This window comes from Rhodococcus sp. MurmanLake-1, from assembly GCF_056945715.1.
The window spans coordinates 282,938-391,005 of the sequence record NZ_JBWZNF010000006.1; the positions used below are offsets into that span (position 1 = coordinate 282,938).

The 108,068-nt window shown below is 63.4% G+C and carries 93 protein-coding genes and 1 rRNA gene (1 of these 94 cut by a window edge); 51 read left to right on the forward strand and 43 right to left on the reverse strand.

Annotation, left to right across the window (positions count from 1 at the left end):
- From AC2ETI_RS19170 to AC2ETI_RS19185, 4 genes are all read left to right on the forward strand, one after another.
- Window positions 1–183, forward strand: the 3' portion of a protein-coding gene (locus AC2ETI_RS19170; protein WP_019749362.1) for a DivIVA domain-containing protein. 195 nt of this gene lie to the left of the window's left edge; 183 of the gene's 378 nt are visible here — the last part of the coding sequence; the start codon falls outside the window, past its left edge; it ends in the stop codon at window positions 181–183.
- On the forward strand, window positions 183–752 hold the full coding sequence (locus AC2ETI_RS19175) for a DNA-3-methyladenine glycosylase I (RefSeq protein ID WP_019749361.1): 570 nt from the start codon (window positions 183–185) through the stop codon (window positions 750–752). Before AC2ETI_RS19170 ends, AC2ETI_RS19175 begins: the two co-directional genes overlap by 1 nt.
- A 151-nt stretch (window positions 753–903) precedes the next feature.
- Window positions 904–1,071, forward strand: a complete 168-nt coding sequence (locus AC2ETI_RS19180) for a DUF3117 domain-containing protein (RefSeq protein WP_003945169.1) — start codon at window positions 904–906, stop codon at window positions 1,069–1,071.
- 115 nt (window positions 1,072–1,186) lie between these two features.
- Window positions 1,187–2,026 (forward strand): putative RNA methyltransferase, encoded by an 840-nt coding sequence (locus tag AC2ETI_RS19185; protein WP_317558831.1) that lies wholly within the window; start codon window positions 1,187–1,189, stop codon window positions 2,024–2,026.
- Between the two features lie 6 nt (window positions 2,027–2,032).
- Here the strand turns inward: AC2ETI_RS19185 and glgA are convergent, their stop codons facing one another.
- Complete coding sequence (glgA, locus tag AC2ETI_RS19190; RefSeq protein ID WP_483634263.1) at window positions 2,033–3,205, reverse strand: glycogen synthase; 1,173 nt, start codon at window positions 3,203–3,205, stop codon at window positions 2,033–2,035.
- Window positions 3,206–3,337: 132 nt separating this feature from the next.
- Here glgA and glgC point away from each other — a divergent pair, with 132 nt between their 5' ends.
- Window positions 3,338–4,552: a glucose-1-phosphate adenylyltransferase gene (gene glgC / locus AC2ETI_RS19195; protein ID WP_003945185.1), complete on the forward strand. Its 1,215-nt coding sequence runs from the start codon at window positions 3,338–3,340 to the stop codon at window positions 4,550–4,552.
- Here the strand turns inward: glgC and AC2ETI_RS19200 are convergent.
- Window positions 4,549–5,184: an O-methyltransferase gene (locus tag AC2ETI_RS19200; RefSeq protein WP_007736091.1), complete on the reverse strand. Its 636-nt coding sequence runs from the start codon at window positions 5,182–5,184 to the stop codon at window positions 4,549–4,551. The two genes, glgC and AC2ETI_RS19200, sit on opposite strands and share 4 nt — an antisense overlap.
- A 330-nt stretch (window positions 5,185–5,514) precedes the next feature.
- Between AC2ETI_RS19200 and sigE the strand changes: the two genes are divergently transcribed.
- From sigE to tatB, 4 genes are all read left to right on the forward strand, one after another.
- A complete protein-coding gene (gene sigE / locus AC2ETI_RS19205; RefSeq protein WP_029255812.1) occupies window positions 5,515–6,111 on the forward strand; it encodes an RNA polymerase sigma factor SigE in 597 nt (198 codons plus the stop codon).
- A 52-nt stretch (window positions 6,112–6,163) separates the two neighbouring features.
- Window positions 6,164–6,523 (forward strand): hypothetical protein, encoded by a 360-nt coding sequence (locus tag AC2ETI_RS19210; RefSeq protein WP_020970204.1) that lies wholly within the window; start codon window positions 6,164–6,166, stop codon window positions 6,521–6,523.
- A gap of 99 nt (window positions 6,524–6,622) precedes the next feature.
- Window positions 6,623–8,101, forward strand: a complete 1,479-nt coding sequence (locus tag AC2ETI_RS19215) for a S1C family serine protease (RefSeq protein WP_195790733.1) — start codon at window positions 6,623–6,625, stop codon at window positions 8,099–8,101.
- A 74-nt stretch (window positions 8,102–8,175) separates the two neighbouring features.
- On the forward strand, window positions 8,176–8,568 hold the full coding sequence (gene tatB / locus AC2ETI_RS19220) for a Sec-independent protein translocase protein TatB (RefSeq protein WP_003945177.1): 393 nt from the start codon (window positions 8,176–8,178) through the stop codon (window positions 8,566–8,568).
- 65 nt (window positions 8,569–8,633) lie between these two features.
- On the opposite strand, the gene AC2ETI_RS19225 is transcribed toward tatB, so the two are convergent.
- From AC2ETI_RS19225 to AC2ETI_RS19245, 5 genes are all read right to left on the reverse strand, one after another.
- Window positions 8,634–9,770, reverse strand: coding sequence for an Mrp/NBP35 family ATP-binding protein (locus tag AC2ETI_RS19225; protein WP_003945178.1), 1,137 nt, complete (start codon window positions 9,768–9,770; stop codon window positions 8,634–8,636).
- A gap of 24 nt (window positions 9,771–9,794) precedes the next feature.
- A complete protein-coding gene (locus tag AC2ETI_RS19230) occupies window positions 9,795–10,658 on the reverse strand; it encodes a lytic transglycosylase domain-containing protein (RefSeq protein ID WP_003945171.1) in 864 nt (287 codons plus the stop codon).
- Between the two features lie 145 nt (window positions 10,659–10,803).
- Window positions 10,804–12,213 (reverse strand): lytic transglycosylase domain-containing protein, encoded by a 1,410-nt coding sequence (locus tag AC2ETI_RS19235; RefSeq protein ID WP_483634264.1) that lies wholly within the window; start codon window positions 12,211–12,213, stop codon window positions 10,804–10,806.
- 115 nt (window positions 12,214–12,328) lie between these two features.
- Window positions 12,329–12,871 carry a DUF1003 domain-containing protein gene (locus AC2ETI_RS19240; RefSeq protein WP_003945067.1) on the reverse strand — a complete coding sequence of 181 codons (543 nt, stop codon included), beginning with the start codon at window positions 12,869–12,871 and terminating at the stop codon, window positions 12,329–12,331.
- Entirely contained in the window at window positions 12,868–14,154 is a 1,287-nt protein-coding gene (locus AC2ETI_RS19245) for a magnesium transporter MgtE N-terminal domain-containing protein (protein WP_019749352.1), read from the reverse strand. The genes AC2ETI_RS19240 and AC2ETI_RS19245 overlap by 4 nt, the downstream gene beginning before the upstream one ends.
- A gap of 72 nt (window positions 14,155–14,226) precedes the next feature.
- Between AC2ETI_RS19245 and AC2ETI_RS19250 the strand changes: the two genes are divergently transcribed.
- The 6 genes from AC2ETI_RS19250 (at window position 14,227) to AC2ETI_RS19275 (ending at window position 20,323) form a co-directional block, all read left to right on the forward strand.
- Window positions 14,227–15,189: an HpcH/HpaI aldolase/citrate lyase family protein gene (locus AC2ETI_RS19250; protein ID WP_020908461.1), complete on the forward strand. Its 963-nt coding sequence runs from the start codon at window positions 14,227–14,229 to the stop codon at window positions 15,187–15,189.
- Window positions 15,190–15,295: 106 nt separating this feature from the next.
- Window positions 15,296–15,790 (forward strand): general stress protein, encoded by a 495-nt coding sequence (locus AC2ETI_RS19255; RefSeq protein ID WP_003945065.1) that lies wholly within the window; start codon window positions 15,296–15,298, stop codon window positions 15,788–15,790.
- A 227-nt stretch (window positions 15,791–16,017) separates the two neighbouring features.
- On the forward strand, window positions 16,018–17,355 hold the full coding sequence (locus AC2ETI_RS19260) for an ABC transporter substrate-binding protein (RefSeq protein WP_483634281.1): 1,338 nt from the start codon (window positions 16,018–16,020) through the stop codon (window positions 17,353–17,355).
- Window positions 17,356–17,435: 80 nt separating this feature from the next.
- Window positions 17,436–18,317 (forward strand): carbohydrate ABC transporter permease, encoded by an 882-nt coding sequence (locus AC2ETI_RS19265; protein WP_044480569.1) that lies wholly within the window; start codon window positions 17,436–17,438, stop codon window positions 18,315–18,317.
- 1 nt (window position 18,318) lies between these two features.
- Window positions 18,319–19,149 (forward strand): carbohydrate ABC transporter permease, encoded by an 831-nt coding sequence (locus AC2ETI_RS19270; protein ID WP_019749348.1) that lies wholly within the window; start codon window positions 18,319–18,321, stop codon window positions 19,147–19,149.
- 4 nt (window positions 19,150–19,153) lie between these two features.
- Window positions 19,154–20,323: an ABC transporter ATP-binding protein gene (locus AC2ETI_RS19275; protein ID WP_019749347.1), complete on the forward strand. Its 1,170-nt coding sequence runs from the start codon at window positions 19,154–19,156 to the stop codon at window positions 20,321–20,323.
- A gap of 3 nt (window positions 20,324–20,326) precedes the next feature.
- Here AC2ETI_RS19275 and AC2ETI_RS19280 read toward each other — a convergent pair whose 3' ends face one another.
- Complete coding sequence (locus AC2ETI_RS19280) at window positions 20,327–20,563, reverse strand: hypothetical protein (RefSeq protein ID WP_007736112.1); 237 nt, start codon at window positions 20,561–20,563, stop codon at window positions 20,327–20,329.
- 126 nt (window positions 20,564–20,689) lie between these two features.
- Here AC2ETI_RS19280 and AC2ETI_RS19285 point away from each other — a divergent pair, with 126 nt between their 5' ends.
- Both AC2ETI_RS19285 and AC2ETI_RS19290 read left to right on the forward strand, forming a co-directional pair.
- Window positions 20,690–21,955 (forward strand): sensor histidine kinase, encoded by a 1,266-nt coding sequence (locus AC2ETI_RS19285; protein WP_438472205.1) that lies wholly within the window; start codon window positions 20,690–20,692, stop codon window positions 21,953–21,955.
- A 10-nt stretch (window positions 21,956–21,965) separates the two neighbouring features.
- A complete protein-coding gene (locus tag AC2ETI_RS19290) occupies window positions 21,966–23,072 on the forward strand; it encodes a winged helix DNA-binding domain-containing protein (protein WP_483634265.1) in 1,107 nt (368 codons plus the stop codon).
- Here AC2ETI_RS19290 and AC2ETI_RS19295 read toward each other — a convergent pair.
- Complete coding sequence (locus AC2ETI_RS19295) at window positions 23,065–23,928, reverse strand: hypothetical protein (protein WP_003945080.1); 864 nt, start codon at window positions 23,926–23,928, stop codon at window positions 23,065–23,067. The genes AC2ETI_RS19290 and AC2ETI_RS19295 overlap by 8 nt on opposite strands.
- The gene (locus tag AC2ETI_RS19300; RefSeq protein WP_483634282.1) at window positions 23,918–24,616 is read right to left on the reverse strand and encodes a metallophosphoesterase family protein; all 699 of its coding nucleotides are present in this window, start codon (window positions 24,614–24,616) and stop codon (window positions 23,918–23,920) included. Before AC2ETI_RS19300 ends, AC2ETI_RS19295 begins: the two co-directional genes overlap by 11 nt.
- A gap of 71 nt (window positions 24,617–24,687) precedes the next feature.
- On the opposite strand from AC2ETI_RS19300, the gene AC2ETI_RS19305 reads away from it, so the two are divergent.
- Window positions 24,688–25,272 (forward strand): suppressor of fused domain protein, encoded by a 585-nt coding sequence (locus AC2ETI_RS19305; RefSeq protein WP_007736116.1) that lies wholly within the window; start codon window positions 24,688–24,690, stop codon window positions 25,270–25,272.
- 25 nt (window positions 25,273–25,297) lie between these two features.
- Here the strand turns inward: AC2ETI_RS19305 and AC2ETI_RS19310 are convergent, their stop codons facing one another.
- Both AC2ETI_RS19310 and AC2ETI_RS19315 read right to left on the reverse strand, forming a co-directional pair.
- Window positions 25,298–25,744, reverse strand: coding sequence for an SRPBCC family protein (locus AC2ETI_RS19310; protein ID WP_007736117.1), 447 nt, complete (start codon window positions 25,742–25,744; stop codon window positions 25,298–25,300).
- Window positions 25,745–25,877: 133 nt separating this feature from the next.
- Window positions 25,878–26,948 carry a magnesium and cobalt transport protein CorA gene (locus AC2ETI_RS19315; protein WP_019749341.1) on the reverse strand — a complete coding sequence of 357 codons (1,071 nt, stop codon included), beginning with the start codon at window positions 26,946–26,948 and terminating at the stop codon, window positions 25,878–25,880.
- A gap of 158 nt (window positions 26,949–27,106) precedes the next feature.
- Here AC2ETI_RS19315 and AC2ETI_RS19320 point away from each other — a divergent pair, with 158 nt between their 5' ends.
- The 4 genes from AC2ETI_RS19320 to AC2ETI_RS19335 all read left to right on the forward strand — a co-directional run bounded on the left by AC2ETI_RS19320 (window position 27,107) and on the right by AC2ETI_RS19335 (window position 30,591).
- Entirely contained in the window at window positions 27,107–27,961 is an 855-nt protein-coding gene (locus AC2ETI_RS19320) for a PHP domain-containing protein (protein WP_020908451.1), read from the forward strand.
- Window positions 27,958–28,572, forward strand: a complete 615-nt coding sequence (locus tag AC2ETI_RS19325; protein WP_164490628.1) for a MarC family protein — start codon at window positions 27,958–27,960, stop codon at window positions 28,570–28,572. Before AC2ETI_RS19320 ends, AC2ETI_RS19325 begins: the two co-directional genes overlap by 4 nt.
- Window positions 28,573–28,575: 3 nt before the next feature.
- On the forward strand, window positions 28,576–28,950 hold the full coding sequence (locus AC2ETI_RS19330) for a hypothetical protein (RefSeq protein ID WP_020908450.1): 375 nt from the start codon (window positions 28,576–28,578) through the stop codon (window positions 28,948–28,950).
- A 447-nt stretch (window positions 28,951–29,397) separates the two neighbouring features.
- Window positions 29,398–30,591 (forward strand): NAD(P)-dependent malic enzyme, encoded by a 1,194-nt coding sequence (locus tag AC2ETI_RS19335; protein WP_003945072.1) that lies wholly within the window; start codon window positions 29,398–29,400, stop codon window positions 30,589–30,591.
- 70 nt (window positions 30,592–30,661) lie between these two features.
- Here AC2ETI_RS19335 and AC2ETI_RS19340 read toward each other — a convergent pair whose 3' ends face one another.
- Genes AC2ETI_RS19340 through AC2ETI_RS19355 form a run of 4 tightly spaced genes read right to left on the reverse strand, consistent with a single transcriptional unit; the run spans window position 30,662 to window position 34,124 of the window.
- Entirely contained in the window at window positions 30,662–31,351 is a 690-nt protein-coding gene (locus AC2ETI_RS19340; protein WP_003945081.1) for an ABC transporter permease, read from the reverse strand.
- A complete protein-coding gene (locus tag AC2ETI_RS19345; protein WP_019749338.1) occupies window positions 31,348–32,031 on the reverse strand; it encodes an ABC transporter permease in 684 nt (227 codons plus the stop codon). The genes AC2ETI_RS19340 and AC2ETI_RS19345 overlap by 4 nt, the downstream gene beginning before the upstream one ends.
- A 4-nt stretch (window positions 32,032–32,035) precedes the next feature.
- Window positions 32,036–33,181, reverse strand: coding sequence for an ABC transporter ATP-binding protein (locus AC2ETI_RS19350; RefSeq protein ID WP_483634266.1), 1,146 nt, complete (start codon window positions 33,179–33,181; stop codon window positions 32,036–32,038).
- A 4-nt stretch (window positions 33,182–33,185) separates the two neighbouring features.
- Window positions 33,186–34,124, reverse strand: a complete 939-nt coding sequence (locus tag AC2ETI_RS19355; protein WP_483634267.1) for an ABC transporter substrate-binding protein — start codon at window positions 34,122–34,124, stop codon at window positions 33,186–33,188.
- 203 nt (window positions 34,125–34,327) lie between these two features.
- Between AC2ETI_RS19355 and AC2ETI_RS19360 the strand changes: the two genes are divergently transcribed.
- Window positions 34,328–35,212 (forward strand): ABC transporter substrate-binding protein, encoded by an 885-nt coding sequence (locus tag AC2ETI_RS19360; RefSeq protein WP_483634268.1) that lies wholly within the window; start codon window positions 34,328–34,330, stop codon window positions 35,210–35,212.
- Window positions 35,213–35,292: 80 nt separating this feature from the next.
- Here AC2ETI_RS19360 and AC2ETI_RS19365 read toward each other — a convergent pair whose 3' ends face one another.
- The 3 genes from AC2ETI_RS19365 to AC2ETI_RS19375 all read right to left on the reverse strand — a co-directional run bounded on the left by AC2ETI_RS19365 (window position 35,293) and on the right by AC2ETI_RS19375 (window position 38,699).
- The gene (locus AC2ETI_RS19365) at window positions 35,293–36,234 is read right to left on the reverse strand and encodes an alpha/beta hydrolase fold domain-containing protein (protein ID WP_256065713.1); all 942 of its coding nucleotides are present in this window, start codon (window positions 36,232–36,234) and stop codon (window positions 35,293–35,295) included.
- Between the two features lie 63 nt (window positions 36,235–36,297).
- Window positions 36,298–37,128 (reverse strand): SDR family NAD(P)-dependent oxidoreductase, encoded by an 831-nt coding sequence (locus AC2ETI_RS19370; protein WP_019749333.1) that lies wholly within the window; start codon window positions 37,126–37,128, stop codon window positions 36,298–36,300.
- Window positions 37,125–38,699 (reverse strand): flavin-containing monooxygenase, encoded by a 1,575-nt coding sequence (locus tag AC2ETI_RS19375; protein WP_019749332.1) that lies wholly within the window; start codon window positions 38,697–38,699, stop codon window positions 37,125–37,127. The genes AC2ETI_RS19370 and AC2ETI_RS19375 overlap by 4 nt, the downstream gene beginning before the upstream one ends.
- Window positions 38,700–38,770: 71 nt before the next feature.
- Here AC2ETI_RS19375 and AC2ETI_RS19380 point away from each other — a divergent pair, with 71 nt between their 5' ends.
- The gene (locus AC2ETI_RS19380; RefSeq protein WP_007736130.1) at window positions 38,771–39,400 is read left to right on the forward strand and encodes a TetR/AcrR family transcriptional regulator; all 630 of its coding nucleotides are present in this window, start codon (window positions 38,771–38,773) and stop codon (window positions 39,398–39,400) included.
- Window positions 39,401–39,472: 72 nt separating this feature from the next.
- Here the strand turns inward: AC2ETI_RS19380 and AC2ETI_RS19385 are convergent, their stop codons facing one another.
- The 5 genes from AC2ETI_RS19385 to AC2ETI_RS19405 form a co-directional block, all read right to left on the reverse strand.
- Window positions 39,473–43,234, reverse strand: a complete 3,762-nt coding sequence (locus tag AC2ETI_RS19385) for a multifunctional oxoglutarate decarboxylase/oxoglutarate dehydrogenase thiamine pyrophosphate-binding subunit/dihydrolipoyllysine-residue succinyltransferase subunit (RefSeq protein ID WP_483634269.1) — start codon at window positions 43,232–43,234, stop codon at window positions 39,473–39,475.
- A gap of 175 nt (window positions 43,235–43,409) precedes the next feature.
- Window positions 43,410–47,219: an ABC transporter ATP-binding protein gene (locus AC2ETI_RS19390; RefSeq protein ID WP_483634270.1), complete on the reverse strand. Its 3,810-nt coding sequence runs from the start codon at window positions 47,217–47,219 to the stop codon at window positions 43,410–43,412.
- Between the two features lie 36 nt (window positions 47,220–47,255).
- Window positions 47,256–48,029 (reverse strand): ABC transporter permease, encoded by a 774-nt coding sequence (locus AC2ETI_RS19395; protein ID WP_019749328.1) that lies wholly within the window; start codon window positions 48,027–48,029, stop codon window positions 47,256–47,258.
- On the reverse strand, window positions 48,026–49,027 hold the full coding sequence (locus AC2ETI_RS19400) for an ABC transporter ATP-binding protein (RefSeq protein ID WP_020723663.1): 1,002 nt from the start codon (window positions 49,025–49,027) through the stop codon (window positions 48,026–48,028). Before AC2ETI_RS19400 ends, AC2ETI_RS19395 begins: the two co-directional genes overlap by 4 nt.
- 68 nt (window positions 49,028–49,095) lie before the next feature.
- A complete protein-coding gene (locus tag AC2ETI_RS19405; protein WP_080910925.1) occupies window positions 49,096–49,845 on the reverse strand; it encodes a hypothetical protein in 750 nt (249 codons plus the stop codon).
- Window positions 49,846–49,999: 154 nt separating this feature from the next.
- Between AC2ETI_RS19405 and AC2ETI_RS19410 the strand changes: the two genes are divergently transcribed.
- Window positions 50,000–50,410, forward strand: coding sequence for a VOC family protein (locus AC2ETI_RS19410; RefSeq protein WP_019749325.1), 411 nt, complete (start codon window positions 50,000–50,002; stop codon window positions 50,408–50,410).
- 12 nt (window positions 50,411–50,422) lie between these two features.
- On the opposite strand, the gene AC2ETI_RS19415 is transcribed toward AC2ETI_RS19410, so the two are convergent.
- Window positions 50,423–51,457, reverse strand: a complete 1,035-nt coding sequence (locus AC2ETI_RS19415; protein WP_020970189.1) for a glutathione S-transferase family protein — start codon at window positions 51,455–51,457, stop codon at window positions 50,423–50,425.
- Window positions 51,458–51,492: 35 nt separating this feature from the next.
- A complete protein-coding gene (locus AC2ETI_RS19420) occupies window positions 51,493–52,182 on the reverse strand; it encodes a GNAT family N-acetyltransferase (protein ID WP_019749323.1) in 690 nt (229 codons plus the stop codon).
- Between the two features lie 144 nt (window positions 52,183–52,326).
- On the opposite strand from AC2ETI_RS19420, the gene AC2ETI_RS19425 reads away from it, so the two are divergent.
- Window positions 52,327–52,950, forward strand: coding sequence for a PadR family transcriptional regulator (locus AC2ETI_RS19425; protein WP_019749322.1), 624 nt, complete (start codon window positions 52,327–52,329; stop codon window positions 52,948–52,950).
- Between the two features lie 2 nt (window positions 52,951–52,952).
- Window positions 52,953–54,437 (forward strand): DHA2 family efflux MFS transporter permease subunit, encoded by a 1,485-nt coding sequence (locus AC2ETI_RS19430; RefSeq protein ID WP_019749321.1) that lies wholly within the window; start codon window positions 52,953–52,955, stop codon window positions 54,435–54,437.
- Here the strand turns inward: AC2ETI_RS19430 and AC2ETI_RS19435 are convergent.
- Window positions 54,397–55,797, reverse strand: coding sequence for an FAD-binding oxidoreductase (locus tag AC2ETI_RS19435; protein WP_133727808.1), 1,401 nt, complete (start codon window positions 55,795–55,797; stop codon window positions 54,397–54,399). The two genes, AC2ETI_RS19430 and AC2ETI_RS19435, sit on opposite strands and share 41 nt — an antisense overlap.
- Between AC2ETI_RS19435 and AC2ETI_RS19440 the strand changes: the two genes are divergently transcribed.
- The 4 genes from AC2ETI_RS19440 (at window position 55,796) to AC2ETI_RS19455 (ending at window position 59,653) form a co-directional block, all read left to right on the forward strand.
- Window positions 55,796–56,596, forward strand: coding sequence for an enoyl-CoA hydratase/isomerase family protein (locus AC2ETI_RS19440; protein WP_031332045.1), 801 nt, complete (start codon window positions 55,796–55,798; stop codon window positions 56,594–56,596). The two genes, AC2ETI_RS19435 and AC2ETI_RS19440, sit on opposite strands and share 2 nt — an antisense overlap.
- Window positions 56,597–56,689: 93 nt before the next feature.
- Complete coding sequence (locus AC2ETI_RS19445) at window positions 56,690–57,883, forward strand: class I adenylate-forming enzyme family protein (protein ID WP_042952424.1); 1,194 nt, start codon at window positions 56,690–56,692, stop codon at window positions 57,881–57,883.
- Between the two features lie 35 nt (window positions 57,884–57,918).
- The gene (locus AC2ETI_RS19450; protein ID WP_019749317.1) at window positions 57,919–58,680 is read left to right on the forward strand and encodes a crotonase/enoyl-CoA hydratase family protein; all 762 of its coding nucleotides are present in this window, start codon (window positions 57,919–57,921) and stop codon (window positions 58,678–58,680) included.
- A 7-nt stretch (window positions 58,681–58,687) separates the two neighbouring features.
- Window positions 58,688–59,653 carry an adenosine deaminase gene (locus tag AC2ETI_RS19455; protein WP_070797492.1) on the forward strand — a complete coding sequence of 322 codons (966 nt, stop codon included), beginning with the start codon at window positions 58,688–58,690 and terminating at the stop codon, window positions 59,651–59,653.
- A gap of 3 nt (window positions 59,654–59,656) precedes the next feature.
- Here the strand turns inward: AC2ETI_RS19455 and AC2ETI_RS19460 are convergent, their stop codons facing one another.
- Window positions 59,657–60,970 (reverse strand): D-arabinono-1,4-lactone oxidase, encoded by a 1,314-nt coding sequence (locus AC2ETI_RS19460; protein WP_019749315.1) that lies wholly within the window; start codon window positions 60,968–60,970, stop codon window positions 59,657–59,659.
- Window positions 60,971–61,048: 78 nt separating this feature from the next.
- On the opposite strand from AC2ETI_RS19460, the gene AC2ETI_RS19465 reads away from it, so the two are divergent.
- Together AC2ETI_RS19465 and AC2ETI_RS19470 are read left to right on the forward strand one after the other, a co-directional pair.
- Complete coding sequence (locus tag AC2ETI_RS19465) at window positions 61,049–61,696, forward strand: TetR/AcrR family transcriptional regulator (protein ID WP_020908434.1); 648 nt, start codon at window positions 61,049–61,051, stop codon at window positions 61,694–61,696.
- A gap of 70 nt (window positions 61,697–61,766) precedes the next feature.
- On the forward strand, window positions 61,767–62,942 hold the full coding sequence (locus AC2ETI_RS19470; RefSeq protein ID WP_113683131.1) for an amino acid deaminase/aldolase: 1,176 nt from the start codon (window positions 61,767–61,769) through the stop codon (window positions 62,940–62,942).
- A 45-nt stretch (window positions 62,943–62,987) separates the two neighbouring features.
- On the opposite strand, the gene AC2ETI_RS19475 is transcribed toward AC2ETI_RS19470, so the two are convergent.
- Complete coding sequence (locus AC2ETI_RS19475; RefSeq protein WP_483634271.1) at window positions 62,988–66,431, reverse strand: TM0106 family RecB-like putative nuclease; 3,444 nt, start codon at window positions 66,429–66,431, stop codon at window positions 62,988–62,990.
- Between the two features lie 83 nt (window positions 66,432–66,514).
- On the opposite strand from AC2ETI_RS19475, the gene AC2ETI_RS19480 reads away from it, so the two are divergent.
- On the forward strand, window positions 66,515–67,156 hold the full coding sequence (locus AC2ETI_RS19480; RefSeq protein ID WP_021344970.1) for an alpha/beta hydrolase: 642 nt from the start codon (window positions 66,515–66,517) through the stop codon (window positions 67,154–67,156).
- Between the two features lie 5 nt (window positions 67,157–67,161).
- Here the strand turns inward: AC2ETI_RS19480 and AC2ETI_RS19485 are convergent, their stop codons facing one another.
- On the reverse strand, window positions 67,162–67,779 hold the full coding sequence (locus AC2ETI_RS19485; protein ID WP_020908430.1) for a cysteine hydrolase family protein: 618 nt from the start codon (window positions 67,777–67,779) through the stop codon (window positions 67,162–67,164).
- Between the two features lie 92 nt (window positions 67,780–67,871).
- Here AC2ETI_RS19485 and AC2ETI_RS19490 point away from each other — a divergent pair, with 92 nt between their 5' ends.
- The 3 genes from AC2ETI_RS19490 to AC2ETI_RS19500 all read left to right on the forward strand — a co-directional run bounded on the left by AC2ETI_RS19490 (window position 67,872) and on the right by AC2ETI_RS19500 (window position 71,015).
- Window positions 67,872–68,573 carry a FadR/GntR family transcriptional regulator gene (locus AC2ETI_RS19490; protein WP_021334305.1) on the forward strand — a complete coding sequence of 234 codons (702 nt, stop codon included), beginning with the start codon at window positions 67,872–67,874 and terminating at the stop codon, window positions 68,571–68,573.
- Window positions 68,570–69,940 (forward strand): FAD-binding oxidoreductase, encoded by a 1,371-nt coding sequence (locus tag AC2ETI_RS19495; RefSeq protein ID WP_195790704.1) that lies wholly within the window; start codon window positions 68,570–68,572, stop codon window positions 69,938–69,940. Before AC2ETI_RS19490 ends, AC2ETI_RS19495 begins: the two co-directional genes overlap by 4 nt.
- 88 nt (window positions 69,941–70,028) lie before the next feature.
- Window positions 70,029–71,015 carry an NAD-dependent epimerase/dehydratase family protein gene (locus AC2ETI_RS19500; protein WP_483634272.1) on the forward strand — a complete coding sequence of 329 codons (987 nt, stop codon included), beginning with the start codon at window positions 70,029–70,031 and terminating at the stop codon, window positions 71,013–71,015.
- A 56-nt stretch (window positions 71,016–71,071) separates the two neighbouring features.
- Here AC2ETI_RS19500 and AC2ETI_RS19505 read toward each other — a convergent pair whose 3' ends face one another.
- The 4 genes from AC2ETI_RS19505 to AC2ETI_RS19520 all read right to left on the reverse strand — a co-directional run bounded on the left by AC2ETI_RS19505 (window position 71,072) and on the right by AC2ETI_RS19520 (window position 75,333).
- Window positions 71,072–72,859 (reverse strand): AMP-dependent synthetase/ligase, encoded by a 1,788-nt coding sequence (locus AC2ETI_RS19505; protein ID WP_019749307.1) that lies wholly within the window; start codon window positions 72,857–72,859, stop codon window positions 71,072–71,074.
- 139 nt (window positions 72,860–72,998) lie between these two features.
- A complete protein-coding gene (locus tag AC2ETI_RS19510; RefSeq protein WP_019749306.1) occupies window positions 72,999–73,697 on the reverse strand; it encodes a hypothetical protein in 699 nt (232 codons plus the stop codon).
- Window positions 73,698–73,823: 126 nt separating this feature from the next.
- Window positions 73,824–74,450 (reverse strand): phosphoribosyltransferase, encoded by a 627-nt coding sequence (locus AC2ETI_RS19515; protein WP_029255786.1) that lies wholly within the window; start codon window positions 74,448–74,450, stop codon window positions 73,824–73,826.
- A 55-nt stretch (window positions 74,451–74,505) separates the two neighbouring features.
- A complete protein-coding gene (locus AC2ETI_RS19520) occupies window positions 74,506–75,333 on the reverse strand; it encodes a carbon-nitrogen hydrolase family protein (RefSeq protein WP_020908425.1) in 828 nt (275 codons plus the stop codon).
- 102 nt (window positions 75,334–75,435) lie between these two features.
- On the opposite strand from AC2ETI_RS19520, the gene AC2ETI_RS19525 reads away from it, so the two are divergent.
- Entirely contained in the window at window positions 75,436–77,211 is a 1,776-nt protein-coding gene (locus AC2ETI_RS19525; RefSeq protein WP_003945121.1) for a DEAD/DEAH box helicase, read from the forward strand.
- 103 nt (window positions 77,212–77,314) lie between these two features.
- Here AC2ETI_RS19525 and AC2ETI_RS19530 read toward each other — a convergent pair whose 3' ends face one another.
- The 4 genes from AC2ETI_RS19530 to AC2ETI_RS19545 form a co-directional block, all read right to left on the reverse strand.
- Window positions 77,315–79,213 carry an ABC transporter ATP-binding protein gene (locus AC2ETI_RS19530; protein ID WP_483634273.1) on the reverse strand — a complete coding sequence of 633 codons (1,899 nt, stop codon included), beginning with the start codon at window positions 79,211–79,213 and terminating at the stop codon, window positions 77,315–77,317.
- Window positions 79,214–79,305: 92 nt separating this feature from the next.
- On the reverse strand, window positions 79,306–79,896 hold the full coding sequence (locus tag AC2ETI_RS19535) for an AMIN-like domain-containing (lipo)protein (protein ID WP_019749302.1): 591 nt from the start codon (window positions 79,894–79,896) through the stop codon (window positions 79,306–79,308).
- Between the two features lie 56 nt (window positions 79,897–79,952).
- Window positions 79,953–80,363 carry a YchJ family protein gene (locus AC2ETI_RS19540; protein ID WP_020970175.1) on the reverse strand — a complete coding sequence of 137 codons (411 nt, stop codon included), beginning with the start codon at window positions 80,361–80,363 and terminating at the stop codon, window positions 79,953–79,955.
- Window positions 80,364–80,385: 22 nt separating this feature from the next.
- Window positions 80,386–81,948 (reverse strand): long-chain-fatty-acid--CoA ligase, encoded by a 1,563-nt coding sequence (locus tag AC2ETI_RS19545; protein WP_020970174.1) that lies wholly within the window; start codon window positions 81,946–81,948, stop codon window positions 80,386–80,388.
- Window positions 81,949–82,208: 260 nt separating this feature from the next.
- Here AC2ETI_RS19545 and AC2ETI_RS19550 point away from each other — a divergent pair, with 260 nt between their 5' ends.
- The 5 genes from AC2ETI_RS19550 to AC2ETI_RS19570 all read left to right on the forward strand — a co-directional run bounded on the left by AC2ETI_RS19550 (window position 82,209) and on the right by AC2ETI_RS19570 (window position 88,457).
- Window positions 82,209–82,982: an ABC transporter ATP-binding protein gene (locus tag AC2ETI_RS19550; RefSeq protein ID WP_003945134.1), complete on the forward strand. Its 774-nt coding sequence runs from the start codon at window positions 82,209–82,211 to the stop codon at window positions 82,980–82,982.
- A gap of 4 nt (window positions 82,983–82,986) precedes the next feature.
- Entirely contained in the window at window positions 82,987–85,521 is a 2,535-nt protein-coding gene (locus AC2ETI_RS19555; RefSeq protein WP_020970173.1) for an ABC transporter permease, read from the forward strand.
- Between the two features lie 67 nt (window positions 85,522–85,588).
- Entirely contained in the window at window positions 85,589–86,035 is a 447-nt protein-coding gene (locus tag AC2ETI_RS19560) for a hypothetical protein (RefSeq protein ID WP_020970172.1), read from the forward strand.
- Between the two features lie 107 nt (window positions 86,036–86,142).
- Window positions 86,143–87,318, forward strand: a complete 1,176-nt coding sequence (locus AC2ETI_RS19565) for an acyl-CoA dehydrogenase family protein (protein WP_113683125.1) — start codon at window positions 86,143–86,145, stop codon at window positions 87,316–87,318.
- A gap of 8 nt (window positions 87,319–87,326) precedes the next feature.
- Complete coding sequence (locus AC2ETI_RS19570) at window positions 87,327–88,457, forward strand: acyl-CoA dehydrogenase family protein (RefSeq protein WP_021334309.1); 1,131 nt, start codon at window positions 87,327–87,329, stop codon at window positions 88,455–88,457.
- 58 nt (window positions 88,458–88,515) lie between these two features.
- On the opposite strand, the gene AC2ETI_RS19575 is transcribed toward AC2ETI_RS19570, so the two are convergent.
- Window positions 88,516–89,862: a DUF5691 domain-containing protein gene (locus tag AC2ETI_RS19575; RefSeq protein ID WP_483634274.1), complete on the reverse strand. Its 1,347-nt coding sequence runs from the start codon at window positions 89,860–89,862 to the stop codon at window positions 88,516–88,518.
- Window positions 89,863–89,966: 104 nt separating this feature from the next.
- On the opposite strand from AC2ETI_RS19575, the gene AC2ETI_RS19580 reads away from it, so the two are divergent.
- A complete protein-coding gene (locus AC2ETI_RS19580; protein WP_047888028.1) occupies window positions 89,967–91,196 on the forward strand; it encodes a hypothetical protein in 1,230 nt (409 codons plus the stop codon).
- Between the two features lie 136 nt (window positions 91,197–91,332).
- Window positions 91,333–92,103: a hypothetical protein gene (locus tag AC2ETI_RS19585; RefSeq protein WP_483634275.1), complete on the forward strand. Its 771-nt coding sequence runs from the start codon at window positions 91,333–91,335 to the stop codon at window positions 92,101–92,103.
- A gap of 2 nt (window positions 92,104–92,105) precedes the next feature.
- Here the strand turns inward: AC2ETI_RS19585 and AC2ETI_RS19590 are convergent, their stop codons facing one another.
- The gene (locus AC2ETI_RS19590) at window positions 92,106–93,053 is read right to left on the reverse strand and encodes an aldo/keto reductase (protein WP_007732210.1); all 948 of its coding nucleotides are present in this window, start codon (window positions 93,051–93,053) and stop codon (window positions 92,106–92,108) included.
- 183 nt (window positions 93,054–93,236) lie between these two features.
- Between AC2ETI_RS19590 and AC2ETI_RS19595 the strand changes: the two genes are divergently transcribed.
- The 3 genes from AC2ETI_RS19595 to AC2ETI_RS19605 are packed head-to-tail and all read left to right on the forward strand — an operon-like array spanning window position 93,237 to window position 98,073.
- Window positions 93,237–93,662 (forward strand): hypothetical protein, encoded by a 426-nt coding sequence (locus AC2ETI_RS19595; RefSeq protein ID WP_029255779.1) that lies wholly within the window; start codon window positions 93,237–93,239, stop codon window positions 93,660–93,662.
- Entirely contained in the window at window positions 93,662–97,780 is a 4,119-nt protein-coding gene (locus AC2ETI_RS19600) for a cation-translocating P-type ATPase (protein WP_483634276.1), read from the forward strand. Before AC2ETI_RS19595 ends, AC2ETI_RS19600 begins: the two co-directional genes overlap by 1 nt.
- Before the next feature lie 11 nt (window positions 97,781–97,791).
- Window positions 97,792–98,073 carry a hypothetical protein gene (locus AC2ETI_RS19605; RefSeq protein ID WP_030536904.1) on the forward strand — a complete coding sequence of 94 codons (282 nt, stop codon included), beginning with the start codon at window positions 97,792–97,794 and terminating at the stop codon, window positions 98,071–98,073.
- A gap of 69 nt (window positions 98,074–98,142) precedes the next feature.
- On the opposite strand, the gene AC2ETI_RS19610 is transcribed toward AC2ETI_RS19605, so the two are convergent.
- Together AC2ETI_RS19610 and AC2ETI_RS19615 are read right to left on the reverse strand one after the other, a co-directional pair.
- Entirely contained in the window at window positions 98,143–103,626 is a 5,484-nt protein-coding gene (locus AC2ETI_RS19610) for an ATP-binding protein (protein ID WP_195790737.1), read from the reverse strand.
- A 508-nt stretch (window positions 103,627–104,134) separates the two neighbouring features.
- On the reverse strand, window positions 104,135–104,905 hold the full coding sequence (locus tag AC2ETI_RS19615; RefSeq protein WP_256278524.1) for a hypothetical protein: 771 nt from the start codon (window positions 104,903–104,905) through the stop codon (window positions 104,135–104,137).
- A gap of 216 nt (window positions 104,906–105,121) precedes the next feature.
- Here AC2ETI_RS19615 and AC2ETI_RS19620 point away from each other — a divergent pair, with 216 nt between their 5' ends.
- Window positions 105,122–105,853: a GNAT family N-acetyltransferase gene (locus tag AC2ETI_RS19620; protein WP_029255775.1), complete on the forward strand. Its 732-nt coding sequence runs from the start codon at window positions 105,122–105,124 to the stop codon at window positions 105,851–105,853.
- Window positions 105,854–105,906: 53 nt separating this feature from the next.
- Complete coding sequence (locus AC2ETI_RS19625; RefSeq protein ID WP_003945115.1) at window positions 105,907–106,881, forward strand: sigma-70 family RNA polymerase sigma factor; 975 nt, start codon at window positions 105,907–105,909, stop codon at window positions 106,879–106,881.
- A gap of 72 nt (window positions 106,882–106,953) precedes the next feature.
- Here AC2ETI_RS19625 and AC2ETI_RS19630 read toward each other — a convergent pair whose 3' ends face one another.
- Window positions 106,954–107,364, reverse strand: a complete 411-nt coding sequence (locus AC2ETI_RS19630) for a VOC family protein (RefSeq protein ID WP_483634277.1) — start codon at window positions 107,362–107,364, stop codon at window positions 106,954–106,956.
- A gap of 638 nt (window positions 107,365–108,002) precedes the next feature.
- On the opposite strand from AC2ETI_RS19630, the gene AC2ETI_RS19635 reads away from it, so the two are divergent.
- A 16S ribosomal RNA gene (locus AC2ETI_RS19635) occupies window positions 108,003–108,068 on the forward strand; the annotation flags it as partial.

Genomic DNA, 108,068 nt, shown 5'->3' on the forward strand with positions numbered 1-108,068 from the left:
TACAAGGCGAGTGAAGTGGATTGGGCCCTGCATCGCCTCGGGTTGGAAATCGATTCTCTGCGTGCGCAACTGGGCCGTGACGAGAAGTCCGAGGTTCTGGTGAAGGCGGATGCTCCGGCCAAGGCCGAAGCAACGCAGGAGGCGCCTGAGACCGAATCCGAAGCGAAGGATTCCCAGGGCTGATGGCAGACGGACTGGTTCGGTGCGGCTGGGTGGTCGAGACGCCCGGTGACTCGCTGTACCGCGACTATCACGACGAGGAGTGGGGGCGTCCGCTACACGGGCGCGACGAACTGTTCGAGCGGCTCGCCCTCGAAGCATTCCAATCGGGGCTTTCTTGGATCACGATTCTGCGCAAACGCGAGGCGTTCCGCGAAGCCTTCGACGGGTTCGATCCGGACAAGGTCGCAGCGTACGGAGTTGCGGATGTGGAGAGATTGCTCTCCGATGCCGCGATCGTCCGCAATCGCGCGAAGATCGAGGCGACGATTTCCAACGCCCGAGTGCTCGTGAATTCACCCGATCTGGACCTCGATTCGTTACTCTGGTCGTTCTCGCCGCCTCGACGCACCAGACGACTGACATCAATTGCAGAGGTTCCGGCGGTCACTCCCGAGTCGACTGCCATGGCTAAGGAACTCAAGCGACGCGGGTTCAAGTTTGTGGGTCCTACCACGGCTTATGCGCTCATGCAGGCTACCGGAATGGTCGACGATCACGTGGCTGATTGCTGGGTTCCGGCGCAGGTGTGACGGTCGACTGAACACCCCTAAATGTGACTCAGATTCCCGGTTCCTGCATCCATAGGGAACAATGGAGGGTACGAGCCTCGCTGATTGTTGGCGGGGCGCACCGTTAGTCGAGGCGCAGAGCAATGCAGCGCAGATCTGGAGGGAGCAGAGGATGGCGGCCATGAAGCCCCGGACCGGGGACGGTCCCCTCGAAGCAACCAAAGAGGGACGAGGAATCGTCATGCGGGTTCCACTCGAGGGTGGCGGACGCCTCGTCGTCGAGCTGACCCCGGATGAAGCTGCAGCGCTCGGTGTGGAACTCACGAACGTCACCAGCTAGTCGGGTCCAGGTTGTAGCAGTACGAACAACAGCACGTGATTGCACGCAGGCTCCGTATCCGTTTCGGTACGGGGCCTGAAGTGTGCGCACCGCCGGTAGCCGAAAGGACGGATCAATGCTTGCCGCCGTGGTCGATCTACTGTCCTGCCCGCAGTGCGCTGCTGAGTTGGAATTGGTGGACGGCGCCGCCGAGTGCGATCGCGGACATCGATTCGACGTGGCTCGCCAGGGTTACGTGAGCCTGATCAGTGGCGGTGCCACGAAGTTCACCGGCGACAGTGCCGAGATGATCGCCGCGCGTGCACGACTTCTCGGCGCCGGCCACTTCGGCCCGCTGATGGATGCCGTTTCCCGGGCCTGCGCGACGACGGCAGGGGCGGATCCTGCGCGGATCGTCGAAATCGGTGCAGGCACAGGACAATACCTCGCACACGTCGTGGATTCGCTGCCTGATTCTCGGGCAATAGCCTTGGACGTGTCCAAGTTCGCGGCACGGCGAGCGGCGAAGATCCACGAAAGGATCGGCTCGATCGTCGCGGACGTCTGGCAACCACTTCCGATTCGAGACGGAGTGCTCTCCCACGTGCTCTGTGTGTTCGCTCCACGCAACGGTCCGCAGTCCCATCGAGTTCTCGCCGATGACGGCGTTCTGGTGGTCCTGACGCCCACCGACAGGCATCTGCGCGAGCTGATCGACATTCTCGAGATGGTCAAGGTCGACGATCGCAAGGTGGAACGTCTCGAATCGTCGATGGCCGGCTTGTTCGAGCGCGTGAGCAGCGACGAGGTCGAGTTCACGATGTCACTCTCACACCAGGACGTCCTCGACTTGGTGGGGATGGGACCGTCGGCGAGGCACCTGATGCCCGCCGATCTGGCTGCCGCCGTGGCGAAGCTGCCGCAGCCGAGCACCGTCACCGCGTCGGCGACGGTCTCGACCTATCGCAAGATCTGACGCGGATCAGCGTCTCGTGACGGCGTCCGCGTAGACCTCGAGCGTCTGCTTGGCGATTTCGGCCCAGGAGAACTCGTCGATAGCACGGATTCTGCCCGCACGACCCATCGCGTCGGCGCCTTCTCGGTCGGCGACAACGGCATTGACGGTGGCAGCGAGTGATTCCTCGAATGCGTTCGGCTCGTAGGCGTTGTAGTGCACGAGTCGTCCGGTGACGCCGTCGGCGACCACCTCGGGGATACCGCCGACATCGGAAGCGACCACGGCGGTCTCACACGCCATGGCTTCGAGATTGACGATTCCGAGGGGCTCGTACACCGAAGGGCAGACGAATACCGTTGCTGCCGAGAGTATTTCCCTGATCTGATCGGTCGGGAGCATCTCGCGTACCCAGTAGACATTGCCCCGATGTCTGGCGAGTTCGGCCACTGCCTTCTCCGTTTCGGCGGCGATCTCCGGCGTATCGGGAGCGCCGGCGCACAGCACGAGCTGAATCTCCGGGTCGAAGTGGTGTGCTGCCGCGACGAGGTGCCCGACGCCCTTCTGCCTAGTGATCCGTCCGACAAAGGCCACGATGGGTTTTGCGGGGTCGACGCCGATCGACGCGAGTGCGGACGGCGCTCCCGGCGCAGATCCCCCGGGATGCCATACCTCGGTGTCGATTCCGTTGCGCACTACGTGAACGCGACTCGGATCGACAGCGGAGTACGCGTCGAGGACGTCGAGTCGCATACCTGAACTGACGGCGATGATCGCGTCTGCGTGCTCGACGGCGTTGCGTTCGGACCACGACGAGATCCGATAGCCGCCGCCTAGCTGTTCGGCCTTCCACGGGCGTCTGGGCTCGAGTGAGTGCGCGGTGAGGATGTGCGGCACGTCGTAGAGAGCCGACGCGAGATGCCCGGCCAGTCCGGTGTACCAGGTGTGGGAGTGGACGATGTCGACACCGGCCGCGGCGTCCGCCATCCGCAACTCGGTGGAGAGCGTCGTCAAGGCTGGGTTGGATCCGGCGAGAGCGGGGTCGGGAGAGTGGACGATCGCGCCTTCGCGCGGGGCGCCCATGCAGTGCACGTCGACCTCGCACAACCGCTTCATCTGAGCGACGAGCTCGGTTACGTGTACTCCTGCACCGCCGTAGATCTCCGGCGGGTATTCCTTGGTCATCATCGCGACTCGCACGCGCTAAACCTAACCGCCCGTGGTCGATCCGGCTACCGATCGCGTTATCCCCGACCGTTCGGAGGGGGACACGATCGGACCTCTCGGACTGCTTCGCTAGCGGGAGTTCACCAGTGCGGATAGGTTAGCGGTGTGAGAAGCCAGCCGCATGTGCTTGGAATCGTGCTCGCCGGGGGCGAGGGCAAACGCTTGTATCCGCTGACCGCGGACAGAGCGAAGCCCGCAGTGCCCTTCGGAGGTGCATATCGACTTATCGACTTCGTGTTGAGCAACCTTGTCAACGCGGGATATCTGCGTATTTGTGTGTTGACGCAATACAAGTCACATTCACTCGACCGTCACATTTCGCAGACGTGGCGATTGTCCGGGTTCGCGGGTGAGTACATCACTCCGGTCCCGGCCCAGCAGCGGCTCGGGCCGCGCTGGTACACCGGCAGTGCCGACGCAATCCTGCAGTCGCTCAATCTCGTTTACGACGAGGACCCCGAGTACATCGTGGTTTTCGGTGCCGACCACGTGTACCGGATGGATCCGGAACAGATGGTGCAGCACCACATCGAATCCGGGGCAGGCGTGACGGTCGCGGGTATTCGTGTACCGCGAAGTGAGGCTTTCGCTTTCGGCTGCATCGACAGTGACGAGTCCGGACGCATCACGCAGTTCCTGGAAAAGCCCGCCCATCCTCCCGGGACACCGGACGACCCAAATTCCACGTTCGCGTCCATGGGTAACTATGTGTTCACCACCAAGGTGCTCGTGGACGCCATCCGCGCTGATTCCGAGAACTCCGATTCCGACCACGACATGGGCGGAGACATCATTCCCGCCTTGGTCGCGGCGGGTGAGGCATCGGTCTACGACTTCAAGGACAACGTCGTTCCCGGCGCCACCGATCGAGACCGCGGTTACTGGCGTGACGTCGGTACCCTCGACGCCTTCTACGACGCTCACATGGACCTCGTGTCGGTGCACCCGATCTTCAATCTCTACAACCGTCGCTGGCCCATCCGCGGCGCCACCGAGAATCTCGCGCCCGCCAAGTTCGTGAAGGGCGGACTCGCGCAGGAATCGGTGGTCGGTGCGGGGTCGATCCTGTCCGCGGCGACCGTGCGCAATTCGGTACTCAGTTCCAACGTGATGATCGAGGACGGTGCGACCGTCGAGGGCAGCGTGCTGATGCCGGGTGTGCGCATCGGCAAGGGCGCCGTCGTGCGGCGCGCGATCCTCGACAAGAACGTCGTGGTCGGTGACGGCGAAATCATCGGCGTCGATCTCGAACGTGACCGCGAACGATTTGCCGTCAGTCAGGGTGGCGTCGTCGCCATCGGTAAGGGCGTCTGGATCTAGAGCTTGCTCGCGCAGAGGAGGCCGTCGCCGAGGGGGAGGAGGACTCGAATGAGTCGCTCGTCCTCGGTCACGGCCTTTGCTGCTTCTCGGACCGCAACCGTTGTCGCGTCGCGAGCGGAGCTGTCGGCAACGCGGCCGTCGGCCAGGGCGTTGTGCAGAACGATGACACCGCCGGAGCGCAGCAGGCGGACACCTTCGCGGACGTAGTGGGGGTGGTCGATCGCGGCGCAGTCGACGAACACCAGGTCGTAGCCGCCGTCTGCGAGCCGGGGAAGTACGTCGAGAGCCCGTCCGTTGATCAGGCGAGTGCGTGCCGGAGCGATTCCGCTTTCGCGGAAGGTCAGCTTGGCCGCCCGCTGGTGTTCGGGCTCACTGTCGATCGTGGTCAGGACGCCGTCGTCGCGCATGCCGTGCAGAAGCCACAGGCTGCTCACGCCGGCTCCGGTACCCACCTCGACGGCCGTCTTCGCGTCGAGCATCCTCGCGAACATCGCGAGCGTCGCACCGACGGCGGGCGTCACCGGATGGGCTCCGAGATCCAGCGCTCGATCTCGCGCCGCGGTCAAAATCTCGTCCTCGGAAACAACGTCCTCGACGTGGCGGAGTATCTGTTCGGCGTGGGTCACGCTCATGAGGTTATCGGGCGGTTCGGATTGTCGCTGCAAGGCGCGCAGTCACCAGGATTCTCAGGAATCCCTCAGGCTCCTCATATGGCGTGCACACCGCGATGAGAAAAGGTGTATACATCGCCGGATCGAAGATCGCACGGCGGTATCGATTTTTACCAAGTTGGTCTTTCGCAGCTCGGTGATCGGGAACAAATCACAGCAACGGCTGGTTCTCCCGAATATCGCGCACTACGTGATTCGGACAACGCGGTGATCGAACTACGCGATCCCGAGCAGGAGGATCAACTTATTTACCAGGTCAACGACGAGCCTCGCCCTCGAGAGTCGGAAGTTTTGACGACGGAATCGGCTGTGGATTCCGAATTGATCGGCACTGCTGTGTTCGATGCAACTGGTGAGAAGTCCTCCATGCCGTCTTGGGACGAACTCGTGCGTCAGCACGGTGACCGGGTGTACCGCCTGGCCTACCGGTTGTCAGGCGATGCCCAGGACGCCGAGGACTTGACGCAGGACACCTTCATTCGGGTGTTCCGCTCGCTCTCCGATTATCAGCCCGGAACTTTCGAGGGCTGGTTGCACCGCATCACCACAAACTTGTTCCTCGACATGGTTCGCCGACGCAACCGCATCCGTATGGAAGCGCTGCCCGAGGACTACGACCGCGTTCCCTCACCCGGTCCGGACCCCGAGCAGATCTACCACGACGCGCGCCTCGACGCAGGTCTGCAGGCCGCACTCGACTCACTCGCACCTGAATTTCGCGCCGCTGTTGTGCTCTGTGACATCGAAGGTCTGTCGTACGAGGAAATCGGTGCCACACTGGGAGTGAAGCTCGGAACGGTTCGTAGCCGTATCCATCGTGGGCGACAGGCGATTCGTGATCATCTGGCAGCGCAGCGCGCAGCCGAATCCGAACTCGTCGGTTTCTGACGGTCGGGTTCGAGCTACAGAGCGGGACGTGGTCAATCACCTGGAGGGACGAATGACGGAGGCGCGGGCACATCGCCAGTTCGGTTCGACCGAACATCTGGCCAGCGAGGCAATCGCTGCCTACGTCGACGGAGAACTCCGAATGCAGGCCTACTTGCGGGCCTCGCATCACATCTCGATCTGCGCCGAGTGCGCTGCGGCCGTCGATGCTCAGCAGCAGGCACGTGGTGCGCTGCGTCGAAGCGGCGAGATGACGATGCCGTTGTCCCTGGTTGGACTTCTCAGTCAGATTCCCTCGTGCAACAGTCCGACCACCGGACCCAATTCGGAAAACGCCGACGGTTCCGTCGGCAATCAGCCCGCAGGCTTTTCCACCATCAGCAAGCGGTTGTCCCGTCGCTGGCGCAAATGACGCCGCGCGCGCTGGCGCAAATGACGCCGCGCGCCAGCTTCCCGGCACGGATCAGTGATACTGGACAACGTGACTGACGGAAAGAGGGGGCACTCCGGAGTGAGCTCGGATTCTTCGGCAAGCGGTTCGGCGGATCGACCGGCAGATGCGCCGGTGCTCGACCCCCGGCCGGTGTACCGACCTCAGATCGATCCGGCCTCGCGCCAGGTGTTCGGTCGGCCGAGTGGAGTCGAGGGCTCGTTCACTCCGATTGCCACGCGATCGACCCCGTCTTCCGACGTCGTGATCGGGAATCCGGACCCGGTTCTGGCCGAAGCGTTCGGTCGACCCGCTGACGCCACCGAGTCGATCGGTCGCGATCCCGAGGCGTCGGCGAACAACACACCCGACGAAGAACCCCCGCGTGATCCGTGGCGCGATCCTGAATCCGAGGTCTCGCTGGGCAAGCCTGCAGAGTCCGAGGCGCCGGTGCGGTTGCCTCCCGCCCAGAAGCTCGACGTGCGTGAGCTGTTGTTCGGTCGCAAGGTCGCCCCCTCGGCACTGGCCGCGCTTGCGGGCATGGCACTTGTCATCGCTCTTGTCGGTGGCTTGCTTGCCACTGTCATCACCGCCGATCGCAGTTCACTCACCAGCTCACGTGTCACGCTCGTTCAATCCGGCGGCGGGGAACAGCCGGAGTCGCAGGTGGCAAAGGTCGCCGACGCAGTGCTGCCTTCCGTGGTGTCGATTCAGGTCGCCGTCGGTGACCAGGGCAGTACGGGTTCCGGTGTGGTCATCGACGGCGCCGGATACATCGTCACCAACAACCACGTGATCTCCTCGGCCGTACCGCCCGCTCAGGACGCGAAGATCCAGGTGATCTTCTCCGACGGAACCAAGACCGATGCCCAGATCGTCGGACGTGACGTCAAGACAGACCTCGCGGTGCTCAAGGTGTCGGCCAACAATCTGACGGTCGCTCAGCTCGGAAAATCCGAGGATGTTCAGGTCGGCGATGACGTCGTCGCCGTCGGCTCACCCCTCGGATTGAGCAAGACCGTCACCCGCGGAATCGTCAGTGCGCTGAACCGGCCTCTGCGTTTGTCGGGTGAAGGCACCGACACCAACGCCGTCATCGACGCCGTCCAGACCGATGCGGCGATCAACCACGGCAACTCGGGTGGTGCACTCGTCGACGACGAAGCCCGCGTCATCGGTATCAACACGGCCATGCTCAGCGAGTCCGGTGGTTCGGTCGGGCTCGGCTTCGCGATTCCGATCGATACGGTCACCGAGGTGGCGCAGACCATCATTCGCGACGGCAAGGTTCATCACCCCGACATCGGCGTGAATGCCCGCACCGCGGTCAACGACGCGACCAGCGGTGCTGCGGTGGCCAACGTCCGCGACGGCAGCCCAGCTCAACGTGCGGGAATCGTCGAGGGTGACGTCATCGTCAAGGTCGGTGACCGACCGGTGACGAGTGCCGACGAACTGGTGGTTGCGGTCAACGCGACGACCGTCGATCAGCCGGTCAACGTCCAGTTGATCCGCGACGGACGGCAGGTCGACATTTCGGTCACGCCGGTGTCCGACTGATCGGACCCTGCGATCTTCCTGTGAGGTTGATCCGGACATGCGCGCACCGAGCGAGCACACAGTAGGCTGACCCTGTGTTTGGCAACATCGGTTGGGGCGAGTTCATGATCCTCCTCGTAGCGGCTCTGGTCATTTTGGGACCTGAGCGGCTTCCTGGTGCGGTCTCCTGGGTCACGAAGTCCCTGAGGCAGGTGCGCGAATATGCTTCGGGCGCTTCCAATCAGCTCAAGGAAGAACTGGGCACCGATTTCGAGGATCTGCGTAAACCACTCGCAGATCTGAACAAGCTGCGCGGAATGACGCCGCGCGCCGTGATCACCCAGCACCTCCTCGACGGCGACGACTCCATCTTCACGGGCAACTTCGACAAGAAGCCGCAGAGCGGAGTGCAGGAGCCGAAGACGCTGTCGAAGGACAAGCCACTCACCGCGGGCGAACGTCCTCCTGTGGACTTCGACGCAACCTAGATTCGACATACGAAAGGGCGCCTGTCACCGATCGGTGACAGGCGCCCTTTCGTATGAGGGGGGTTCTACAGGTTGCGAACCGTATTGATACCGAGCGACATTCCGGCGAGCCCGCGCTGACGGACGGCCAACTTGTCGGCGATGTCCTTGAGCGCGATGGCAGCGGGTGAATCGGGAGCGCTGAGGACGATCGGCGTCCCGGCGTCGCCGGCCTCGCGGACGGACGGGTCCAGCGGAATCTGTCCGAGAAGCGGAACCTTGGCGCCGACGGCCTTCGTGAGGCGATCGGAGACGGTCTGCCCGCCGCCTTCGCCGAAGACGTCCATGCGGGTGCCGTCGGGAAGTTCGAGCCACGACATGTTCTCGACGACGCCGGCGACGCGCTGGCGGGTCTGCAGGGCGATGGCGCCCGCTCGCTCGGCGACCTCGGCAGCGGCCTGCTGCGGTGTGGTGACGACCAGGATCTCGGCGCTCGGGATGAGCTGAGCCACCGAGATGGCGATGTCACCGGTGCCGGGCGGCAGATCGAGAAGCAGCACGTCCAGATCGCCCCAGAACACGTCGGCGAGGAACTGCTGGAGCGCGCGGTGAAGCATCGGTCCGCGCCAGACGACAGGAGTGTTGCCCTGGGTGAACTGCGCGATGGAGATCATCTTCACGTCGTGTGCAACCGGCGGCATGATCATGCGCTCGACCTGAGTGGGCTTGGCGTCGGTGCCGAGCATGCGGGGGATCGAGTGACCGTAGATATCCGCGTCGAGTACGCCGACAGACAGCCCGCGCGCGGCCATTGCTGCCGCGAGATTGACTGTCACACTGGACTTTCCGACGCCACCCTTGCCGGAGGCTACGGCGTAGACGCGGGTGAGTGAACCCGGCTGGGCGAACGGGATGACGGGTTCGGCGGAATCGCCGCGAAGCGACTTGCGGAGCTCGGTCCGCTGGGCGTCGTCCATGACGTCGAGTTCGACGCGGATCGCACCGACCCCGGCGACGTCGGCGACGGCCTTGGTGACGCGTTCGGTGATCTCGGTGCGCATCGGGCAACCGGCGGTCGTGAGATAGATGCCGATGTCGACGCTGTTGTCACTGGAGAGGGAGATCCCCTTGACCATCCCCAGCTCGGTGATGGGTTTGCGGATCTCTGGGTCCAGAACTCGCGCGAGCGCGGAGCGAACGTCGGACTCGGTCAGTACAGACATGACTCCATGGTAAGTCCAGGTAGGTCAGTGGATGCGCGGCAGGTCCGATGCGGCGGGCACGATGCCGGTGGAGTACCCGAGCGACCAGGCCAGAACGTTGGCAACGTAGGCGGCCGAGTTGTTGTAGCGGTGGATCGCGGAGGCAACCTGGGTTACGTCCTGCATGTTGAGTCCGCCGTCGCACAGGTACTTGCCGGTGGTCAGTGCGGAGTCGAAAAGGTTCTGGGGGTCGGCGATTCCGTCACCGTTGCCGTCGCCGGCGTACTGGTTCCAGGTGGACGGGATGAACTGCATCGGGCCGACCGCGCGGTCGTAGACGGTGTCGCCGTCGAGGGCGCCGCCGTCGGTGTCCATGATGACGGCCTGGCCGGGAAGGCTGCCGTTGAGTGGCAGGCCGATCACGGGCTTGTAGAGGTTGCCGTTCGCGTCGGCGTCCTTGCCGTCGTTGGCGTGGCCGGATTCGACGCGGCCGATACCGGCGAGGAGTGTCCAGTGCATGTTGCAGTTGGGCTTCTCGACGGCGAGGATCCGCTCGGCGTTCTGGTATGCGGCGACGCTCACGCTCGGGATTCCGAGTGCGCCCTCGGCCATGGAGGCTGGGAGCGGGGGAGTCGCCTGCACGGGAGCCAACGGCGCGGGTTCCGGCGCGGGGGCGGGAGCGGGCTCGGCGATTGCTTCGACGGCGGGCAGAATCTGCGCTTGCGGTTCCTGCGTGGCTTGCGCGGCAGTGTCCACCGTTTCGGCGGAGCTGGTGTTGAAGAACGGAACCTTGGGAGCGGCGCCGGCCGTGTTGGCTGCGGTGACGAGTCCGATAGGGATGAGTCCGGTGAGCGCGATGACCGAATTTCGACGGATGTGCGAATCTGTCTTCTTGCTGTGCCGACCCACTGTGTATGCCTCCTGAACCTCCGCGAGGAGGTTTTCCGTTCAACTGACGGAGTCGAGGCTACCTGATTTGTTGCGCTTCCGTTATTCAACCGTGATCTGGAAGGGCAGTTTGGGGCATATGCACTGTTCTTTCGTGATTTTTTGGTTACAGAGCGGGCATGCCGGGAAGGCCCGGGAAGAACGGCGCGAATGCCGGAGCCGGGGCCGGTTCCGGTGCGGGGGCCGGTGCGGGTGACGGAGCGGGCTCAGGCGACGGGGCAGCCGGCGGCGAAGATTCCGCGGGCGCTGCGTCGGTGGTGGCGGCTACTGCCATTCCTGGGACCGTGCACGGCAGAAGGATGCCGTCCTGTAAGGCGTCGAGTGCTGCTGGATCCGGAAGGATCACGCACATGTCGTCGGGCCAGCGCCATCCCTCAGCCGTCAGAATCGGCCAGACGAGACCCCGTGAGGTGAGGACGGGGAGCGGGATGATCGGACCGGGAGCCGCGTTCCGGGCGGCGTTGGGTCCCGGAGTGGGGCTGGTCGGCGTTACTCCCGGCGGGATCAGTGCCTGGATCTCGGGTGAGAGCGCGGGCATGTCGGGCAGGCCTGGGAAGAGAGGGGGGGTGGTGGTCGGAGTCGTCGACGCAGATTCCTTGTCGCCTGCCGCCGGGTCGGTAGCTGCAGCAGCGGCGAGAACGGCCGAAGCGGCGGAGTCTGCCGAGGCGGCGGCGTTGATCGCCGAGCTGCCGGTGTTGATGCCGGTGGTGTACGGGAGCTGACCGGAAGGAATGACACCGTTCTTGTATGCCGTCGACCACATGATCACGTTTGCCGCGTAGGCGGCCGAGTTGTTGTACCGCAGAACAGCTTTGGTCTCCTGGGCGACATCGCGCAGGTTGAGTCCGCCGCTGCAGAGGTACTTCGCTGCCGAGAGCGCCGCATCGAAGACGTTGTTGGGGTCCTTGATTCCGTCCCCGTTGCCGTCGCTGGCATAACCGGCCCAGGTGGCCGGAATGAACTGCATCGGCCCGACAGCGCGGTCGTGGGTCGGGTCTCCGTCGATCGCTCCCTTGTCGGTGTCCCGAATGACTTCGTTGCCTGCCAGCCGTCCGTCGAGGACAGGGCCGAGGATCGGGGTGACCGTCGTACCCACCGACGTCGTCTTGCCGCCGTTGGCGTGACCGGATTCGATGCGTCCGATGCCGGCCAGGAGATGCCAGGGGATGCCGCAGCCCGGCGCCTCGGTCATCATCACCAGTTCGGCGGATCGGTACGCGTTCAGAACGATCTCGGGGATGCCCAGAGAAGTGAGGACGACGGCCGCAGCGTTGGGCGCTGCCGGAGCGCCGGCGACCGTATCGCTGGGTGGGGCCGATCGTTGCGTTCGGACGGTGCGGGGCGTCGGGAGGAAGTCGACAGAGTCCGGCTGCGCAACGGAGGCGGAGCCTGCGAGGGCGATGGGGACCTGCGACCCGCCGGATGGTGCGCTTCCGGCCGTGAGGGCTGCTGGACCTGTTACGACAAGCAGTCCCCCCACCAGTGTGGATGCTGCAATCATTCCGCGTACTCGCACGATTCCCCTTTGCTGGTGCTCCCGCCTCGGAGTACCCACCGTGATAATCCATCCTGCTGTGACTTACGTTACATATCGGTCACGGTGCGTGCAGCAAAACTCAGCGAACGCTCAGCTAGTTGTGACTTTGTTTCGCAGTATTCGAGTCACGGTGCTTCTTCTTCGGGGTCGGTTCGCCGTCGGCGGCAAGGATCGACTTGATCTCCTCGAGCTCCCGCCGCAGGTAGTCGCGGGTGGCGACCTCGCCGACGGCGATGCGCAGCGCCGCGAGTTCGCGAGCGAGGAATTCAGTGTCCGCTTTGGTTTGCTCGGCGCGTGAGCGGTCCTCCTCGAGCGAGACCCGGTCGCGATTCTCCTGACGATTCTGGGCCAGGAGGATCAGCGGCGCCGCGTAGGCAGCCTGGGTGGAGAAGGCGAGGTTGAGCAGGATGAACGGATACGGGTCCCACTGCAGAGCCACCGCGAACACGTTGATCAGGATCCAGACGATCACGATGATCGTCTGGATCGCGAGATAACGCCCGGTACCGAGGAAGCGGGCGATGCGTTCACTGACGCGTCCGACAGCTTCGACGTCGAAATCGAGATTGAACCGGCGGCTTCCGCGAGGCGTTTCCAGTCGTTGCCGTGCGGTCGTGCTCGACGCCCGTTCGCTCATCGGAGTAGTTCCTCGTCGTCGGAGTAATCCTCACGCCAGTCTTCCGGCAGGAGGTGATCGAGCACGTCGTCGACTGTCACGGCCCCGATCAGGTGGTTCTCGTCGTCCACGACCGGCCCGCACACCAAGTTGTAGGTCGCGAAGTATCGGGTGACCGACGCCAGCGAGTCGTCCGGCGCCAACCGGGGCATGTCGGTGTCGAGTATTCCGCCCACCAGGCTGGCGGGAGGCTCGCGGAGAAGCTTCTGCAAGTGGACGCAGCCGAGATACCGCCCGGTCGGAGTCGCCGTCGGCGGACGTACGACGAAGACCATGCTCGACAGCGCCGGGGTCACGTCGTAGTTGCGGGCGCGGGCAAGGGCCTCGGCGACGGTCGTCGAGGCCGTCAGTACCACCGGTTCGGGCGTCATCAGACCACCGGCAGTGTCCGGGGAGTGCTCGAGCAGGCGTCGAACAGGTTCGGAATCCTGCGGGTCCATCAACTGCAACAGTGATTCGGCTTCGGTCTCGGGCAGCTCGCCCAACAGGTCGGCGGCGTCGTCGGGATCCATCGCTTCGAGTAGATCGGCGGCACGTTCGACTTCCAGGTGCATCAGCAGATCGGTCTGGTCGTCCGCCGGCAGTTCCTGCACGACGTCGGCGAGGCGTTCGTCGTCGAGCGCCACGGCCAGTTCGTGGCGGCGCTTCTCCGGCAGTTCGCGCATGGCGTTGGCCACATCGGCGGGTCGCATCCCTTCGTACTGCAGAAGGAGGTGAGCTACGCCCTGGCCGGGGAGCGAGAGATCGCTCTGGGTGAGGCCGGCGACGTGCTGCCAGTCGACGATGTGAATCGCCGCGCGTCGACCGAGGCGTCCGCGATGGCCGCGAACCGCGACCTTCGAGACGACCCAGTCTCGCGTTCGCGTCGATTCGATCCCGAGGTCGACGACTATCGTGTCGACGCCGTGAAGCTCCTCGAGTTCCGGGTCGTCCACGCGCACATGCGAATCGAGTACCTGCGCCAGCGCGAGTACTTCACCCGGCCGCTGGTTGAAGCGCCGCAAACTGACGTTGCCCGTGGTCAGGGTGACCGCACTCGGCTCGATGGCTGTCACGCGGAGCATCGGAACGAAAATGCGTTTGCGCGTGAACATTTCGATCACCAGACCGAGAACCCGCGGTTGCTGGCGTCCGATACGGACCGTGATGACGACGTCGCGCACACGACCGATCGATTCGCCGTCCGGGCCGAGTACAACCAGGCCGGCAAGCCTGGCTGCAAATACCTTGCCTGCTGCTGCCATGATTGCAAGGCTAATTCGTCCAGCGTCAAAATCTGCAACGGCGCCACCGAAAATCGAGAAGGGCAGTCCGCAATGACTTCACGCAACCGTTCCCGTCGATCGGTATTGGCAGTTCCCGGCAGCAGTCGGAAGATGATCGACAAGGCGAAGGGATTGCCCGCCGACGAGATCTTCCTCGACCTCGAAGACGCGGTGGCGCCGTTGGCGAAGCAGGCGGCACGAGAGTCGATCGGCGACGCGCTGGCCGAGGACGGGTGGGGCAAACAGGTCAAGGTCGTCCGGGTCAACGACTGGACCACCGAATGGACGTATGCCGACGTAGTGGAGGTGGTAGGCCGCGCCGGAGCGCATCTGGACGCCATTCTGCTGCCCAAGGTTCCCGACGCGAGTCACGTCCAGGCACTCGATTTGTTGTTGACGCAGGTCGAGAAGGCCAACGGTCTCGAGGTCGGCAAGATCGGAATCGAGCCGCAGATCGAGAACGCGATCGGCTTGACCAACATCGACGCGATCGCCACCGCGAGTCCCCGCGTCGAGGCACTCGTGTTCGGCCCGGCCGACTTCATGGCGAGCTTGAACATGCGAACTCTGGTCGTCGGTGAGCAACCGGACGGCTACGACCGCGGTGACGCGTATCACCACATCTTGATGACCATCTTGATGGCCGCACGTGCACACGGCGTCCAGGCGATCGACGGTCCGTACCTCCAGATTCGCGACGTCGAGGCTTTCACTCGGTCGGCGGCGCGGACGGCAGCGCTCGGCTTCGACGGCAAGTGGGTTCTGCATCCCACGCAGATCGAGGCGGCCAACGAGGTGTTCAGTCCGCGCCAATCCGATTACGACCGTGCAGAACTCATCTTGGACGCGTACGCGTTCCACACCTCGGCCGCCGGAGGAGGGCGGGGCGCCGTCATGCTCGGCGACGAGATGATCGACGAGGCGAGTCGCAAGATGGCACTGGTGATTTCGGCCAAGGGCCGCGCAGCGGGGATGACGCGCACGTCGGAATTCACGCCGCCCGAACACGCCTGACGCTCGCATAGCCGAACGAATCAGGTCTGTAAAGGGCACAATAGGGGTAGATGTACTTGCGTCGTCCGCGTGGATGACGTGCCCGAAAAGAGGAGCGCAGCCAGCCATGTCCAATCCGCTCGGTCAATCGTCGAATGGGTCGCGCCGTGGAGCGTTGCCGACACCGCCTTCGGGATGGCCCATCGGGTCGTACCCCACCTACGCCGAGGCGCAGCGCGCAGTCGATTACCTCTCCGATCAAGAATTCCCGGTTCAGGACGTCACGATCGTCGGCGTGAACCTGATGCAGGTCGAGCGAGTTCTCGGCCGGTTGACGTGGGCCAAGGTGATCGGTGGTGGCATCGTCTCCGGTGCCTGGCTGGGTGTCTTCTTCGGCCTGGTGCTCGGAATCGTCACCGGCGGGTTCCTCGCTCCGCTGATCGCGGGCATCGTGGGCGGCATCATCTTCGGTGTCATCTCCACGACCATCCCGTACGCCGCGACGCGTGGGCAGCGGGACTTCGCCTCGACGATGCAGTTGGTCGCCGGACGTTACGACGTACTGTGTGAGCCCAAGACGGCGGAGTCGGCGCGCGACCTGCTCGCCAAGCTCGCCATCTGACATTCTCGCTCGGGCTGCCAACTTGTGTGATCTCGGTTACTTTATGTACACGCGGGCGAGGTAGTACTCGCTTCCCGTGACCGTTTGCCGGACAAGGAAATAGGTCCCTTCTCCGGGAAAAGTGCCGATGTGTGGTGCGTCGGCCAGCCGAATCGACTGTGCCGTCTCGCCGCCCGAGGAGGACGGCTGTGCAGAACAAGAGATTGCAGGCGGGGCAGAAGAAGAAATTGAGGGTGGGGCTGCTCGGCGCGGCGACATTGTTGTTGGCGCCCTTGCTCAGTGCGTGTGGATCAGACAATGACGACGGCGTGGTGCTGTCCTTCTACACCGCCGCCGACGGCGCCGAGCAGTATGCGGAGGCCGCCGCCAATTGTTCGGCGGCGTCGAACGGCGCGTACCGGGTCGAGCAGAAAACGCTGCCCAAGGGTGCCGACGACCAGCGACTTCAGTTGGCTCGGCGTCTGACCGGTAATGACAAGTCGCTCGATCTGATGACGCTCGACGTGGTGTGGACTGCCGAATTCGCCGAAGCCGGATGGGCATTGCCGCTTCCTGACGACGTGGCGGCCGAGGTCAGCAACGGGACTCTCGAGGGTCCGCTGGAGTCGGCGAAGTGGCAGGACCAACTCTATGCGGCGCCATTGAACACCAACACCCAATTGCTCTGGTATCGAAAGGATTTGATGCCGGACGGGCAACCACCCCAAACCTGGGATCAGATGATCGACGTCTCCGAAGGCCTGGCCGCGGAGGGGCGCCCCAGCTGGATCGGTGTGCAGGGCAAGCAATACGAAGGATTGATGGTCTGGTTCAACACCCTTCTCTCCAGTGCCGGCGGATCGGTGGTGGGGCCGGACGGAACAACCGTGACGGTGGCCGACGGTGATGCTGCCCAGCAGGCGCTGACCGTCATGAAGCGCGTCGCTACCGCGAAGGGTGCGGATCCCTCGATCTCGCAGGGGGATGAAGCGTCGTCGCGATTGGGTATGGAGAGCGGCAAATCTGCCTTCCAGGTCAACTGGCCGTTCGTGCTGCCCGGCATCATGGAGAACGCCGAGAAGGGCGATCTGCCGTACATCGACGACAAGGGCAACGTCACCAGTGAGAACACCGGAAACACGGTGCTCACGGTGAACGGAGAACGGAATTTCCTTGCCGCTCCGTATCCCTCGGTGATCGAGGGTAAGCCGGCCGAGGTCACGATCGGTGGCTTCAACGTAGCGGTGGCCAAGACCAGCCAGCATCCGGACCTCGCGTTCGAGGCGCTCACCTGTCTGCGTAACGAGGAGAATCAGCGCAACAACGCGGTAGCCGGTGGCGTTCCGCCGACTCTCGAGAGCCTGTACGACGACCCGGCGTTCCAGGAGGCGTACCCGGCGTGGCGTGAGGTTCGCGACAGCCTGGACACCGCTTCGGTTCGTCCGGTTTCTCCTGCCTATCAGAGTATTTCGACGCTCATCACTGCCACGCTGAACCCTGTAGGAAACATCGATCCGGAATCGACCGTGAACGATCTTGCCGAGCAGGTACGCAAGGCAGTCAATTCCGAGGGGCTGATTCCGTGACGATCGACAGCGAAAATTCGGGAGCTGCACCAACAGTCGCGACGCCCTCGCCGGAGCCGAAGCACTCCGCGAAGTCGAAGATGTCGGACGGAAAGGCGGCCGAGCGTCGCCTCGGTCTCTGGCTGGTGGCCCCGGCCGCGATTCTCATGATCGCGGTGACCGCATATCCGGTGGTCTACGCCGTTTGGCTGAGTTTGCAGCGCTACGACCTGCGCTTCCCGGATCAACGAAAGTTCGTGTGGTTCGACAACTACGTGTCGGTGCTGACCGACGGTTACTGGTGGCAAGCGTTCGCGGTGACGACGTCGATCACTGTCGTCTCGGTCGTCATCGAGTTCGTTCTCGGACTGACCATCGCACTGGTGATGCACCGAACGATCGTGGGCAAGGGGCTCGTCCGCACCGTTGTGCTCATCCCGTACGGCATCGTCACCGTCGCGGCGGCATACAGCTGGTACTACGCGTGGACGCCGGGGACCGGCTACCTCGCCAATCTCCTGCCCGACGGCAGTGCGCCGCTCACCGACCAGATCCCGTCGCTCGCGATCATCGTCCTTGCCGAGGTCTGGAAGACGACGCCGTTCATGGCGCTGCTCCTGCTGGCCGGCTTGGCGCTCGTGCCCGATGACCTTCTCAAGGCGGCTCAGGTGGACGGCGCTGGCGCGTGGACCCGGTTGGTACGCATCATCCTTCCGCTGATGAAGCCCGCCATCCTCGTCGCTCTGCTGTTCCGCACACTCGACGCGTTCCGCATCTTCGACAACATCTACGTGCTGACGAAGGGAGCGAACGACACCGGGTCGGTGTCGATTCTGGGTTACGACAATCTGTTCAAAGCGTTCAACCTGGGCATCGGATCCGCGATCAGCGTGCTGATCTTCGTGTGTGTGGCCGTGATCGCGTTCATCTTCATCAAACTTTTCGGTGCTTCGGCTCCCGGATCCGATACGGAAGGACGCTGACATGACCGTGACTCCCAGACTCAAGATCAGCTGGTCCGTCGTCAACCTTCTGGTCTTGCTGTACGCGCTGGTTCCCGTCCTGTGGATCGCCAGCCTGTCCTTCAAACCGGCCGGAACGATCAAGGACGGCAAGTTCATTCCGGAGAAGTGGACCCTGGACAACTACCGAGGAATCTTCGACACCAGCGCCTTCACCAGTGCTCTGATCAACTCCATCGGTATCGGACTCATCTCGACGGTCATCGCCGTGGTGATCGGGACCATGGCGGCGTACGCCATTGCGCGCCTGGATTTTCCGGGCAAGAAGCTGCTGGTGGGTGTTGCACTGCTGATCGCGATGTTCCCGCAGATTTCATTGGTGAGCCCGCTGTTCGACATCGAACGACGGCTCGGACTCTTCGACACCTGGGCCGGACTCATCCTGCCGTACATCACCTTTGCGTTGCCGTTGGCGATCTACACGCTCTCGGCGTTCTTCAAAGAGATTCCGTGGGAACTCGAGAAGGCGGCTCAGATGGACGGCGCGACGCCGGGTCAGGCGTTCCGGAAGGTGGTGGCTCCACTGGCCGCGCCCGGTATCGTCACTGCGGGCATCTTGGTTTTCATCTTCTGCTGGAACGATCTGTTGTTCGCGATCTCGTTGACGTCGACCGAACGCTCCATCACCGCCCCTGCGGCCATCGCGAACTTCACCGGCGCTTCACAATTCGAGGAGCCCACCGGGTCGATCGCCGCGGCCGCCATGGTCATCACCATTCCGATCATCATCTTTGTTCTGTTCTTCCAACGTCGTATCGTGGCCGGGCTTACTTCCGGCGCAGTGAAGGGATAAGCCTGTGGCCGAGATCGTGCTGGACAAGGTGACCAAGCTGTACCCGGACGGAGCCAAGGCGGTCAGTGATGTCGACATCACCATCGCCGACGGAGAATTCATCATTCTCGTGGGCCCCTCCGGTTGTGGAAAATCCACGACTCTCAACATGATTGCCGGGCTGGAAGACATTTCGACCGGCGAGCTGAGGATTGCGGGTGAACGCGTCAACGAACGCGCCCCCAAGGACCGCGACATCGCGATGGTGTTCCAGTCGTATGCTCTGTATCCGCACATGACGGTGCGCCAGAACATCGCGTTCCCACTGACATTGGCGAAGATGTCCAAGGACGAGATCAACGCCAAGGTCGACGACGCGGCGCGGGTGCTCGACCTCACCCAGCATCTCGATCGCAAACCGGCGAACCTGTCGGGCGGTCAGCGTCAGCGTGTCGCGATGGGACGCGCAATCGTGCGCAGCCCGAAGGCGTTTCTCATGGACGAGCCGCTTTCCAACCTGGACGCCAAACTGCGCGTGCAGATGAGGACGGAGATCGCCCGTCTGCAGCAGCGACTCGGTACGACAACGATTTACGTGACCCACGACCAGACCGAGGCGATGACGCTCGGCGATCGGGTAGTCGTGCTGCGCGGCGGAATCGTGCAACAGATCGGTGCGCCGCAGGAACTCTACGATCGTCCGAACAATCTGTTCGTGGCGGGATTCATCGGGTCCCCGTCCATGAACTTCTTCCCCGGACAGTTGACGGCGGACGGCGTCAGCACGCCGATCGGCGATGTTCGCCTGCCCGCGGCGGCGCAGTCGAAGATCTCGGGCAGCGGCTCGGGCAAGGACGTCGTGGTCGGTATCAGGCCGGAACATTTCGAGGACGTGGCGCTGGTCGATGCAGCGCAGAAGCCGCACGGTGGGACGTTCACCGTCGACGTCGACGTGCTGGAATCGATGGGTTCCGACAAGTACGCGTATTTCCTCGCTGGTGGCCCCGCCGTCAATTCTCGTGAACTCGAGGAACTCGCCGCCGATTCGGGAACGGCCGTCGCTGGTGGCGGTCAACTGGTTGCCAGGCTCTCGTCCGAGTCCACCGTGGCCCAGGGCAGGTCTATCGATCTGTGGTTCGATCCCGCCAAGATCGCAGTGTTCGACGGCGGTACGGGAGCCAATCTGCTGCTGTGACCGTTACCCGGGCAAGGTGACCGAATACGTCGCGCCCCAGGGGAGCGGTACCTGTTCGGGGCCGGGCGCTGCGTCGGCCGGCTCGGGTAGGGGGACCAGGCGGCCGAATTGTTCGTGATGGGTGGAGGCCGGGGCGGCTTGCGCTGTCCCGGCGACCACGGCGATCGGCGCCGCTGCCAGGGCGCCGGCGACGGCAAATCGAGTGGCGATGCGGCGCTTGCTTGCTCGGGTCGAGATCATGAGCACTCCTGCGTGGTTTCGAGGTTCGGTGAATGCTGTGCCATTCACGGTATTGCGGGTTGATTGTGAAATCTCGTGTGCGAAGCTCATTCACAGGGAACTGGGATGGGCGGCACAGGAGGACAGATGAACGAATCCTCGGTACGAACCGAGCACCTGCCCGGCGGCCCGGACCTCGAACGGATCATGCGCGAACACGCCTACCGCGGTGCGTACCTCCAACTGACGGTGCGCGGCGCTCTGGTGCTGTTCATCGCCCTGACACTGATCTTCGTCCCGCCGATGAACGACGCGGGATGGTGTTTCGCGATTCTGGGCGCCTATGCCCTCTGGTCGGCAGCCGTGGCGCTGTGGATCCGCAAGGGCGGCACCGGACCGGTGACGATGATCTGGCTCGGCTTGTTCGTCGACCTCGCCGTGCTCGCAACTCTGACATTGCTGACCGGTCTCGCAGCCGAGCAGAGTTGGACCGCCGATATCTTGAGCAACGGGCTTTTCGTCATTCCGGTTCTTGCGTGTACGCAACTGCGGACGGACGTGTGTGTCGGCGTCGTTGCCTGCACGATCGGTGTGTTTTTTGCTTCCAGTTGGGCAACGATGACTTCGAATTCCGAGCCGTGGCCGTCGATCCTGCTGAGTACCATGGCCTTGGCTGGGGTGGGTGCGGGCGCAATCGGATTGACTCGGATTCAAAGGTCACGAGTGTTGACCATCGGACAACTCGTCGGTCACCGCACGAGTCTTCTGGCCGAACTCATGGGGCTCGAGCAGCGTGAGCGCACAGAACTGTCCGAGCAATTGCACGACGGGGCGCTCCAGTACGTTCTCGCGGCGCGGATGGATCTCGACGAATTGGCAGGCAGTGCGGAACCCGTCGCGTTGGCGCGAGCCGGGAAAGCGCTCGGTGAAGCGACAACGCTGCTGAGATCGTCCGTCTCGGAACTGCATCCCACAGTTCTCGTCCACGTTGGCCTTGCCCGCGCGATCGGGGACCTCGCGCGCTCGGCGCAGGGACGCGGCGGAGTGGTGGTCGACGTCGACACTTCGGGCTGGAACGACGATTTACGCACGTCCGCGGACGAGGTCTTGTTCGGCGCCACCCGAGAGCTTCTGGGCAACGTCGTCAAACATGCCGGCGCGCAGAACGTCCGGATCGAGCTTGCACGACTGGACCACCGTGCGGTGCTCGTGGTCTCGGACGACGGTCGGGGGATCAGCGCCGATCGGATTGCCCAACGACGGGCCGCCGGGCACATCGGACTGCTCTCGCACGAACTGCGTGTGGTTGCCGCTGGTGGCTCGTTCTCGGTCGGACCGGGTGAAGAGTCCGGAACCCTCGCGCGAGTCGAGATACAGTTCGAGATCGTCACCGCCCCTGACCACGATCGTTGAGGAGTTGTCGATGGCTGCACTGATCACCGATCGCGAGCTCAACCTGGCGACTCTGGCGCGGCAGTTCCTGCTGCGGCGGGCCGAGGTCAGCGCGTTGGATGCGATCGAGCACCTGGCAGGTCTGCAGGCCCAGGCGCCGAATCCGCCCTACCTGGCACTGTGGGCGCGGCTGAAGAACTTTGCGGCAGAAGACCTCTCCACCCTTGTCGAGAAGCGCCAGGTGGTGCGGCTGGTTGCCATGCGGGGCACGGTCTTTGCCCTCTCGGCCGCCGATGCGGGTCCCTTCCGTGCCACGGTTCAGACGATCATGGAACGCGACCTCCACACCAACAGCACTCAGCGTGCGGCGCTCACCGGGTTGGATCTCGACGCGCTGGCGCAGGCGGGGCGTGACCTGGTAGCGGACGGGCCGCTTACTCAGATGCAGATGAGACCGATACTGGCAGAGCGCTTTCCCGGCCACGCGGCCGAGGGACTGGCGCACGGAGTTCGAGGGCTTCTGCCGATGGTGCAGGTGCCACCGCGAGGTCTGTGGGGACGATCCGGAGCGCCGGCACTGACGACCTTGGAGAATTGGCTTGGCGCAGAGGTGAGTTCATCTGCAGATCCCGACGCGATGGTGCTGCGCTATCTGGCTGCCTTCGGGCCCGCGAGCGTGAAGGATGCGCAAGCATGGTCGGGGCTCACGAGACTCGCCGAAGTCTTCGAGAGGCTACGTCCCGGCCTGATCACCTTTGTCAACGCGAAAGGGGCCGAGGTGTTCGACCTGCCGGACGCGCCACGACCGACCTCCGGAACACCGCCGGTCAGAATCCTTGCTCCGTTCGACAACATCCTGCTCTCGCACGCCGACCGCTCGCGAATCATGGACGAGCAGTATCGAACTCGCGTCTTCACCGTCAACGGCATCATCAAGCCCGCCATCCTGGTGCGCGGAAAGGTGGTGGGATTCGCGACGGTGACGCCGGCCAAGGAGACGGTTGAGTTGAGCGCGACTCTGTTTGCGCAGCAACCGAAGACCGCGCTCGCGTCCATCGAGAAAGAAGCGCGTTCGTTGCTGAAGTTCATGCACCCGAAGATCCCGACCCGAGAGGTGCGGTTCGCTGTCGCTACGTAGCAGGCTTGTGCTTTCGCGGTGCTCGATCGCGTAGTTCGGCCACGATCTCGTCATTCCACATGTGCCGCCGCACCAGTCGGTACCGCTCCCGGGCGATCCACAAGTACGCCTCGGCGTCGGTGTGCTCGGGCAACATGTCGGCGCCCCTCAGCATTCGCACGACGGGGAGAAATTCCTCGCCGAACCAGCGCCGGGCGACCGTGTCTCGGCCGAGGAACTCACCCTTTTCCTGCATGAGCCGAAAACCCCACGCCTCCACGCACTCACTGAGTTCGGCGTACTCCCACGGGTCGGTGACCTGAACGGCTTCGCGTTGCGAGCCCTGCAGCGGAACGCGAGTGAGGAAGAGTCGGCGATGGTCCTTGATGAGCAGATCGGCGCGCTGAGTGATGCCTTCCGGCGAGATGCGCGTGATGATCTCGGTGACGTACGCGTCGATTGTCTTCTGGTGCATCGCACACGCAATGGACACTCGGTGGTGTCCGTCGATCACGAAATGCATGGAGCCGACACGGTACAACTGAACGGGTGGCACCGATTCGCCGCGTCGTTGCGCCACCGCAAGTCGCTCCCAACGAGCGCGCGAATGAGTGGACGTCGGACGGAAGTACCTGTCGAAATCACCTGTGCGGTCGACACTTCCGACTATCGATTCGATGGTGACGACCTGTAGACCCAGAGACTTCTCACCAACCTTGCCCAGAGCTGCGACAACCTCGTCGAACGGCAGGATCGCGTTGACGTCGTCCGGTTCGCGTCGTAGCCAACTGACCAGACGGGCAACGTCGGCGCGTCGACGCTGACGAGCGAAGTCGTTTTCCGCGTCGGCTGTGGGAAATCCGGTGTCACGAGCCATGTCGGCGCCTCACGATCGTCGGCGGAGTACCTGGGGAAATCTCCATCAGCGTGAAGCCGACGGTATTGAGCACGATAGTCCGGCCTACCTCCAGATCGAGAGGCGTTCGCCCGTGCGGGTGGATGTGTCCGTGAATCATGACCGTCGGATCGAGGGTGCGGATCAAGGGGGTGAAGGATTCGAACCCACGATGTGGCCGATCCTCGGCGTCGCCGACACCGCGGGCGGGGCTGTGGGTGAGCAGCACATCCACGCCCGCCCGGCCGCCGGGAAGCCGCGATTGCCAGGTGTTTCGCCAGGTGAGCGAGCGGGCGCGTCGGCTCTGCTGGCGCTCGGACCACTGATTGGGGCCCGTGTTGTATCGGATGGAACCACCGAGGCCCGCGATCCGCAGACCGGCGACGGTCACGATGCGTCCGTCGGCGTTGACTGCGCCGGTCGGGCCGGGCCACTGCGCCGGCATACCTGCCCGCATCCAACCGGATCTCTTGTTCGAATATCCGGACAGATCGACGTCGTGGTTTCCGGGAACGAACACGCACGGCGCATTCAGTTGGTCAGACAGGTACTCCAGATACGCAAACGGCAGGTCGCCCGCGCCGAGGATCACGTCGACTCCGAGTGAACGAACTTGACTGCTCCACAGGAATTCGACGGTCTCGTCGCTGACAGCGAGAACGGAGACCATTTCGACGACGCTACCGCCACCGCGAGGTATCTGCGCTGCGAACCTCGCGGGCACGGTGTTTAGATGGACGAGTGTCAGACAGCGTCGTATCTTCCGTCCGGGCCCATCTCGTCAGCAGCATCGAGGGGCCGGACCCCACCGCGGCCTCAGTGACGTTCCTCGGTGTCGAACCGCTGGACGTGCTGCGTTTCGAATCACCCGACGGCCTGGTCCGCTACGTCACACTGGGGTGCTCGCGTCATCCGATGGGCGACCCCAACGAACTGGTCGCAGACCCCACACGCGGTCCTCGCGCCGAGTTGGTGCTCACCCTGCGCGGTGGCACGGGTGTCGCGTCGGGTGTGGCCAGGACGCTCGCGGTGCTGGCTGCGGCGCCGTCCGTCGAAGGGGTCGTGCTACTCGAGGACGCACTGTTGGACCTCGGCGAGCCGCTGTGGAAGGACACCGCGTTCACGGCGGTGCTTCTCGGTGACAGCGGGATCGAAGACCTGACTCTGCCGGAACCGTTCGATCCGGTGCGCTTCCTTGGTGTGGTCCCCCTGACCGGTACCGAAGCCGCCTGGGTGCGTCTACGCGGCGCGGAGGCACTGCGGGAAGCGTGGACCGAGGCGGGGATCGACATTCGCGATCCGCACCGTTCCGCTGCCTCGCTCTAGCTGCGCCGGCGCTTTGTCCGTCAGATCATTCGGCGTGCACGAGGATGTCCGCCAAGTTCTCGAGACTTACCCGAACGGTCCGTGAAAATGCTTTCGTCACGATCGGGTCGGCCATCTTGCCGAATACGCCGCCGAGTCCGCTTTCGCTGTCGAGTCGGTAGGTGACCCGAGTGCCGTCACCGACTTCTTCGCAGGTCGTGGTCTGCGAGAAGCTGACCGGACTTTCGACGGACGTCGATTTCGACGATCTCGGTGGGTCGTACTCGGTGAATTCGGATGTCCACTCGAGGCGCTTGCCCAGGATTCTCGAGACGCCGTGCCAACGGCTTCCCACGCCCATCGGGCCGTCGGTGATCTGTTTGCACTCGACCATCGAATTCTCCCAGTTGGGCCAGTTCTCGGCGACGGCGATGTACTCCCAGACGTCCTTGGGTGGCAACGCGATCTCTACAGACTGCTCGACTGTAGGCATGGTTGTTCCTCCATCTCTCCTGGATCTGAATTTGCTTGTCGCAAAATGAATTTCGGGAACGGAATGAAAATGCGTACCCATATCCATTGTCCGCCTGCGACGGTGGCAAGTACAGGGAGTCAGCGTGCGAGGTTCACAGCCAGTTGTTGCGACGGAAGAGAAAGAACAAGCCGACACACACCGACGCGATGAGGAACAGGATGGACTGATAGCCGTACTTGTAACCGAGTTCCGGCATGTTCTCGAAGTTCATTCCGTAGATACCGGCAACGCCCGTCGGCACGGCGGCGATAGCGACCCAAGCCGAGATCTTGCGCATGTCGGTGTTCTGTTGCACCGCGATCTTCGCGAGTGCGGCATCGACCAGAGAACTCAACACCTCGTCGTATTCCGAGATACGTTCGGCCACGATCGTGTGGTGATCCCTTACGTCACGGAAGTATCGCCGGATCTCCTTCGGGACGAGGCCGCCCGCGGGCTGGGTCAGCTGGAGCAGTGGCAATCCGAGTGGAGTGACCGAGCGTCGTAGTTCGACGATTTCACGTTTGAGCAGGTAGATATGCTCGACGGCAACGGTGTTCCGCGGGTTGAACACCAACTCTTCCATGCTGTCGACGTCCTGCTCGACGAGTTGGATGACGGAGAGATAGCTGTCGACGACGTGGTCGGTGATCGCGTGCAACACCGCGAACGGGCCCATGGCGAGGCGCTCGGGATTCTGCTCGAGTGACTTGCGCACGCTTGCCAGTTCGGAGTGATCCCCGTGACGGACGGTCACCACGAAGTCGGGGCCGACGAACACCATGATCTCGCCGGTTTCGACGATCTCGCTCGCCGTCGCGACGGACTCGTGCGGTACGTAGACGACCGTGCGCAGCACCAGGAACATGACGTCGTCGTAGCGTTCGAGTTTCGGGCGCTCGTGTGCATGGACGGCATCCTCGACCATCAACTCGTGGAGTCCGAAAGTTGCTGCGACATCTTGCATCTGGCCTTCGTCGGGTGCATGCATGCCCACCCAGACGAACGCGTTGTCTCGACTACGGACCTCGGCCAGCGCGGCGCGGTGCGTGTACTTGCCCGGCAACCGCACGCCGTCCACGTAGACCGCGCAGTCGACGATCGCGCGGGCTGCCGGAACGGGGATCTTGGGCGCATCGGCTTGCGTCGATTTGCCGTTCGACCAATTCGGCAGTGACGGCATGGTTGGCACGCTCGCTCCTTCTCGGTCTGTAGTGCAGGGGAACGGCACTGCGGCGACACGTGATCGAATTGCGCTGCCGCTGCGGCGTAATCGTACGTCAGCTTCCGGCTCGCCCACCGGAGCGCGATGAAGTTGCCGATTGCTGACACACTGGAACAGTGCGAATAGACCTTCACACCCACTCCAACGCATCGGACGGCACCGATACCCCGGCTGCCCTCATGCGCGCCGCAGCCGACGCCGGACTCGACGTCGTCGCCATCACCGATCACGACACGACTTCGGGCTGGGCCGAGGCGGCGCACGCCTTGCCGGCCGGCGTCAGCCTGGTTCGTGGGATGGAGATGTCGTGCGAAGGTCGAGGTGAGCGTGGCTGGCCGGTCGCTGTTCATCTTCTGGCGTACCTGTTCGATCCGACGCATCCCGAATTCGCCAAGGAACGTGAGCGACTGCGCGCCGAACGCGTCGAACGTATCCGGGTGATGACGACCATGATGGCGCGCGACGGTCTGCCCGTCGATCCCGATCAGATCTTGGCTGACGCCGGTCCGTCCGTCGGACGCCCGCACGTCGCAGCGGCCTTGATGCGGGCGGGAGTGGTGTCGAGCATCAGTGAGGCTTTCTCCGACCTGTTGTCCAGTCGAGGGCGATACGACGTTCCCAAGTACGACACTCCGCTCGAGTACGCCGTCGAACTGGTGGCAGCGGCCGGGGGAGTAACTGTCCTTGCGCATGGACGTGCCCGTTCGCGCGGCGGATTGCTTGCGCTCGACCACATCCGTGATCTGGCCGATCTGGGTCTCGGGGGTCTCGAAGTCGATCACCCGGACCATCGCAGCGACGATCGTGACGTCCTGCGCCGCCTGGCCGTCGACCTGGGCTTGGCGGTCACCGGATCCTCGGACTACCACGGCGAGAACAAGACGATCGGACTCGGCGACGAGCTCACGGACGAGGCCGAGTTCGACAAACTCGTCTCGGCTGCCACCGGCGTGGAGGTACTTGGGCGCTGATGCTCGACACCACGCTCTACCTCACCGTGTTCATCACGCTGTTCGTGATCATGGACCCGCCCGGAGTCATCCCGGTGTTCTTGTCACTGGTCGGCCGCAAAAGCCGTGAAGATCGCAACCGAGCGGCATGGCAGGCCCCCGCCGTCTCCCTTGCGGTCATCTCGGTCTTTGCCATCGGCGGTCAGGCGATCCTCAACTACCTCCATATCGGCATTCCGGCATTGCAGGGCGCAGGCGGATTACTCCTGCTTCTCATCGCACTCGAACTGCTGACCGGGAAGGCCTCCAACCGTCCGCAGGGAGCCGACGACGTCAACGTCGCACTCGTTCCTCTGGGAACGCCGATGATGGCCGGTCCCGGTGCAATTGCGGCTGTCATCGTCTTTGTCGCCCAGGCCGATGGTGAAGCGGCGTCGTATCTGGCGATCGCGTTGGCGATTCTGTCCATCCACCTCGTGCTGTTCGTGGTCCTGCGCTTCTCGACGGCACTGATCCGGATACTGGGTGAGGGTGGCATCAGCCTGCTGGCACGCATCGCCGGTCTTTTGCTCGCCGCCATCGCAGTTCAACTCATTGCGGAATCAGTCCGCGGATTCGTCGCGGGAGCGTAAGAGATGACATACGACGACAGGTACGAGGACGACTACCGGTACCAGGATTATCAGGATTATCAGTACGAAGACGATTACGACTATCCCGCCGACAAACGACAATGGCTGCTGGTTCGCGCTCTACGCGCCCTGAGCGGCACCGTGGCGGCCGGAATCGTGGTCTTGACACTCGTGATCATCGGTTCGGCATATCTGGGCGGCAACCGCGGATTCCCGGGTCCGGGAACAACGTCGATCACCGCGCACATTGCGGCTTCGGTGGTTGCTTTGGCCGCGCAGATCTGGTGCGACCGCAGGCGGGGTATCGCGGCGGTTGCCGGATCGGTGGTCGTGCTCGTGGTGGCGGGGCTGTTGTTGGTGACGCAGTGGTGGGGATGACTGGGTGGGGATGACACGGTGGGGATGACACGGTGGGGATGACTGGGTGGGATGACACGGTGGGGATGACACGGTGGGGATGACGGCTCGGGTTCGAGTGTGGTGAGGAATCCGACCGCTTGGAGGATTTGATTGTGATCCGACTCTGGTGGCAAACTGGAGTTACTTCGAGGCGGCGCCACAGCCCGGCCCCGAAGTGCAGGTTTCGTCAGAATTTCTCCCGAAACCTAGATTGCATGGATACGCCAGGGCTCACCCGCCCCACACCATGACGCTTCGGATGTATTGCGGCCCACTTTCTCGCGCACGCCGAATGCTCTTCTTCTCAGTAGTCGTTCGCGGAAGAAATGATCTCTGACCGTTGTGAACGTAGTTTCGCAGCGGTCCGAAGGATTACTTCCCAGTAACCCAGCCCCGCTTGAGGCTGGACTAATCAGGAGTGTCATCGTGTCCCTCGTGACTGAAGCCATCAACGTACCCAAGGTCGAGTTGACCGACGAAGAAATCTTTGCCGCTCACGTCGGTGGCAAGCTCTCGGTCGAGACCACCGCGCCGCTCGATACGCAGCGGGCCCTCTCGATCGCCTACACGCCGGGTGTTGCTCAGGTGAGCCGCGCCATCGCTGCAGACGAAACCCTCGCCGATCGATACACGTGGACCAACCGACTCGTCGTCGTGGTCAGCGACGGCACCGCGGTTCTCGGACTCGGCGACATCGGCCCCCGCGCGTCGCTGCCCGTCATGGAGGGCAAGTCGGCACTGTTCAAGAACTTCGCCGGACTGAACTCCATTCCGCTGGTTCTCGACACCAAGGATCCCGACGAGATCGTCGAGACGCTCATCCGTCTGCGCCCGAGCTTCGGCGCGGTCAACCTCGAGGACATTTCGGCGCCGCGTTGCTTCGAGATCGAGAAGCGCGTCATCGAAGCCCTCGACTGCCCCGTCATGCACGACGATCAGCACGGAACCGCCATCGTGGTCCTCGCTGCCCTCAAGGGCGCCGTGAAGGTTCAGAGCCGCGACATCACCACACTCAAGGTCGTCATCTCCGGCGCCGGTGCTGCGGGTGTTGCCTGCGCGAACATCCTGCTCGCCGCCGGAATCAGCGACGTCATCGTGCTGGACTCGAAGGGCATCATCTCGGGCGAGCGCAGCGACCTCAACGACGTGAAGGCAGAACTCGCGGCCCGCACCAATCCCCGCGACCTGCACGGTGGTGCCATCGAGGCTCTCGAAGGTGCCGACGTGTTCCTCGGTGTCTCGGCGGGCAAGATCCCCGAGGAGCTCATCGCTTCGATGGCTCCCGAGTCGATCGTGTTCGCGCTCTCCAACCCGGACCCGGAGATTCACCCCGAAACCGCGTCGAAGTACGCGGCGATCGTGGCTACGGGTCGCAGTGATTTCCCGAACCAGATCAACAATGTTCTCGCCTTCCCCGGTGTGTTCAAGGGCGCGCTCGACGCCGGCGCCCGTCGCATCACCGAAGGTATGAAGCTCGCTGCCGCCGAGGCAATCCTGTCGGTGGTCGGCGACGAGTTGGCGGCGGACAAAATCGTCCCCAGCCCACTCGACCCTCGCGTGGCACCCGCAGTAGCGGAAGCCGTCGCGGCCGCAGCGCATGCTGAGGGCGTGACCAGCTAAGAGGGACTACGAAAGCCCCGATCGGGACCCGCACACAAGGTTCCGATCGGGGCTTTTCGTGTGTACCGATCTACAGACGAGTGAGGTCGGGTGTTCGGCGCAGCCTGCCGGTCCCGGGAACCGATGCCCAGACCACCAGCGCCAGTAAGCCGTCCACGACCAGAGCCACAACCGCGACCAGAATTGCGCCGACGACCACTCGGTCGTACTTGTAGAGCGCGAGACCGTCGAAGATGTACCGGCCGAGGCCGCCGAGGTTGACGTAGGCGGCGACCGTTGCCGTGGCAATCACCTGCAGTGTCGCGTTACGCAGTCCGCCGAGAATCAATGGCAGCGCATTGGGTATCTCGACGCGGAAGAGCACTTGGAGTTCGGTCATACCCATCGCCCGCGCGGCCTCGACGACGCCGCGGTCGACGCTGGCAATTCCGGCGTACGTGCCGGCGAGTAGTGGGGGAATACCAAGGATGACGAGGGCGAGAATCGGCGGCATCACTCCCAGGCCCATGAGAAGAACGAGGAAGGTGAGCAGGCCGAGAGTGGGCAGTGACCGCAGTGCGTTGACCAGACTGACGACCACGATCTCACCGCGACGCAGATGGCCGATGAGTAATCCGATGGGCACCGCGATCACAGCCGAAAGCGCCACGGCCAGAACGCTGTACCAGAGGTGCTGGAGGATGCGGGTGCCGATTCCGGTGTCGCCGCTCCAATTTCCGGGATCGACGATGAAGTCCCAGGCTCCGGTGAAGATGCTCATACGGGTTCCCCCTCGGCAGCCACGACGGCGGGGACCTTCGACGAGGTCGATGTTCTGGTCCACGGGGTCAGGAATCGGCCGATCAGATACAGGATCAGGTCGAGCGCCAGGGCCAGCACGACAATCGCGATGATGCCGGCAACGATCTGGTCCGGGTAGTCGCGGTCGTAGCCCTGTTTGAACAGAACTCCCAGCCCGCCGATTCCGATCAGCGATCCGACCGAAACCAGCGAAATATTGGTAACGGCAATAACTCTGATGTTCGCGATCATCACCGGCAGTGCCAACGGCAACTCGACCGTCAGGGCGCGTCGTAGCGGTGTGAACCCGACGGCGGTGGAAGCGTCGATGACGTTGTCCGGCACCGAATCGAGTGCTTCGGGCACGGCCCGGATGAGCAGTGCCGTCGCATAGACGCTCAGTGCGATCACGACGTTGAGCGGATCAAGGGTCTTGAGTCCGAACAGTTGGGGGATGGTGACGAACAGCGCGAGCGACGGAATCGTGAACGCAATGCTCGCCAGGGTCAACGTGATTCGGCGCAGCCATCTGACGTTGCGGATCGCTGTTCCGACCGGAACGGCAATCAGGAGACCGATCAACAAGGGCAGCAGCGCCAGATACAGATGGGTCTTCGAGTAGTCCACGACCGTCGAGAAATTGTCGATGAGCCAGCGCATGCCGCTACGCCCCGAATCCCTCGGTGAAGGCGACTCGGTTGCGTTCCTCGTCCTCGCGTCGACGCTGATCTGCCAATTTCGCCACGACTTCGGACCCGAGGATCCCGCCGATGACCGCTCCCTCGCCGTCGACGGCAACGCCGATACCGGAAGGGGACGAGATTGCCGCATCGAGTGCTTGGCGTAGATCACCGCCGGGGGAGAACAACGAACCACCGGCCGACGTCGACTGCGCGAGAGTGCGTCCCGAGCGCAGCCCTTCGACGCCGGTCACATCGATCCATCCTTGCGGACTTCCGCTGTCCGTGACCACGAGAACCCACTCGCCCAATTCGAGACGCAGAGCCTTCAATTCGTTCTCGACGGCCGTGCGTACGGGGTGTAACGGAACCTCGTCGGCAGCGCGGAACGACAATCCCCGATATCCGCGATCGCGTCCGACAAATCCGGCGACAAAATCCGTTGCCGGTGCGGCCAACACGTCGCGAGGTGCCGCAACCTGCTGAAGCCGCCCGCCGGGACCGAAGACGGCAATGTGATCACCGAGTTTGACTGCCTCGTCGATGTCGTGGGTGACAAAGACGATCGTCTTCTTCAGTTCGCTTTGAAGACGGAGCATTTCGGTCTGCAGATCCTCACGCACCACCGGGTCGACGGCGCTGAACGGCTCGTCCATCAACAGGATCGGCGGATCGGCAGCCAATGCTCGCGCAACTCCCACACGTTGTTGCTGCCCACCCGAGAGTTGCCCGGGATAGCGGCTGGCAAGGGAGATGTCCAGACCGACTCGTTCGAGGACCCCCAACGCGGCTTTGCGCGCTGCGCGGCGGGACTCACCGCGCAGTACCGGAACTGTTGCGACGTTGTCGATCACGGTGCGATGCGGAAGCAAGCCGGCGTTCTGGATGACGTACCCGATGCCGAGACGCAGCTTCACGGCGTCGGTCTGGGCGATGTCACGACCGTCGACGAAGATCTTGCCCGACGTCGGTGTGATCATCCGGTTGATCATGCGCATCGACGTCGTCTTGCCGCACCCGGACGGCCCCACGAACACCGTGAACGACTCGGCCTCGATGGTGAGATCGAGACGGTCGACGGCGGTGGTGCCGTCCGGATACTGCTTGGTGACGCCCTCGAATGTGATCACGTGACTACGAGACCGGCTTGTCGAGGCCCTGCGCCGTCACCCACGCCTTGGCCGCCGCTGCCGGCTCCGTCTTGGTGTCGCCGGACACCTGGACGTTGAGTGCCAACAACTCTTCGGTGGTGAGCTTGGCGGACACCGCATCGAGGACTGTCTTCAACTTGTCGGAAGACTTCGACGCGCGCAGCACCGGCACCACGTTCTGAGCCGGGAAATTGTTCTTCGGGTCTTCGAGAACCACGAAGTTGTTTGCCGGGATGGAGGCAGACGTCGTGAAGATGTTTGCCGCCGTGATGTCGCCGGACGAGAGAGCCTTCACTGTTGCCGGTCCACCGCCGTCGGCGATCGGGACGAAGTTGGCTGCCGAGATGTCGAGACCGTAATTGGACTGCAAACCGGGCAATCCGGCTGGACGTTCCTGGAACTCGGCCGGAGCGCCGAACTTGACCTCGGCGGAATGCGGAGCCAGATCGGCGATCGTCTTCAGGTTCCACTTGTCAGCGGTTTCCTTGGTGACGACGACGGCGTCCTTGTCCTCGGCGGATGCAGGCGTCGCAATTGCCAATTCCGACCCGAGAGCTGCGGGAAGAGCAGCGAGGACATCAGCGGAGCTGGTGGCCGTGCTGTCGGGATCCAAGTACTGCAGGAGATTTCCCGTGTAATCCGGAATGACGCTGATCGACCCGTCCTTGAGCGCCGGAATGTACGCCTCACGGCTGCCGACGTTGAACGACGTGGACACATCGAACCCGTTGACACGCAGTGCTTCGGCGTAGATGTTGGCGATCGTCTCGGATTCGGTGAAGTTGGCGGAGCCGACGACAACCGCGTTGGGATCGCTGTTGGAGTCACCGTCACTGCTACCGCACGCTGTCAGTGCAGTCAGAGAGACAACGGTTGCCGCGGCTACGAGCCAACGGTTGGAACGAAATCGTGAGGTGCGCATGAGCGTCCTTCCGGTTTTTCGGGCGTCCCGTGTTTCGGGCGTCGGAAACCATCCCCTTGTGGCGAAGCCACCCGAGTGGCTTCGACGGCGCCGCCACCGAGTGGCTGCGTCAGGACTGGTTACCGCGCATCGCCCGACAAGTGTAACGATAGGTACCGACATGGCACGGTTTTCGATCCATGGGATTGGATGTGAGGATTTCGGTGAAGAGCACACGCACGAAGTATTCGACTGTTGTTGCAGCACTGATGGTCCTGCCAATTCTCAGCGGATGCGCAAACGGTGATTCGGTGGTAGAGAGCGCCGGAGCGGAGTCTCGTGACCAGATCGTGGTGGCTGCTGACGCATCAGTGGAGAGTTCGGTGTTGGCCGAGGTGTATTCGACGGTGCTCTCATCCTCCGGTCTGTCGGCTCGCGTCGAATCGGTGGGTGGAGGCAGAACCCAATCACTCGAGGCTCTGGACGCAGCGCGAGTCACCTTGGTGCCCGAGTTCACCGGTGCGCTGCTCGATCACTACGACCCGTCATCCCCGGCCCGCAAGGCCGACGACGTCTTCGAAGCCTTGAGTCGCTCTCTGCCGGAGGGTCTTTCGGTCTCCGACTATGCGATGGCCGAAGATCGTGCGGTCCTCGCACTCGACACCGGATACGCACAGTCGTTGGGAGCGAAGACGATAGAAGCCTTTGCTCCTTCGTGTGCCGCGGCGACGCCGCTCGTCTCCGCGAGATTCGTCGAGGACGGGGCAGTGGAACAGTTGGCCGAGGGCGCCGAGTGTGTCTTCGCCGGTGTCGATCAGGCAACGCCGGCAGACGTACCCGGTGCACAGGTATTCGGAAGCACGACGCTGTCAGCGCTGGCACAATCCGGTGCCGTCACAGTGCTCGCTGATTCGAATCACGTTCTGGCTGCGCAGAATGTCGTTCCGCTCTTTCGAGCGGGCGCACTGGGAGATTCGGCTGTCAAGGCGCTCAGCGTCGTTGCGGGTGAACTGTCCACCACCGATCTCGCCGCAATGATCGAGCAGGTGCGGACCGGCAAGGCGTCAGCCCCGGAAGTGGCCCGAACCTGGTGGGACACCCGTCAGTGACATGGACGGAGTGGGCCACCCGTCAGTGACATGGACGGAGTGGGCCACCCGTCAGTGACATGGACGGAGTGGGCCACCCGTCAGTGACTGTTCGATCCCACTGCTGAACTCGAATCATCCTTGGCGCGAATCAGTTTCGATGCGATGAACTGGCCGAGGTCGGCAACGGCGTCTGCTGCTTCCTTCACCAGTGACGCCTGTGCGTGAGCCACGTGCCACAGTCGCGCGTACTCCACCAGGGACACGTCGACGCCGGCAGCGGAGAGCTTGTCGGTGAACGTCATGATCTGCGGGTAGAGGACCTCCTCGGAACCGACGTGAATCCTGGTGGGCGGCAACCCGTCGAGCTTGCCGTGCATCGGCGCGTAGCCAGGATCAGTACGGTCGCCGCCGGCAAGGTAAGCGTCGGCGGCATCGAAGGACCAAGCTGTGTTGACCACCAGGTCGGCCTTTTTGGTAGCACCCCGATCGCCGGGATCGACCCACGGTGAGATCAGTGCGAGCGCGCCGGGGGTCACGCCGTGACGCTCGATCAGACGCAGAGCGGTCGCCGCGGCCAGACCGCCACCGGCCGAATCGCCGGCAATGGCAACGCGGTCTTCCGAATAGTCGAACTCGGTGACCAACTGCATGAAGGCTGAGACCGCGTCGTCGAGAGCGGCGGGATACGGATTCTCCGGCGCGAGACGGTAGTCCAAGGTGAAGACCGCACTGGACGACTCACGGGCGAGATGAGCTGCGAGAGAACGGTGTGTGGCCAGCGAACCCAGCGTGTACGCCCCGCCATGCAGGTAGAGAACTGCAGTGGGGCGCTCGGTTGGGCCGACGGTGATCTTCTCTGCCGGTCGGCAAGCCAGCTCCAGCGGGCGCACGACGGCGCCCGCTGGAACCTGCTGTAGCGGTGCCCCGGCCTCGAGCAACAGACGTTGAATCCGATACGGCAGCCGCGAGTTGAAAGCCAGACGGAAGTACGGCTTCAACAAGAATGCGACCACGGGCAGCGGAAGGGTGAACGTGCTCACCGGCAGGGCTCCTGACTCTTTATGCGAACTGCGCTGTGAAACGAACGACGCTGTGAAACGAACTCAGCTGGACTTGGGCATCATTCGGCCGGCGACGATCGCGACGATGCGCTGGTAGCCCGATCCTACGAGGCGAACCCAGGCGTCGAGTGCGATTGCGTCCATCCCGATGAGAACTCGCGGCTTGCTCTTGCGAACACCGTTGACGATCGTCTTGGCGGCGTCCTCAGGTGTGGTGCGCGCGAGCTTGCGGTCGAAGAACTCGGAGAAGACCGCAAGATCTTCGCCCGGGCCCGCGGTGGCGTTGCGTGCGATGGCGGTCTTGATTCCGCCCGGGTGCACACAGGTCACCTTCACCGGGTGCTTGGCGATCAGCATTTCCTGGCGAAGCGACTCGGTGAAACCGCGAACGGCGAACTTGGCCGAGTTGTAGGCGCTCTGACCCGGCATCGACAGCAGACCGAAGAGGCTCGACACGTTCACGATGTGCCCGTCACCGGAGGCGATGACGTGGGGAAGGAATGCCTTGGTGCCGTTGACAACTCCCCAGAAGTCGACGTCCATGACCCGTTCGAAGTCCTTGAACTCGGACTTCTCGAAGGTGCCGTGGTACGCGATTCCGGCGTTGTTGTAGATCTGGTTGACCTTGCCGAAATGGGCGACAACCGCGTCGGCGTACTCGAGAACCGCCTCGCGCTGGGTGACGTCGAGATGGTCCGACTTCACCTCGGCGCCGATGGCCTCCACCAGACGTGCTGTCTCGGCGAGCCCGACGGTGTCCACGTCGGAGATCGCCAACTTGGCGCCCTGGCCGGCCAGGTTCAGTGCGAGTGCGCGACCGATGCCCGATCCCGCTCCGGTGATGACTACGACCTTGCCTGCAAAATCACTCATTGTGCTACTGCCTTCTCGTCGTCGAGGTCGATCTGTGAAGTGGTCGCGGTGCCGACGGCGCCGAGATCCGAGGTGGCGACGCTACGGTATGCCGCGAGGTCGAAATGCTTGGTGGCATTGCGGAACTGGAAAGTGAAGCCAGGCCACAGGGTGGTGTTGTTTCCGTGCTTGTCCATGTACCAGCTGGCGCAACCGCCGTTGTTCCACACGCTCTTGGACATAGCTGCCTGCAGGTCCTTGTTGTACTTGTCCTGCTTGTCCTTGCGCACCTCGATGGTGCCGATGTCGTACTTGTCGATGGTGGCGATCGCGTCGACCAGGTAGTTGATCTGCGACTCGATCATGAAGACCATCGACGAATGTCCGAGGCCGGTGTTGGGGCCGACCAGGAAGAACATGTTGGGGAAGTTGGCAACTGCCGCGCCCTTGTATCCCTGCATACCGGTCTCTTCGAAGACCTCGGCGAGCGAGCGTCCGTCCTTGCCGAAGATTCCCGCGAAGGTGGGGGAGTCGGTGACGTGGAATCCGGTCGCAACGACGATGGCATCGATCTCACGGGTGGTGCCGGTCTTCGAGACGATCCCGTTGGCGGTGACCTCCTCGATGCCTTCGGTCACCAGGTCGACATTGTCCTGGGCGAGGGTGGGGAAGTAGTTGTTCGAGATCAGCATGCGCTTGCAGCCGATCTGGAAGTTGGGCATGACCTTCTTACGAAGATCCTTGTCCTTGATCTGAGCCTTCAGGTGACGCTCGGCGGCGAACTGCAGCGGCTTCATGAAGACCGGCGCCTTGGCCAGGCCGACGACCTGCGTCTCTCGCATCCAGTAGATACCGGTGCGGCACAACTTCTGGAAGCCGGGGAGGTACTTGAACGCGAGATGCTCGATCTTGGTGTACTCGCGGTCTGCGCGGGGCAGGATCCACGGCGCAGTGCGCTGGTACACGTCGAGGTGTGAGACCTTCTTGCCGATAGCGGGCACGATCTGGATGGCGGAGGCGCCGGTTCCGATGACGGCCACGCGCTTGCCCGTCAGATCGGCATCGTGGTTCCAGCGCGAGGAGTGGAAGATCTCGCCCTTGAATCCGTCGATGCCCTTGATGTCCGGAAGTGAAGGCTCACACAGTGCGCCGACGGCCGAGACGACGATCTTTGCGACGAATTCACCCTTGTTGGTGCTGACGTGCCACTGAGCCGACGACTCGTCCCATCGGGCTGAGAGAACGTCGCAGTCGAAGATGTGCTTGTCGAGCACCTTGTGGCGGTTGGCCACCGACTGGATGTACTTGTAGATCTCGGGCTGGGTGGAGAAGGAGCGCGTCCACTCCGGATTGAGTGCAAAAGAGTACGAGTACAAATGCGACGGCACGTCACACGCGGCGCCCGGGTAGCTGTTGTCACGCCAGGTTCCACCGACGTCGTTGCCGCGCTCGAGAACGACATAGTCGGTGATGCCGGCCTGTGCCAGTTTGATCGCCGCACCGAGACCGGCGAAACCGCTGCCGATGATCAGTGTGCCGACGTGGCGAGTATCCGCGGCAGGTGCTGAGGTATCTGTAACTGGAAGACTCATGTAGGGAACGATATGCCTTTATTGAGTCACGGTCAATAGCTTATTGACGGATATTCAGTAGTCTATTGGGCATGGACGCAGTAAAGCGAACGCGGCTCGACCCTGCGCAACGCCGAGCGCAACTCATCGACCTCGGGGCGCGCATGCTCGCCGAACGGCCGCTCGAGCAGATTTCCGTCGAGGACATCGCCGATCAAGCGGGGGTGTCGCGTGGGCTTCTGTTCCACTACTTCGCGTCGAAAAGCGAGTTTCATCTCGCCATCGTCCGACACAGCAGTGAACAGATGCTCCAGCGCACGGAGCCGAGCGAGTCGGACGATCCGATGCTCACCCTCCGATCGGTGCTGGCGTCGTACGTCGACTACGTGACCGAGAACCGCAATACCTACGTCTCGCTGCTCCGGGGGACCGCCAGCGGGGATCCGCAGATGCGTGAGGTGTTCGAGCAGACTCGCGACATCATGGCCAAGAGAACCCTCGATCAGCTCCCCAAGATCGGCCTGACTCGAACGCCTCAGGTGGAGTTGGCCGTTCGAGGTTGGATCGCGTTTGTCGAGGAAGCCACCATCAGTTGGCTCCGCGCGCCCGCAATCACCCGCGAGGAACTGATCGACCTGACGGTTCAGTCGTTGCCCGCGTTGGCACTGGCCGCCGTCGGCTTCGATGCCGGGCCGGATCTGGGTCTGCTGCAATCGAATTGACGTGAACGCAGAAAGGCCGGGCCCCACACTCCTTGCGGAATGTGGGGCCCGGCCTTTGGGTACTGCCACTGCTTACTTGGTCGGCAGGAACGCCTCGTCCAAGATCTCCTGCTGCTCCACCGCGTGCACCTTGCTCGATCCCGAAGAGGGAGCGGACATCGGACGACGCGAGATGCGCTTGATGCCGGTCAAGGTCTCCGGCAGAAGATCCGGCAGAGCCAGTCCGAGGAACGGCCACGCACCCTGGTTTGCGGGCTCTTCCTGAACCCAACGGAACTGATCCGCATTCGGGTAACGGTCCAGGGTCTCCTTGAGACGACGCTTCGGCACGGGGTAGAGCTGCTCCATGCGCACGATTGCGATGTCGTCACGCTCGTCCTTGTGCTTCTTCGCCAGAAGCTCCCAGTACAGCTTGCCGCTGACCAGCAGAACCCGCTTGACCGATTCGCGGGCGCTTTCGCCGCTCTCGAATGCCGGCTCCTCGAAGACGGAACGGAACTTGCCCGTCGTGAAGTCCTCGACGTTGCTGACTGCAGCCTTGTTACGCAGCATCGACTTGGGCGTGAAGACCACCAGCGGACGGCGGATGCCGTCGAGGTGATGGCGACGCAGCAGGTGGAAGTAGCTGGCCGGAGTCGACGGAACCGCGACGGTCATCGAGCCTTCTGCACACAGCTGAAGGAAACGCTCGATGCGACCGGAGGTGTGGTCCGGACCCTGACCCTCGTGACCGTGTGGCAGGAGCAGCACGACGTCGGAGAGCTGACCCCACTTGGCCTCACCCGAAGAGATGAACTCGTCGATGATGGTCTGCGCGCCGTTGACGAAGTCACCGAACTGCGCTTCCCACAGGACCAGAGCGTCGGGGTTACCCACCGAGTATCCGTACTCGAAGCCCAGACCTGCGTACTCGGTGAGTGCGGAGTCGTAGACCATGAACTTGCCGCCGTTTTCGGCGTCGGCAGCGATCTTGGCGATCGGGCTGTACTCGTTGCCGGTCTTGCGGTCGATGAGGACCGAGTGACGCTGCGTGAACGTTCCACGCTTGGAGTCCTGACCGGCGAGGCGGATCAAGGCACCCTGCTCGGCCAACGAGCCGAACGCGAGCAATTCTGCGAACGCCCAGTCGACATGTCCCTCACGGGCCATTTCGCGGCGCTTCTCGGCAACCGGCTTGACGCGCGGGTGAACGGTGAAGCCGTCGGGGACGTTGACGAACGCATCACCGATGCGCTCGAGGACCTCGGGAGCGACAGCCGTGGTCAGGCGAGCCGGGGGAGTCTGGTCGAGTTCGACGGACTCGGACGGTTCGGGCTGGAACTTCTCGAGTTCACGGACCTCGTTGAAGACCCGTTCGAGCTGGCCCTGGTAGTCGCGAAGTGCGTCTTCGGCTTCCTTGAGCGAGATGTCACCGCGGCCGATGAGGGACTCGGTGTAGCTCTTACGAACGCTGCGCTTGGTGTCGATGACGTCGTACATCGCCGGCTGGGTCATCGACGGATCGTCGCCCTCGTTGTGACCGCGGCGGCGGTAGCAGATGAGGTCGATGACGACGTCCTTGCCGAACTTCTCACGGAAGTCGACGGCCAGCTGAGCAACCCAGACGCACGCCTCGGGGTCGTCGCCGTTGACGTGGAAGACCGGTGCGGCGATCATCTTCGCGACGTCGGTGCAGTACTCGGACGAGCGTGAATGTTCCGGCGCGGTGGTGAAGCCGACCTGGTTGTTCACGACGATGTGTACGGTGCCGCCGGTGCGGTAGCCGCGAAGCAGCGAGAGGTTCAGCGTCTCGGCGACAACGCCCTGACCGGCGAATGCAGCGTCACCGTGCAGCATGAGCGGCAGGACGGTGAAGCCTTCTTCGCCCTTGTCGAGGATGTCCTGCTTTGCGCGGACCAGGCCTTCGAGAACCGGGTCGACGGCCTCGAGGTGAGACGGGTTGGCGGTCAAGGAGACAGCGATGTCGTTGTCACCGAACATCTGGATGTACGTTCCGCTGGCGCCCAGGTGGTACTTCACGTCGCCGGAGCCGTGAGCGGCTGCCGGGTTCATGTTGCCCTCGAACTCCGTGAAGATCTTGGAGTACGGCTTGCCGACGATGTTGGCAAGCACGTTGAGACGGCCACGGTGCGGCATTCCGATGACGACCTCGTCGAGCTGGTGCTCGGCGGCCTGGTCGATCACGGCGTCCATCATCGGGATGACGGCTTCGGCGCCTTCGAGCGAGAAGCGCTTCTGGCCGACGTACTTGGTCTGCAGGAACGTCTCGAAGGCCTCGGCGGCGTTGAGCTTGCTCAGGATGTACTTCTGCTGAGCGACCGAAGGCTTGGCGTGATGGCCCTCGACGCGGTCCTGGATCCACTGCCGCTGATCCGTCTCGAGGATGTGCGTGTACTCGACGCCGACGTGGCGGCAGTACGCGTCGCGCAGCACGCTCAACACGTCGCGCAGCTTCATCTTCTCTTGGCCGTGGAAGCCGCCGACCTTGAACTCGCGGTCCAGATCCCACAGCGTCAGGCCGTGGCTGATGACGTCGAGGTCGGGGTGGCTGTGGAACTTGTCCTTGACGAACTGCAACGGGTCCGTGTCGGCCATGAGGTGGCCGCGGTCACGGTATGCAGCGATCAGTTCGAGAACACGGGTGTTCTTGTCGACAGCGCCTTCCGGCACGTCCTTGCGCCAACGCACCGGCTCGTACGGGTTGCCGAGCGCGTGGAAGATCTCGTCGTAGAACTCGTCGCTGATCAGCAGGTTGTGGATCGTGCGCAGGAAATCGCCCGACTCGGCACCCTGGATGATGCGGTGATCGTAGGTCGAGGTGAGGGTCATCAACTTGCCGACGCCCATCTCGGCCAGCTTCTCGTCGCTGGCGCCCTGGAACTCGGCGGGGTATTCCATCGCGCCGGCACCGATGATGGCGCCCTGGCCCTTCATCAGGCGAGGAACGGAGTGAACCGTGCCGATGCCGCCCGGGTTGGTCAGCGAAATGGTGACGCCGGTGAAGTCTTCGCCGGTGAGCTTGCCTTCACGGGCGCGTCGGACGATGTCCTCGTACGCCGCGTGGAACTGGACGAAGTTCATCGACTCGGTGTTCCGGATGGCGGCAACAACCAGTGAGCGGTTGCCGTCCTTGCCGGGAAGGTCGATCGCGAGTCCGAGATTGGTGTGCTCGGGGGTGACCGCGTTCGGCTTGCCGTCGATTTCGGCGAAGTGCCGGTTCATGTTGGGGAACGCGTTGACTGCCTGGACGATCGCGTAACCCAGGAGGTGGGTGAACGAGATCTTGCCGCCGCGGGTACGGGCGAGGTGGTTGTTGATGACGATGCGGTTGTCGAACATCAGCTTCGCGGGGATGGCACGCACGCTGGTTGCTGTCGGAATCTCGAGCGAGAGCGACATGTTCTTGACGACTGCTGCTGCGGCGCCGCGGAGAACCTTGGTTTCCTCGGCTCCGCCGGCGGGAGCGGGCTTCGCGGGAGCGGCCGCGGGCTTGGCTGCTGCAGGCTTGGCGGGGGCGGCCTTCGCGGCGGGCGCTGCCGTCTTCGCGGGGGCCGGTGCGGCAGCCTTGGCAGGCGGCGCAGGAGGTGCGGTCTTGGGGGCGGGAGGCGTGGCTTTGGGAGCAGCAGGCGGAGCTACAACAGCGGCGGGTGCAGCCGCGTTGCCGTTCGAGGCAGTCCCGTTTCCACCTCCCGTGTTCGCCGAGTCCGGCGAGTAATCGGTCAAGAATTCGTGCCAACTGGGATCCACGGACGACGGATCGTCCTGGAAGCGTTGGTACATCTCGTCAACCAGCCACTGGTTCTGTCCGAATTGGGATGTAGAACTGCTGCTCACGGCAGGTGTTCGCCTCGTTTCTATTTCGGTACCCGATCAGAGCGCCTATATATGTGAGATTAGCCCGAGCGTGTGACGAGCAATTGTGCGGCACACAATTTGTGAGCTGTCTCACGGAAGTCCGTGATCTTGCGATCGCGCACTACCTCTCGGCGGTACAAATCCGTGCCGACTGTCACGCGACGGGGTTGCCTTCGATGACAGTTCTCGACGTCAGATTATTCCCCTCACGCGCCTGCGATGCATCCCAGAGTCCCGAGTAGTGACCACCGGCATACCGCAGAACATCGTGCGGGCCGTATTCAACGATACGTCCCCGGTCAACTACGACAACGAGGTCCGCTCGGGCAGCTGTCGCGAGGCGGTGAGCTACGACGACGGAAGTCCGTTTCCGGGTGACCGACCGACTTGCTTCGAGCACCATTCGTTCGGTCGCGGGATCGAGCGTCGCGGTCGCCTCGTCGAGGAGCAGAAGGTCCGGGTCGACCAGTTCGGCACGGGCCAATGCGATCAGTTGGCGTTGGCCCGCCGAGAGCCCCTGGCCGCGCTCGCCGACGGGATGATTCATGCCTCCACGCATGTCGGCTATCGAATTCAGTGCGCCGACGGAACGCGCCGCTTCCTCGATCTCCGCGTGCGACGCGGACGGCCTCCCGTACGCGATGTTGTCGGCGACCGTGCCGGTGAACAGATGCGCCTCTTGCGGGACCACGCCGAGGCGACGTCGGTACTGCGAGAGGTGGAAGTTCCGGATGTCGGTTCCGTCCACGTCGACGGATCCGGACGTCGGGTCGTAGAAGCGGGCGAGCAACTTCACCACCGTCGACTTCCCGGCACCAGTTCTGCCGACGAGGGCAACCGTCGTGCCCGGCGGAATCTGCAGATCGAAATCGGAGAGGGCGTCGACGTCCGCACCCGAGTACCGGAACCCGACCCCGTCGAGATGGACGGCGCCGTCGAGCCGTCCGGAGATCGCGATCAGATCCTCGCTGTCGGCTGTTTCGATCGAACTCCGAGTACGCAGAAGGTCACCGATTCGTTGCAATCCGACGTTTGCCTGTTGGTAACCATCGAACACTTGTGAGAGTTGCTGAATCGGTCCGAACAGCAGGCCGAGGTAGAGCACGAACGCGATCAGTACGCCGGGTGACGTCGACCCGTTGGCGATCTGGTGCGCGCCGACGAACACCACTGCGGCCAACGCGAGGTCGGACAGGAACGAGATGAACGGGAAGTAGATCGAAATGGCTCGCTGCGACCGCATCCGCGATCGGCGGTAGCTTTCGGAGCGTTCTGCGAACCTACGCGCCGCACCTTCTTCGCGGCGGTAGGCCTGAGCCGCTCGCAGACCGGCGATGTTCTCCTGGAAGTCGGCATTGACGAGCGAGATCCGTTCGCGGGACTGGCTGTAGGCAACCGAGGAGATCTTGCGGAAGATCACGGTCGCAACCACGAGCGGTGGGATGACGGCCAGCGCCACCAGTCCGAGCGTCACGTCGGTCGCCAGGAGTGCGATCGAAATGCCGCCGACGGTCAGGACGCTCACGATCGCCGTCGACATGCCGGTTTGGATGAACGACGACAGCGCGTCGACGTCGGTGGTCATGCGCGTCATGATGCGCCCGGACAATTCACGTTCGTAGTAGTCCAGGCCCAGGCGCTGTAGGTGTGCATAGCTGCGTACGCGGAGCCCGAACAACACGCGTTCGCCGGCCCGGGCGGTGAGCACCGTCATGACCGCGACGACGACCCAGTCCGCGGCGACCAGGAGCGCGCCGAATGCCGTCGCTATCCAGAGCGTGCTGCTGTCCGCGGTCACGACTCCGTGGTCGATCGCGTATCTGACGAGGGAGGGAAATGCGATCGCCGCTGCGGAGTCCAGGGCAAGGCACACGACAACCGCCAGTAGAACCCAGCGGACCGGCGTCAAGATCTGTCGGAGTGAGAACTGTGGATTCGATTCGCGCAGGCTCTCAGGAGCGATTCCGGGGGCTTCGCGTGCGGGTGGGAGAGCGTCGACTGCTGCCCGCAGGGACGGCGTCACCGCGATTCCGCTGAGCGCTCCGGCCATCGGTCCGCCCGCACCCTGCGTCGTAGCGGCTGTGCTGTCGGCTTCGGATTCCGGTGCCTGCGGCCACAACTGCTCGGTTGTCGGCTCGCTGCGGTCACGTCCGAAAGCATCGGCGTCGACGTCGTCGAGTTCGGCCGGTAGTTCCGGCGGCGAGGAGAACAGGGCACGAAAGAGCGGACATCGCGCTTCCAGTTCGTCCACGGTTCCGGAGTCGATGATCCGTCCGCCGTCGAGAACCGCGACCCGGTCTGCGAGCGTCAGGGTGGACCGCCGGTGAGCGAGGATGAGCGTGGTCTGGCGCCGTCTGGCCCGGAACGCGTCGAAGATCGCGGCTTCGGTAGCCGCATCGACTGCGGAGGTCGCGTCGTCGAGGACCAGGATCCGTGGGTCGACGAGCAGTGCCCTGGCAAGTGCGATGCGCTGACGCTGGCCGCCCGACAGCGTCAGACCTCGTTCACCGACAACGGTGTCGTATCCGTCCGGGAGTGCCTCGATGAACGAATCTGCCTGTGCCAGTGCTGCTGCGTCGCGGATGTCCTCGTCGGAGGCGTCCTCGCGGCCAAGTGCGATGTTGGCGGCAATGGTGTCCGAGAACAGGAACGGTTCGTCGAAGACGAGGCTGACGGCGGCACGAAGCTGCTCACTGCGCAGTTCGCCGATGGGGAACGTCTCGCCGGCGGTATCGACTGTCACCGCACCCGAAGTCGGTGCGTAGAACCGAGGGAGGAGCAAGGACAACGCGGTCTTGCCCGACGCGGCCGGACCCACGACGGCGACGGTCTCGCCCGGTTCTATGCGGAGGTTCAGCCCGGTCAGGACGTCGCGTTCGGTGTCGAATCCGAATGCCACGTCGTCGAAGGTGACTCCGAGAGGACCGTCGGGCAGGTCCACCGGATGGTCGGGATCGGCGATGTCCGGCTGAGCGTTGATGACGTCGTAGACACGCTCTACAGCGGCGCGCGCCAGCTGCGCCATGACGATGACCGACGACAGAGTTCGGGTGACTCCGGTCATCGTCACGATGTAGGTGGCGAACGCGAGAAACGTTCCCACGGTGATCTTGTCGTGCAGTGCGAGATACCCGCCGAGAGCGATCACTCCCACCTGCCCGAGCTGGGGCAAGGCGGCCATGGTTGGCGCGAATTTCGCGTTCAACCACGCGGCGCGAAGGCGCTCGGAGTACAGCGTGCGGCTATGTTTCTCCAGCTGGTCGACGGCTCGTTGTTCCTGCCCGAATCCCTTGACGACGCGAACGCCGGTGACGGTTTCCTCGACGTGTTGGGCGAGGTCGGCGGCACGCTGCTGCGCGGACCATGTTGCGGCGAAGAGCATCGGTCGCATCAGGAACACCACCAGCCCTACTGCTGGGATGACGGCGACAGCGACGAGAGTCAACAGCGGCGAGAGCCACGCCATGATGCCGATCGCCAGCACGAATTGCAGGAGCGCTCCCGCGGACATCGGCACCATCGCGAGCAAACCCTGGACGAGCTGCAGATCCGTGATGGACCGGGAGACCACCTGGCCTGTGCGGATCTGATCCTGCCCTCGTCCGTCGAGGCGTTGCAGCGAACCGAGCAGGGCGAGCCGCAAGTCGTGTTGAACGTCGAGCGAGAGTCGGCCGGCAAGCATCCGTCGGCCGTACTGGCACGCGAAGCGGACGATCGCGAGTAACGCGATCGCCAACGCGACGAACCCGATCACCTTGCCCGGGTTCTCCTGGCTTGCGGCGTCGAGCGCATAGCGGGTCAGGAGAGGAAACGAGATGTCGATCGCAGAGGCGATGACCGTAACGAGTAGCGCGCCGATCGCAACTCTTCGGTGCAACCAGCATGCGTTGGCCAAGCGGCGGATCCAGCCCGGAGCTCGATCCACCTCTCCAGCTACCGGACGGTCCGTGTTGATCGTGTTCATCGAGATCCACGGTAGACCCGGCCCCAGACAGCTTTTTCAGGTGATGTCGCGGGTCCTGGTCCGTAGCCAACCGAGCCCGCAGAACAGAACTACCCAAGCGGCCAGCATCATCGGGCCGCTCGGCCAGGACGCAAACGCGTCGACGTCGATCGACGGTGCCGCATTGACGATCGTGCCGATCGTGGCCGACACCGGAAGCGCGGCCCCGATCCCACCGAGATCCATCGCGAGCAGCACGGCGCGGACGATCCATTCACCGAAGACGAACCACAGGATGACCGAGAGGGCACCGGCCATCGACGAACCGGTGAGCAGGGCCACCCCGGCGCCGAGTAGTGCCCACAGCGCACACGCCAGAATGCCTGCGGCGCAGATGGCGAAGAGATCGGTGGTGAAGCTGAAGTCCCGGCCGAAGAGCAACATCGCGCCGATGCTGACTACTTCGACCGCCAGTGCGTAGCCGACGGCGAATACCGCGACGACGGCAAGCTTTGCGCCGAGAACTCCGTCGCGGCCGCGAGCTGTGAGGAACGTTGTGGTGAGAGTCTTGTAGCCGAATTCGGATCCGGCGGTGAGCGCTCCGAAGACGGCCGCGAACACCAGGACAAGCGTGTTGGAGACACCGAGGCTGACGCCGGTGGACACGACATCGACGTCGAAAGTGGTGTCGGCCGAATCGGCCACGACTTCGACGAACGTCCGAGTCGAGGCAGCAATCAGCACGGCCACGACGACCGGTGCGATGGCCAGTGCCCACCAGTAGCGCAGGGTGAGAACTTTGAGTGTCTCCGCGCGCACGAGCGTGGTCATCTGTGTCCTCCGGAAGGTCCGTATGCGGCAGGGCCGTAATAGCCCGGTCCGGAACCGGGACCGGGTGGGCGGTGGTATCCGACCTGGGGAACCGCGTACTGCGGTGTTGTCATCGCGAGGAACAGTTGCTCGAGATCTGCGCCTTCGGTCGCGACACCGAAGATCGTGACACCGGCGGCGGATGCCACCGGTGGGAGCACCGACGTGTCGGTGCCGCCCACGGCGAGCCGTCCGTCCTGCGTGATCTGGGCGTCGATGATTCCGCGAGCGGCCAATGCCGTGGCGAGGAGCGCTGGGTTGGAACACGAGACGAGCAGTCGACTGCGCTGGGAGCGACGAAGTTCGTCCATGGTCCCTTGGTAGACGAGTGAGCCGGCGCTGACGATGACCACGCTGTCGACGGTCGCTTCCACTTCACGAAGCGCGTGGCTCGAGATCAGAACCGTTCGGCCGGAACCGGCGAAGGTCTGCAGGAACTGACGTAGCCACGCCATGCCTTCGGGGTCGAGTCCGTTCGCGGGTTCGTCGAGGACGAGGATCTCGGGATCACCGAGCATCGCGGTGGCAAGGATCAGGCGTTGGCGCATCCCGAGTGAGAAGGTGCCGGTCTTGTGGGCTCCGACCGAACTCAGACCGACCATGTCCAGAACCTGCGCTGCGCGCTGAGTCGGCATGCCGATAGCGGCCGCGTAGATCTCGAGGTGTCCGAGCGCCGTTCGTTTCGGATGGAGACTGCCGACGTCGAGTACTGCGCCGACGGTCCGGGCCGGGTTGGGCAGCAAACGCATCGGGGTGCCGTTGATCGTGGCCGATCCCGACGTCGGTGACACCAGTCCGAGGAGCATCCGCAACGTGGTCGTCTTGCCCGAACCGTTCGGGCCGAGAAACCCGGTGATCGAGCCCGCCTGAACGTCGAAGCTCAGGTCGTTGACCGCGCGCGCCGCCTTGAACGTCTTCGTCAACCCACGAATCTCGATGGGGGCAGAGAAGGATCCCATTGCGGTGTTCGTCAATGCTGCTCCCGGGTCGGCGGCGAATACGTGATGCGAGCCTACGGCCCGGACGGCTATCTGCGGATGGCCCGGCGTGTCTGCGTCTGGGGAAGCACTGCGGCATCGTCGGCAGGCATCACGATCAGGTGATCGGTCCACCTGGCCGGTGCGGGTCCAAAGGCTTCGCGCGCATTCTTGACGACGCCCTTGCCGATGGCTCGGTTACCCGCACCGCCGATGACCGCACCGATTCCGGCGGGAACGAGCTTGCCGAGGATCAGTGCGCTGCGCTTGGCGGCGTATTTGGTCACGAATTTCCGCACGAGGGTGCTGTTCATTCCCCTCATCGTGGGTCCGGGAATCTTGCTCGTGATTGCCGTTCCCCAGTTCTTGGCCGTGATCCCGGTGGCCTTCTGGACGATCTCCATGCCGGATTCGCCGAGTGCGACTGCCAGTACCAGGGCACGTCGTTGCTGATGATCCTGCACGGAGATTCCGTGGACAGACGCTATTGCCAATGTGAGCAGCGCCGACGCTTCGAGGAAGAAAGCCGATTCCGCACCGACTGCAGCGATGGACGCGACTGTTCCGACGCCCGGCACCGCGGCCGTGGCGCCGACGGCACTGCCGCTTCCGGTCACGGCGAGAATGAACATCTTCTCCATCCGCTCGACGATCTGAGCAGGTGACTCGTCGGGGTGCGCCTTACGGACGTGGTTGACGTATTTGGCTACTGCGGGCGCTTGCAGGCGGCTTCCGTTGTCGAGAACGGAAACGAGGACCTTCTCGATACGCCCGCTGTCGTTGTTCGTCGACTTGCTCATTGCTGCCCCTCCACAGTTGTCCTCCTCTGAAGCGAGGTGGACCGTATCTCGAGAATAGGTGAAGTTTTCGGTAGCGGCGGTGATCGCAGGGGCCATAGGCTCGTACGAGACTCGGTTTTCTTCGTGAGTTTTCCCAGGCAGGAGTTCGAGTGTTATGACCGCCACTTCGGAATCTCGTTCGACGACCATCTGGCCGACACTGCGCTACCTCGACGCCCGGGCTGCAATCCACTTTCTGGTGAGCACCTTCGGTTTCGTGGAGAAGGTCGTCTACGGCGAGGGAGACGTGGTGGACCACGCCCAACTCGACTGGCCGGGCGGTGGCGGCATCATGCTGGGTTCGCCGCGCACCGATTCGGCGATCGCCGGCCTGCCGCCTGGAATCGGTTCGGTGTACATCGTCGTGGACGACGCGGACGCAGCTGATGCACTCCACGAACGCGCTGTCGCGGCGGGCGCCACGATCACGCAGGGATTGCGCGACGAGGACTACGGTTCGCGGGGGTTCACCTGCCGTGATCCCGAAGGTGTGTACTGGAGTTTCGGCACCTACGCAGGGGAGTAGCCCCGCCGCGACCTATCTGGTGGCCCAGTGCTCTGCTGGAACCACTTCCGACGGGATGGGCGGGTGAGGCGGTGTGCCGTCCCCGAACGGTCGGCCACCCAACTGTTCGCGGCCGTGCGGTTCGAGCCAGTGCGTCAATTCCGGTCCCTTGGGCACGATTCCGGAGGGATTGATCTCGGAATGCACGATGTAGTAGTGCGCTTTGATCTGTGTGAAGTCGATGGTGTCACCGAATCCGGGAGTCTGGAACAGATCGCGTGCGTAGTCCCACAGCACTGGCATCTCGCTGAGTTTGCTTCTGTTGCACTTGAAGTGGCCGTGATAGACGGGATCGAATCGCACAAGCGTGGTGAACAGGCGCACATCGGCCTCGGTGATGGTGTCTCCCACCAGGAAGCGTTGCCGGGCAAGACGTTCGGTGAGCCAGTCGAGGCGGGCGAACAGCGTGTCGTATGCCTCGTCGTACGCCTGCTGTGAACCGGCGAAACCGCAGCGGTAGACGCCGTTGTTGACGTCGCGGAACACGTACTCGGCCACTTCGTCGATTTCGTTTCGCAGAGGCTCCGGGTACAGATCCGGTGCGCCTTCGCGGTGGTACTTCTTCCATTGCGTCGAGAAGTCGAGGGTGATCTGTGGGTAGTCGTTCGTGACCACCTTGCCCGTCGCGATCTCCACCATGGCGGGCACCGTGATTCCCCTGGGGTATTCGGGATCTCGGGCGAAGTACGCGTCCTGTAGTCGCGGGATCTTCAGTACGGGATCGACGCCGCCCGGGTCGAGATCGAAAGTCCAGCTTCGCTTGTCGTGAACCGGACCGCAGATGCCCATCGACAGTACGTCTTCGAGGCCGAGCAGACGGCGGACGATGATGGCGCGGTTTGCCCACGGGCAGGCACGTGCCACGATCAACCGGTATCGCCCCGGTTCGACGGGGTAACCGTCGCGACCGTCCTCGGTGATCCGGGTCGGGATGTAGTTGGTGTCGCGTTTGAATTCACGACCCTCTTCGACGAATGTCGGTTCGCTCGCGCCGTCTTCCGTACTCATCTGCGGTCCCTCTCGTTCGAGTGTCATTTCGAGTGTCAACTGGGCAGGTGCACGTGTACCCGAGCGTATGCCCCCAGAACGTCGAATTTGGCTTTACGTGGAAGCGTCGCGGCGATCGCGCTGCCGCGACTCGTGCGTAGCTGCGGGATCAACCCGGAATCGAGAGCGTCCTCCGCGGCGAGAAGCGTTACTGCACAGCCGATTCCGTGACGGCGATGCGCAGGAGCAGTCAGGGTCGTGAGATCTGCCACGAATCCCTGAAATTCGGAGTATGCCGCGCATCCGAGCACCTCGGTGGAATCGGTGACGGCGGTGAACCACCGCGTCCGGTTCTCGAGGTCGGCCGTGGTGCTGTCGTCGGGTGGGCACAGCGCAGCGACGGCGAGGGCGTCGTCGACCTCGTGGGAAATCAGCAGTTGCTCGTCGGGTGGCGCGTCCGTGTAGTCGCCGAGGAAAGCGAGATCGACGGGACCGGTGATTCGCCCGCCGTGATCGCCGGCGATCTCGAGGAGACGTGTCGGTTGCAGTAGTGCGTCGACGGAGATGCCCTCTGTGCGCTCGATGAACCACTGTGGCCCGACGATCGCACCGGAGCCTGCCAGATCGAGAACGTGGATGTCGTCGCCGACGACCCGGGCCGTGTGCGCCGGACGCAGTGCCGAGTCGCCGAGTCCCAGCTCACGCGCCCAGGCAAGTCGGATGATGTCGAGGTGATGATCGTCCACTCGCTACAGGCTAGTCCGATTCGAACGGGTTGATCGAGACGGACAGAGGTCGTATATTCCATGTGGACTATTTCGGGTGGAATAGTCAAGAAATGGTCAATTGCGGCTCGTCAGTCAACTACGGCTTGTCAGGGAGGGGGACTCATGGGTGACGTGTCACTGACGCCTTTGGGAATCACCGTGCTGGGCCTGCTGTCCGAGCGTTCGATGCACCCGTACGAGATGTACCAACTCGCCTCGGTGCGGCGGGGCGATCAGCTGGTGAAAATCAAGCCGGGATCGCTCTATCACACGGTTTCCCGGTTGGAGAAGCAGGAACTTCTGGCTTCGATCGGGACCGATCGTGAGGGCAACCGCCCGGAGCGGACGACCTACGAGATCACTGCCCGCGGCCGTGATGCCCTCGAACATCAACTACGCGAGATGTTGGCGGTTCCGGTGCGGGAGTATCCGCGGTTGCCACTCGCGCTTGCCGAGATGCACAACCTCTCCGCATCGACTGCGTGTCAGATGCTTCGGATCCGTCTCGCGCACCTCGACAAGACGATTGCGAAATTCGAGGTGGACTACGAAGCGGTGAAGGCCGCGGAGAAACCACGAATCTTCACGGTGGGCGCGGACTACGCCCACGCACTGACCGTCGCCGAAAGAGAGTGGATCGGCGCGTTGGTGACAGACATCGAGAGCGGCGAAATGCCCTGGCTCTCACAAGAACTTCTCGACCGGCTGGCCGGCTCCGCAGGCTCGTCCGCACTACCTAAGGACTGAAGATGGAAAAGCAGGTCAATCCCTGGCACGCGCTGTGGGCGCTGTGTATCGGGTTCTTCATGATTCTGGTGGACAGCACCATCGTCGCTGTCGCCAACCCCGCGATTATGGAGGACCTCGGCACCGACATCAACAAGGTCGTCTGGGTCACCAGCGCGTACCTGCTGGCGTACGCGGTGCCGCTGCTCGTCACGGGCCGACTCGGTGACAGGTTCGGTCCGAAGAACCTGTACATGATCGGCCTCGTACTGTTTACCGGCGCATCACTGTGGTGCGGTCTGTCCGGCAGCGTCGAGATGCTCATCGTCGCAAGGGCTTTCCAGGGTCTTGGTGCTGCAATGATGACGCCTCAGACGATGGCCGTCATCACACGCACGTTCGCGCCGAACAAGCGTGGCGCCGCAATGGGTCTGTGGGGCGCCGTTGCCGGTGTTGCCACCCTGGTGGGTCCGCTTGCCGGTGGCGTCCTGGTGGACAATCTCGGCTGGGAATGGATCTTCATCGTCAACGTCCCGGTTGGTGTCATCGCCTTCCTGCTCGCGTGGAAGCTCGTTCCGTCGTTGCCGACCAGCGAGCACAAGTTCGACATCCCCGGCGTGATTCTCAGTGCCGCAGGCATGTTCCTTCTGGTGTTCGGAATCCAGGAAGGCAGTTCGTACGACTGGAACGGATTCGTCTGGAGCCTGATCGGCGCCGGTGTGGTGTTGCTCGCGGTGTTCGTGTTCTACCAGTCGCGCAACAAGAACGAACCCTTGCTTCCCTTGGAGCTCTTCAAGGATCGCAACTTCTCACTCGCCAATGTCGCCATCACCGCGATGGGCTTTGCGATCACGTCGATGGTCCTTCCGCTGATGTTCTACACACAGGCAGTTCGTGGCCTCTCCCCGACGCAGTCGGCGTTGCTGCTCGTTCCGATGGCAGTGCTGACCGGTATCTTCGCCCCGATCATCGGCAAGCTCGTCGACAAGACACATCCGCGCTACATCGCCGGCACCGGCTTCTTGCTGTTCGCCGTCGCCTTGGGTTGGCTGGCACTGGTGATGTCTCCCGACGTCGCGATCTGGGAACTGCTCCTGCCGATCGGCCTGATCGGCTTCGCCAACGCGTGCATCTGGTCTCCGCTCGCGGCCACCGCCACACACAACCTGCCTCCGATGCAGGCGGGCGCGGGCGCCGGCGTCTACAACACCACCCGGCAGGTGGGTGCGGTTCTCGGCAGCGCTGCGATCGGCGCTCTGATCACCGCGCGATTGGCGGCTCAGGGACTGACCGGCGGCAGTTCGGAAGCCGGCGTGGGTCACCTCCCAGAGTTCGTCCGTGAACCGTTCAGCACGGCGATGTCGGAGTCGATCTGGCTACCTGCGGGTGTGCTGCTCATCGGTTTCGTCGCGTCGGTGTGCTTCGCCCGGCCTTTACGCGGGGACGCGCACGACGACGCGATGGCCGTCAGTGCCGAAGCGCGTCGGGAAACATCACTGCGCGATTGAGATAGTCGCTCGGGTCAAGGGCTCGCTTGATCGCCCACATCGTGGCTATGTCCTGCGCCGAGAGGGCCAGGTCCAGATAGTTGCGTTTGAGCGAGCCCACCCCGTGCTCGGAACTGACGTTTCCGCCGTGATCGCGAACCAGTTCGAGGACACTGCGATACACGGTGTCGGCGTTCGGACAGTTCAGGACGTTGAGGTGGATGTTTCCCTCGGCGACGTGTCCGAACAGGATCGGAATTGCCTCGGGCGCTCGGCTCGCGATCACCGCCGTTGCGTCCTCGGTGAAGGTGGCAAGCGAGTCCAGCGGTAACGCCGCGTCGAATTTCAGTGGGGGACCGAACAATCCGACCACCTCGGCGAAGCATTCGCGGGCCGCCCACAAGCGCGTCGAGCCGGGGGCGTCGACCGCCACGGCCGGGGTCTGCGGTGGGCCGATGCGTTCGAGCAGCTCGGCCAGGTCTTCCAGCGGATCGTGGGCCGCGGACACCTCGGCGAGGAGGTACCACGGTCGCCCTGTCGGAACCGCGGCTTTCAAATGGCGTGCGGCCAGTTCGAGACCGCGCCCGTCCAACAATTCGAGTGCGTCGACGCCGTCGAGAGCGCGCAAGACTCGCCCCGCCTCGACGACGTCTTCGAGTGTGTCGAAACCGGTCAGCGACGTGACGCGGTAGGTCGGTATCTTCCGCAATTTCAGGTCGACGGAAGTGACCACACCAAGAGTTCCTTCGCTACCGACCCACAGCGCGGGCAGGTTGTATCCGGAGTTGTCCGACAGCACTTTCGGGGACCGGCGCACCGTTGTTCCGTCGGGGAGTACCACCTCGAGTCCGAGCACCTGTTCGGCCATGTTCCCGTATCGAACCGTGTGCAGGCCACCGGCATTGGTGGACACCATGCCGCCGATCGTCGCAGTGTCCCGCGAGGCTATGTCGACACCGAACTTCAAACCGGCGGCGGCCGCCGCGGAATGTACCTGCGCGAGTGTCACTCCCGCCCCGACGGTGATCCGCCCGGCGGCAAGATCGACGTCGCCGATCGCCGCGAGGCGTTCGGTGGAGAGCAGGACGTCGTCGTGTTCTGGCACCGTGCCGGCGACCAGGCCCGTTCGCCCGCCCTGAACGGTGACCGGTACACCGCGGGAGCGGCACACGTTCAGCAGTGCAGCGATTTCGGCTGTATCGGCCGGTCGGACCAGGGCGCAGGCACGGCCCGCGTACCGGCCTGTCTGGTCGGTCGAACGGGTCGTCAACACGTCGGCGTCGGTGACGACGAACCGGTGTCCCACAACGTCCGCGAGCGCATTTCTCAGACCGTCCACCCGACGATCGTAGGCCGGTTCGATGTGGCAGTGTGGCGGCATGACTGCTCCCGAATCGCATCCCACCCGTCTCGAGCGCTTCACCACCGATGGTGGTGCCGAGGTGGCTGTCCTGACGTTCGCACACGGACCACTCAATCTGTTCGATCAGGCCATGTTCGACGCGGTCATCGCCGATGTTGCGACGCTGACCGAAAACCCACCGCGCGCGGTGCTTCTGCGCGCCGAGGGCAAGGTCAACTCGGCCGGCGTCGACGTCCACGTGTTCGACGGCCTCGACCCGGAGCAGGGCGCGGAGTTGTGGCGCCAACTGTTCGCCCAGATCTGCCATCCGCTCGAGGCATTGCCGTGCCCGGTGATCTATGCGGCGCACGGGTTGACGCTGACTGCTGCATTCGAGATCTCCTTGGCCTGCGACATCATCCTCGCGGCGCCCAAGGCGAAGTTCGGACTGGTCGAGACAGTGGTCGGTCTGACGCCGTCCATGGGTGGACCGCAGCGTTTGGCCGAGCGTGCCGGTTCCGGACGGGCTCGGGAGTTGGTCATGACCGGCGATCTCTACGACGCCGTAACCCTGCACTCGTGGGGCGTCGTCAATGCAGTACACGACGATGTCGATGCTGCGGCGCGTGCCCTGGCGACCAGGCTGGCGGACGGACCCACGCGAGCCCACGACGCCACCAAGCAGATCGTCGCGGCCTGGCGTTCCGGCGGGATCGCTCACGCGGATTCGGTGACGCCCGGGGTGTCCGGTGCGCTGTTCGCCACCGATGACCTACGCGGCGCTGTCCGCAGTTTCCTCGACGTCGGACCGGGCAAAGCGGTCTACTCCGGAAAGTAAGTTTGCGACGATTATCGCCAGAGACCTCCACGAACTGTGATCCACGTCATATAGTCGAATGGCCGGGGGGTTGTCAGTGACGTGGAGGTATCGATGCGGTCGACGCTTGTGGAATACCCGTGTTCGAATCAGCTCCTCGCCGACGCCCGCGTCACCCGCGCCGGTGACGGGGTGCTTCGGTACAGCCAACTGGACCCGTCGTTGTCCGAACTACTGGACATCGCCGTCCATCGGTTCTCCTCACGCGTCGCGGTCGAGGAGGTCGACGGCGAGCAGGTCACCTTCGCGGAGCTGTGGGCCGAGGCGTCGCGGGTCGCGGGAGGGCTGAAGTCGCGGGGCGTCGAGATCGGTGACCGTGTGGCCATTCGTGTCGCCGCTGGGGTGAGGTGGATGGAGGCGTGCCTCGGCGTCATCCTCGCCGGCGGTGTTCCGGTCTCCGTCGGTGTGCACTTGAGTGATGACGCGGCGGACTTCGTCATCGCGGACAGTGGCTCGGTGTTGGTGCTCGACGGGGAACTCCCGCACGGTGTTCCGTTCATCGACGACGGCGCCGCCCCGGACGAGATGGCGATCCTCGCGTACACCGCGGATTCTTCGGGCGAGATGCTTGGCGTCGAGTTGAGCAACGAGAACGTGCTTTCTGCCATCGTCGGAATTCTGCACTCGCGTGACTACGGCGTCGAAGGTGTGCGGAATCTGCTGGTGGACAACGACTTCAAGTCGGTGCGGCAGTTCGTGCACGTGCTCGCGACGTTGGTGGTCGGTGGAACGGTGGTCCTCGCCGGGGACTTCTGGCGTGAGAGTGTGCATACTGTCGACATCGTGACCGGGCGGCCCGAGGACTTGCTCGAGCCACGGTTGCTCACGCTCGGGCCGGCGGCGCGTTCCGGTTCGAGGTCGGTGCAGTGGATCGATTGCAGCGGGTCGCCGATCACGGCCGAACAGGAATCCAAGCTGCTGACCCTGTTCCCGGCTGCTCGGCATGTGATCGGGTGGGGTAAAACCGAAACCTGTGGGGCTGGTCTCATTCTGCCAACCGAGTCGGCGCCCACCCACCTCGGAAGCGTCGGAATCGCTTTCGGTGGAATGGAAGTGGCGTTGTACGGCCCGGATGCTCCAGGTGGTTTCGGTGAGTTGCTGTGCCGTGGACCGAGTGTCACGCGTCGGTATTGGAACTCGCCGCAAGCGACCTCGACGAGGTTCACCCAGGGGTGGTTCTGCACTCACGACACCGCGCAGATCGACCCCGATGGCTTCGTCCGTATTGTCGAACGCAACGTCGCGTAGTCACGCGAGCGTGGTCGACAAACGAGAGGGACATCATGGCGGACGAGGTTCTCACCGAGCGGCGCGGGCGGACACTGATCATCACCATCAACCGGCCCGAGGCGCGTAACGCCATCAACTCGGCGGTCAGTCACGCGTTGGCCGCCGCGGTCGAAGAGCTCGATGCGGACGACGATCTGTCCTTGGCCGTGCTGACAGGAGCCGGCGGAAACTTCTGTGCCGGTATGGATCTGAAGGCATTCGTGGCCGGCGAGAACGTCCTCGTGCCGGGACGCGGTCTCGGATTCACGGAAGGGCCACCGCGTAAGCCGATCATTTCGGCGGTCGAGGGCTTCGCGTTGGCAGGCGGCACGGAACTCGTGCTTGCCACCGACCTGGTGGTGGCGTCGTCCGAAGCGAAGTTCGGTATCCCGGAGGTCAAGCGAGGACTGGTTGCAGGTGGCGGCGGATTGTTGCGCCTGCCCAAGCGGATTCCGTACCAGAAGGCTCTGGAACTGGCGCTGACCGGCGACAGTTTCACCGCCGAGGAGGCATACCGCTACGGCTTCGTGAACACGTTGACCGAACCGGGCAAGGCGCTCGACGGCGCACTGGAGCTGGCTGATCGAATCACCCGCAACGGACCGCTCGCGGTAGCGGTCACCAAGGAGATCATCGTCAAGGCCGGCGGTTGGTCCGACGACGAAGCTTTCGCGAAGCAGTTGCAGGTCATGGCGCCGGTATTCGCATCCGAAGATGCACGCGAGGGCGCGACGGCGTTCGCCGAGAAGCGCGCCCCGGTCTGGAAGGGGCGGTAACACCGACATGGCTACACCTGTCGCAGAACTGCACATGCACATAGAGGGTTCTCTGGAGCCCGAACAGATTTACCGACTTGCCGAGCGCAATCGAATGGATCTGCCGTACAAGGACATCGACGATCTGAAGTCGAGGTACGAGTTCACCGACTTGCAGTCGTTCCTCGATCTCTACTTCGCCAACATGGCCGTCCTGCGCACCGCGGAGGATTTTGCCGACCTGACGCGAGCGTACTTCCGCCGGGCGGCTGCGGCCGGCGTCGCGCATGCCGAGTTCTTCTTCAATCCACAGGCGCACGTAGTCCGTGGTGTTCCGCTGACCGAGGTCCTGGACGGGATCATGGATGCGGTGGCATCGAGCGAGCGCGAGTTCGGGCTCAGCAGCGCGGCAATCGCCGCCATCCTCCGAGATCAGCCCGTCAAGGACGCCGAGGAGATCTTCTCCGAGATAATTCGCCTGCAGGCTCCGATCGTCGGGCTCGGACTCGACTCCGCAGAGGTAGGCAACCCGCCGTCACTGTTCGAGGACGTGTTCGCCCGCGCGCGTGCCGAGGGTTTGCACGTTGTCGCTCACGCCGGTGAAGAGGGACCGCCCGAGTACATCTGGCAGGCGCTCGACATTCTCGGCGCCGAGCGGATCGACCACGGAGTCCGAGCACTCGAGGATCCTGCCCTGATCGAGCGTCTGGTCGAGGAGGAGATTCCACTGACGGTCTGTCCATTGTCGAACGTTCGTCTGCGGGTGTTCGATTCGCTGTCGGATCATCCGCTTCGATCGATGCTGGAGATGGGTTTGATCGTCACGGTCAACTCCGACGACCCGGCCTACTTCGGGGGATACGTCGACGACAATTTCACCGAACTGGGCCGAGCCTTGGGTCTGACCGAGGCCGAGCGAGACACCCTCGCCCGGAACTCGATCAAAGCCTCGTTTGCGAGCGATGCACGAAAAGCGGAACTGCTGCGGCGCTGACCGTCAGTCGCCGAGTACCTGACGCAAGTATTCGTTGTCGAACACACGATTCGCGTCGTACTTGTCTCTCACGGCGACAAAGTCGTCGAGTCGGTCGTACGTAGGACGCAGGTCGTCGACGGTCCGGTTGTGCATTTTTCCCCAATGCGGCCGGCCGTCGACGGCGCGGGCGATGGCTTCCACTGCGGCGAAGTATTCGGTTTCGGGTCGTCGGTGGTACTGGTGTACGGCGATGTATGCGGTGTCGCGTCCGTGAGCAGTCGAGAGCCAGAGGTCGTCGGCGGCAGCAAAACGTACTTCGACGGGGAACGCGACGTTAGTTCCGGACTTCTTCATCCAGCGGTCGATTTCGTGGAGTGTCTCGGTGACGTGTTCGCGGGGAATCGCGTATTCCATCTCCTTGAACTTCACCCGGCGCGAAGACGCGAATACTCGGTAGCTGCGATCGGTGAACTCCCGGGCGCCGAGCAATCGAGACGACACGTTGTTGATTCTCGGGATCGCGGCCGGTGCCAGGGTGGCAACGCGGTTGACACCTTCGAAGAGTGTGTTCGAGAGGAGTTCGTCGTCGACGAACGCGCGGACCTTGCCCACTGGATCGGGTTCGGTATCTCCGGGCAGTCGCGTATTGCTCTTCGTCAGGACACGGTCGGTGTGCGGAAACCAGTAGAACTCGAAGTGGTCCAAGCCCAGACGATCGCTCTCGAGGGTGTCCAGTATGTGAGACAGCGTGTCGGGTTCCTCGATTGCGCGAAGTGTGAATCGCGGGACGCAGGCGAGAGTGATCTTCGAAATGATGCCGATTGCGCCCAATCCGAGGCGGCCTGCTTCGAACAATTCGACGTTTTCGTCTGCGCTTGCGGTAACGACGGATCCGTCGGCGAGAACGATCTCGATTCCGCGAATCTGTGTGGCGATACCGCCGAATCGTGCGCCGGTGCCGTGTGTGCCGGTGGACGTCGCGCCGGCCAGTGACTGGACGTCGATGTCGCCGAGATTGGCCATCGCATATCCGCGTTGCCACAAGGCGTCGTTGAGAGCATGAAGGCGAGTGCCTGCAAAAACAGTGACCAGCGCACCGTCGTCGGTCGGCGTGATCGAGTCGATTCCGCTCAAGTTGTCCAGGCTGACGAGGACACCGTCGGTGACCGCGACACCGGTGAACGAATGGCCGGCGCCGACGGCCTTCACGCGTTGGCCGCGCGCCGCGGCCTCGGCGACCAACGACGAAAGTTCACGGGTATTTGTCGGCGTCGCAAAGCGACGCGGCGCGGCACTTTGAGTGCCCGCCCAGTTCTGCCAAGTGTCCGAAGCCATTACGCAATAATGTACTTGGACGGTCGTCCAGGCAAGTATTGCGCGAAGATTTTGTCATTTGCGTTCTACGATCATTGGATGCTGAACAGGCTTCCGGCGGACGAACGCCGCACACAATTGGTCGAGTCCGCTTTGTCTATTGCGGAACAGCGCGGTGTCAGTTCTGTGACGGTAAGGGCGGTGGCAGAGGAGGCCGGCGTATCGCTCGGCGTCGTTCATTACTGCTTCGAGAGCAAGGAAGCGCTGATCGCGGCAATGGGTGAAACGCTCATTCTGCAGCTCAGTGCGTCGATGCAGTATGCGTTCGCGCAGGTCCGCCATGCGCCGGATCTCAGTGGCGTGCAGGGGCTCAGGGAATTGCTGCATATCGGCCTGACCGGAATGTGGCCGACCATCGAAGCAACCCCGGATCGCCAGTTGTTGACCTACGAAATTACCGCGCAGGCACTGCGTAGTCGCAATCTCGGAGCCGAACGTGCTGGGGCAGTTGCATTTGAGCAGTACCGAATCATGGATGAGCTCGCGGTGTCGTTTCTCGAAGAGTGCGCCAAGATATCGGGCACGGTGTGGACGGAGCCGTTGAGTTCGATTGCGCGACTGAGTCTTGCAATGATCGACGGTCTTGTTCTGCGATGGCTGGTCGATCGCGACTCCGACGCGACCATTGCCGAGTTCGGAGAAATGGTTCAGGTAATCGCCAATAAAGCAGTGGTCGCGCCTCAGTAGAACCGCCATCCTGGACATACGTCCAGGATTGGTGATTGACTGGTCGCACGCCGCGACGATTGGATCATCTGTGACCAGGACCCTCGATCGACTCACTGCTGCCACGCGAGAACTCGACCCGCCTCTGGCTGCTCTGGATCTGACCACACTGCGCAGTAATGCAGCCGACCTGGTGCGCCGCGCCGGTGGAACCCCGGTGCGAGTGGCGAGCAAATCGGTTCGTTGTCGTACGGTTCTGACTGAAACTCTCGGTGACACACTGACTGCATCCGGCGGGTTCCGCGGAATCATGGCGTACTCACTGCGCGAGGCTCTGTGGCTGGTCGGGCTCGGCGCACGGGACATCCTGATGGGATACCCGACCGCCGATCGTGGCGCCATCGCGGATCTCGCTGCCGATGACACCGCCCTCCAATCGATCACCTTGATGGTCGACGACGATGCGCAGTTGGATCTCATTCGTTCGGCGTCGACGGGAGATGCGCCTGTCCGGGTATGTCTCGACGTCGATGCGTCACTGCGGATCGGTCCGATCCATCTAGGCGTACGACGCTCGCCGCTGCGCGAACCTGCCGCGGTCGCCGCACTCGCGGCGCGTGCTCGTCAGCGCGGATTCTCCGTCGTCGGAGTGATGTTCTACGAAGCCCAGATCGCCGGCCTCCCGGACACCAGCGCTCCGATCGGTTGGGTCAAGAAGGCCTCTGCCCGCGAACTGGCGTCCAGAAGGGGCGCTGTGGTCGCGGCCGTCACCGATGCCGTGGGTGCACTCGAGATCGTCAACAGCGGCGGTACGGGGTCGCTGGAGGTCAGCTCGGCCGATCCTGTGGTGACCGAGGTAACAGCAGGCTCCGGACTGTACGTACCGACCCTGTTCGACCGCTACCGTGCCTTCCGTCCCGATCCGGCGCTGTTCTTCGCACTGTCGGCCGTGCGCAAGCCGACGCCGTCCGTCACGACCCTTTTCGGCGGCGGATACATCGCGTCGGGACCTGCCGGAGCCACCCGCGTTCCGTCACCGGTCTGGCCCGCTGGCCTCAGACTGCTCCGCAACGAAGGAGCCGGCGAAGTCCAGACACCGGTCACCGGGAAGGAAGCCGGAAACATCGCGATCGGCGACCGCGTATGGTTCCGTCACGCCAAGGCCGGCGAGCTGTGCGAGCGCTTCGACCGCGTGTATGTGGTCGAAGCCGACGGCACCCGAACCTCGGTTCCCACCTACCGCGGCGAAGGGCAGTGTTTCGGGTAGGACAGTGTTTCGGGTAGGACAGGCTTTGGGTGTGAAAACATTCGGCTAGCTCGTCAACCTCATGAACGCGCCGAGCTCCACCAATCCTGCGGGCGTGCTCGGCATGTACTGCGTCAACGCGTGTGATCGGACGATGATCGCGCACCACTTGCCGCGGGAGACAGCAACATTGAGGCGGTTCCGCGACAGGAGGAACGACATTCCTCGCGGGACGTCCTCGACGGCAGATGCGGCCATCGACACGATTGCCACCGCGGCCTCGCGGCCCTGGAACTTGTCGACGGTCCCGACCTCGACCTCCGTGAGACCGGCTTCGGTGAGATCGCGCTCGACGGTACCGACCTGGGCGTTGTATGCCGCGACCACGAGGATGTCCGACTGCTCCAGGGGCCGGGTTCCCTCGAACTCGCTCGGATCGGTCCATGGCGTACCGAGAAGGCCCTGGATCTGGCGAACGATTTCCTGGGACTCTTCCGGGGAGTACGTGGAATTGCCGCGGTGATCGACGAACACTGTGTGCACTCCGGCAGCGAGTCCGTCGAGTTTCCTTGCCGCACTCACGGTTTCCTGAGAATGGAGCTTGCCCTCGTACGACAGTGCGGACACGGGCGCACACAGATCCGGGTGCATCCGCCAAGTCTTCTCGAGGAAGTAGCCGAGTTCGGGTGGCAGTGCGCCGTGTCCCTCGGCGAGCCAACCGAGCGCCGATTCGTCGACAGGTTCGGGGTGAGTACCTTGGCTCACCTGCGGCAACTGCTGCGGATCGCCCAGCAGCAACAGGTTTCGCGCGGAAATCGCGACGGCAATGGTGTTGGCGAGCGCGAACTGGCCCGCCTCGTCGACCACGAGCAGGTCCAAGCTGCCCGCCGGAACACGATCGGTGTTCGCGAAGTCCCACGCAGTGCCGCCGATGACGCAGCCGACGCCTTCGGCCTCGGCGATGAATCCCGCATATTCTTCGGATGCGATGTCCTGCCATTCTGCGGTCTTGCTGCGGCTGCCCTTCTTCGCGACCAGTGCAGGGTCCACGCCGGCCTTCAGAATGCCGCCGAGCATGTTCTCGACCACCGAATGTGACTGAGCCACGACTCCGATTCGCCACTGATGTTGTTCGATCAGTGTCTTGACGACACGAGCACCCGTGTAGGTCTTGCCCGTACCAGGGGGACCCTGTACTGCCACGTAGGAATCATCGAGGTCGAGAAGTGCGGCGGTGATGGCGTCCGCGTAGTTGTTGTCGGTGCCGACGGGCGGGAGCGGTGAACCCGAGCGTGTCCTCGGGGTGCTGCGCCGGAGAATGTCGACCGCTGCTACGGGTGGCAGTTCGGGCAGGATCTCGCTGGCGCCGGATGCGGCAGCGGCGATGGACTTCTCCATGCGTCCGGTGGGAATCGGACGACCAGGTGCCAATGCGACTGGAGCATCGAGGTATTCGTCACCGCCGAGCAGTTCTTCGACGGTGACCACGTCGAGTCCTTCGGACTTGACCACGGCCGTGACCTTGACGCTGCTGGTGCCGCGTTGGGTGGGGTTCTCGCTTGCAACAGCATCGGGGGAGGGGGTTGCGTAGAGAGCGAACAGATCACTGCCCGGGCTCAAAGACGTTCCGGTGCCGAAACTTCCGGTCAGCTGAATGTGTCGACGGAACTTCTTCTGACGTGGGGTGCTCTTGTGCCAGTCCGCCTCGATTTCGGACTGTTCGACCACCATGACGTCGCGGATGTCCACCAGGTCTTCGATCGGTGTGACCAATCGGTCGAAGTGGGCCCACCAGTACGGCTTCCGCTCACGATTGTGGTACCCCACCGCAGCAGCCAGTAGAGCAGCTGCCTGCTGATCGGGGGTACGCGCCGAACCTGCCTTGTGTCCTGCGAATTCGCGGAGCGCGATCTCCGATTCGGTGAGCTCCTCGAGTGGAATCTTGATCTGCCCGGTCGGCTCACGAAGTTCGACGCCGTGTTCTGCGGCGCGCTCGGCAAGCCAATCACGCAGGCGCAGAGTGGATTCGCAGTCGTACTCGTTGTAGTCGGAGATGCCCTGAAGAAGTTCCCTGGCCTGGTCGGCTTGTCCTCCGTCGCGCAATTGGCAGTAGTCGGCATAAGCGACAACCGAAGCGGCGGCATTGGTCACGTCGCCGTCGCGGCCGTGCTCACCCATGTAGAGCGGCTCGAGTTTCTTGATGCTGTACGAGCGTTGTCCGATCCGCAGGCAGGCGCGGACGATCGGGTACAGGTCCACGAGCACGTTCTCGCTGAGCAGCGTGTCCACCGTTTGCTCGCCGACACCGTGACGTGCGGCCAAGCGCAACAGCGCCGATTTCTCGTACGCGGCGTAGTGATAGATGTGCATGCCGGGGTGAGCTTCTCGGCGCGCGGTGACGTAGTCGAGGAAGTCGAGGAGTGCCTGGCGTTCACCGTCGCGATCGTGTGCCCAGAACGGCTTGAACACGTAGTCGTCCGCCGGTCCTTCGACCACACCGAAAAGGTATTCCAACCCCCAGTCGGTGGATCCGTCCTCGGCCCAGAGGGGATCGCCCTCGAAGTCGAAGAAGATGTCGCCGTCGTCGGGGACGGGTAGTCCGCCGAGCGCCGAGGGTTCGTAGACCTCGAATTCGGCGTCGCCGGATTGTTCCTGACGAAGTTGAACCGCGGCCTGTGCACGGAGTTTGTCGAGTGTTTCCCGTCGAATTCCCTCGACAGGTCCGGTGCTCGCGGCGAGTTCGTCAATTGTCGTGATCCCCGAGACGATCAGTTGTTCACGCTGATTGCCGCGGACGCCCGCAACCAGCAGCAGGTCCCGATGACTTTCGACTTCGACGCTGCAGGTGTTGCATCGACCACAACGCAGGTACCGATCGTCGAGCCACTGTGTCGGTTTCCCCTCAGCACGGTGCTCGTCGAGGACGCGTTCGAGTTCAGCTCTGCGTGCTGCGAATACCGGCGCGATGTCTCCGATGTCGTGCGACGACGTGCTGCCGTCGCCGAGCAGTAGATGAACCTGATCGGAGGCGGCAATTGCATTGCGCTCCAACGCATCCGCGTATGCGGCGAGTTGTAGAAGTGCCGATACCTTGGCGTGCCGGGAGAGCTTGCTGTCGTAGACCGCGTAGGTGTTGCCTTCGCGGACGAGGAAATCGCAGAACCCGAGGAATCGGCCGTCGAAAAAGGTTCCCTGATAGATGACTGGCGCGCCCGATCGTGCTGCCTCGACGGTGGCCAACGTGGCAGCGGTCAGGCCTGCGCGTGAGTGTTCCGGTCGCGGCATGACGACGACGCCGTCTCCGTGTTGATCGATGAACTTCTGAAGCTGTTCGCGCTCGTGCGAGTCGCCGAGGCTCGACGTCCGCTCGAGCATCGGATTCGCCTCGGCCGCCTCGGCTGAGATCAGACCGGTGCGGGCGTCGAGTTGCCGCAACAGTGCGAACTCGCACGAGGCCGCGGCCGAGAGGTCACTGGCGCTGTAGACGATCTGATCATCGAGTAGGAACACACGGAGATTGTGCCATCGCTCACCGACAAGGCAACCCGCCAGTAATCGCCCACCGCCCGCGGATACCCGTAGGAGAGTGCAGAATGACGACCATGCCCTTCTTCGACGGACGAACCGGTCAGGTGCACTTTCGGCATTGGCCGGCGGCAGGGGGCGCAGTGCCCACTGTGTCTTTGGTCTTTCTGCACGGCCTCGGTCAGCACAGCGGGCAGTATCACCGTTTCGCGGGCGCAATGACGGCGTCGGGGATCGACGTGTGGGCGATCGATCACACCGGGCACGGTTTGTCGGAGGGTGATCCGGGAGTCGGGGCTCCGCTCTCCGATCTTGCTGCCGATGCAGCCGCGCTGGCTGACATCGCCTTGGCGGAACTGCCCGAAGTTCCGCAGGCGGTGATGGGTCATTCGTTAGGTGCCGTGACTGCGCTGACGGTGCTGGCTCATCGCGATCACGAATTCGCGTCCGCCGTGTTGTGCGGCATCCCGCGCAGCGCGGTGGAGCAACACGGGTGGGCGGAACTCTCCGACGCGGGCATCCCAGTCCTGGTCGTTCACGGTACCGACGACCGGATCGCCCCGGTTGATCCCGTCCGGGACTGGGCGCGGACGCTGCGCAACGTCGAGATGCGCGAGTTCGAGGACGCCGGTCACGACCTGCTGCACGAGAAGGTTCACGCCAGTGTCACCAACGTCAGCCGTGAATTCCTTCTCGCGCATTCCAGGTAGTCCTCTCAGGAGAGCGCGCCGAGCACCTCTTTCGACGTGACGGGGTGCGAGAACATCGGGTAGTCGTAGGTGATCGCGTTCTCGTGTTCGGCGACCGAAGTGCCTGCCACGCAATCGGTGAGTGTGATGACCCGGTAACCGTTCTCGTATCCGGTGCGCATGGTCGATTCGACGCAGCAGTTGGTCAGGAAGCCGCCGAGAAGGATCGTGCGAATTCCTTTGCTGCGCAGAATGAAATCGAGGTTTGTGCTGGCAAAAGTGTCGAGTCCACGCTTGCCCTCGATGACGATGTCGCCGTCTTTCGGGGCGAGTTCGTCGACGATCGCAGCTCCCCAGGAACCCTTCACGAAAGCCTTGCCGTCGACGACGCCCTTGAGGATGCCGTACGGATGCGAGGTGATTTCGTTGTACCCCTCGGCGAAGGTGATCGGTGCGTGCATCACGGTGACACCTGCCGCCCGAGCCGCATCGACCAGCGCAGTGGTGTTCGCGAGGAGTCCGTTCGATTCCATGACCGGAGCGACGGCCTCGTGAAGAACACCGCCCTCGGTGGTGAAGTCGTTCTGGTACTCGATGAGCACGACGGCAGTGGTTGCTGGATCCAATTCGAGCTTGTCGGTCATGGTCGACACCTTGTCTGTTGTGGTCCGGGTCACGAATCTTCTCAATTAAACAGTTTGTCAGACAAGCAGGCAAGGGGTGGTAGCGTCGCGGCATGGATACGACTCCGTTGTCGCGCATGCCGCTCAGCCTTGCCGTGTCGGGAAGAATCCGTGCTGCCATACTCGACGGCTCGCTTCCCGTCGGCGAGGCGTTGCCGACCGAACAGGAACTCGCGCAGACCTTCTCGGTGGGTCGATCGACGGTGCGCGAGGCACTTCGTGTCCTGCAAGCACAGGGATTGTTGACCGGCGCGGACACCACCTCGACTGCCAGGCCTCGGGTGACGCACGAGCACACCGCCGATTCTGCGGCCACCGCTCTCAGTACGGCACTGCAAGTGGGCGCGGTTCCGCTCGGCGATCTTGTCGAATTGCGAGTGCTGCTCGAAGCTGCTGCGCTGCGAACCGTCGCCGCCGTGCCAGAGGACGCCCGGGCTGCGATCGAGCGAATGCGCATCGCAACACTTGCCGACGACTCGGTCGCATTCCACGACGCCGACGTCGACTTTCACGTTGCGCTCGCCGGAGCGGGCGGAAACAAGGCGTTCGGGTTGGTCATGACGGTTCTCCGCGACAGCATCGCCGGCTACCTGCTGAGCGAACTCGACTCGCGCGAGAACTCGGCGGCCACGCTCGGCGCACTGCTGGCCGAGCACGAGGGTATCGCCGACGCGATCGAGCGCGGCGCAGCTGACGAGGCCGCCGATTTGGTCGAGCGCCATGTGCGCGGATTCTACGAAGGACGAACGGAATGACCACGAGTATCGATCTGTTGGGTGAACGCTTGCAGAAAGCGCTGGGGGACAGGGCGACAACCGATCCCGACCGGATGGGCGCGTACGTCCGGGATCAATCACTGCTCACTGCAGCCGGAAGACCCGCCGCGCTGGTCAAGGCGAAGACGGTCGACGACGTCGTCGCGGTTATGACGGTGGCGCACGAACTCTCCGTTCCGGTGGTGACACGCGGGGCAGGTACCGGGTTGGCCGGCGCTGCCAATGCGCTCGACGGGTGCATCGTCTTGAGCGTCGCGGGCATGGATCGCATTCTCGAGATCGATCCTGCCGCGCGCACCGCCACGGTGGAGCCCGGAGTGATCAATGGTGACCTGGCGGAAGCTGCTGCACAGCAGGGTCTTTGGTACGTACCGGATCCGGGAAGCCGGGCCATCTCGAGTATCGGCGGCAATCTGGCGACAAATGCAGGCGGCATCTGTTGCGCCAAGTACGGCGTCACCGGTGATCACGTCGCGGCCCTGACGGCGGTACTCGCCGACGGGCGTGTGATCCGTACCGGTGCACGGACGCGCAAAAATGTTGCGGGGCTGGACCTGACACATCTGCTCGTGGGCTCGGAGGGAACTCTCGCGGTCATCGTCGAAGCTACGATGCGGTTGCGTACGGCGCCCACTGCCGCGACCACTGTCGTCGCCTTCTTCGATTCCGCGGAGTCCGCGATCGATGCCGTCCTCGCCGTGTCGGCAGTGGCCGAACCGTGTCAGATGGAGTTGATGGACGGCGTCACCATCGGCGCGGTCAATCGGCTGACGAAGATGGGGCTGGACGAATCGGCCGGGGCGATGCTGCTCATCCAGTGCGACGGTAGGTCGGCGGCCGCCGAGGCAGCGGACTGCGCCGCGGCGTGCGAAAGTGCCGGGGCTCGAGAGGTTTTCCACACCGACGATCCGGTGGAAGGTGAAGAGTTCACTGCCGCCCGCCGGATGGCGTTGCCCGCTCTCGAGGCATTGGGCACGGTACTTCTCGACGACGTCGCGGTGCCGGTGCCGGCGTTGCCGTCCATGTTGGGATGCATTCGTGAAGCGGCCGATCGCCACGGTGTCACGATCGGAACCTTCGGCCACGCCGCCGACGGCAATCTCCACCCGACCATCGTGTTCGACGCTGCCGAATCGGGAGCGCAGGATCGTGCGCGCGGAGCTTTCGACGATATCGTTGCCGGCGCACTGGCGTTGGGCGGAACGATCAGCGGTGAACACGGTATCGGGGTTCTCAAAGCGCCGTACATGGCAGACATGGTCGGCCAGACCGAACGCCAGTTGATGCTTGCGGTGAAGGCCGCATTCGATCCGAAGAGCATTCTCAATCCCGGACGGGGTATCTGAGCGCTTCGTCCGACCCTCACTCGTCGGAAATTGCGCTACCAGACGAACTTGTTGCTGCACGACGCTTTTTCGAGTGACGATGGCCGTCATGAAGCTGCTGATGCTCGGAGGAACACGGTTCCTCGGCCGTGCTCTCGTCGACGACGCCCTGGCGCGGGGCTGGGAAGTGACAGTGCTCCATCGGGGGCTCACCGGAGCGCCACCACCTACAGCGGAGGTTCTGTTCGCGGATCGCACCGATCAGCGAGCGATGGTTGAGGCGCTCGGTGATCGTAGATGGGATTTTGTCGTCGACACCTGGTCCGGTAGCCCCCGAGTGGTCGGTGAGAATGCACGCGTCTTGCACGGTCACGTCGACCGGTACGCATACATCTCCAGTGGATCCGTCTACCAATGGGGCTTGCACGTGGACGAGGGCTCGCCGGTGGTTGCCGCATCTGCGGCGTCCGATGACTACAGCGATTACGCGTCCGCCAAACGCGGGGCCGAACTCGCTGTCCTGGAATCCTTCCCGGACGCGCTGTTCGCGAGGGCAGGGTTGATCCTCGGCCCGCACGAGGACATCGGGCGGTTGCCGTGGTGGTTGCAGCGCATCGCTGAGGGCGGACGCGTCGTTGCTCCCGGAGCGCCGACCAGACCGTTGCAGTACGTCGATGCCCGCGACATCGCATCGTTTGTCCTGTCCGGACTGGCGGCCGAAATCAGCGGGACGTACGACGTCATCAGTGCGTCCGGGCACACCACTACCTCCGGGCTCCTCGAGGCGTGTGTTGACGCCACCGGTTCGGGTGCGGAGTTGGTGTGGATCGACGAGGACCGACTTGCAGCAGCGGGAGCGCAACCGTGGACACAACTGCCGTGTTGGGTCCCGCAAGAGGGCGAGTTCGCGGGTTTCCTCGAAGCCGACACTGCCAAGGCGGCGCGGGCAGGGTTGCGGTGCCGTCCCGTCGAAGACACCGTGCGCGATACCTGGGAATGGATGCAACGGGAAACTCTGCCGACCCAGCGGGAGGATCGTGCGGTGCACGGCCTTCCATCCGAGATCGAAAAGGAACTACTCTCCGCCGGAGAGTGAAACGAGTCTGGCCCGGTTCGCATTCGAACCGGGCCAGACTCGTGAAAGACGATCGATCAGGCGTACAGGTCGCTGATCTTGGTCTTGTGAGCTTCGTGAATGATGTTGCGCTTGAGCTTGAGCGTCGGCGTCAATTCACCGGTCTCCTGGGTGAAGTCGACCTCGAGGATCGTGTATTTCTTGATCTGCTCGGGGTTGGAGACCTTCTTGTTCGCGTCGGCAACGGCCGAGTCGATCTCGGCGATCAGGTCGGCGTTCTTCACCAGATCCGCGATCGCGGTGCCGGCGGGCAGGCCGTTGCGCTCGACCCAACCGGGCAGAGTCTCCGGATCAAGGGTGATCAGTGCACCGATGAACGGCTGACCGTCGCCGACGACGAGGCACTGGCTGATCAGAGCGTGCGCACGCAGGGAATCCTCGAGGCCTGCCGGTGCGACGTTCTTGCCTCCGGCCGTCACGATGATTTCCTTCTTGCGCCCGGTGATGGAGACGTAGCCCTCGTTGTCGATCGATCCGAGGTCGCCGGTGTGGAACCAGCCGTCGACGATCGATTCGGCCGTCGCCTTGTCGTTGTGCCAGTAGCCGGCGAAGACGACCGGGCCCTGCAGGAGGAGTTCGCCGTCCTCGGCGATCCGTGCTGCATGGCCGTTGATCGGCTTGCCGACGGTGCCGACGCGCTGCGCGCTCGAGGTGTTGACGGTGATTGCGGCGCTGGTCTCGGTGAGTCCGTAGCCCTCGTAGATCGGGATGCCGACGCCGCGGAAGTAGTGGCCGAGACGCGCGCCGAGGGCGGCGCCACCGGAGACTGCACGCTCGCACTCGCCGCCCAGAGCTGCGCGCAACTTCGAGTAGACGAGCTTGTCGAATACCGCATGCTTGAGCTTGAGTGCCAGCCCGGGGCCACCCTTTTCGAGGGACTCGCTGTATTCGATGGCAGTGGCGGCAGCCTTGTCGAAGATGCTGCCCTTACCGCCGTCGACTGCCTTCTGGCGAGCCGAGTTGTACACCTTCTCGAACACGCGCGGTACCGAGAGGATGAAGTTGGGCTTGAAACCGGCGAACTGCTCGAGGAGCGTCGTCAGATCCGACGTGTGGGCGACGGTGACCTTGGCGTCGAAAGCGCCGAAGGAGATCGCTCGCGCGAATACGTGGGCGAGCGGCAGGAACATCAGCGTCTTCTTGCCGGGGACCATCGACTCCGGCATCGCCAGGCGGCAGGCGTTGGACTCGGCGTAGAAGTTGGAGTGCGTCAGCTGGACACCCTTGGGGCGTCCGGTGGTTCCGGAGGTGTAGATCAGGGTCGCGGGCGAGGCAGCGGTGACCTGGTGACGACGAGTGTGCAGTTCTTCGTCGGTGATTGCCGAACCGCGACTGGACAGCTCGTCGATAGCACCCGACTCGATGACCAGAACCTCGCGGAGGGCTTCTGCACCGTCGGTGACTTCCTTGTGAGTCTCCGCGTGCTTGGCTGTTTCGACGACCAGAAGTGTTGTCGCGGAATCCTCGAGGATCCACTGCGCCTGATCAGGGGAGGAGGTCTCGTAGATCGCGACGGTGCATCCGCCGGCAGTCCAGATGGCGTAGTCGAGAACGACCCACTCGTAGCGAGTTGCTGACAGGATAGCGACGCGGTCGCCGAGCTCGACGCCCGAAGCGATCAGGCCCTTGGCAACTGCGGAGACCTGCTTCGCGAATTCAGCTGCAGTGACGTCGACCCATCCACCGTTCGACGGCCTCTTGAACGGCACGAATGTGGGGTCTTCTTCGGCGTGACGGAACACGGAGTCGGCCATGGATACGTTCTCCGGAATTGAGAACGACTGTGGAACTGAGAACTCGCGCACTATTGACCCCTCCAGTGACTACTGACATTTCTGATGTGCATTGCATCACATTAGTCGTCATTTTGCACTGTCGTTACTATTCGGTAGAACTGGTCGGGCGCTGACCTGCAGTTTAGTGTGACCGCTTGTTTACAGGTACTCAGGCGACGTGTTGGAGCATGCGGCCGTGCACGGACAACCACCGGCGAATTGCGTAGTCCAATCGGTCCGGATCCACTCCGAGTTGCTCTGCAGTAGCTGCAAGGATCTCCGAGGTGTCTCCTGGCAACTCGGTGGTGCCGAGTGTTGCGCTGATGAACGTGTCGGCAGCGGTACCCAGATCGGTGTGTGGAATTCCGGCCAACATCAACAGGTGTGCCCAGGTCACTTCGGAACCGTCTCCGCAGGCGTCCACCCAGGCAAGGTGAACCGCGTCGAGAGCGTTGTCGGAATCGGCAGCAGAGAGCAGGTCCTCGACGCTGTTGATCCGCAAGTGATGGAGTTTTTCGGCGACCTGTTGGATGTGACGTGCCTCGATCGGGACACCCGTCGCCGTGTAGCGACGCTTGTACGAGCCGATCTTGCCTGCCCACTGGTCCGAACTCCCGGCTTCCTCGAAGGTGCGGAGTAGTTCGCGTGCGCCGTCCGTGACGGGTTTGTCTTCGCGGGCTTTCCGGTAGGCCAGGTAGCGATCTACGACGGTCACTTCGCTGTGGCCCGACGTGGACTGAACGGATTCGATGATGCACAGGGCGAGGCTCTGTCGATAAGCGTCTGACGCAACCCAGGCGGAAGGGTCGCCCAGGCGGTCACGGCACGCAGCTGCGACGGCGTCGACGGTATCGGTCGAGATGGTCACGGTTCCTCCAGAAAGCCGAATTCTTTTTGTTCCATTTGGGCTATCGGCACCGAGGAGCGAAATGTTGCACACATCACAAATTCTCAGAGATCTCTTGGACTGCGCTCAGGCTGGAGGGGTGTCCTCTCAGGCGAGGAAGGTCAGCACTTCGTCGTCGCTGAGTTGATGAAAGTCCTCGAATGCAGCACCGACGCCGCCCAGCAGGGCAGGAACGAAGGGACAGACGACCCGATCAGCTGAGCACGCGATCACTCTCATTGCTTCAGGGGAGGCAACTGGGACAGCGACGATGACGGAGGCAGCACCCGCGGTGCGCGCGCAGCGGCAGGCAACGGCGGCACTCGCACCCGTGGCCATTCCGTCGTCGACGATCACTGCGGTGCGTCCGTGGAGGGAAACCGGGGTCCGTCCCTCGCGCAGGAGCCGCGCTCGCCGTTCCAATTCGGTTCGTTCGTCGCGTTCGACGGCGGCGAGTTCACTTTTCGAGACGCGAACCGCTGCGATGACGTCGTGATTGAGGACCCGCACGCCACCCTCACCGATGGCGCCCATCGCCAGTTCCGGGTTGTACGGACTGCCGAGCTTGCGCACCACCACGATGTCCAGCGGAGCGTTCAGTGCCGCAGCCACCTCGGCTGCGACCGGTACTCCGCCGCGTGGGAGTCCGAGAACGACAGGCTTGTCGAGACGCAAAGACTCGAGCCGCCCGGCCAGAAATTTGCCGGCGGAAGATCGATCCCGATACTGGGTCACTGCGTTGTCCTCGAGAAGCTCGAACCCCGACCTGTTCGACGCTACCCGCTGCAGGTCACCGCGACGAGACAGTGAACCTCCGCAGCGCGAGAGCGGGATTCTTCTCGCGTACTTCGGCGATGCGAGCGGCCGAAACAGTCGCGGCGGCAACCCCGACCTGCTCGCCCAGTGAACACATCACGACGCCCATCGGGTCGACGATCATGCTGGCACCTGCGCCGCCGCGCGCGCTCTGGTCAGCCGCTGCGATGTACATCGTGTTCTCGATGGCCCGGGCGCGTACGAGAGTGGTCCAGTGGTCTTCCTTGAGTGGCCCGGGCACCCACTGGGCGGGCAGGAGCAGGATGTCCGCGCCGACGTCGACGATGCGCCGGGTGACTTCCGGGAAGCGCAGGTCGTAGCAGGTCTGGAGGCCGAAGGTCAGGCCGTCGCACCCGAAAGTCTGCGGTTCCGTGATGTCGCCGGCACGGATCACGGCCGACTCCTGGTAGCCGAATGCGTCGTAGAGATGCAGCTTCCGGTAGGTCGCCACCAGTTCGCCGTTCGGGTCCATCGCGACGAGGGTGTTGGAGATTCTGCTCACGTCGTCGATCCGCTCGTTCATTCCCGCTACGAGGAAGATTCCGAACTCCGCGGCGACCGCCGCCAGTGCCGAACCGAATTCGCCGTCCAGGTCCTCCGCGGACTCGATCAGTCGTTCATCCGTCTTCGGTGCGGTGAACATCGAGTATTCCGGCGCCACGACAACTTTCGCGCCCCGTGCTGCTGCATCGGAAGCCAGTGATCGCAGTGATTCGAGGTTGGCTTTCTTGTCCGTCCCCGGGGCGAATTGGGCAATCGCGACAACGGTCTGGGCGGGGGTGGCAACGGTGGCTTCGGTCATGCTCCATACGCTAGGCGAAACCCGCTGGGAGGGTGGATCTGTCGTAAATGCACCCCCGGTATGTCGTCGTGTCTATACTCTATCCGCTAAACTGCTGGTCAAATGAGTGATATTGAGCGTGACCCCGAACCCCCAACATTTGCCGACCTCGACATCGATGATCGGGTACTGAAGGCACTGTCAGACGTGGGCTACGAGTCGCCCTCGCCCATTCAGGCTGCCACCATTCCGCCGCTGCTCGAAGGCAAGGACGTCGTCGGTCTCGCACAGACCGGTACCGGCAAGACCGCAGCTTTCGCAGTTCCAGTCCTGTCGCGGATCGACACGTCGATCAAGCAGACCCAGGCGCTGGTGCTTGCTCCCACGCGTGAGCTGGCGCTTCAGGTTGCCGAGGCATTCGGCAAGTACTCCGCGCACATCCCCGGACTCAACGTGCTGCCGATCTACGGTGGCCAGAGCTACGGCGTCCAGCTGTCCGGCCTGCGCCGCGGCGCACACGTCGTCGTCGGTACCCCGGGTCGTGTCATCGACCATCTCGAAAAGGGCACCCTGGATCTGACCAATCTCAAGTACCTCGTTCTCGACGAGGCCGACGAGATGCTCAAGATGGGGTTCCAGGAGGACGTCGAGCGCATCCTCCGCGACACCCCCGGCGACAAGCAGGTCGCCCTGTTCTCCGCAACGATGCCCGGCTCGATTCGCCGGATCTCGAAGCAGTACCTGAACAATCCGGTCGAGATCACCGTCAAGTCCAAGACGTCGACCGCCTCGAACATCACGCAGCGCTACATTCAGGTTGCTCATCAGCGCAAGCTCGATGCACTGACCCGAGTCCTCGAGGTCGAGGCATTCGAGGCGATGATCATCTTCGTCCGTACCAAGCAGGCCACCGAAGACCTGGCGGAGAAGCTGCGGGCCCGCGGGCACTCGGCCGCCGCGATCAACGGCGACATCGTCCAGGCACAGCGTGAGCGGACCATCGGTCAGCTCAAGAACGGCGCCCTCGACATCCTTGTCGCGACCGACGTTGCCGCTCGAGGCCTCGACGTCGATCGAATCTCCCACGTCGTCAACTACGACATCCCGCATGACACGGAGTCGTACGTTCACCGCATCGGTCGTACCGGCCGCGCCGGTCGTCAGGGTGACGCGTTGCTGTTCGTCGCTCCGCGTGAGCGTCATCTGCTCAAGTCCATCGAGAAGGCGACGCGTCAGCCGCTTGCGGAGATGCAGCTTCCCAGTGTCGACGACGTCAACGCCCAGCGCGTGGCCAAGTTCGGTGACTCCATCACCGAGAGCCTGGCCTCGGAGAATCTCGCGATGTTCCGCAAGATGATCGAGGACTACGACCAGGAACACGATGTTCCGCTCATCGACATCGCTGCCGCTCTGGCATTGCAGTCGCGCGACGGCGAAGCATTCTTGCTTTCTCCCGAGCCGCCGGCACCGCCGCGTCGTGAGCGCGAGCCGCGTGAACCGCGTCCCCCTCGTCGTTTCGACGACGGCCCGGCTCCTCGCTCGCGTGGACCCGAGGGCCAGGAGTTGGCCGCATACCGCATTGCAGTCGGCAAGCGTCACCGCGTCGTTCCGGGTGCCATCGTCGGTGCCATCGCCAACGAGGGTGGACTTCGTCGAAGCGACTTCGGGCACATCAGCATTCGCCCGGATCACAGCATCGTCGAGCTGCCGGCCGACCTCTCCAACGAGACTCTCGAAGCTTTGCGTCGCACACGCATCTCCGGCGTCCTGATCCAGCTGCAGCCTGATTTCGGCCCGCCGCAGGGACGTCCGAGTGGCCGTGGCGACCGTGGTGGCCGGGACGATCGCGGTGGACGTGACGACCGCCGCGGTGGCGGACGCGATCGCTACAACGACTGACCTACAGCTTCAACGACTGACATAAAGACTGAAACAGGCGCTGCCCTCCGCGAGGAGGACAGCGCCTGTTTTCTGTGTGTGGGGGGCAAGGCGCTGCGCGGTATCAGATCGGCGTCGGTGCGAGGGCGCCGTTCTTCCGAGCGTTGGTGTCGAACTGCGTACGGTACAACTCGGCGTAGCGGCCACCGTGCGCGAGCAGTTCCTCATGGTTGCCGCGCTCGACGATCTGGCCTGCTTCGACGACAAGGATCAGGTCGGCGGAACGGATCGTCGACAATCGGTGAGCGATCACCACCGCAGTCCGCCCGGCGAGTGCTTCGCCGAGTGCTTCCTGAACCGCGGCTTCCGACGTCGAGTCGAGATGCGCGGTGGCCTCGTCCAGGATGACGACGCGAGGCTGGGCCAGGAGCAGTCGTGCGATGGTCAGGCGTTGACGCTCGCCGCCCGAGAGGCGGTAACCGCGTTCACCCACCACGGTCTCCAATCCGTCGGGCAGCGACGCAACCAGGTCGGTGAGCCGTGCTCGCTCCAGAACCTCGCGCAGATCTTCTTCGGTGGCATCCGGTCGCGCAAGGAGCAGGTTGGATCGAAGGCTCTCGTGGAACAGGTGCCCGTCCTGCGTGACCATGCCGACGGTCTCGCGGATGGAATCGGCACTGAGGTCGCGGACGTCGACGCCGCCCAACTCGACCGAACCGGAGTCGATGTCGTAGAGGCGCGGAATCATCTGCGCCACGGTCGACTTTCCGGCGCCGGACGTGCCGACCAGGGCGACCATCTGCCCTGCTTCCGTGCGGAAAGACAGGTCGTGCAACACGTCCTCGCCGCCGCGGGTGTCGAGGATCGCGACTTCCTCCAGAGAAGCTAGTGACACCTTGTCGGCAGACGGGTAAGCAAAAGTGACGTTCTTGAACTCGACGGACACCGGGCCCTGCGGCACCGTGCGTGCATCGGGCTTCTCGGTGATGAGCGGCGCCAGATCGAGAATCTCGAATACCCGCTCGAAGCTGACCAGGGCGCTCATGACATCGACCCGGGCGCTGGCCAGTGCGGTCAACGGCGAGTACAGCCGCGTCAACAACAATGCCATCGCCACGACGGCGCCTGCGTCCAACTGTCCGCGCAGCGCGTAGAAGCCGCCGAGTCCGTAGACGAGGGCAAGAGCAAGGGCCGAGACCAGCGTCAGTGCTGTGACGAAGACGGACTGCAGCATTGCGGTCCGGACTCCGATGTTGCGCACACGCCTGGCGCGAACCGCGAACTCCGCCGACTCTTGCGACGGGCGGCCGAACAGCTTGACCAGAGTCGCGCCGGGAGCGGAGAACCGCTCCGTCATCTGGGTACTCATGAGCGAATTATGGTTGGCTGCTTCACGATTGAGTGCTGCAAGTTTTGCGCCCATGCGCCGTGCGGGGATGACGAAGATCGGGAGAAGTAGCAGCGCGAGGACGGTGATCTGCCAGGAGATCCCGAGCATGACGATCAGCGTGATCACCAGGGTGACCAGGTTGCTGACCACTCCGGACAAGGTGTCGCTGAAGGCGCGCTGAGCGCCGATGACGTCGTTGTTGAGACGGCTGACCAGTGCTCCGGTTCGAGTTCTGGTGAAGAACGCGATGGGCATCTTCTGGACGTGATCGAAGACGGTGGTGCGCAGATGCAGGATCAGGTCTTCGCCGATGCTGGCCGAGAGCCACCGGGTCAACAGGCCCAGAGCGGCTTCGAGAAGTGCTACCAGTGCGATCAGGGCGGCAAGTTTGACGACCACGTCGACGGCGTCGCCGCCGACTATCGCGTTGACCACACGCCCGGCCAGGACGGGTGTTGCCACGGCAAGCGCAGCAGTGACGACACTCAGTACGAGGTACCAGCTGAGGTTGCGTTTCTGTGGAACTGCGAACGTCGCGATCCGCTTCAGTGTCGCCTTCGAGAACGGGCGCCGATCTTCTTGCGCGTGCATCGCGTTGTACATCGCGTTCCACGCGGTGACTTCCATACTCATGACTTCGCCCCTCCGGTCGCCGGCCACGGAGATTACGTGGCCGGTACGACACGAAGGTAGAACCTCAACCGAACTTCAGGTCAAGTGCGGCCTCAGCGGGCCACGTCGACCACCACTCGCGGAGGGTCGCTGAGCGTCGTGACCGTGAACGGCTGCTTCTCGGTCACGCCGATGAACGACTGGGTGACTCCCTCGAAGACGTTGGACCCGTTGACCTCGGTCACGACTCCGCCGACGCCGGGGACCGGGTTGGGGCCGGAGTACTGCTCGACTCCGCTGTCGAAGGGATAGGCGGAACCGTCGATCAGGACCTGGATCACTGCGGCACCCTTGATGTCCACGGGCTTACCGCTGCCTTCCTGTGTCGCCGCGTCGACGTACTTGACGCGCCATCCGGGTGTGCCGGTTCCGCCCATTTCGTAGACGACGCGATCGAATCCGTCGTGCTCGCCCACTCGGATGTCGACGACGGTGAGCTTGGATTCGGTGCCCGCCGCCGACGTCTTGTCGGAGCTGTCCGTCGGGACTGGTTCTGTGGTCGACGCTGCTGCACTCGAGGTCGAGGTGACGGCCGAGGTGGCTGCCGTGGGAGTGGTCTCCGCGTCCTGCGAACAGGCAGTCAGGCTCACGCCCACTGCGATGGCAGCGACAGCGGCAAATGATCTCGTCCGGTTCGTTGTCATGACTCGATCGTAGGGCTCGCGTTATCGGGATCCGCGGCGGCGGTGCCCGGAGTTACCTAACCGATATCGCCGTCGACGTAGAGCCACTTGCCCTCTGTTCGCGCAAATCGACTGCGTTCGTGGAGCATTCCCCGCTCGCGCCCGAATGTGTAGTGAGCGCGAAATTCCACGACGCCGTCGGAATCGAACAGCCCGCCCCGTTCGGTGTCCAGGATCTCCAACCGGAGCCATGTCTGGTCGGGGTCGAGATCGAGTTCGGTGGGGCGATGGTCGGGATGCCAAGTCTGCGTGAGATATTCGTCGTCCATCACAGCGAAGGCCGTGTAACGCGAACGCATCAGGGTTTCGGCAGTCGGTGCGTGCGCTTCACCGCTGATGTACTTTCCGCAGCATTCGGCCAACGCGTTGCCGCTGCCGCACGGGCACGGATCGGTCGGATTGGGTGTGGTGGGGCGGCGCGAAGTCACCGCCCCATTACAGCACGCGAACTCAGACCAGTTTGTGTTCGCGGTTGTCCCAGTACGGTTTGCGGAGGTCGCGCTTGAGGATCTTTCCGGTGGGATTGCGGGGAAGGATCTCGACGACGTCGATACTGGTCGGGCACTTGAACTTTGCGAGGCGTTCCTGTGTATAGGTGATCAGTTCGGCTTCGTCGATCTGCGCTTCGGCAGTGAGAACCACGACTGCCTTGACGGTTTCACCCCAACGGTCGTCGGGAACGCCGATGACCGCGACCTCGGCGATTGCCGGATGCTCCACCAGTACTCGTTCGATCTCGGGGGAGTAGACGTTCTCGCCGCCGGTGATGATCATGTCCTTGAGGCGGTCCTCGATGAAGACGAAGCCGTCGGAGTCGGCGCGGCCCATGTCGCCGCTACGCAGCCACCCATCTGCGGTAATCGTTTCGGCCGTCGCCTCGGGCTTGCCCAGGTATCCGGGAGTGCACTGTTCGGATCGCCACCACAGTTCGCCGGTCGTTCCGGTGGGCACGTCCTCGAGCGTGACGGGGTCCACCACACGCATCTCGACGCCGGGGATCGCCGTGCCTGCTGATGCCATGCGCTCGACCTGCGACTCGTCGCGGTGAACGTCCGGCATCAACGCGGTAATGACACCTGCCATTTCGGTCATGCCGTAGACCTGGACGAATTCGGTGTCCGGCCAAGCCGCGAGTGCTGCTCGCAACAACGGAAGGGGCATGGGGGCGGCGCCGTAGGTAATGCGTTTGAATGCCTTGAAGGCGGCGACGGCCTGCTCGCCTGCGGCCAGGACTCCGGCAATGACCGGTGGGACGAGAAACGCGATGTTGGCTCCGGCGGCGAGACCGGCGAAGATCGACGGTCCGTCGGCTTCTCTCGTGAAGTAACAGCGCCCACCGGTGTGAATTGCCATGATGGCGTAGCACGTTCCGCCGACGTGAAACATCGGCATCGCGATCAAGAATCGGTGATCCTCGTGGGCCGGCAGGATTTCGAGCACATTGTTGCTGTGCGCGAACAGGTTTCGATGCGTGAGCTGTACGCCTTTGGGCCGACCGGTCGTCCCGGAACTGTAGAGAACCAGAGCGGTGGCATCGGGGCTCACCTCGGGGCGGGAGTGCAGCGGTGTGACCTCGTCGATCCACGGTTCGAACTCGTCGTGTTCCCCGCCGACGGCGAAGATCGATTCGACGGCCGTCAAGCGGTCGCGCATGGCGACGATCTGGGGGAGTAGTTCGCTGCCGACAAACAGAATGCGAGCGCCACAGTCCGCGAGGACGTAATCCAGCTCTTCGCCCGAAAGTCGCCAGTTGGGAATGACATTCGCGGCGCCGAGCAGTGAGGCGGCGTAGGTGACTTCGAGGCAGGACAGATGATTCTTGTCGACGAACGCGACAGTGTCGCCGGCACCGATGCCGGATTCAGCGAGGGCGGCGGCGATACGCAAGATGCGGTCTCGCCACTGGGCCCACGTGTATTCGGTCCCTTGGAAGGTCATCGCTGTTTGATCAGGCTTGACCGTCGCCCAGTGCTCTAGCCGATCGAAAATGATTCCAGCGGTGGCGTCGGACATTCGGCCGCCTCTCTCGTGTGATTGGTGTCACAAGGTTAATGTGCGCCCGGTCTTCGTATCGCTGTTTCTCGTCAATGCGCACAAGCAGAAAGAGCACATTCCCGCGACCCTGACCGGCTCGGCTGCAGATATCAGGGTGGTCCCCGATGGCGAGCGCGCCCGACACCCGACAGGATGGAACCAACCATTGCGGGCGTCCGTGTTTTCACGGGCGCCCGTCACGCCCACAAGTAGTACCGAAGTGAACAGGAAAGGCGATCATGAGTTCGCACGCCCAGGATGTCGCGGCCCGCGCAGTCGGCCTGTCCAAGACCTACGGCACCGGAGATACCCAGGTGCACGCACTCAGTTCGGTGTCCGCAGATTTCGCCCGCGGTGAGTTCACGGCGATCATGGGGCCGTCCGGTTCCGGTAAGTCGACGCTGATGCATTGCCTCGCCGGTCTGGATTCCGCAAGTTCGGGTTCCGTTCTCATCGGCGACACGGAACTCACGACGCTTTCCGACAAACAGATGACCCAATTACGACGCGATCGCATCGGTTTCGTTTTCCAGGCGTTCAACCTGGTGCCGACGCTGACGGCGCTCGAGAACATCACGTTGCCGCTTGACATCGCGGGACGCAAAGCGGACCCGACCTGGCTGAACAGCGTCCTGACCAAGCTGGGTCTCGGGGATCGCCTCGATCACCGGCCGGGAGAGCTCTCGGGTGGTCAGCAGCAGCGTGTGGCGTGTGCGCGTGCGCTGGCGGGTCAGCCGGAGATCATCTTCGGCGACGAGCCGACCGGAAACCTCGATTCGAAGTCCTCCGGGGAGGTGCTCTCGATCCTGCGGGCGGCCGTCGACGAGTTCAACCAGACCGTGGTGATCGTGACGCACGATCCGCGGGCAGCGGCGTATGCCGACCGGGTGGTGTTCCTCGCGGACGGCAAGATCGTCGACGAATTGCGCGAGCCTACGGCGGATTCGGTCCTCGACCGGATGAAGCGTCTGGACGCTCCGCAGGCGGTCGTGAACGTGGAAGCCGGGGCTTGAGCACATGGCTTCGGTAAGCAACTCGCCGATGCGCAAGGTTTCCCTGCGCAACTTGGCGGCACACAAGGTGCGACTTGCGCTGACGGTTCTCTCCGTGGTGCTTGGCACGGCTTTTGTCGCGGGGTCGTTCGTTTTCACCGACACCCTCCAGAAGACTTTCGATTCGATCTTCGAGAACACCGCCCAGGGCGTCGACGTCCGGGTATCGATGGAAGAGCGCAACACCAGTGGCGTTCCGGTCGAGGATGTCGACAAACTTGCCGCAGTCGACGGCGTCCGAGCGGTAGCCCCGGCCGTCAGTGGACAGATCGTCCTGATCAACGCAGACGGCGGCGCTGTTCAGACCGGCGGCGCGCCGAGTATCGGGCAGTCCTACCTACCGCCGGGCCAGGCGATTGCCGAACCCGACACCTTCGTCGAGGGCGCGCCTCCGACGCAGACCGGTCAGGTCGCGCTGAACACCAGCGCCGCCGAGCGAGCCGGACTGAAGGTGGGGGACTCCGCCAAGGTTCTGGCACCGGCCCGCGGAATCGTGGACGTGACGTTGTCCGGCATCTACGAGGGGGCGGGCAGTGACACCGGCGGGTTCATCGGCGCGCTCTTCACCGACGAGCAGGCCCGTGGACTCTTCACCGACGGCCAACACGTCGAGTACATCGACGTCGCGGGCGACGGGGTGTCGCAGACGGAACTGCAGCAACGCGTCGAGCAGGTTTTCCCCGATCTCAAGGTGCAGACCGGCGACCAGGTTCGTGAGGAGACCAAGGCCGAGGTCGACTCGGCGCTGAGCTTCATCAACTACTTCCTGTTGGCGTTCGGCGCGATTGCTCTGCTCGTCGGAACGTTCATCATCTACAACACCTTCTCGATGATCGTGGCGCAGCGTCTTCGTGAGCTGGCGCTGCTGCGTGCGATCGGTGCGAGCCGAGCGCAGGTCGGCCGTTCGGTGGTCACCGAGGCGCTCGTGGTCGGACTCATCGGCAGCATCATCGGTCTGCTCGGCGGTATCGGTCTCGCCTACGGATTGCGCAGTCTGCTCAACACATTCGACGTCGGTCTGCCGGAAGGCCCGCTCCAGGTGGGTGCCCGCACGATCATCGTCGCGTTGGTGGTCGGCGTCGTCGTCACGACGCTCAGCGCTTACGCCCCGGCTCGTCGTGCGTCGAAGATCCCGCCGGTAGCGGCCATGCGTGAGGAGTTCGCCTCTACCGGTGACTCACTGCGAGTGCGGACGTTGATCGGTGCGATTCTCGGCGTGGTCGGTGTGGCACTGCTCGTGTTCGGCTCTCGCGGTACCGGCGGCGGCGCGGCGCTGATCGTCGGGCTCGGTGCGTTCTCTTTGATCATCGCGGTTCTTCTCGGGGCTCCGGCGCTGTCGCGGCCGATCGTCGGCGCGCTCGGTGCCGTGTTCGCCAAGCCGTTCGGCGCCATCGGGCGGCTGGCCCGTACCAATGCGGTGCGTAATCCTCGCCGCACGGCCGCAACGGCATTCGCGCTGACTCTCGGTCTCATGCTGGTGACGGTCATCGGAGTGTTCGGTTCCTCGGCCAAGGCGAGCATCAATGCTCTTGTGGACGTGGGTGTCTCGGCCGACTACATCCTGACCGGTCCCAACGCGATCGGTGTGCCGCGAGGTGCGGCCGACGCGGTCCGGCAGGTACCCGACGTACAGAGCGCCACGTCCTTGCACGGGGTGCGCGCGAAGGTCGACGGTGAGGACGAGCAGGGCGCTTCGTTCGACGGACCGATCGAAGGCGTGCTCGAGTACAAGATCCTCGAGGGCACGGTCGATCTGACCGGCAACAACATGCTCGTCTCGAAGTCGACTGCGGATGACAAGGGCTGGACTGTCGGCTCGACCCAGACGTTGACCGGTCCTGGCGGCGTCGAGTACCAGACCGTTGTCGCGGGAGTGTTCGAGGACAACCAGCTGATCGGCTCGTGGATCGTCTCGGACGAGGCGTACCGGAAACTGATGCCGGCCGAGAGTCTCCCGGACTTCGTGGTGCTGGTGAAGGCGAAGCCTGGTGCGGATCTGACTACGCTGCGATCCGAGCTGGAAACGGCCACGGAGAAGTACGTCGTCGTCCAGGTGCAGGATCGTGAGGAGTTCAAGGGAACTCAGGGCCAGCAGATCAACACCTTGTTGGCGATCCTCTACGGATTGCTTGCACTCGCGGTCGTGATCGCAATCCTGGGCATCATCAACACCTTGGCGCTGTCGGTGGTCGAGCGGCGACGAGAAATCGGAATGCTGCGAGCTGTCGGCATGCAGCGCGGACAGATGCGACGCACGATCTACCTCGAGTCGGTGCTCATCGCGGTGTACGGCGCGGCGGTCGGAGTTGTTCTCGGCATCGCGTTCGGTTGGGCCTTCGTGAGCACTCTCGCGGATCAGGGCCTCGACAAGATCACGATCCCGTGGGGTCAGGTGGTCGGAATGCTGATCGGCTCGGGTGTGGTCGGTGTCTTGGCGGCGCTGTGGCCGGCCAACCGAGCGGCCAAGACGAAGCCGCTGGAGGCGATTGCAGACATGTAGGGCCTTCGGCCCCGTGCGCACTTTTGGTAGCGGAAGCAGCCGAAAGTGCGCACGGTACCGTTGCCACATGAGCACCCTTCAAGAAGTCGGCGAACGTGAATCCTGGCGCTGCTGGCTGTGTGACGAACCGGTCGATCCCGACATGTCCGTCAACGATCCGCGCGGCCCGAGTATCGACAGCATCAACACCGCGAAAAAGGGTGGCAAGACCAAAGGTGGCGTCGAACGCTTGGCGCACCGCGCGTGCAACACCAAGAAGGGTGCGGTCAAACCTGTTGTGGAATGGCCGGATCGGCTGTTCGTCGTGGATCCCGCTCCGATCATCGGGGTCGTGGAGCAACTCGAGCGCAAGGGTGGCCGCGTCGCCGTCGCTCGCTGCCCCGGCAAAGACGACGCCCAGGAAGCGTCGGATTGGTTGATCGATCGGTTGTCACGTTTGGCTCCGTCGTTGAACGTGGAAACGAGCATCGACGCCGCGGGCGGGGGCTACCTGTTGGTCCTCAAAACCGTGTAGAAGGTCGGCCCTGAGTGCCGTCTTTCGCGGTACCTGTTCCGCCTCCATGGTCGTCGGGGTACGGTCGAACCGAACATGAATCCGGTTTCGAGTGCGAAGGAATCCCGATGAACCTGGCATTGACCGACGAGGAACTAGCGTTCCGCGACGAGATGCGGACGTTCTTCCGTACGCAAATCCCCGCGGACATCAGGGAGGCGTACGCCCACGGCGAGGAGTTGGGGCGCGACCGTATGGTCGAGGCGCAGCAGATCCTCAATGCTCACGGTCTGGCGGTACCGCACTGGCCGGTCGAGTGGGGCGGCAAGGACTGGACCCCGGTCCAGCACAACATCTGGCTCGACGAACTTCAGCTTGCGTCGGTCCCCGAACCGTTGGCGTTCAACGCCAACATGGTCGGTCCGGTCATCGCAGCCTTCGGCTCGCAGGAGCAGAAGGAGAAGTTCCTTCCCGCGACCGCGAACCTCGACATCTGGTGGTGCCAGGGATTCTCCGAACCCGAGGCTGGCTCCGACCTCGCTTCGCTCAAGACCCGCGCGGTCCGCGACGGCGACGACTGGGTCATCAACGGTCAGAAGACCTGGACGACGCTGGGACAGTACGCCGACTGGATCTTCTGCCTCGTGCGTACCAATCCCGATGCGCCCAAGCGCCAGGCAGGTATCTCGTTCATTCTGGTCGACCTGAAGACGCCTGGAGTCACGGTCCGCCCGATCAAGCTGATCGACGGCGGCTACGAGGTCAACGAAGTGTTCTTCGAGGACGTCCGCGTTCCGGGAGAGAACCTGGTCGGTGAAGAGAACCAGGGCTGGGGCTACGCCAAGTTCCTGCTCGGCAACGAGCGCACCGGTGTCACCCGCGTCGGTTTCTCGAAGGTTCGTCTGGCCCAGGCCAAGGCCCGCGCTGCCGAGGTCAAGGTCGGTAGCGGGACCCTGCTCGAAGATCCGCTCTTCGCTGCTCGCCTCGCCGAACTCGAAAACGAATTGCTTGCCCTCGAGCTCACTCAGCTCCGGGTGGTCGCCAGTTCCGCTGACGGCCAGCCGAACCCGGCGTCGTCTCTGCTCAAGCTTCGTGGCTCCGAATTGCAGCAGGCGAGCGTCGAATTGCTGATGGACGTGGCCGGCCCTGATTCACTGCCGTACGACGCGGGCAGCGACATCGCCTCCGCGAGCTGGGCGCAGCACACTGCCCCGACGTACCTGAACTACCGCAAGGTATCCATCTACAGCGGATCGAGCGAAGTGCAGCGCAGCATCATCGCCTCCTCGATCCTCGGATTGTGAGGCGTGGCATGGACTTCGAACTGAACGACGAGCAGAAGCTTCTCCGCGACACCACCAAGGACCTCCTCTCGCGTAGCTACGACGCCGAAAAGCGCAACGCGATCATCGACTCCGATCCAGGGTGGAGTCCGCAGGTCTGGAAGCAATTGGCCGAGGTCGGCTTGCTCGGCCTGACGTTCTCCGAGGACGACGGCGGCATGGACGCGGGCCCGGTGGAAATCGGTGCGGTCATGACCGAGATCGGTCGACGCTTGGCCCCCGAACCGTTACTCGACGCGGTCGTGACGCCGGGCGGGCTCATCTCCGAAGGAGGCAGCGCAGAGCAGCGCTCGTCGATTCTTCCCGGAGTGGCCGAGGGCACCACGTTCCTCGCGTTCGCCGATCAGGAACCCGGAATCCGTTGGCCGGCAACCGAACGGGCCACCGCGGCGGCGCAGGTCGACGGCGGCTGGACCATCACCGGTATCAAGAATCCCGTTGGCCACGGCGCGACTGCAGACATCCTGGTCGTGAGCGCTGCGCTCCCCGGCGGTGGCGTCGGACTGTTCCTCGTCAAGAGCGATGCCTCCGGACTGGTACGCAAGTCCTACGCCACTCACGACGGGTTGCGTGGGGCGCAGATCGAGTTCACCGATACTCCGGCCGAAGCACTCGGTGAGGGCGGTGACGCTTCTGCTCTGATCCAAGCCGCACAGATCCGTGAGCAGGCCGCGCTGTGTGCCGAGGCTGTCGGAGCGATGGAAGAGGCGCTACGCCTGACCACCGAATACCTCAAGACGCGTAAGCAATTCGGAGTTCCGCTCGCGAAGTTCCAGACGCTGACGCACCGCGCCGCCGACCTGTACGTCTCGCTCGAGTTGGCACGCAGCATGAGTCTGTACGCAACGATGTCCCTTGCCGACGGCGTCGTGGATCCGGTGATCGCTTCGCGGGTGAAGTTGCAGATCGGGCGTTCGGCTCGGCTCATCGGCCAGGAAGCGATCCAGATGCACGGTGGCATCGGTATGACCGCGGAGTACCCGGTGGGTCACTACGTGAGCCGACTCGTCGCCATCGAGCACACCCTCGGCAGCACCGAAGATCACCTCCGGGTGTTGGCCGCCGGTGTGGCTGATCACGAGATGGTCAGCGTGGTCTGATCTTTCACGATCGACAGAGGGGCCGCATTCCGTTCGAGAGATGCGGCCCCTTCGTCGTTCAGTGGTGACTACGTAGAACGTCCAAGAGGAGTCGACGCTGCTCGATGTTGACCGCACTGTCGGTGAACGCTTGTTGCCAGCCGGGGTCGCTCGTTCTGGACGCGGCGCTGCGGAGCAGTGGTATCGCCTCGAAAGGGAAGCGCGCCTGCACGCTTCGCAGAGTGGAAAAGTGACTGTGTCGCGAGTGAATGCCCAAGTCCTCACCCGTCGCAGCATGCTCCATCGCTTCGTTCTCCAAGGCGTTCAACAACTTTTCGGCGACGGCCAGGGGCCATGGACGGTCGATGCCGTCGAGTAGTGCGCTGCCGTCGACGCCCAAAAGGTATTCGTCCGCGTGGCCGGCAACGATGTATTCGACGCGCTCGCGTGGGTCCGCGATGGCGACGATTCTCCGGTCGGTCGTGCGCCCGTCCCGCTCCAGAAATGCCGACGCCCACGCTGTGTTCCTTTGGAGAACGGTTGCAGCAGTCCATGATTCGATCATCACCGCGCGCCATTGCTTCTCGATGGGGATGGTGAGGGCCTCGCGTGGCGAACCGGCCATCGATTCCCACAGCGTCAGTGGAGTGGCGGTCACGACTTGCCGTAACCACCAGCGCCGGATGCCTTTGTTCTTGTAGTGGACGTCTTCGATGCCGTCACGAAATGCGAGGTCGTCGAGCGAGCCTGGCAACCGGACGGCAAGGCGCGGTCGCAACGGCTTCGTCTCGAGCCGGACCCACGACTTAGCCCGAGTGACCATGCGAGAGGCAAAAGGAGATCGGGGGAGTTGCCGTAGTAGTTGAATTGCACGCTCACGAACCCGCACGGCTGGATCGTCGAGTGCTCGCTCGAGGAGGGTGTGATCGTGTTCACCCAGTCCGACCTCGAGGTGATCGAGGAAGTGCAGGCGGTTTGCGGTGGGCTCGTCGTCCCAGGCGATCTCGAGCTCCTCGCTCGCCAGTTCCGGGTCGACCGTACGTATGTAATCGAACCAGGCCGTACGGTCGTTCGGATCGGGCGATAGCCACAGTTCGTCCCGGCGTGACCCGATCCGCCGCAATTGGGCCCAATCGGGATTCTGCTCCGCCAGGTACTGCCCGCGTCGACCGGCGAGGCGAAGGAGCGCCTCGCGGTGCTCGGGATACTTCAGCGCGGCTTCCATGAAGAGCGGAACACTGGCCGCGGGCGCGAGGAATCCGCGTTGGTCGGCCATCGCGAACCATTCCGCGAGAGTCCAGGAACGTACCTGCAACAACGACTGGAGTTGTTCGATCGCGAGATCGGGAAGTAGTGGTTGAACCGCTGGAGGAGTCCGCGGTGCGCGCGAGTGACCTGCTTGCGCGTCTGATCGCAGGGAGGTCACCCGCCTACGGTATGGCAGAGGTGCGTCGACTTCGGGAGCAGGGGTCGGGCGCGTGTCGGCAGATTCTGGAACAGTGGTAACCGGCACCCAGCAGGAGGCGTGAGATGACGGATGGCCGTGAGATGGCAGACGGAAATGGCGACGTCTTTGTCGTGGCGTCGGTGACCGAACGGCGAACGCTCATCTCCACCCGAGTCAGGGAGTGGTGTGCGGCGGGGACCGTCGAGTCGAACCGGCCGGAGTTGTCCGACGATGTCGCATTGCTGATCGCCGGCGGCTATGCGGACGAGTCGACGCGGTCGATCCTGGCGAACCGGCGCGGTGTCGGACGTTCGTTCCCGGAGATCGGCGGCTTTTCGGAGTTGAGGTATCTCACCGACGAGCTGGCCCGCACCAGGCGTCGACTGCTCGCGACACGCATCGGTCCCGTTCAGGTTGTCCTCGAACGGCGGGTGCAGACGCTGGACAAGCGCGTTCAGTCGATGCGATCGGCGATCGTGCATTCCAATCGTCACTTCGCGAGCAGTGTCCGTGCCATCCGCAAGGACCGCCGCGACGGTCTCCATCTCGACGTCGAGCAGCGCGAGGCTCTCTTTGCCGGGCTCACCTGTACGCCGGTTCCAGCCAAGCTGCCGGTGGGTCTCGGTGTCGTGGCCAGCAGTGGAAACGCAGCACTCGACAAACTCGCCGCCCAGTTCGGGAAGGTCCAGGGAACCGGTGTCATCGCCGATGCCGGAAGACGCATCGCGGAAGTCCTCGACGGACTGGTCGATTCCGAACCCGAAGGACGCGCCGGTGAGTACGACGCACTGCTTTACCTCGCCGGGAATCTTTTCGACCGGATCGAGAGTTCCAGCGCGTGGCATTCCGATCACTTCGTCATTCAACGTAATCAACTGGACTTGGCAGACGAGATCACGCAGATCGCGGTCGATACCGTAGCGCTGCGTTCGATACTCGCAGAGCTGGACGACGCGGCTGCGCTGGCACGCGACGAGGGAACGCGAGCCGGAATCGCTTCGCGAAGGGAAGCACTCGGCACGGTCTGGGACCAGCTGGTCGAGCGCGTCGCGGCGCTCGCGCGGATCGGTGACCTGGTCGCACGGGCCGAGGATCAGTTGAGTTCGCAGCGCGCGGTTGCGCATGCAGCGAGCCTCGACAGCCGGATCGACGACCTACTCGCGCGCTCTGGTTCACGTGAACTTTCGGCTGCCAACACGCACTACGTCGGGGATCAATTCGACGGTGTGGAAGAACTGATGTTCGCTCACCGGGCGGCTCTTTACGGGGACATTGCACTGCTGACCTCCGGGAACGAGCGTCGGGCGCCGTAGTCAGGCTGTCGCCGGAGCTGTAAGGTCGAAGGTACTGACCGGCCGCACGATCGAAGAACAGGCCGAGAATTCGCTCATTGCTCGACCCCGATGCCGATCCGGTGATGCGGGCGTACCCGCTCGAGACAGGTCGATCATGGAAGACACCGCAAGCCGCGGCATCAATGCGTTCATTTCCGAAGCTACGCAGCGTGGGGGCAAGGCTGTCCGCCTCACGCACTCACGTCGTAATCCCGTCGAGGTGACGGGCGCAGACGGCATCAGCCGAATCGTCCGAGTGCGTTCCAAGCTCGACGGTGACTGGCAGGCCAGGCGTCAGGACGAGTCGCTCGAGAGCGACGACACGCGCTCCGAGTTCTGGGTATTCGTCGACCTGGCTGCAGACCCGCACGAGTTCTTCATGCTGCCCTCCAACGAGGTCGCGGACGACATCCGTGCCGAGGTCGACCTGTGGATCATGGACAGCCCCGGACGCAATCGCACCGGACATCACGCGATTCCGCGCGGACGCGTCGTACACGGTCACGATCGTTGGGATGCGCTGGGCCTGGCCGCGGTCAAGGATCCGAGCATTTACGTGGAGGCCCCGGTTGCGACCAAGCGCAAGACGTCGCCGGTCGCCGCGAAGAAGCGTCGCGCCAGCGGTGTCGAGGAGATCGAAGTTGTCGACAATCGCCTCGAGATGACGGCTGATTGCCTTGGATACCGCTGGGTCGGACGCTTCGACGAAAGCACCGAGGTCGTCGAGATCATGCGCGGACCGATGGAAGGCCGCCGATTCCCTGATCCGACCGCGGCCGCCAATGCCGTGACCGGTCACATTTCAGGCGACACCGAGAGCCATGACGGCTGGTCGTTTTGGACGATCAACAACACGGCCCTCGGCGCTCATCTCAAAACTGCCTGATTTCAGGCGCCGACTGCCGCCGACACCCGTTCGAGAGTGTCCAGTTCATTCGACGACAGCACCAGATTCGGGGCGTCCAGTAGCGCCGGGAGCTGCTCCGGCCGGCTGACGCTCGCGATCGGTGCGGTGATGCCAGGTCGAGTCAGCAGCCAGGCCAGCGCGACGGTCGAGATCTCGCTGTCGTGTGCCTGCGCGATTGTTGCCAGTTCCGCGACGACGTCGAGTCCGGCGTCGCTGAAGTATCCGGCGGTCAGCCGTTCGCGGGAGCTGCCTTCGATGTCCGCGCGGGTCTTGTACTTTCCGGTCAGGAAGCCGGAAGCGAGAGCGAAGTACGGGAAGACGCTGATGTTGTTGTCGGTGGCGATCTGCGCGAGTTCGGGTTCGTACGACTTGCGGTGCACCAGGTTGTAGTGCGGTTGCAGCGCGATGGGCGCGGCGTAACCGTTCTCCTCGGTGATCCGCAGCCACTCCCGGACGCGGTCGGGGCTGTAGTTGGAGATTCCGAGATAGCGAACCTTGCCCGCGACGACCAACGCATTGAAGGCTTCGAGAGTTTCCTCGAGCGGAGTCTGCGGGTCGTCGAAATGTGCGTAGTACAGATCGATGCAGTCCGTCTGCAGGCGCTGCAGCGACGCCTCAGCTGCGGCCGCGATGTTGTCGGCCTTCAGTCCCTTGAAATCGGGATGGCTACCCACCTTGGTGGCGACGACGATGTCGTTCTGCAGTCCCCGATCGGTGATCCATTTCCCGATGATCGTTTCGGATTCCCCGCCGGAATTGCCGGGAGCCGACGCCGTGTACGAGTCGGAGGTGTCGATGAAGTTTGCACCGGCTTCGGCGAACGAGTCGAGGATCTCGAAGGACGTCTTCTCGTCTGCTGTCCATCCGAAAGGGTTGCCGCCCAAGCTAAGTCGGAAGATGTCGAGGTCCGAATTTCCGATGATCGCCACTGTGTGGAACTCCCGTCGATGAAGGTGGTCGCTGCATCCCGCACCGTACCCTCTCACGGCGCTGACGATGGCGCGCCCTCGCCAGGTTCGCCGAAAAATGTATCGGATCGTGATTGCCGCCGTCGGTGTTGGGTATGGCCTCAAATACTGAATTCTTCGATGGACTGCTGATAGGAGCGTCCGATGATGATTGTCGACGAAGCCACCCGCGTCGTTCGTGGTGTGGCAGACGCAACGACGACGGTGGCTGGAGCCGTCGGTGGTGGAGTGATCGGTGGAGTGACGGGCGGGATACGCGGAACGGCGGAGGGCGTCCGAGACGGAATTCGTGCGGGTAGTTCCTCGACGCCGACCGCGGTTCTCACGATGGCCGCCGTCGGCGCGGCGGGATTGGTGGAGTGGCCGGTGCTCTTGGCGGTCGGCGGCACGGCCCTGGTACTTCACGAATGGGATCGCAAGAGCGCGCGGCCCGATCGTGCGGTCAAGGCGGTTGGGCGCGCGACCAAGACGGAACCGGCAAAGAAGGAATCGAGCGGAAACTCCCACAAGGCGGCCAGTCGGTCGCAGGATCGAACTCACAGTTCTTCGCACACTCGATCCACTCACTGATGTTCTCAGCGATGGCCCGGCGTGCGGTGTCGGTGGCAACTTTGCCGCCGCGCCTGGCGTTGTCGGGTCTGGCGTTGGTCGGTGGTTCGACGATTCCGCGAACCGCTGTCAGTGACGTGGCGCTGCGGACTGGCACTCTTGCGCTGGCGGGCGTCGGGATGATTCCTGCAGCAGCGGGATCGATTCTTCGTGCCCCGCGAATGCCGGGTTCCGCCTATGTCTCGGCGGCGGTGTCGGCGATCAATTATCAACCCCGGGTGCGTCGGCGAATCGAACAGCGCCTTGGCCGTTCGCTCACCGACTTCGCATTGGAGTCGGCGACGTCGTTCGCGGATGTTCTGACCTATGCGCCTGCGTCATTGGGTGTGGATTTCGGGCTGCGGACGATGCTGCTACGCGAAACTCTGGCGGCGCGAAACTCTCGTCGGGTGTGGCCATTCGAATCTGGCGGTCGCGGTGCTCCCACGAGGCGTGACCCGAGTGGTCCGGGGGAGCGTTATGCCGACAGGATCGCTGGGGTTCAGTTGGCGGCTGCGGCTGCACTGGCTACCGTGTCTGCCGGCGGTGACACCGTTGCGACGAGCATCAAGGTTTCGGCGCCGCGGCCGCTTCGGATGTCGCGCGAATCGTTCGCTGCTGGTTTGTCATACGGTCTGTGGCGGACGCACCACGTCGCCGTTTCGGACCCCGCGTCTCTACGCATGCTCGATCGTGTCGATACCGTCCTCGTCGATCCGAGTGTCCTTTTCGACGACGCGCTCCGGGTTTCCGACATACGAGAGGTGTCCGAGTCGGACCGCGTCGTGGTGTGGGCACATGCCAGGGAAGCGCTTGACGCCGGCTCGCTCGGGGTCGGAAGACACCGCATCGACGGCGCCGAAGTTGTCGTAAGACCGGTGCGAAAAGGGTTGGCGGAATCACTGATAGGTGAGATACGCGCGAGCGGAGTCGCAGCGGCCACGATCGACGACGACGGGCTCGGATCACTGCGAAGCGGATTCGACGAGCTCTATCCGGCGCCATCGACTCCCGAAGCCGGCCTGCGCGAAGCTCTCTCGGCGTTGGTGGCCGAGGGTCGGACAGTTGCGATCGTGTCGAGTAGGGCGATAGCGGGGCAGGCAGTGCTACGCATCGGGATTTCACCACCGAGTGGCGAGCACGTGAGTGCCGACATCCACACCGACTTGGCCGGGGCGTGGCGGGTCGTCTATGCGCTCTCGGCTGCCCGAACAGCGACGAGGCGCGGCGTCGAACTCTCCTCGGGTTCTTCGGCATTGGGTGCCTTGATTATGCTTCCGGGAATTCGAGGGGCTGGGCCGGGGCCGGTCACGGCTGGTTCGGCCGCGGGACTGTGGACCGGATACACCCTGTCCCGATCTGTGATTCAGGCTCCCGCCCCTGTCGGTGCTCCGAGCGATAGCTGGCATGAGATGGACGGTGATTCTGTCGTTCGCGAACTCGCCCAATCCGTCCGGCATACGCCGCAGCGCGCCGACGCTCGTGTGCGAGTGCCCGCACGCTTCAGGTTGATCCGTGACGGATTGTCGGCGTTGCGAACAGAATTGGCGGATCCACTCACGCCGGTGTTGGCAACCGGCTCGGCGGCCAGTGCAGTCCTCGGTTCACCGGTAGACGCCGTCCTGGTCGGTTCGGTTTTGGTCGGCAATGCCGCGATGTCCGCTGTTCAACGACTGCACTCGGAACGCGCAGTGCAGCGACTGTTGCAGATGCAGGATCCGGTAGCTCGGCGAGTAACCAACGCTGGCGAGGTCGAGACTGCGGCAGACGCGCTCGAACTCGGTGACGTCGTGGCCCTCGAGTCCGGGGACATCGTGCCCGCCGATTGTCGACTGTTGAGCGCCGAATCGCTGGAAGTCGACGAGTCGTCGTTGACGGGAGAGTCCATGCCCGTCGACAAGCAGACCGACCCGACCCCGGGGATGCCCCTGGCCGAGCGAAGGTGCATGGCCTATGCCGGGACAACGGTGCTTGCCGGCTCCGGTCGTGGCGTGGTCACGGCCACCGGAGCTCGAACGGTGACCAGGCGCGCCGATGTCGGTGTATCCCGATCCGGACCTGCTGTGGGCCTGACCAACAGACTGCGCGAACTCACCAGGGCGACTCTGCCGGCCAGTATCGGCGGCGGAGCGTTGGTGACAGTCGCGGGTCTGATTCGTGGTACCGGTCTGCGCCGCGCCGTCACCGGAGGCGTGGCCGTTGCCGTGGCCGCCGTGCCGGAGGGATTGCCTCTGGTTGCGACCCTGGCTCAGCAGGCGGCAGCTCGAAGGCTCACTGCAGCAGGAGTGTTGGTGCGTGCTCCACGTTCGATCGAAGCGCTCGGCCGTGTCGACGTGGTCTGCTTCGACAAGACCGGAACCCTCAGCGAGAACAAGCTACGGGTGGCCGCGGTCGAACGCGTCGACGGTTGGGGCGAAAGTGAGATTTTGGAAGTTGCGGCGCGCAGTGCTCTGGGAAGTCGCGACGATCGCGTGTTTCATTCGACGGACGCCGCCGTCGTCGATGCAGCCGAACAAGCTCTGGACGAGGCTCGGGTTTTCGGTGATGCCGACGCGCTCAACCTCGTTCCGTTCAGGTCTGGGCGGCCGTACTCGGCAGCCCTACTGGGCAGACGGATCGCACTGAAGGGTTCACCGGAATTCGTGGCGGAGGCAGGGCGGGATCCGAATGCTGTGTCGGCGAGCCACGTTCAGAGCATGGCCGGACGCGGACTGCGGGTGGTTGCCGTCGCACAGCGCGAGTTGTCGGAACACGATGCGCGACGCGCTGCGGAGGACTCGGAATTTCTCGAACAGTGTTGCTCCGAGGGGTTGGAAGCGGTCGGCCTTCTCGGACTCTCGGACACGCTGAGACCCGAAGCAACGCAACTTGTTCGAGAACTTCAAGGCAACGGACAGCAAGTGCGCGTGCTGACCGGGGATCATCCGACAACAGCGGCGGCGGTCGCCACCGAACTGGGGATGGATGTGGCGCGTGAGGACGTGGTCACCGGTCCGGACTGGGAGAACTTCTCTCGCGCAGAACGACGGAACGCCGTCCGCGGCAGCAGCGTCTTTGCGCGCGTGACACCCGAGCAGAAGGTCGAGATCGTGCAAGCGTTGGAGACTGACGGGCGCGTGTGCGCCATGGTCGGTGACGGCGCGAACGATGCTGCGGCGATCCGAGTTTCCAGCGTGGGAATCGGGGTGGCGTCGACTGACAGCGATCCGGCGCGCGGCGCCGCAGACATCGTGCTCCTCGACGGCCGTGTCGGCGGATTGACCGACGCACTGGACGAGGGCAGTCAATTGTGGCGGCGGGTCAGATCAGCGGTGGGGGTTTTGCTCGGAGGCAACGCGGGTGAAGTCGCATTCGCTCTGATCGGTTCTGCGCTGTCCGGCGAATCACCGCTCAACGCAAGGCAGTTGCTACTGGTCAATCTGATGACGGACGCCTTGCCCGCTGCTGCGCTTGCGGTGAGCACCCCGTCCGAGAACGGATCCGAGAAGTCCGAACAGATGGACACTCATGCGTTGTGGCAGACGATCGCTGTCCGCGGCGGTGCCACGGCAATCGGTGCGCTGGCAGCGTGGCTTCTGGCCCGGATGAGCGGCAGGCGGCGGCGAGCGTCGACGGTGGCGTTGGTTGCCCTGGTGGGCACCCAACTGGGGCAGACGCTGCTCGAATCGCGCAGTCCGCTGGTGGTCGCAACAGTTGCCGGGTCCGCTGCGGCGCTGGCGACGCTCGTCAGCACACCGGTGGTGAGCCAATTTCTCGGTTGCACGCCGCTCGGTCCGATTGGGTGGGGTCAAGCAGTGGGCTGTGCGTCGGCAGCGACGCTGCTGGCGGCGCTGGCTCCGCGGGTGTTGGAGCGGATCGCCGCAACTGAGGAGACTGGAACTGAGGAGAGCGCGGAAGGTCAGTCGACGATTCGCAAGATCCCGACGCGGACGAGCACCGCGTACACCTCCCGAACCGGGGGAGTCAGCGCTCGCGACAGCGTGGAAATCAGCGAAGCGGAAATCAAAGAAGCGGAAACCGGTGAATCGGACACGCTTGTGAGCGTCGCTGCTGGAAGTGACACGTCGCCGAACTCCCGGGCGACCCGAGATGAATCCTGAGGAATCGTGACATGTCCCAGAACACCGTCGACCACACGAACCCCGTCGATCACCGCGCGGTAGTGGAATCCGTCCGTTCGGCTCGGAGCTTCGAGTTGGAGCTACCGATCGTCGGTGCCATTCCGGTTCCGAGACCCGAGCAGATCGCCTATTTTGCGGTGATGGGACTGATGGTTGCGTTCGAGATCATCGAGTGGCCCGTGGCAGTCACCATCGCGGCGGGGCATCTGCTCGCAACAGAGCAGCACAATCACGTCCTCGAAGAGATCGGAGAGGCGCTCGAGGGCGTCTGAAGCCGGCGCGGTCCGGACACAAATCGAGCGGCCCCGCATTTCGCGGGACCGCTCGACGTGCGGAGAAACTTACTGCGCGAGTGCGCGCTTCATGCCGCGTTCGACTGCTGCGATGATCTGCGGACGCAGTTCTGCGGCAGGGACGATCTCATCCACCGAGCCGACCTCTCGGGCCCGCTGGATGTTGTGGATCGCTTCGAATTCGGATGCCACTTCGCCGAGCTTGTCGGAGCGGACGGCGATGCGCTGAGCGTTCAGTTCGACGCGCAGGTGTGCTTTCTCCGTGTCGTCCTTGGCTGCTGCCAAGTCTGCTTCCAGTTGCTGCACCTTCGGGTCGTTGTTGGTGCGGGTGTTCACCTCACGGGTGAAGACCACTGCGGCGGCGGGGGCGCCGCCGAGTACCGAGGCGAACGAACCTTCGACAGCAAGAACTTCCATGTTGTCGTTGAGCGCACCGGAGAATACGACGAACGCGCCGCCGTGGTAGCGGGAAACGACGCAGAACACGATCGGTCCGTCGAAGTTGACGATGGCGCGGCCGATCTCGGCGCCGTACTCGAGCTGGATGTTGCGCAGTGACTCCGGTGAACCGTCGAAGCCGGACAGGTTGGCCAGCACCACGATCGGACGGTTGCCGCTCGCAGCATTGATCGCGCGGGCAGTCTTTTTCGACGAGTTCGGGAACAGCGTTCCCGACGTCCAGGTGTCGGGACCGTCGGCGGGGAAGTGACCCTTACGCGGGATCGCGCGGGATTCGATGCCCACCACTGTGACCGGATGTCCGGCGAGGTGCGCGTCCAGAACGACAGAGGTGTCGGCGCCGGCCATGTCGGCCCAACGCTCGAGAACCGAGTGGTCCTGGTCGACCACCGACCGCATCACGGTGCGAATATCGAAGGGCTTCTTGCGATCCGGGTTCTTCGCCGAGGAGAAGATGTCGCCGACCGTCTCGAAGTCGCTCGACGGGTGGGTGTGCGGGAAGCTACGCACGTCGCGATCGACGGGGTCCGTCGTCGCTGCGCGACGCGGGAACCGTTCGCCGGGAGCGAGGTACGAGTGTGCGTAGTGACGGAACAGGATCTCGCACGCCGCAGTGAGGTCGGGGGCCCAGTACTGCGCCTGGCCGTTGGGGCCCATGACGCGGTCGTAGCCACCGATACCGAAGTTGTCCTCGGCCGACACGCCACCGGAGTAGTCGAGAGACTGCTTGCCGGTCAGCACCATCGCGCTGTCCGGGGTCATCACCAGAATGCCCTTGGTGTGCATCAACATGGTGGCTTCGGCGTTCCAGTAGGGCTGAGCGCCGACGTTGATTCCCGTGACGACGATGTTGATCTCGCCACCGTTCTGGGTGAAGGTGATGATCCGGCGCAGGCCACGGGAGACCCAGTCCATGTTCTCGGTGCCGCTCTCCATCGAGATGGTGGCACCCGAGGACAGCGCAAACCACTCGACCGGAGCGTTCAACTTCTCGGCCAGGTCGATGGCAGCGACCACGCGTGAGCATTCGGCCTCGGCCACGGTACCGAGCGCCTTGGTGGGGTCACCGAAGAGCGCGACACGGGTCATTCCCTCGGGATAGCGCGGCGTCGGAGTGTTCACGAGGCCGACGACGATGCCGGCCTTGTTGAGCCCGTACGGACGCTCGACAGGTGAGAGGACGCCCGCTTCGTCGAAGTCGTGCTCGACGAAGGTGCCCTTGGTGCCGGTCAGGAGCGGAATCAGCTCGTACGGGTACACCGTGCCGCGTGCCCGCGAACTCTGGACCTTCTGGGCGTACGCGTCGAGGGGGAGCAGCGGTTCAGTGGGAGGCGTGGTCTTGTTGATGACCACACCGGCACCTGCGCGGTAGGAGAATCGCAGCGCAACTTCCTTGGGCGCGCCGCCCTTTCGGTCCTTCAGGCGGGTGATGAGTGTGATCTCTTCGAGCCCGGCGCCGACGGTCAGTCGGGCTGCGTTCTGGGCGATCACGGAGAAGCGCTCGCTGGGAACGTCGGCGACCGGCCACACGTAGAGCACGACGCGGTTGGCTGCCAGTCGACGCTTGTCTCCGCGCTGGGACTGCGCACGGCGGATGCCGTCGAGGCACGCGGCAAGTGTGCGCTCGATGGCCGGAAGCGCAACCATCTGACCTTCGTCGTCGAGTTGCGGTGTCACGTCACGGATTTCCGCGAGAGCGATCAGGCGCTCGTCCTTCGGGTTCTCCTTGGCGGAGAGGTGGAACAGGTAGGTGTTCTCCGGAGCCGGCAGACGCTTGCCGTTGAAGTTCTTCAGGCGCCACATGTCCAGACGCTGACCCGTGAGCGGATGCATGTCGCGGATGATGTTGTCCTCGACCAGTTCACCGTCGATCGGGCGGAAGGTGACCCAGCGGACCGGCTCCCCATTCGGATTGCAGATGATCACAGTCGCGCGGCGGGACCGGGTGATCGTCTCGTTGCGCGAGAGTTCGGTGCGCAGCGTCTCGACGAGCGTGTCGCCGTCGGCGGGCTGATTCGGCCAGTCGAGGTAGATGTCGACTACCAGGCCGCGACCGGATGGAGCATCCTGCGCGATTGTGGCGACATCGTCGAGAGCCGTTCCGAGAGCGTCGAATTCGGCCACCGTCGAGACCAGATGTAGCCCGTCGCCCTTGAGGTCGAAGTTACCGGTCACGAAACGGCGGTCGACGTGCTCGAAAACGCGGACGTCTTCGAAGGAGTGAATCTTGTAGTAGCGACGCGTGATGACCTCGAGCAGAGGGCCGCCATCGCGGTTGCCAAGGCCGATCTTTCGACCCAACAGGTCCAGGAGCGGTTCGGGAGTGGCGACGAGGTTGGCGATTCGCTCGTCGAAATCGGCAGCGTCCGGCTGCTCTTCGAGGTAGGCGAGGTTGCCGCGTACTCCGTCGTAGACGTCTTCGCGAACCTTGCGGATGCGCGGCTCGTCGAAGAACCGGAAGCGAAGGTTGCGGGCGACGTCGCCGATGACGGGGTAGCGGACCTGCGTCGCGACGATGAGTCGATCGAGAACCTCGTTGAGCTCCTGAGCCGAGCAACCGGGAGCCTTGTCGCCGACCAGCCAGCCTTCGAGAAGTGCTGCAATGACCGGGATCTGGGCTTCCATGCGCTGCAGAGCCAGGAAGAGTCGGTACACCGCTTCCTCGACGGCCTGGCGATCTTCCAGATCGGTGACGTCGTAGTGGCGAAGTGCCCGTTCGAGTCTCGTGCGGAACGACGTCGGCAAACCTTCGCGCTCGGAGTCGAGTGAGTGCAGGAAGGTGTGGAAGTGCTCGCGGGGGCTGTGGACGGATTCGTCCTTCGCGGACTCACCCGAGGTGGGCTTGTTGCGCGAGAGTTCGCAGATGTCCGCGAAGGTGGTCAGCACAGCCAGTTCGGCCTGTACCAGTTCGCGGTCCTCGGATTCGAGTGCGCTGCGAAGTGCGTCGTACTCGGCCAGAACAGCATTTGCGTGCTTACCGCTGACGTCGTAGCCACTGATCATCGCGGTCAGTGCTTCGAGCTGTGCCAACGCGTCGTCGCGGGCGTCGGAACCGGAAGTTGCTGCCGGAAGATCGAATTGGACTCGCGGAGCCTTCTCCGTGACAGCTTCCTCGCTGACCTGGTCGACGCGCAGGAGCGGCGCGCCGGCATCGACCTGAGAGTTGACGGTAGCGAGAACTTCACGCACCTTGCCCGCGTACGGTGCGCGAACTGCGGTCTCCATCTTCATGGATTCGAGTACGACCAGGGTGGAGCCGGCTTCGACGTCGTCGCCGACAGCGACCGGTACGGCCACCACGACGGCGGGCGCCGGTGCGCGGACCACTCCGGCGTCGTCCTGGCTGATCTGGTGGCTGATGCCGTCGACCTCGACGAGATAGCGAGCCGGGCTCACGACGGAAACGACGTGGAAGCGCCGATCACCGATCACCAGCCGTGACTCGAAGTCACCGAGACGATCGACGTCGACCTCGATGTCGCCGGCGTCTCCGTCGACGCGGTAGCGGTGCGGGCCGATACGCCCGACGGTCAGTTTGTATGCCTGACCTTGGTAGTTGAGCTCGACGGTACGGCCGATCGCGTGATTGGCGCGGGGACGGCCGCCACGTGCCGAGGCGAGGAAGGCCGCACGCTCGAGGGACTCCTCGGCGTCGTAAGCATCGATGGCGGTGGCGATCAGTGCGACGTCCGCGCGACGAGTGGTGCCGGTCAGGGCGCCCGTGCGGTCGAGCCAGCCGGTATCCGCGGATGCCGAGATGACCTCGTCGCGATCGAGTAGATCGAGGAGGAACGACTTGGTGGTGGTGCCGCCGTCGAGTACGACTGTGGTTTCACGAAGGGCGGTACGCAGGCGCGCAAGTGCCTCGGAGCGGTTGCGGCCCCAGGCGATGACCTTCGCGACCATCGAGTCGTAGTCGGGCGGAATGACGTCCCCGGCAGCGATGCCGGTGTCGACCCGGATGCCGGAGCCGAGCGGGAACTTGAGGAGCTGAACCGTGCCGGGTGCCGGCGCGAAATCGTTGTCCGCGTCCTCGGCGTTGAGGCGGGCTTCGACGGCGTGGCCGAATGCGGGCGGGCAGTCACCGACCAATTCGTCACCACTGGCGACCAGAATCTGCAGTTTGACGAGGTCGATTCCGGTTGTGACCTCGGTGATCGGGTGCTCGACCTGCAGACGGGTGTTGACCTCGAGGAACGTGAAGAGCTTGTTCTCGGGCTGGTAGAGGTATTCGACCGTGCCTGCGCCCTGGTATCCGGCTGCCTTGACCAGTTCGGCGGACACCTTCTTGAGGTGGTCAGACTGTTCTTCGGTCAGGACGGGGGAAGAGGATTCTTCGATGACCTTCTGGTTGCGACGCTGAATCGAGCAGTCGCGAACGCCCGGAGCCCAGACATTGCCGTGGTTGTCGGCGATGACCTGCACCTCGACGTGGCGTGCATCGGTGACAAGCCGTTCGAGGAAGACGACGGGGTCGCCGAAGGACCGCTCTGCTTCGCCCTGCGTGCGCTCGAGTGCAACTTCGAGTTCGTCTTCGGCCCAGACCTTGCGGATACCGCGTCCACCGCCGCCGCTTCGGGCCTTGATGATCAGGGGATATCCGATGGACTGAGCATGACGACGAGCGTCGGCGCGCGTTTCGACCGGTCCGCCGCTCCACGGGGCGACAGGTACGCCGACCTTCTCGGCCAGGATCTTGGCGGCAACCTTGTCTCCGAGCAGGCGCATCGCGTCGGCGCTCGGGCCGATGAACGTGATGCCCAGTTTCGCGACGATCTCGGCGAAGGCGGGATCCTCGGCCACGAAGCCCCAGCCGACCCAGACTGCGTCGGCCTTGGCTGCGAGGAGTGCTCGCTCGAGTTCGGCGTAGTCGAGATACGGGCTGCCGGTGCCGCTGCTGCGCAGGGTCACACCCTCGTCTGCCTGGCGGACGAACATGGCGCGGCGCTCGGCCTCGGTGTGCAGTGCAATGACGCGAATGCCGTAGTCGTGTTCGGCGTTCAGTTCGCGTACAGCCCTGATCAGCCGGACCGCGGCCTCACCTCGATTGACCACTGCGATTCGTTTGAACATTGTCACTGCCACCGTCCTTGATGAGATTCTTCGTCACGTACGTTGCGATATGAGCCGACCGTGTCCCACATACCCGGATTACCTGGTTCGTGAACTACGCCGCGATGCGCTGTGTTTCCCCCGGTTGCGCGTCGGCAAGTGATTGCCCTTCCGGTTCGTAGAGTCCCCTGCGCTCAGGCACGGCGTGCCTTGTACGCCACCCTGCAGGCGTGGACTCAGAACCGCTCCAATCACGAATCAGCAACATATTGTGTCTGCTTCCAGGGAATCCCTGGTTTATCTAAGAATGCAGTATGTCGACGCTCATGTCACCTGGGCGAATTGAAGAATATTAGTCAACGTGAACCACGGTTACACTTATGGCGTTAAATCATTGCAGTGCAATGGAATTCGACCCTGTGACACGGATCACGATGGTAATGAAATTGGCAAGAAAGTGAATACTCACTGGTAACAAAATCGCGTATTCGGAGAATTCTCCCGATTGCTCGATTATTACTGATCGGTACTACTGGCGAGTATTTTCTATGTCCCCTCGGGCTGTATTCGAGAAATCGCCTTCGATGGTTGCAATGTGCTGTGCGATCGCGTCGAGTCCTGCGGGAGGCAGCTGCAATGCGTTGGCGAGAGCAAGCGAAGCCCGCTTGAAGTGCTCCACGAGTGGTTCGTACTTCGTGACCAGCCTCAGCCTGTCGGTCTCGCTCAGGTACTTCACGCTTCCCGCGTTGTCGACGAAGTCGCTGAACTTCACGAGGAACACTGCGGGATCCGCGATCGCGCGGATGACGTGATCCTGGTAGCCGGTGGTGTTGTCGTGCGGGTAGTCGATTGGATTGGTCACTGCCTCAACAAGTTCGGAGATTCTGTGGCCGAAGTGCGAGGCGATGAGTGTTGACGCACGTTCTTGCGCTTCGGATGCAGACATGTCGTCCGCAGTCCGGCCACCGAGGAGTGCGATGACGGCGTGTGGTCGGTCCTCGACCGTGTCGTGAAGCGCGGTTGCGCTCAGGATCTCGACATCGGAGCACCCGTACCGAAGCAGTCGCAACACATTTCGTAGGGGATGAACGATGTAGGGATCCTCGTCGGACTTGATCCCGTTCTTTCTGAACTGATCGAGGTGCGCGAGGGTCGCGACCTCCATGGCGAGTCGCAAGGTTTCACCCGGGAGTGCCATCTCGTCGACGGCGCTCTCGATCGCGAAGACCAGCGTCGCGGCGTCCATTTCCTTCAGGGGTAGCTGGTCGAATGCAGATCTGATCGGGTCGGAGTGGCTCATGGCGAACAGCCTTTCGTTTGGTGTAGGTGTCGCGACGAAAGTCTTTATGAGAATCTGCCCTCGAACCGTGGTCGTCACCGGGCGTGGGGCGGAAGTCAGAATCATCTTGATTCTATCCGGCGACTACGACAGCAAGTGTTCCTAGCGTTGTGATCGAGGTGGGCGGGGAGTTTCGGTCGCCTCCATCACTGGAAGACTTGGATAGGAAGAGGTTCGATGACCACGGAGGCGACCCTGGCGTCGTTTGTCGAGACTGTTGACACGGATGTCGACATCCATCCACTGGACGATCCTGTGCGACAAGGTCTTCGCGGACATCATGCGCAATTCGCTCGCTGGGCAGGGAGAGTTGCGCGATACGACCCGACAGTCGCTCCGTTTGTCGGTCATCCGCCCGAGTTGGACGCCGAAGACTGGGAGAACCTACGCACACTCGTAGGTCCAGGCGGCACAGTAGGTTTACGAGGATTTGATCATCAGCCGCCGGAAGGGTGGCGCGTTGTGGATCAGTTCGGCTCGGTGCAAATGGACGGTTCCGCACTCGAAGTCTCCGTTGATCCGTCGGTCGAACTTCTCGGAAGGGGCGACGTTCCCGAAATTCTGGCGTTGATCGAGCGCACCAAGCCCGGACCGTTTCTTCCTCGTACCGTCGAGATGGGGAGCTACTACGGCATTCGCGTCGACGGAAGACTTGTTGCCATGGCGGGGGAGCGGTTGCACCCTCCGGGATGGACGGAAATCAGTGCGGTGTGCACCGACAGCGACTTCCGAGGTCGAGGCCTGGGTACGACGCTGATCCGTGCCGTCGCTGCCGGGATTCGCGAACGCGGCGAGCTGCCGTTTCTCCATGCAGTGCAATCGAATACGAATGCAATCAGACTCTACGAATCACTGGGGTTCGTTCTTAGGAAGAGATCCCGGTTGACCGCGGTGCAGGCGCCGGCCTGATCGAATTCTCGCCGACGCCTGTGTTTCGGGCGCTCGGCCACTAGTCTGAACAAATGACAGTCGATCAGGCGTTGGACAGTGATTTCCTCACTCTTGCCGATCCGTACCGCCGCGAGTTGCTGGCGCACTGCTATCGCATGATGGGGTCGATTCACGACGCCGAAGACCAGGTCCAAGAGACGTTCATCCGGGCTTGGCGCGGGTTCGACGGTTACAAAGGCCAGTCGTCGCTCAGGACCTGGCTCTATCGCATCGCGACGAACACGTGCCTGACCGCGTTGGAAGGGAGATCGAGGCGTCCACTGCCGACCGGCCTTGGTGCACCTAGTTCGGACCCGGCCGACGATTTGATCGAGCGCAACGAGATTGCCTGGTTGGAACCGATCGCGGATTCTGCGTTGGGCGACGTCAATGATCCCGCCGTCATGGTCGTCAATCGCGATTCGGTCAGGCTTGCGCTGGTTGCCGCGTTGCAGCACTTGTCCGCCCGCCAACGTGCGGTTCTGGTACTGCGTGACGTTCTCCAGTGGAAGGCGTCAGAAGTTGCGGAGGCGCTGGACACCACAACCACTGCGGTGAACAGCCTGCTGCAGCGGGCTCGCGCGCAGATCAATCACATCGGGCCCACTGAGGACGATCTCGTGGAACCGACTACCGAGGCTGCCCGGAAGTTGCTCCGCGACTACGTGCACAGCTTCGAGAGCTACGACGTCGAGGCCATCGTTGAGCTGTTCACGCGTGAAGCCATCTGGGAGATGCCTCCGTTCGAGGGCTGGTACCAGGGCCCCGAGGCAATCGGGCAGCTCATCGGAACCAAATGCCCGGCCGACGGACCAGGCGCTATGCGGCTGCTACCGACCGCCGCCAACGGCCAGCCGGCGTTCGGCCTTTATATGCGCGAGCCCGATGGGGTTCACCGTGCTTTCCAGTTGCACGTTCTCGATGTCACCGAGTCCGGGATCTCGCACGTCACGTGTTTCTTCGATCTGAGTCTGTTCGCACGGTTCGGATTGCCTGCCGAGCTGTAGGGGCAAGGAGTTGCGCGAGCCCTCCGGTATGGAGGGACCCGCGCGGCTACTCGTTACTGCTGTTGCTCTGCGTTACTGCTGGGGAACAGTCGCAGCCGGGTCCATCCACATGACCTCCCAGACGTGATTGTCGAGGTCGCGGAACGCGCGTCCGTACATGAAGCCGTGATCCTGGGGCTCCATCCACTTGCTACCGCCGGCAGCGATCGCCGCGTCGACGAAGGTGTCGACTTCCTCCCTGCTGTCGGCTGACACGCACATCAGTGCTTCTCGAGCTTCCGACGTGTCACAGATGTCGTCGGCGATGAAGTCCCCGAAACGCGGTTCGTTCAGGAACATGACCGTGGCGGAATCACTGACGATCATCGAGACAGTGTTCTCGTCACTGAACATGTCGTTGAACTCGAAGCCGAGGCCGCTGAAGAACGCCCGGGTAGCGGCGACGTCCTTGACCGGCATGTTGACGAAGAGAAGACGAGACATTGGGTGCTCCTTGAAGTCGGTTGACTGATTACTGAACGCTTCGGTTCCTGTTGGTTCCTGCTCATACAGACCGCAGGGGGCGCAGAAAGTCATCGCGAGAGGCAAAAATTCGAGGAAACTATCGGCTGTTAACCCGCGTCAGTGCTCTGACCTGGCGATTTGGTGTTGTGTTGATCTTCGCGTAACTTTGTCCAGGTCAGAGCGACACGGACACCGACTCCCACCTGCGAGGGTGAGTGACACGAGGTTGTACGAAGTGCCTGGCGAACACAATCCAGTTTTTCTTCACGGGGTTCCGGTTTGCGCCGGTGACCTGGTTGGGATAGGCTGGAAAAGTTGCCCCGGAGCGGCGGCCATAGGGTCGTGGTGATGGTGTGTGCGTGTTCTTTGAGAACTCAACAGTGTGTCGATGAATGTCAGTGCCAAAATTATTTTGGTACTTCGCATGTCGGATGATGTTCCGGGCCTTCGGGTTTCGGTTCTGATGTTCGGGGTGTGAGTATTTTTCGTCGGTGATTGTTCATTCTTCCGTCTGAATGGTTGCCGACACATTTTTTGCTAGTTGAGTTTTTTTGCTAGTGATTTGACTCTTTTTGTCTATGACTGATTAGCAGTTTCGGCTGTGAAATCTAGAGTCTTCAACGGAGAGTTTGATCCTGGCTCAGGACGAACGCTGGCGGCGTGCTTAACACATGCAAGTCGAG

Bases quoted from the DNA above. Each gene is read 5' to 3' on its own strand.
- AC2ETI_RS19175 (WP_019749361.1), top strand. From the start codon at position 183: ATGGCAGACGGACTGGTTCGGTGCGGCTGGGTGGTCGAGACGCCCGGT.
- AC2ETI_RS19180 (WP_003945169.1), top strand. From the start codon at position 904: ATGGCGGCCATGAAGCCCCGGACCGGGGACGGTCCCCTCGAAGCAACC.
- AC2ETI_RS19185 (WP_317558831.1), top strand. From the start codon at position 1,187: ATGCTTGCCGCCGTGGTCGATCTACTGTCCTGCCCGCAGTGCGCTGCT.
- AC2ETI_RS19200 (WP_007736091.1), bottom strand. From the start codon at position 5,184: ATGAGCGTGACCCACGCCGAACAGATACTCCGCCACGTCGAGGACGTT.
- AC2ETI_RS19210 (WP_020970204.1), top strand. From the start codon at position 6,164: ATGACGGAGGCGCGGGCACATCGCCAGTTCGGTTCGACCGAACATCTG.
- AC2ETI_RS19225 (WP_003945178.1), bottom strand. From the start codon at position 9,770: ATGTCTGTACTGACCGAGTCCGACGTTCGCTCCGCGCTCGCGCGAGTT.
- AC2ETI_RS19240 (WP_003945067.1), bottom strand. From the start codon at position 12,871: ATGAGCGAACGGGCGTCGAGCACGACCGCACGGCAACGACTGGAAACG.
- AC2ETI_RS19245 (WP_019749352.1), bottom strand. From the start codon at position 14,154: ATGGCAGCAGCAGGCAAGGTATTTGCAGCCAGGCTTGCCGGCCTGGTT.
- AC2ETI_RS19250 (WP_020908461.1), top strand. From the start codon at position 14,227: ATGACTTCACGCAACCGTTCCCGTCGATCGGTATTGGCAGTTCCCGGC.
- AC2ETI_RS19255 (WP_003945065.1), top strand. From the start codon at position 15,296: ATGTCCAATCCGCTCGGTCAATCGTCGAATGGGTCGCGCCGTGGAGCG.
- AC2ETI_RS19265 (WP_044480569.1), top strand. From the start codon at position 17,436: ATGTCGGACGGAAAGGCGGCCGAGCGTCGCCTCGGTCTCTGGCTGGTG.
- AC2ETI_RS19270 (WP_019749348.1), top strand. From the start codon at position 18,319: ATGACCGTGACTCCCAGACTCAAGATCAGCTGGTCCGTCGTCAACCTT.
- AC2ETI_RS19280 (WP_007736112.1), bottom strand. From the start codon at position 20,563: ATGATCTCGACCCGAGCAAGCAAGCGCCGCATCGCCACTCGATTTGCC.
- AC2ETI_RS19285 (WP_438472205.1), top strand. From the start codon at position 20,690: ATGAACGAATCCTCGGTACGAACCGAGCACCTGCCCGGCGGCCCGGAC.
- AC2ETI_RS19290 (WP_483634265.1), top strand. From the start codon at position 21,966: ATGGCTGCACTGATCACCGATCGCGAGCTCAACCTGGCGACTCTGGCG.
- AC2ETI_RS19295 (WP_003945080.1), bottom strand. From the start codon at position 23,928: ATGGCTCGTGACACCGGATTTCCCACAGCCGACGCGGAAAACGACTTC.
- AC2ETI_RS19300 (WP_483634282.1), bottom strand. From the start codon at position 24,616: ATGGTCTCCGTTCTCGCTGTCAGCGACGAGACCGTCGAATTCCTGTGG.
- AC2ETI_RS19310 (WP_007736117.1), bottom strand. From the start codon at position 25,744: ATGCCTACAGTCGAGCAGTCTGTAGAGATCGCGTTGCCACCCAAGGAC.
- AC2ETI_RS19315 (WP_019749341.1), bottom strand. From the start codon at position 26,948: ATGCCGTCACTGCCGAATTGGTCGAACGGCAAATCGACGCAAGCCGAT.
- AC2ETI_RS19330 (WP_020908450.1), top strand. From the start codon at position 28,576: ATGACATACGACGACAGGTACGAGGACGACTACCGGTACCAGGATTAT.
- AC2ETI_RS19340 (WP_003945081.1), bottom strand. From the start codon at position 31,351: ATGAGCATCTTCACCGGAGCCTGGGACTTCATCGTCGATCCCGGAAAT.
- AC2ETI_RS19345 (WP_019749338.1), bottom strand. From the start codon at position 32,031: ATGCGCTGGCTCATCGACAATTTCTCGACGGTCGTGGACTACTCGAAG.
- AC2ETI_RS19355 (WP_483634267.1), bottom strand. From the start codon at position 34,124: ATGCGCACCTCACGATTTCGTTCCAACCGTTGGCTCGTAGCCGCGGCA.
- AC2ETI_RS19370 (WP_019749333.1), bottom strand. From the start codon at position 37,128: ATGAGTGATTTTGCAGGCAAGGTCGTAGTCATCACCGGAGCGGGATCG.
- AC2ETI_RS19375 (WP_019749332.1), bottom strand. From the start codon at position 38,699: ATGAGTCTTCCAGTTACAGATACCTCAGCACCTGCCGCGGATACTCGC.
- AC2ETI_RS19380 (WP_007736130.1), top strand. From the start codon at position 38,771: ATGGACGCAGTAAAGCGAACGCGGCTCGACCCTGCGCAACGCCGAGCG.
- AC2ETI_RS19390 (WP_483634270.1), bottom strand. From the start codon at position 47,219: ATGAACACGATCAACACGGACCGTCCGGTAGCTGGAGAGGTGGATCGA.
- AC2ETI_RS19395 (WP_019749328.1), bottom strand. From the start codon at position 48,029: ATGACCACGCTCGTGCGCGCGGAGACACTCAAAGTTCTCACCCTGCGC.
- AC2ETI_RS19400 (WP_020723663.1), bottom strand. From the start codon at position 49,027: ATGGGATCCTTCTCTGCCCCCATCGAGATTCGTGGGTTGACGAAGACG.
- AC2ETI_RS19405 (WP_080910925.1), bottom strand. From the start codon at position 49,845: ATGAGCAAGTCGACGAACAACGACAGCGGGCGTATCGAGAAGGTCCTC.
- AC2ETI_RS19410 (WP_019749325.1), top strand. From the start codon at position 50,000: ATGACCGCCACTTCGGAATCTCGTTCGACGACCATCTGGCCGACACTG.
- AC2ETI_RS19415 (WP_020970189.1), bottom strand. From the start codon at position 51,457: ATGAGTACGGAAGACGGCGCGAGCGAACCGACATTCGTCGAAGAGGGT.
- AC2ETI_RS19425 (WP_019749322.1), top strand. From the start codon at position 52,327: ATGGGTGACGTGTCACTGACGCCTTTGGGAATCACCGTGCTGGGCCTG.
- AC2ETI_RS19430 (WP_019749321.1), top strand. From the start codon at position 52,953: ATGGAAAAGCAGGTCAATCCCTGGCACGCGCTGTGGGCGCTGTGTATC.
- AC2ETI_RS19440 (WP_031332045.1), top strand. From the start codon at position 55,796: ATGACTGCTCCCGAATCGCATCCCACCCGTCTCGAGCGCTTCACCACC.
- AC2ETI_RS19435 (WP_133727808.1), bottom strand. From the start codon at position 55,797: ATGCCGCCACACTGCCACATCGAACCGGCCTACGATCGTCGGGTGGAC.
- AC2ETI_RS19445 (WP_042952424.1), top strand. From the start codon at position 56,690: ATGCGGTCGACGCTTGTGGAATACCCGTGTTCGAATCAGCTCCTCGCC.
- AC2ETI_RS19450 (WP_019749317.1), top strand. From the start codon at position 57,919: ATGGCGGACGAGGTTCTCACCGAGCGGCGCGGGCGGACACTGATCATC.
- AC2ETI_RS19455 (WP_070797492.1), top strand. From the start codon at position 58,688: ATGGCTACACCTGTCGCAGAACTGCACATGCACATAGAGGGTTCTCTG.
- AC2ETI_RS19460 (WP_019749315.1), bottom strand. From the start codon at position 60,970: ATGGCTTCGGACACTTGGCAGAACTGGGCGGGCACTCAAAGTGCCGCG.
- AC2ETI_RS19465 (WP_020908434.1), top strand. From the start codon at position 61,049: ATGCTGAACAGGCTTCCGGCGGACGAACGCCGCACACAATTGGTCGAG.
- AC2ETI_RS19480 (WP_021344970.1), top strand. From the start codon at position 66,515: ATGACGACCATGCCCTTCTTCGACGGACGAACCGGTCAGGTGCACTTT.
- AC2ETI_RS19485 (WP_020908430.1), bottom strand. From the start codon at position 67,779: ATGACCGACAAGCTCGAATTGGATCCAGCAACCACTGCCGTCGTGCTC.
- AC2ETI_RS19490 (WP_021334305.1), top strand. From the start codon at position 67,872: ATGGATACGACTCCGTTGTCGCGCATGCCGCTCAGCCTTGCCGTGTCG.
- AC2ETI_RS19495 (WP_195790704.1), top strand. From the start codon at position 68,570: ATGACCACGAGTATCGATCTGTTGGGTGAACGCTTGCAGAAAGCGCTG.
- AC2ETI_RS19500 (WP_483634272.1), top strand. From the start codon at position 70,029: ATGAAGCTGCTGATGCTCGGAGGAACACGGTTCCTCGGCCGTGCTCTC.
- AC2ETI_RS19520 (WP_020908425.1), bottom strand. From the start codon at position 75,333: ATGACCGAAGCCACCGTTGCCACCCCCGCCCAGACCGTTGTCGCGATT.
- AC2ETI_RS19525 (WP_003945121.1), top strand. From the start codon at position 75,436: ATGAGTGATATTGAGCGTGACCCCGAACCCCCAACATTTGCCGACCTC.
- AC2ETI_RS19530 (WP_483634273.1), bottom strand. From the start codon at position 79,213: ATGAGTATGGAAGTCACCGCGTGGAACGCGATGTACAACGCGATGCAC.
- AC2ETI_RS19535 (WP_019749302.1), bottom strand. From the start codon at position 79,896: ATGACAACGAACCGGACGAGATCATTTGCCGCTGTCGCTGCCATCGCA.
- AC2ETI_RS19545 (WP_020970174.1), bottom strand. From the start codon at position 81,948: ATGTCCGACGCCACCGCTGGAATCATTTTCGATCGGCTAGAGCACTGG.
- AC2ETI_RS19550 (WP_003945134.1), top strand. From the start codon at position 82,209: ATGAGTTCGCACGCCCAGGATGTCGCGGCCCGCGCAGTCGGCCTGTCC.
- AC2ETI_RS19555 (WP_020970173.1), top strand. From the start codon at position 82,987: ATGGCTTCGGTAAGCAACTCGCCGATGCGCAAGGTTTCCCTGCGCAAC.
- AC2ETI_RS19560 (WP_020970172.1), top strand. From the start codon at position 85,589: ATGAGCACCCTTCAAGAAGTCGGCGAACGTGAATCCTGGCGCTGCTGG.
- AC2ETI_RS19565 (WP_113683125.1), top strand. From the start codon at position 86,143: ATGAACCTGGCATTGACCGACGAGGAACTAGCGTTCCGCGACGAGATG.
- AC2ETI_RS19570 (WP_021334309.1), top strand. From the start codon at position 87,327: ATGGACTTCGAACTGAACGACGAGCAGAAGCTTCTCCGCGACACCACC.
- AC2ETI_RS19580 (WP_047888028.1), top strand. From the start codon at position 89,967: ATGACGGATGGCCGTGAGATGGCAGACGGAAATGGCGACGTCTTTGTC.
- AC2ETI_RS19585 (WP_483634275.1), top strand. From the start codon at position 91,333: ATGGAAGACACCGCAAGCCGCGGCATCAATGCGTTCATTTCCGAAGCT.
- AC2ETI_RS19595 (WP_029255779.1), top strand. From the start codon at position 93,237: ATGATGATTGTCGACGAAGCCACCCGCGTCGTTCGTGGTGTGGCAGAC.
- AC2ETI_RS19600 (WP_483634276.1), top strand. From the start codon at position 93,662: ATGTTCTCAGCGATGGCCCGGCGTGCGGTGTCGGTGGCAACTTTGCCG.
- AC2ETI_RS19605 (WP_030536904.1), top strand. From the start codon at position 97,792: ATGTCCCAGAACACCGTCGACCACACGAACCCCGTCGATCACCGCGCG.
- AC2ETI_RS19610 (WP_195790737.1), bottom strand. From the start codon at position 103,626: ATGTTCAAACGAATCGCAGTGGTCAATCGAGGTGAGGCCGCGGTCCGG.
- AC2ETI_RS19615 (WP_256278524.1), bottom strand. From the start codon at position 104,905: ATGAGCCACTCCGACCCGATCAGATCTGCATTCGACCAGCTACCCCTG.
- AC2ETI_RS19620 (WP_029255775.1), top strand. From the start codon at position 105,122: ATGACCACGGAGGCGACCCTGGCGTCGTTTGTCGAGACTGTTGACACG.
- AC2ETI_RS19625 (WP_003945115.1), top strand. From the start codon at position 105,907: ATGACAGTCGATCAGGCGTTGGACAGTGATTTCCTCACTCTTGCCGAT.
- AC2ETI_RS19630 (WP_483634277.1), bottom strand. From the start codon at position 107,364: ATGTCTCGTCTTCTCTTCGTCAACATGCCGGTCAAGGACGTCGCCGCT.